Source organism: Mucilaginibacter dorajii (assembly GCF_024808255.1).
GTDB lineage: Bacteria > Bacteroidota > Bacteroidia > Sphingobacteriales > Sphingobacteriaceae > Mucilaginibacter > Mucilaginibacter dorajii.
In genome coordinates this window covers 1-115,343 of record NZ_JANTYS010000014.1, presented here as the reverse complement: position 1 = coordinate 115,343, position 115,343 = coordinate 1, and the positions used below count along the sequence as shown (strand labels likewise).

General features: G+C 43.0%; 99 protein-coding genes (1 of these 99 running past the window's edge). 42 read left to right on the top strand and 57 right to left on the bottom strand.

Annotated features, from left to right (window positions below):
• Nucleotides 1–956, top strand: partial view of a signal peptide peptidase SppA gene (gene sppA, locus FHS10_RS18830; protein ID WP_259093419.1) — the 3' portion only. Its footprint begins 814 nt before the window's first position; 956 of the gene's 1,770 nt are visible here — the last part of the coding sequence; its start codon lies off the left edge, out of view; it ends in the stop codon at nt 954–956.
• Between the two features lie 101 nt (nt 957–1,057).
• Here sppA and FHS10_RS18825 read toward each other — a convergent pair whose 3' ends face one another.
• Nucleotides 1,058–1,549: an Lrp/AsnC family transcriptional regulator gene (locus tag FHS10_RS18825; protein WP_259093417.1), complete on the bottom strand. Its 492-nt coding sequence runs from the start codon at nt 1,547–1,549 to the stop codon at nt 1,058–1,060.
• 124 nt (nt 1,550–1,673) lie between these two features.
• On the opposite strand from FHS10_RS18825, the gene FHS10_RS18820 reads away from it, so the two are divergent.
• On the top strand, nt 1,674–3,125 hold the full coding sequence (locus FHS10_RS18820; protein ID WP_259093416.1) for an MFS transporter: 1,452 nt from the start codon (nt 1,674–1,676) through the stop codon (nt 3,123–3,125).
• Here FHS10_RS18820 and FHS10_RS18815 read toward each other — a convergent pair.
• The 8 genes from FHS10_RS18815 to FHS10_RS18780 all read right to left on the bottom strand — a co-directional run bounded on the left by FHS10_RS18815 (nt 3,076) and on the right by FHS10_RS18780 (nt 10,205).
• The gene (locus FHS10_RS18815) at nt 3,076–3,552 is read right to left on the bottom strand and encodes a SixA phosphatase family protein (protein ID WP_259093414.1); all 477 of its coding nucleotides are present in this window, start codon (nt 3,550–3,552) and stop codon (nt 3,076–3,078) included. The genes FHS10_RS18820 and FHS10_RS18815 overlap by 50 nt on opposite strands.
• A 79-nt stretch (nt 3,553–3,631) precedes the next feature.
• Nucleotides 3,632–4,318, bottom strand: a complete 687-nt coding sequence (locus FHS10_RS18810; RefSeq protein ID WP_259093412.1) for an outer membrane beta-barrel protein — start codon at nt 4,316–4,318, stop codon at nt 3,632–3,634.
• 139 nt (nt 4,319–4,457) lie between these two features.
• Nucleotides 4,458–5,138 (bottom strand): porin family protein, encoded by a 681-nt coding sequence (locus FHS10_RS18805; protein ID WP_259093411.1) that lies wholly within the window; start codon nt 5,136–5,138, stop codon nt 4,458–4,460.
• An 80-nt stretch (nt 5,139–5,218) separates the two neighbouring features.
• On the bottom strand, nt 5,219–6,184 hold the full coding sequence (locus tag FHS10_RS18800) for a glycosyltransferase family 9 protein (protein ID WP_259093409.1): 966 nt from the start codon (nt 6,182–6,184) through the stop codon (nt 5,219–5,221).
• Between the two features lie 13 nt (nt 6,185–6,197).
• Entirely contained in the window at nt 6,198–6,701 is a 504-nt protein-coding gene (gene rfaE2, locus FHS10_RS18795) for a D-glycero-beta-D-manno-heptose 1-phosphate adenylyltransferase (protein ID WP_259093408.1), read from the bottom strand.
• Between the two features lie 8 nt (nt 6,702–6,709).
• A complete protein-coding gene (gene gmhA / locus FHS10_RS18790) occupies nt 6,710–7,270 on the bottom strand; it encodes a D-sedoheptulose 7-phosphate isomerase (RefSeq protein ID WP_259093406.1) in 561 nt (186 codons plus the stop codon).
• Between the two features lie 89 nt (nt 7,271–7,359).
• The gene (gene rfaE1 / locus FHS10_RS18785; RefSeq protein WP_259093404.1) at nt 7,360–8,346 is read right to left on the bottom strand and encodes a D-glycero-beta-D-manno-heptose-7-phosphate kinase; all 987 of its coding nucleotides are present in this window, start codon (nt 8,344–8,346) and stop codon (nt 7,360–7,362) included.
• Nucleotides 8,347–8,519: 173 nt separating this feature from the next.
• Nucleotides 8,520–10,205, bottom strand: a complete 1,686-nt coding sequence (locus FHS10_RS18780; protein ID WP_259093403.1) for a DNA polymerase/3'-5' exonuclease PolX — start codon at nt 10,203–10,205, stop codon at nt 8,520–8,522.
• Between the two features lie 392 nt (nt 10,206–10,597).
• Here FHS10_RS18780 and FHS10_RS18775 point away from each other — a divergent pair, with 392 nt between their 5' ends.
• On the top strand, nt 10,598–11,347 hold the full coding sequence (locus FHS10_RS18775) for an ankyrin repeat domain-containing protein (RefSeq protein ID WP_259093401.1): 750 nt from the start codon (nt 10,598–10,600) through the stop codon (nt 11,345–11,347).
• Between the two features lie 205 nt (nt 11,348–11,552).
• A complete protein-coding gene (locus FHS10_RS18770) occupies nt 11,553–12,479 on the top strand; it encodes a hypothetical protein (protein ID WP_259093400.1) in 927 nt (308 codons plus the stop codon).
• Nucleotides 12,480–12,732: 253 nt separating this feature from the next.
• Here FHS10_RS18770 and dprA read toward each other — a convergent pair whose 3' ends face one another.
• On the bottom strand, nt 12,733–13,830 hold the full coding sequence (gene dprA, locus FHS10_RS18765) for a DNA-processing protein DprA (protein ID WP_259093398.1): 1,098 nt from the start codon (nt 13,828–13,830) through the stop codon (nt 12,733–12,735).
• 320 nt (nt 13,831–14,150) lie between these two features.
• Here dprA and FHS10_RS18760 point away from each other — a divergent pair, with 320 nt between their 5' ends.
• The 5 genes from FHS10_RS18760 to lysS all read left to right on the top strand — a co-directional run bounded on the left by FHS10_RS18760 (nt 14,151) and on the right by lysS (nt 21,706).
• Nucleotides 14,151–14,531: a BlaI/MecI/CopY family transcriptional regulator gene (locus tag FHS10_RS18760; RefSeq protein WP_259093397.1), complete on the top strand. Its 381-nt coding sequence runs from the start codon at nt 14,151–14,153 to the stop codon at nt 14,529–14,531.
• Complete coding sequence (locus FHS10_RS18755) at nt 14,528–16,408, top strand: energy transducer TonB (RefSeq protein ID WP_259093395.1); 1,881 nt, start codon at nt 14,528–14,530, stop codon at nt 16,406–16,408. Before FHS10_RS18760 ends, FHS10_RS18755 begins: the two co-directional genes overlap by 4 nt.
• A 43-nt stretch (nt 16,409–16,451) precedes the next feature.
• The gene (locus FHS10_RS18750) at nt 16,452–17,756 is read left to right on the top strand and encodes a M56 family metallopeptidase (RefSeq protein ID WP_259093393.1); all 1,305 of its coding nucleotides are present in this window, start codon (nt 16,452–16,454) and stop codon (nt 17,754–17,756) included.
• A gap of 18 nt (nt 17,757–17,774) precedes the next feature.
• Nucleotides 17,775–19,772 (top strand): M56 family metallopeptidase, encoded by a 1,998-nt coding sequence (locus FHS10_RS29230; protein ID WP_310504192.1) that lies wholly within the window; start codon nt 17,775–17,777, stop codon nt 19,770–19,772.
• 212 nt (nt 19,773–19,984) lie between these two features.
• Nucleotides 19,985–21,706 (top strand): lysine--tRNA ligase, encoded by a 1,722-nt coding sequence (gene lysS / locus FHS10_RS18740; protein WP_259093390.1) that lies wholly within the window; start codon nt 19,985–19,987, stop codon nt 21,704–21,706.
• Between the two features lie 156 nt (nt 21,707–21,862).
• Here lysS and FHS10_RS18735 read toward each other — a convergent pair whose 3' ends face one another.
• The 9 genes from FHS10_RS18735 to FHS10_RS18695 all read right to left on the bottom strand — a co-directional run bounded on the left by FHS10_RS18735 (nt 21,863) and on the right by FHS10_RS18695 (nt 35,507).
• Nucleotides 21,863–22,456: a DUF4199 domain-containing protein gene (locus FHS10_RS18735; protein WP_259093387.1), complete on the bottom strand. Its 594-nt coding sequence runs from the start codon at nt 22,454–22,456 to the stop codon at nt 21,863–21,865.
• A gap of 27 nt (nt 22,457–22,483) precedes the next feature.
• Entirely contained in the window at nt 22,484–23,152 is a 669-nt protein-coding gene (locus FHS10_RS18730) for a hypothetical protein (RefSeq protein WP_259093385.1), read from the bottom strand.
• A gap of 7 nt (nt 23,153–23,159) precedes the next feature.
• On the bottom strand, nt 23,160–24,410 hold the full coding sequence (locus tag FHS10_RS18725; RefSeq protein WP_259093382.1) for a dihydroorotase: 1,251 nt from the start codon (nt 24,408–24,410) through the stop codon (nt 23,160–23,162).
• Between the two features lie 29 nt (nt 24,411–24,439).
• A complete protein-coding gene (locus tag FHS10_RS18720; RefSeq protein ID WP_259093380.1) occupies nt 24,440–26,488 on the bottom strand; it encodes a BatA domain-containing protein in 2,049 nt (682 codons plus the stop codon).
• A gap of 265 nt (nt 26,489–26,753) precedes the next feature.
• Nucleotides 26,754–27,461 (bottom strand): DNA alkylation repair protein, encoded by a 708-nt coding sequence (locus FHS10_RS18715; protein ID WP_259093378.1) that lies wholly within the window; start codon nt 27,459–27,461, stop codon nt 26,754–26,756.
• Between the two features lie 423 nt (nt 27,462–27,884).
• Nucleotides 27,885–29,300 carry an alpha-L-fucosidase gene (locus FHS10_RS18710; RefSeq protein WP_259093375.1) on the bottom strand — a complete coding sequence of 472 codons (1,416 nt, stop codon included), beginning with the start codon at nt 29,298–29,300 and terminating at the stop codon, nt 27,885–27,887.
• A gap of 137 nt (nt 29,301–29,437) precedes the next feature.
• On the bottom strand, nt 29,438–30,541 hold the full coding sequence (locus FHS10_RS18705) for a twin-arginine translocation signal domain-containing protein (protein WP_259093373.1): 1,104 nt from the start codon (nt 30,539–30,541) through the stop codon (nt 29,438–29,440).
• A gap of 223 nt (nt 30,542–30,764) precedes the next feature.
• On the bottom strand, nt 30,765–32,270 hold the full coding sequence (locus FHS10_RS18700) for a DUF1501 domain-containing protein (protein ID WP_259093370.1): 1,506 nt from the start codon (nt 32,268–32,270) through the stop codon (nt 30,765–30,767).
• Between the two features lie 6 nt (nt 32,271–32,276).
• Nucleotides 32,277–35,507, bottom strand: coding sequence for a DUF1553 domain-containing protein (locus tag FHS10_RS18695; protein ID WP_259093367.1), 3,231 nt, complete (start codon nt 35,505–35,507; stop codon nt 32,277–32,279).
• 145 nt (nt 35,508–35,652) lie between these two features.
• Here FHS10_RS18695 and FHS10_RS18690 point away from each other — a divergent pair, with 145 nt between their 5' ends.
• From FHS10_RS18690 to FHS10_RS18685, 3 genes are all read left to right on the top strand, one after another.
• Nucleotides 35,653–36,528 carry a helix-turn-helix domain-containing protein gene (locus FHS10_RS18690; protein WP_259093365.1) on the top strand — a complete coding sequence of 292 codons (876 nt, stop codon included), beginning with the start codon at nt 35,653–35,655 and terminating at the stop codon, nt 36,526–36,528.
• A gap of 203 nt (nt 36,529–36,731) precedes the next feature.
• Nucleotides 36,732–37,127 carry an endonuclease domain-containing protein gene (locus tag FHS10_RS29305; RefSeq protein ID WP_374759830.1) on the top strand — a complete coding sequence of 132 codons (396 nt, stop codon included), beginning with the start codon at nt 36,732–36,734 and terminating at the stop codon, nt 37,125–37,127.
• A 503-nt stretch (nt 37,128–37,630) separates the two neighbouring features.
• The gene (locus FHS10_RS18685; protein WP_259093363.1) at nt 37,631–39,361 is read left to right on the top strand and encodes an MAC/perforin domain-containing protein; all 1,731 of its coding nucleotides are present in this window, start codon (nt 37,631–37,633) and stop codon (nt 39,359–39,361) included.
• Between the two features lie 646 nt (nt 39,362–40,007).
• Here the strand turns inward: FHS10_RS18685 and rsmG are convergent.
• From rsmG to FHS10_RS18670, 3 genes are read right to left on the bottom strand one after another with little or no spacing between them, the layout of a single operon-like run.
• Nucleotides 40,008–40,640, bottom strand: coding sequence for a 16S rRNA (guanine(527)-N(7))-methyltransferase RsmG (gene rsmG / locus FHS10_RS18680; protein WP_259093362.1), 633 nt, complete (start codon nt 40,638–40,640; stop codon nt 40,008–40,010).
• Nucleotides 40,630–41,235: an RNA polymerase sigma factor gene (locus FHS10_RS18675; RefSeq protein WP_259093360.1), complete on the bottom strand. Its 606-nt coding sequence runs from the start codon at nt 41,233–41,235 to the stop codon at nt 40,630–40,632. The genes rsmG and FHS10_RS18675 overlap by 11 nt, the downstream gene beginning before the upstream one ends.
• On the bottom strand, nt 41,226–42,344 hold the full coding sequence (locus FHS10_RS18670) for a glycosyltransferase (RefSeq protein ID WP_259093358.1): 1,119 nt from the start codon (nt 42,342–42,344) through the stop codon (nt 41,226–41,228). Before FHS10_RS18670 ends, FHS10_RS18675 begins: the two co-directional genes overlap by 10 nt.
• 390 nt (nt 42,345–42,734) lie before the next feature.
• Between FHS10_RS18670 and tgt the strand changes: the two genes are divergently transcribed.
• The 5 genes from tgt (at nt 42,735) to FHS10_RS18645 (ending at nt 48,181) form a co-directional block, all read left to right on the top strand.
• Nucleotides 42,735–43,865, top strand: coding sequence for a tRNA guanosine(34) transglycosylase Tgt (gene tgt, locus FHS10_RS18665; RefSeq protein WP_259093357.1), 1,131 nt, complete (start codon nt 42,735–42,737; stop codon nt 43,863–43,865).
• A gap of 85 nt (nt 43,866–43,950) precedes the next feature.
• Nucleotides 43,951–45,054: an LptF/LptG family permease gene (locus tag FHS10_RS18660; RefSeq protein WP_259093356.1), complete on the top strand. Its 1,104-nt coding sequence runs from the start codon at nt 43,951–43,953 to the stop codon at nt 45,052–45,054.
• A complete protein-coding gene (locus FHS10_RS18655) occupies nt 45,054–45,965 on the top strand; it encodes a DMT family transporter (RefSeq protein ID WP_259093354.1) in 912 nt (303 codons plus the stop codon). The genes FHS10_RS18660 and FHS10_RS18655 overlap by 1 nt, the downstream gene beginning before the upstream one ends.
• Nucleotides 45,966–47,010: 1,045 nt before the next feature.
• On the top strand, nt 47,011–47,289 hold the full coding sequence (locus FHS10_RS18650) for a LapA family protein (RefSeq protein WP_259093353.1): 279 nt from the start codon (nt 47,011–47,013) through the stop codon (nt 47,287–47,289).
• Between the two features lie 4 nt (nt 47,290–47,293).
• A complete protein-coding gene (locus tag FHS10_RS18645; RefSeq protein WP_259093351.1) occupies nt 47,294–48,181 on the top strand; it encodes an NAD(P)-dependent oxidoreductase in 888 nt (295 codons plus the stop codon).
• 98 nt (nt 48,182–48,279) lie between these two features.
• Here FHS10_RS18645 and ispE read toward each other — a convergent pair whose 3' ends face one another.
• Nucleotides 48,280–49,080, bottom strand: coding sequence for a 4-(cytidine 5'-diphospho)-2-C-methyl-D-erythritol kinase (ispE, locus tag FHS10_RS18640; RefSeq protein WP_259093348.1), 801 nt, complete (start codon nt 49,078–49,080; stop codon nt 48,280–48,282).
• Nucleotides 49,081–49,541: 461 nt separating this feature from the next.
• Between ispE and FHS10_RS18635 the strand changes: the two genes are divergently transcribed.
• From FHS10_RS18635 to FHS10_RS18605, 7 genes are all read left to right on the top strand, one after another.
• Nucleotides 49,542–50,363: a thymidylate synthase gene (locus FHS10_RS18635; RefSeq protein ID WP_259093345.1), complete on the top strand. Its 822-nt coding sequence runs from the start codon at nt 49,542–49,544 to the stop codon at nt 50,361–50,363.
• 157 nt (nt 50,364–50,520) lie between these two features.
• Entirely contained in the window at nt 50,521–50,709 is a 189-nt protein-coding gene (locus tag FHS10_RS18630) for a hypothetical protein (protein WP_259093344.1), read from the top strand.
• Nucleotides 50,706–51,080, top strand: coding sequence for a type II toxin-antitoxin system death-on-curing family toxin (locus tag FHS10_RS18625; RefSeq protein ID WP_259093343.1), 375 nt, complete (start codon nt 50,706–50,708; stop codon nt 51,078–51,080). The genes FHS10_RS18630 and FHS10_RS18625 overlap by 4 nt, the downstream gene beginning before the upstream one ends.
• 37 nt (nt 51,081–51,117) lie before the next feature.
• Entirely contained in the window at nt 51,118–51,600 is a 483-nt protein-coding gene (locus tag FHS10_RS18620; RefSeq protein WP_259093341.1) for a dihydrofolate reductase, read from the top strand.
• Nucleotides 51,601–51,715: 115 nt separating this feature from the next.
• Complete coding sequence (gene secDF / locus FHS10_RS18615; RefSeq protein WP_259093339.1) at nt 51,716–54,703, top strand: protein translocase subunit SecDF; 2,988 nt, start codon at nt 51,716–51,718, stop codon at nt 54,701–54,703.
• A 567-nt stretch (nt 54,704–55,270) separates the two neighbouring features.
• On the top strand, nt 55,271–56,584 hold the full coding sequence (locus FHS10_RS18610) for an NAD(P)/FAD-dependent oxidoreductase (protein ID WP_259093338.1): 1,314 nt from the start codon (nt 55,271–55,273) through the stop codon (nt 56,582–56,584).
• A gap of 166 nt (nt 56,585–56,750) precedes the next feature.
• On the top strand, nt 56,751–57,602 hold the full coding sequence (locus FHS10_RS18605) for a hydroxymethylglutaryl-CoA lyase (protein WP_259093337.1): 852 nt from the start codon (nt 56,751–56,753) through the stop codon (nt 57,600–57,602).
• Between the two features lie 533 nt (nt 57,603–58,135).
• Here FHS10_RS18605 and FHS10_RS18600 read toward each other — a convergent pair.
• From FHS10_RS18600 to FHS10_RS18580, 5 genes are all read right to left on the bottom strand, one after another.
• The gene (locus FHS10_RS18600; protein WP_259093336.1) at nt 58,136–59,362 is read right to left on the bottom strand and encodes an ROK family protein; all 1,227 of its coding nucleotides are present in this window, start codon (nt 59,360–59,362) and stop codon (nt 58,136–58,138) included.
• Nucleotides 59,363–59,616: 254 nt separating this feature from the next.
• A complete protein-coding gene (locus FHS10_RS18595) occupies nt 59,617–60,138 on the bottom strand; it encodes a hypothetical protein (RefSeq protein WP_259093334.1) in 522 nt (173 codons plus the stop codon).
• Between the two features lie 15 nt (nt 60,139–60,153).
• Nucleotides 60,154–60,576 carry a VOC family protein gene (locus FHS10_RS18590; RefSeq protein ID WP_259093333.1) on the bottom strand — a complete coding sequence of 141 codons (423 nt, stop codon included), beginning with the start codon at nt 60,574–60,576 and terminating at the stop codon, nt 60,154–60,156.
• A 74-nt stretch (nt 60,577–60,650) separates the two neighbouring features.
• The gene (locus tag FHS10_RS18585) at nt 60,651–61,097 is read right to left on the bottom strand and encodes a DUF695 domain-containing protein (protein WP_259093331.1); all 447 of its coding nucleotides are present in this window, start codon (nt 61,095–61,097) and stop codon (nt 60,651–60,653) included.
• A 94-nt stretch (nt 61,098–61,191) separates the two neighbouring features.
• Nucleotides 61,192–63,609 carry a glycoside hydrolase family 3 N-terminal domain-containing protein gene (locus tag FHS10_RS18580; protein ID WP_259093330.1) on the bottom strand — a complete coding sequence of 806 codons (2,418 nt, stop codon included), beginning with the start codon at nt 63,607–63,609 and terminating at the stop codon, nt 61,192–61,194.
• Nucleotides 63,610–63,813: 204 nt separating this feature from the next.
• Here FHS10_RS18580 and FHS10_RS18575 point away from each other — a divergent pair, with 204 nt between their 5' ends.
• Nucleotides 63,814–64,317, top strand: a complete 504-nt coding sequence (locus tag FHS10_RS18575) for a hypothetical protein (RefSeq protein ID WP_259093328.1) — start codon at nt 63,814–63,816, stop codon at nt 64,315–64,317.
• 129 nt (nt 64,318–64,446) lie between these two features.
• On the opposite strand, the gene FHS10_RS18570 is transcribed toward FHS10_RS18575, so the two are convergent.
• From FHS10_RS18570 to FHS10_RS18535, 8 genes are all read right to left on the bottom strand, one after another.
• Nucleotides 64,447–64,965 (bottom strand): O-acetyl-ADP-ribose deacetylase, encoded by a 519-nt coding sequence (locus tag FHS10_RS18570; RefSeq protein ID WP_259093326.1) that lies wholly within the window; start codon nt 64,963–64,965, stop codon nt 64,447–64,449.
• 6 nt (nt 64,966–64,971) lie between these two features.
• Nucleotides 64,972–65,289 (bottom strand): ferritin family protein, encoded by a 318-nt coding sequence (locus FHS10_RS18565; RefSeq protein WP_259093325.1) that lies wholly within the window; start codon nt 65,287–65,289, stop codon nt 64,972–64,974.
• Between the two features lie 660 nt (nt 65,290–65,949).
• On the bottom strand, nt 65,950–67,287 hold the full coding sequence (locus FHS10_RS18560) for a histidine-type phosphatase (protein WP_259093321.1): 1,338 nt from the start codon (nt 67,285–67,287) through the stop codon (nt 65,950–65,952).
• A gap of 504 nt (nt 67,288–67,791) precedes the next feature.
• Entirely contained in the window at nt 67,792–69,174 is a 1,383-nt protein-coding gene (locus tag FHS10_RS18555; RefSeq protein WP_259093320.1) for a hypothetical protein, read from the bottom strand.
• A gap of 11 nt (nt 69,175–69,185) precedes the next feature.
• The gene (locus FHS10_RS18550; protein ID WP_259093317.1) at nt 69,186–71,963 is read right to left on the bottom strand and encodes a TonB-dependent receptor; all 2,778 of its coding nucleotides are present in this window, start codon (nt 71,961–71,963) and stop codon (nt 69,186–69,188) included.
• Nucleotides 71,964–72,112: 149 nt separating this feature from the next.
• Nucleotides 72,113–72,658, bottom strand: a complete 546-nt coding sequence (locus FHS10_RS18545; protein ID WP_259093316.1) for a histidine phosphatase family protein — start codon at nt 72,656–72,658, stop codon at nt 72,113–72,115.
• Nucleotides 72,659–72,715: 57 nt separating this feature from the next.
• Nucleotides 72,716–74,143, bottom strand: a complete 1,428-nt coding sequence (locus tag FHS10_RS18540; protein WP_259093314.1) for a hypothetical protein — start codon at nt 74,141–74,143, stop codon at nt 72,716–72,718.
• A gap of 13 nt (nt 74,144–74,156) precedes the next feature.
• Complete coding sequence (locus FHS10_RS18535) at nt 74,157–76,985, bottom strand: TonB-dependent receptor (protein WP_259093312.1); 2,829 nt, start codon at nt 76,983–76,985, stop codon at nt 74,157–74,159.
• A gap of 232 nt (nt 76,986–77,217) precedes the next feature.
• On the opposite strand from FHS10_RS18535, the gene FHS10_RS18530 reads away from it, so the two are divergent.
• Nucleotides 77,218–77,655 carry a hypothetical protein gene (locus tag FHS10_RS18530; protein WP_259093311.1) on the top strand — a complete coding sequence of 146 codons (438 nt, stop codon included), beginning with the start codon at nt 77,218–77,220 and terminating at the stop codon, nt 77,653–77,655.
• A gap of 433 nt (nt 77,656–78,088) precedes the next feature.
• Here the strand turns inward: FHS10_RS18530 and FHS10_RS18525 are convergent, their stop codons facing one another.
• Both FHS10_RS18525 and FHS10_RS18520 read right to left on the bottom strand, forming a co-directional pair.
• The gene (locus FHS10_RS18525; RefSeq protein WP_259093310.1) at nt 78,089–78,739 is read right to left on the bottom strand and encodes a phosphatase PAP2 family protein; all 651 of its coding nucleotides are present in this window, start codon (nt 78,737–78,739) and stop codon (nt 78,089–78,091) included.
• Between the two features lie 49 nt (nt 78,740–78,788).
• Nucleotides 78,789–79,823 carry a YncE family protein gene (locus tag FHS10_RS18520; protein WP_259093308.1) on the bottom strand — a complete coding sequence of 345 codons (1,035 nt, stop codon included), beginning with the start codon at nt 79,821–79,823 and terminating at the stop codon, nt 78,789–78,791.
• Between the two features lie 399 nt (nt 79,824–80,222).
• Between FHS10_RS18520 and FHS10_RS18515 the strand changes: the two genes are divergently transcribed.
• Nucleotides 80,223–80,432, top strand: coding sequence for a DUF5808 domain-containing protein (locus FHS10_RS18515; protein WP_259093305.1), 210 nt, complete (start codon nt 80,223–80,225; stop codon nt 80,430–80,432).
• Nucleotides 80,433–80,784: 352 nt separating this feature from the next.
• Here FHS10_RS18515 and FHS10_RS18510 read toward each other — a convergent pair whose 3' ends face one another.
• From FHS10_RS18510 to fdhD, 3 genes are read right to left on the bottom strand one after another with little or no spacing between them, the layout of a single operon-like run.
• Complete coding sequence (locus tag FHS10_RS18510; protein ID WP_259093303.1) at nt 80,785–83,109, bottom strand: FdhF/YdeP family oxidoreductase; 2,325 nt, start codon at nt 83,107–83,109, stop codon at nt 80,785–80,787.
• Nucleotides 83,102–83,461, bottom strand: coding sequence for a DUF7009 family protein (locus tag FHS10_RS18505; protein ID WP_259093300.1), 360 nt, complete (start codon nt 83,459–83,461; stop codon nt 83,102–83,104). The genes FHS10_RS18510 and FHS10_RS18505 overlap by 8 nt, the downstream gene beginning before the upstream one ends.
• A gap of 5 nt (nt 83,462–83,466) precedes the next feature.
• Nucleotides 83,467–84,366 carry a formate dehydrogenase accessory sulfurtransferase FdhD gene (fdhD, locus tag FHS10_RS18500; protein WP_259093297.1) on the bottom strand — a complete coding sequence of 300 codons (900 nt, stop codon included), beginning with the start codon at nt 84,364–84,366 and terminating at the stop codon, nt 83,467–83,469.
• Nucleotides 84,367–84,523: 157 nt separating this feature from the next.
• Between fdhD and FHS10_RS18495 the strand changes: the two genes are divergently transcribed.
• The 3 genes from FHS10_RS18495 to FHS10_RS18485 all read left to right on the top strand — a co-directional run bounded on the left by FHS10_RS18495 (nt 84,524) and on the right by FHS10_RS18485 (nt 85,881).
• Nucleotides 84,524–84,766 carry a MoaD/ThiS family protein gene (locus tag FHS10_RS18495; protein WP_259093295.1) on the top strand — a complete coding sequence of 81 codons (243 nt, stop codon included), beginning with the start codon at nt 84,524–84,526 and terminating at the stop codon, nt 84,764–84,766.
• A 255-nt stretch (nt 84,767–85,021) separates the two neighbouring features.
• Nucleotides 85,022–85,462, top strand: coding sequence for a GNAT family N-acetyltransferase (locus FHS10_RS18490; protein WP_259093293.1), 441 nt, complete (start codon nt 85,022–85,024; stop codon nt 85,460–85,462).
• The gene (locus FHS10_RS18485) at nt 85,459–85,881 is read left to right on the top strand and encodes a molybdenum cofactor biosynthesis protein MoaE (RefSeq protein ID WP_259093292.1); all 423 of its coding nucleotides are present in this window, start codon (nt 85,459–85,461) and stop codon (nt 85,879–85,881) included. Before FHS10_RS18490 ends, FHS10_RS18485 begins: the two co-directional genes overlap by 4 nt.
• A gap of 529 nt (nt 85,882–86,410) precedes the next feature.
• Here FHS10_RS18485 and FHS10_RS18480 read toward each other — a convergent pair.
• From FHS10_RS18480 to moaA, 5 genes are all read right to left on the bottom strand, one after another.
• Nucleotides 86,411–87,460 carry a HesA/MoeB/ThiF family protein gene (locus FHS10_RS18480; protein ID WP_259093290.1) on the bottom strand — a complete coding sequence of 350 codons (1,050 nt, stop codon included), beginning with the start codon at nt 87,458–87,460 and terminating at the stop codon, nt 86,411–86,413.
• On the bottom strand, nt 87,447–88,643 hold the full coding sequence (locus FHS10_RS18475; protein ID WP_259093289.1) for an NTP transferase domain-containing protein: 1,197 nt from the start codon (nt 88,641–88,643) through the stop codon (nt 87,447–87,449). The genes FHS10_RS18480 and FHS10_RS18475 overlap by 14 nt, the downstream gene beginning before the upstream one ends.
• Entirely contained in the window at nt 88,624–89,094 is a 471-nt protein-coding gene (moaC, locus tag FHS10_RS18470; RefSeq protein WP_259093288.1) for a cyclic pyranopterin monophosphate synthase MoaC, read from the bottom strand. Before moaC ends, FHS10_RS18475 begins: the two co-directional genes overlap by 20 nt.
• A 129-nt stretch (nt 89,095–89,223) precedes the next feature.
• Nucleotides 89,224–90,417 (bottom strand): molybdopterin molybdotransferase MoeA, encoded by a 1,194-nt coding sequence (locus tag FHS10_RS18465; RefSeq protein ID WP_259093286.1) that lies wholly within the window; start codon nt 90,415–90,417, stop codon nt 89,224–89,226.
• Nucleotides 90,418–90,632: 215 nt separating this feature from the next.
• The gene (gene moaA, locus FHS10_RS18460) at nt 90,633–91,622 is read right to left on the bottom strand and encodes a GTP 3',8-cyclase MoaA (RefSeq protein WP_259093285.1); all 990 of its coding nucleotides are present in this window, start codon (nt 91,620–91,622) and stop codon (nt 90,633–90,635) included.
• Nucleotides 91,623–91,804: 182 nt separating this feature from the next.
• On the opposite strand from moaA, the gene FHS10_RS18455 reads away from it, so the two are divergent.
• Nucleotides 91,805–92,962, top strand: a complete 1,158-nt coding sequence (locus FHS10_RS18455) for an XdhC family protein (RefSeq protein ID WP_259093283.1) — start codon at nt 91,805–91,807, stop codon at nt 92,960–92,962.
• Nucleotides 92,963–92,974: 12 nt separating this feature from the next.
• Nucleotides 92,975–93,562 (top strand): nucleotidyltransferase family protein, encoded by a 588-nt coding sequence (locus FHS10_RS18450; RefSeq protein WP_259093281.1) that lies wholly within the window; start codon nt 92,975–92,977, stop codon nt 93,560–93,562.
• Nucleotides 93,563–93,632: 70 nt separating this feature from the next.
• Here the strand turns inward: FHS10_RS18450 and FHS10_RS18445 are convergent, their stop codons facing one another.
• The 4 genes from FHS10_RS18445 to FHS10_RS18430 all read right to left on the bottom strand — a co-directional run bounded on the left by FHS10_RS18445 (nt 93,633) and on the right by FHS10_RS18430 (nt 97,286).
• A complete protein-coding gene (locus FHS10_RS18445; RefSeq protein ID WP_259093278.1) occupies nt 93,633–94,076 on the bottom strand; it encodes a KTSC domain-containing protein in 444 nt (147 codons plus the stop codon).
• A 270-nt stretch (nt 94,077–94,346) separates the two neighbouring features.
• Nucleotides 94,347–95,525, bottom strand: coding sequence for an aldose epimerase family protein (locus FHS10_RS18440; RefSeq protein WP_259093275.1), 1,179 nt, complete (start codon nt 95,523–95,525; stop codon nt 94,347–94,349).
• A 34-nt stretch (nt 95,526–95,559) separates the two neighbouring features.
• Complete coding sequence (locus FHS10_RS18435) at nt 95,560–96,615, bottom strand: UDP-glucose--hexose-1-phosphate uridylyltransferase (protein WP_259093272.1); 1,056 nt, start codon at nt 96,613–96,615, stop codon at nt 95,560–95,562.
• Between the two features lie 188 nt (nt 96,616–96,803).
• Nucleotides 96,804–97,286, bottom strand: a complete 483-nt coding sequence (locus FHS10_RS18430) for a hypothetical protein (protein ID WP_259093270.1) — start codon at nt 97,284–97,286, stop codon at nt 96,804–96,806.
• A 156-nt stretch (nt 97,287–97,442) separates the two neighbouring features.
• Here FHS10_RS18430 and FHS10_RS18425 point away from each other — a divergent pair, with 156 nt between their 5' ends.
• A complete protein-coding gene (locus tag FHS10_RS18425; RefSeq protein ID WP_259093269.1) occupies nt 97,443–98,162 on the top strand; it encodes an RluA family pseudouridine synthase in 720 nt (239 codons plus the stop codon).
• Between the two features lie 35 nt (nt 98,163–98,197).
• On the opposite strand, the gene FHS10_RS18420 is transcribed toward FHS10_RS18425, so the two are convergent.
• Nucleotides 98,198–98,389: a hypothetical protein gene (locus FHS10_RS18420; RefSeq protein WP_259093267.1), complete on the bottom strand. Its 192-nt coding sequence runs from the start codon at nt 98,387–98,389 to the stop codon at nt 98,198–98,200.
• 507 nt (nt 98,390–98,896) lie between these two features.
• On the opposite strand from FHS10_RS18420, the gene FHS10_RS18415 reads away from it, so the two are divergent.
• Both FHS10_RS18415 and FHS10_RS18410 read left to right on the top strand, forming a co-directional pair.
• Nucleotides 98,897–100,102 carry a hypothetical protein gene (locus tag FHS10_RS18415; protein ID WP_259093266.1) on the top strand — a complete coding sequence of 402 codons (1,206 nt, stop codon included), beginning with the start codon at nt 98,897–98,899 and terminating at the stop codon, nt 100,100–100,102.
• 304 nt (nt 100,103–100,406) lie between these two features.
• Nucleotides 100,407–101,417, top strand: a complete 1,011-nt coding sequence (locus FHS10_RS18410) for a glutamine synthetase beta-grasp domain-containing protein (protein ID WP_259093265.1) — start codon at nt 100,407–100,409, stop codon at nt 101,415–101,417.
• Nucleotides 101,418–101,474: 57 nt separating this feature from the next.
• On the opposite strand, the gene FHS10_RS18405 is transcribed toward FHS10_RS18410, so the two are convergent.
• Nucleotides 101,475–101,894, bottom strand: a complete 420-nt coding sequence (locus FHS10_RS18405; protein ID WP_259093262.1) for a gamma-glutamylcyclotransferase family protein — start codon at nt 101,892–101,894, stop codon at nt 101,475–101,477.
• A 123-nt stretch (nt 101,895–102,017) separates the two neighbouring features.
• Here FHS10_RS18405 and FHS10_RS18400 point away from each other — a divergent pair, with 123 nt between their 5' ends.
• Genes FHS10_RS18400 through FHS10_RS18390 form a run of 3 tightly spaced genes read left to right on the top strand, consistent with a single transcriptional unit; the run spans nt 102,018 to nt 105,394 of the window.
• Nucleotides 102,018–103,376 carry a glutamine synthetase family protein gene (locus FHS10_RS18400; RefSeq protein ID WP_259093260.1) on the top strand — a complete coding sequence of 453 codons (1,359 nt, stop codon included), beginning with the start codon at nt 102,018–102,020 and terminating at the stop codon, nt 103,374–103,376.
• Nucleotides 103,377–103,432: 56 nt separating this feature from the next.
• A complete protein-coding gene (locus tag FHS10_RS18395; RefSeq protein WP_259093259.1) occupies nt 103,433–104,470 on the top strand; it encodes a hypothetical protein in 1,038 nt (345 codons plus the stop codon).
• A 54-nt stretch (nt 104,471–104,524) separates the two neighbouring features.
• Entirely contained in the window at nt 104,525–105,394 is an 870-nt protein-coding gene (locus tag FHS10_RS18390; protein ID WP_259093257.1) for a TIGR01459 family HAD-type hydrolase, read from the top strand.
• A 9-nt stretch (nt 105,395–105,403) separates the two neighbouring features.
• Here FHS10_RS18390 and FHS10_RS18385 read toward each other — a convergent pair whose 3' ends face one another.
• Nucleotides 105,404–105,793, bottom strand: coding sequence for a MerC domain-containing protein (locus FHS10_RS18385; RefSeq protein WP_259093256.1), 390 nt, complete (start codon nt 105,791–105,793; stop codon nt 105,404–105,406).
• 138 nt (nt 105,794–105,931) lie between these two features.
• On the opposite strand from FHS10_RS18385, the gene FHS10_RS18380 reads away from it, so the two are divergent.
• A complete protein-coding gene (locus FHS10_RS18380; protein WP_259093255.1) occupies nt 105,932–106,567 on the top strand; it encodes a phosphatase PAP2-related protein in 636 nt (211 codons plus the stop codon).
• A gap of 103 nt (nt 106,568–106,670) precedes the next feature.
• Here FHS10_RS18380 and FHS10_RS18375 read toward each other — a convergent pair whose 3' ends face one another.
• Nucleotides 106,671–108,167, bottom strand: coding sequence for a gluconokinase (locus FHS10_RS18375; RefSeq protein ID WP_259093253.1), 1,497 nt, complete (start codon nt 108,165–108,167; stop codon nt 106,671–106,673).
• A gap of 98 nt (nt 108,168–108,265) precedes the next feature.
• On the opposite strand from FHS10_RS18375, the gene FHS10_RS18370 reads away from it, so the two are divergent.
• Both FHS10_RS18370 and FHS10_RS18365 read left to right on the top strand, forming a co-directional pair.
• A complete protein-coding gene (locus tag FHS10_RS18370) occupies nt 108,266–109,060 on the top strand; it encodes a HipA family kinase (RefSeq protein ID WP_259093250.1) in 795 nt (264 codons plus the stop codon).
• Nucleotides 109,041–109,421 (top strand): DUF3037 domain-containing protein, encoded by a 381-nt coding sequence (locus FHS10_RS18365; protein WP_259093248.1) that lies wholly within the window; start codon nt 109,041–109,043, stop codon nt 109,419–109,421. The genes FHS10_RS18370 and FHS10_RS18365 overlap by 20 nt, the downstream gene beginning before the upstream one ends.
• 146 nt (nt 109,422–109,567) lie before the next feature.
• Here the strand turns inward: FHS10_RS18365 and FHS10_RS18360 are convergent, their stop codons facing one another.
• Genes FHS10_RS18360 through FHS10_RS18350 form a run of 3 tightly spaced genes read right to left on the bottom strand, consistent with a single transcriptional unit; the run spans nt 109,568 to nt 114,440 of the window.
• Nucleotides 109,568–110,851 carry a tetratricopeptide repeat protein gene (locus FHS10_RS18360; protein ID WP_259093245.1) on the bottom strand — a complete coding sequence of 428 codons (1,284 nt, stop codon included), beginning with the start codon at nt 110,849–110,851 and terminating at the stop codon, nt 109,568–109,570.
• Between the two features lie 53 nt (nt 110,852–110,904).
• Entirely contained in the window at nt 110,905–113,637 is a 2,733-nt protein-coding gene (locus FHS10_RS18355; RefSeq protein WP_259093242.1) for an alpha-L-rhamnosidase, read from the bottom strand.
• A 23-nt stretch (nt 113,638–113,660) separates the two neighbouring features.
• Nucleotides 113,661–114,440, bottom strand: a complete 780-nt coding sequence (locus FHS10_RS18350; protein WP_259093240.1) for a polysaccharide deacetylase family protein — start codon at nt 114,438–114,440, stop codon at nt 113,661–113,663.
• Nucleotides 114,441–114,608: 168 nt separating this feature from the next.
• Here FHS10_RS18350 and FHS10_RS18345 point away from each other — a divergent pair, with 168 nt between their 5' ends.
• Nucleotides 114,609–115,142 carry a DinB family protein gene (locus tag FHS10_RS18345; protein WP_259093239.1) on the top strand — a complete coding sequence of 178 codons (534 nt, stop codon included), beginning with the start codon at nt 114,609–114,611 and terminating at the stop codon, nt 115,140–115,142.
• Nucleotides 115,143–115,343: the final 201 nt, after the last annotated feature.

Sequence of the window (115,343 nt, the reverse complement as noted above, 5' to 3'; positions counted from 1 at the left end):
CGCGTACAGGCGTCAGCAAAACCGCCAATGTAGTTAGCGTTGATTTAGACGAATACACTAAAAGTAAAGCCGATAACGCCGATGATGATGCATCATCAAAAAAACAAATCGCTATTGTATACGCCAATGGCGAGATCTCTGGCGGCGAGGGGGACGATAATAGTATAGGATCTGAAAGAATTTCAAAAGCCATTCGCAAAGTGCGCCTGGATAACAAGGTAAAGGCTGTGGTATTGCGTGTAAACTCGCCAGGCGGCAGCTCTTTGGCATCAGATGTGATCTGGCGCGAGGTTGCCTTAACCAAAAAAGTAAAACCCATTATTGTGTCTATGGGCGATTACGCGGCATCAGGCGGATATTATATCAGCTGCGCGGCAGATTCTATCTTTGCAGAACCAAATACCATCACCGGCTCGATAGGTATTTTTGCCATATTGCCTAACATGCAAAAACTGTTTAATGACAAATTAGGCGTAACCTTTGATGGTGTAAAAACCGGGAAATTTGCTGATTTAGGCGATATTAGTCGCCCACTGAGCCCTGAAGAACGAGCCATTTTACAAAACAATGTAAACCATGGTTATGACGAGTTTACCAAAGCGGTAGCGGCAGGCCGAGGTAAAACACAGGAATATATTAACAGCATTGGCCAGGGGCGTGTATGGACTGGCAGCCAGGCCATTAAAATAGGATTGGTTGACCGTTTAGGTAATATCAATGATGCTATAGCCAGCGCTGCAAAAAAAGCTAAACTAACAAACTATAATGTAGTGGCTTATCCCGAGCAGAAAAGCTTCTTAAAACAGTTAGATGGCGATGTTACCAACCAGATGAAAGTAAAAATGATGCGATCTGAACTGGGTGATAACTATCGCGTTTACGAACAGCTAAAAGGCCTCACCCAAATGGTGCGTACCCCACAGGCACGGCTACCATATGATATTGTGATCAAGTAAGTTTAGTTTATATTTTGAAAGAAGAGCTGCCCTATAGGTGGCTTTTTTTATTTTGTTGTCATTTTAGCTCGCGGTAGTTATAGGATAACAAATTTTTTCGTCTACACCAACACATGCGTTTGCTTAATCACATCCATCACAAAAATGCTTTTGGTTTGACCAATATTTGGGACTTCGCTTAGTTGGTTCACAAAAAATTTGTGGAAGCTTTCCATCGACGTGGAGACTATTTTAAGCATAAAATCAAAATCGCCGGATATGTTGTAGCATTCTATTACTTCCTTAAATTCAACAACGGCACCTAAAAATTGCCCCGCGGCTTTTTTGTTATGCTCTTTAAGTGATACATGGCAAATCACCATGATGCCTTTGTTTACTTTGCGGTTATCTAACAAAGCGCCGTATTGAAGTATTACGCCCTGCTGCTCCATCCGTTTAATCCGCTCATGCGTGGGCGTCGAACTCAGGTGCACCTTTGAGGCAATTTCCCTTACCGTTAGCTTGGCGTTGGTTTGCAGTAATGCCAATATCTCGTAGTCCTTTTTATCCAATCCCGAAAATTGTACTCCCTGTTGTTCTGTCAGCAGTTCCATAAATCAATCTACATTACGTTTTGTTCTTTTAAAACTACAAAATACACAATACTGTTCCAAAATTAAAACGTATAATAAATCGCATTTTCTTATTTTATAATTTTGACAGGACAAAATAAAAACTATGTCAAAAAAGAACATCATTTTAATTATAGCGTCGATGGGGATTTTCGTGGAGGCTTTGGATATCGCTATCATTAACCTGGCTATTCCTTCTATACAAAAAACATTCCTGCTTAGCGGCGATAAGGTACAATGGCTGCAAACCTTTTACGTGCTGTTTTATGGTGGTTTCTTGATTATCGGCGGCAAATTATCTGATGTTTTTGGCCGCAAAAAGATCTTTCTTGCCGGTTGTTCGTTATTCCTTGTTACCTCATTGGGCGCAGGTCTTGCCGGCTCATTTGAACTCCTGTTACTTTTTAGGGCGATACAGGGTTTGGCAGCTGCCTTTGTAATGCCATCGGCCTTTGCCATTGTTAATTACTATTTTACAGAAACACATGAACGCGGCAAAGCCATTGGCATTTTCAGCTCTTTTGCTGCAATTGGTTCAGGGAGCGGCCTTTCGTTGGGTGGCCTTATTTCCAGTTACTGGGGATGGCAATGGGTATTTTTTATTAATGTACCCGTATTAGCCGCTGTTATTATATTGGCAGCCATATTGTTAGAAAAAGAAAAAACTGTTAAGGCTCAAAAACCAGATATTCTTTCGGGCTTACTATTGGTAACAGGATTGGTGATACTATCTTTTATAGTTCATTTACTACCCAACTTTGAGCAAAATAGCAAATTGCTATTGCCTTTAGTAGCTGCACTTGCTGGTTGTATTTATATGGTACGTTACAGGATAACAAAGGGGAAAAATCCTCTGATCGATCCTTCGCTATTCCGTATCCCTTCCCTATCCGCAGGAAATGGTGCGTTTATAGCATTGGGTGCTTTTTTTACAAGCTATTTGTTTTTAATTTCGATAGTACTGCAACAGGATATGCATTTTAGCGCGGCAAAGGCCGGGCTTATCCTGGTACCTTATAGCCTGCTTTCGGCTGTAGTTGCCCGGTTTATATTGCCGTCTATTTTGTTAAAGCTAAAAGTTGTTGGCACCGCGTTGCTGGGTATGTTTTGCATGTTGGCCGGCGGACTGGTATTTTTTTTAGCAGTACAGCATGATACCCTTACCTTACTGCTTTGCGCTGCGGCCCTCATTTCTGGCCTGGGGATGACTATTTGTTTCACCAGTTTCTCTGTATTAGCCATACAACAGGTACCTGCCGCCCATGTGGGAATAGGTTCAAGTATGACTACTACCGCTTATTTTTTTGGTGGCGGAATGGGAATTTCCCTAATAAGTGTATTTATGCCGCACAATCATTTGCAGCATGAGGTGGGCAGGGTACCGGCTATTATTTTATGCTTATACGCAGCCTTAGGAGTTATATGGCTATTATGGTACAACAGAAAGCAATCAGCAAACAACAGCACACAAGATATAAGCTATCCCAATGCCGATAGCTTAACCGCGACTACCCCTTTGGCGAATCAAAAAATGCCAGGTGACCGTCTTCTTCAGTAATAGATTGCCAATCATCGTTATCAAAGTTGATAAAGGCAACAGCACAAGTTGGCAAATCCCTCACCTGTCCGGTTAAATAGTATAAAGCCTGGCTAATGCCGGGGTTGTGCCCCACTATGGCAATAAAATCGTGCCCGTTGGGTAAATCATTGATAACCCTTACCCAGGTTTGCTCGCTGGCTTCGTAAATCCGCTTATCGGTACCGGGGGTGGCCAATTGAAGCTGGTTTGCAAAAATATCGGCGGTAGTTTGCGTGCGTAACGCGGGGCTTGTTATAATAACCTGCGGAATAATAGATTGCCCCTTTATGACCTGTGCCATTGTTTTTGCATCTTGCTTACCCGATTCTTTTAAGGGTCTGTCAAAATCGGCATAACCACTTTCGTGGGTTGCTTTGGCGTGGCGAATAAGGAGCAGTTTTTTCATTTTGGATGTTAGCGGTAGCAGTATTTATACCACCTGTTTTAAAATATAAGCAGGGCAGGTTGTTTTTGTTTTATCAAACTTAAAAAACAAAACCTACCGAAACCCCTAAAGTACGGGTTTTAAAATTCCGGCCGTCGGCATTGGGCAGTATGTTTGATAAGCCTAAATCATAATTAAGGTTTAGCAGTAAGCCGCCTTTTAGTTTGATACCGGCAAGGGCATTGGCACCTAAATCATAAGGTTTAATGTCATCATTATCACCAAACTTTACTTTCTCATCTGATGAAAAGTAAGTATGCGTACCATTACTATTATTATCGGCAGATTGTTTGTGCTTACCGTATACACCCAACCCTACATACGGACCGGCGCCGATATAAAAATCGCCAACCACAAAGGGCACATGGTAAAGTACATTTACCGGCACCTGTACATAATACAAATGATATTTACTATCTACCGTACTTACCGATCCATTAGGAAGCTGGCCTGTAACACCGTTAAAAGTGCCACCTTTTCCTGTTAAACTCACAGCCGGCTGCAACGAGAAATGCCCCATTTTTACATCTATAAAAACACCTACATTAAACGAAGTTATTGACCCGGAATGAGCAATAAGATTGGTACCCGCCACAGTTTGACTTTCTGTTCCCGAACCGCTGATGGTTGCAAAATTAACGCCTCCCTTTATACCAATACTTGGTAATTGCGCAAAAACGGCTATAGAGGAAGCTATCAAAAACAACGAGAGTATTAATTTTTTCATACGCTTAGGCTATTGGTTTACCAAATGTATAAAATATAGTAAATAAAATGAGGCTGCTGCAAGCGGTTATTGCTGCGTATAAAATCACATCCTCCTGAAGAACAACTTAACCGAACGCCGGCAGCTCCCCCCTTATTTGTTAAAACACTATTCCCACAGAAAAACCCAAAACATGATTGTGCCTTTTGACTCCGCTCCCGTTTACTGCTATATCAGAGATCCCAAGATCATAATTGGCGCTTAACAGAATCCCATTAGTCAATTTAAAACCAGCTAAAAAGGTAGCGCCATAATCACGGGATTTAAGGTCATCGCCTTCGGTGTTTCCGAACTTTAAATTCCTGTCGATATTGGTAGTCTGACTTTCGAAGCCCGGGTCACCTTCCTGCGCATAAGTTGACGACCCTGTTATTTTGCCCGACACCGCGAACGCCGCGTACGGACCGGCCCCTAAAAATATCTCGCCGGCAACAACCGGGATGTGGTACAAAACAGGTACCGGAACCTGTACATAAAAGGGATTAAGTTTGGCGCTGTAACCGCCAACAATATCGGTGGCTGATATGAATTGACTTTCTTTACCACCTTTGCCGGCAAAATAAGCTCCGGGCTGTACAGACCAGTTACCCAACCGAAGATCGGCAAAAGCACCAATTGCAAACGAGGTTATGGAGCCCATTGATGATCTTAGTGTAGTGTAACTATACTTATTGTTTAAGCTTGCCAGATTTACACTTCCTTTGATGCCTAAAGAAATTGATTGCGCGAAAGAAACTGAAGCTGTGGCTGATAAAAGCAGGAGCAGGAATACTTTTTTCATAGATAAGGTTTGATTATTGTTAAAGGTTAATCACAAGTCTTTACGCAATAAACAGCACCAGTATAACAAACCTGATAATATTATTTATTTACAAAATCGATAATACCATCAAGCGGCATATCATTCATGCATTTAAAATGCCCAAGCGGACATTTTTCAAGTCCGAATTTTGAACAGGGCCTGCAATTCAGGTCGATACCTGCAACCAGCACATCCTTAACCATATAGGGTTGTACACCTAACAATTCGGGCACGGTACCTCCCCATACAGATACAATTGGCCGGTTAAAAGCTTCGGCGATATGGGTAAGGCCGGTATCAAAACCGATGATGCTTTCGGCCTTAGATACCAGGAAAACAGATTCATCGAGCGAAGTTATTCCACAAGCATTATAAACAACATCACCTAATGCAGTGGCTATCACATCGCCATTGGCCTTAACATCATTACCGCCCAGCAATACTATAGGTATTTTTAGCTCACGGCATAAGCTGATGATCTTCTCATTAGGCATCCGCTTGGTAAAATGTGTTGCCCCTATAATAAAAGCTGTATATCTTTTTTGATGTGATGGAGGCAGTAATTTGCTTAACTGGTGCTCTGCCTTAACATAATAATCAATCGGCTGGCCATCGTTCACCACACCCAAAGGCTTAGCTGCAACAAGGTAACGATCAACCAGGTGCGTTGGCGCTATCAGCTTTAGCTTAAATTTTAAGCTAAGCCATTTTTTAATGGGCTGTTTTTTATAAGTACTGGAGGGAATACCGGTACGCAATTTAATAATGGCGGTGCGTAGGTTATTGTGCAGATCAACAATGCAATCGTATCGCTCCGCTTTAATTTCATCAATGGTTTCTGTTAGCGTAGCTTTTAATAGCAGCAACTTATCTACATAGGGGTTATTATCGTAAATATATTTAAAGGCCGGCTTTGTTAAAAAATGAACTTCAGCATTAGGTACCTGCTTTTTTATACACCTTACAACAGGCGTGGTATATATAATATCGCCCATCGAGCTAAAGCGGATCACCAGTATCTTCATGTTGCTGCCCCTATCAGGTAGTTTGGCTCCTGATTTTGTTTATGATGGAGGTTGACGAATACCCCTCAACAAAATTAATAGTTTTTACCTCGCCACCGTTTGCTATAACTTCTTTAGCACCAACTATATTTTCGACAGCATAATCCGCACCCTTTACCAGGTAATCGGGTAATACTGTACTGATAAGATTAAGCGGTGTATCCTCTTCAAAAACAACAACAGCATCCACAAAAAACAAGGCTGCCAATAAAGCGGCCCGGCTGCTTTGATCATTAACCGGCCGGCCTTCGCCTTTAATCCTTTTTACAGAACTATCAGCATTAAGGCCGATAATTAGTTTATCGCCCAACTCGGCAGCTTTGGCAAGGTAGGTGATGTGCCCAATGTGTAAAAGATCAAACACCCCGTTGGTGAAAACCACTTTTTTGCCTTCGGCCTGCCACTGTTGCACCTGTTGTTTAAGTGCATGCACATCGCTAATCTTACCGGTGAGTGTTTTTTCGAGATCTATTCTCATTTCTTATTTTAATTGTCAAACATGTCATCAACCGCCTGGCACATAATATGCCCTATCAATATATGCATTTCCTGGATACGGGCGGTAGCGTTTGATGGTATAATAATATTTAAATCGCAAATACCGTTCATTTTGCCGCCATCCCTGCCCGAAAGACCTAAAGTTTTGCACCCAAACTGAGTAGCCGTTTCAAAAGCGTTTAAAATACTTTGGCTATTGCCGCTTGTGGAGATGCCTATAAACAAATCACCTGGCCTGGCAAAGGCTTCCACCTGGCGTGCAAACACCCTATCAAAATGGTAATCATTAGCAATAGCCGTAAGTGCCGATGTATCAACCGTTAAGGCAATCCCCGGGAAAGCTTTACGCTCTTTTACATACCTGCCGGTTAGCTCGGCTGCAAGGTGTTGCGCATCGGCAGCGCTGCCACCGTTGCCGGCAAACAAAACCTTGTTGCCATTTTTCAGCGTATCAACCATCATTTTACAGGCCTTTTCAATATCACCGGTGAGCGTATCAATAACTAATTGTATTGTATGTTGATGATCCTTTAATTCTTTTAAAACCATTCTTTAGTTTTGAGTATTGTTTCTTGAGTTCCGCGTTTTTTTTAATTCGGTCTTTGCTCCTTTGTCTAAAAATCCTTGCTCCAAAAGCGTTAGCTTTTCTCCATATCAGCTATGATCTCATCAATAGTGGCCGATGCACTGCCAACCTGCCTTATTACAATAGCGGCGGCATGATTGGCCAGCTCGCAGGCTTCTTCAATGCTTAAACCGGCGGCCATAAAATATACCATTGCAGCCAGCACCGTATCGCCGGCACCGGTAACGTCAAATACTTCGGTAGCTTTTACCGGCAATAATTTGTAAGCCAGTTCGTCAATAATCAGCATGCCTTCTTCCGATAGCGTGATCACCAGGTATTCGGTATTGGTTTGCTCAAATATTACCTTCGCGGCCTGTTGTAAGCTTTCAATTGAATTGGCCTTTTCAACTTTGGCAGCCTCCATTAATTCCTTACGGTTTGGCTTAATAATAAAGGCCCCTTTATATTTTTCGTAGTTTAATCCTTTGGGGTCAATAACTACCTTTTTGCCGTATTTATTGGCTTGTTTAATAACCCTTTGTGTTAACGACGGCGAAAACAAGCCTTTGTTATAGTCAGATAAGATCACCATATCTGCCTGCTCAATATAGTCGCCTAACTTGCCCAATAATTCGTCCTCTATATCAACCGAAACCGCGTCTGTAACTTCCCTATCAACCCTAACCAGCTGGTGGCTACCTGCCAAAACACGCGTTTTAACAGTGGTTGGGCGGCTACTGTCTTTAATAATCGTATTAACAGATACCCCCTCGTTACTCAATATATCAATAACCTGGGCTGCGGCAACATCATCGCCAATAATCCCCGCTACGGTAACAACGGCGCCTAAAGCCACCAGGTTTTGCACCACGTTACCTGCACCGCCAAGGGTATAGGTCTCTTTTTTTACATTCACAATAGGCACCGGTGCCTCTGGCGAAAGCCGGTTAGCGCCACCTATAATATAATGGTCAAGCATCAGATCGCCAATAACCAAAATAGCCGGTTTGGTAACTGCTGCCTGTATAGTACGGATCTTATGTCTTAGTTCGTTCATTGGTTCACTGGTTCATTAGTTCATTGGTATGCATGGAGTTGAACCTTTTTTTTCTTGTTAATTATTCGGCGTGCCTATAAATCGTTTGTCCTTGCTCTTTAATCCAAAGGTCCTTGCTCTTTTGTCTAAAAGTCTTTGCTCCTTCGTCCAAAAGTCCTTGCTCCCAAAATCCTTTATCTACCAACGGCACCCCGTTTCTTTTCAAATACTTTGGTAATTTCTGGTAAGGATAACGCGTTTAAGCACATTTCCTTATATACACCACCTTTGCGGGCGGCTAAAATACCATAATGCATATCTAAATGGCCTTCTACCCTGTGGGCATCTGGATTTATGGATAACATAACGCCTTTTTCCAATGCATATTGATGCCAACGCCAATCTAAATCAAGTCGTAACGGGTTTGCGTTTATCTCAATCACCACATTATTTGCGGCACAGGCGTCAATTATCTTTTTATAATCAATTGGGTAACCTTTGCGGCTTAGCAATAGCCGGCCGGTGGGGTGGCCTAATATAGTAGTATATGGGTTTTCAATAGCGGTTATCAATCTTGATGTCGCTTTGGTCTCATCCATTTTAAGGATCGAGTGTACCGATGCTACAATAAAATCAAATTTGGCCAGGATCTCATCCGGGTAATCCAACCCACCATCATACAATATGTCCGATTCTATTCCTTTAAATATATGGAAGCCATCCAGTTTTTTATTCAAACCATCAATTTCTTCCTGTTGCTGCAGTACACGTTCAATGGTTAAACCTTTGGCATAAAAAGCACTCTTGCTATGGTCGCACATGCCCAGGTATTCCAGTTTCAGCGTGTCCTTACAATACAGCGCCATTTCTTCCAGTGTATTTACGCCATCGCTCCAGGTGCTGTGGTTATGCAGACTACCTTTCAGATCGTGCCAGTTGATAAGAGTTGGCAACTCATTTTTCTCGGCCTTTTCAATAAATGTGGTTCCTTCACGCAGTTCGGGCTGCATCCAGCCCAGGCCGGCTTTGGTATAAATCATTTCCTCGGTATCCGGCTGTTCTATATCTTCGGTGATCCTGGCAAGTACGGCCTGCACATGATCGTCGGTACCAGTGTTTATGAATAATTCCTTATAGTAATTATCCTTGCTTACACATATAATATTAACCAGTAAACCATTACTCAACTCACCAGAAATATGATTTTCATTCTGGGCCACATTTTGTAAAATATTCGATGCCAGCAAAGTATTATAAGCCGTCTCCTGGTCAATACTGCCAATCACAATTACAATTTCGGTAATGATATCGTTTAGTCTCCTGAACTCGCCCGCAAAATGTTTCAATGCACCTGGGAACACGGCTTTTATCTCATCCATCAACTCGTTGGCTTCCTTCTCAACCTGGGCAAACAGGAATTTACCATTACTGGCCATCCTGAATTCAATAGCCTTACGGATCTCTTCCTGTGTTTTTAACCCGAAACCTTTGGCCTCAATCAACCGGTTTTCGTTACAGGCATAGTAAAGCTCCCCGGTGTTTTCAATACCCAGTTCCTTCCAAATGATGGCTACTTTTTTTGGACCTATTCCCTTAATGCCCATCATTTCCACAACCCCCTCGGGAGTTTTAGCCAATAACTCTTCTATCTCGGCCATGGTGCCGGTTTCAAAAAGTTCAATGATCTTGCCGGCAATGCTTTTGCCAATGCCATCAACTTTCTCTAACTCCTCCAGCGTTTTGCCGGCAATAGGGAAAGGCAGTTTATCAACCTTAAAAGCGGCATTAGCTATTGATTTAATTTTAAAAGGGTTAACCTCATGCAATTCCATGAGTTGCGATAGTAAGCGAAGCTTGCGGGCTATGGGTTTATTTTCCATAATGAAATTGAGCGGTAAAAATACAAAAAGGCTTTGTAATGACAGCCCGGGCTGGGTGTTTGTTTTGGGTTGTTAAATATTTGTTATAATATCTAAGCCTTTTAAATAGGATAAAATTTAAATTGGGGGCTTAGTTTTTAGAGCTTCTTATTTAGAATTTGAATTTTAGAGTTTAGAATTTATCCTTTAAGATTTAATATTAATGCCGTTACCTGCGGCCCAGGCTATCTGCTCATACTGCGCAGGCCTTAATCACGGGCCGGTATCCGCTTCTATCCTTAACGGGGAATTGTCCGAATCAGAATCTGCAAAATTTTAGAATTATCAGGATGCAAATGTGAATATGACCGGTTTATCTTTAACTTTATATAAAGCGACACTATTATATTATAATGCCCGATTACAACCAAATTCTTTACGCCATAGAAGTCCACTCCGTTGAGGGCATCAGCCAGTATTTTAGTGAAGGCGGTAATCCGAATGAAATTCATCATGGTGTGCCATTGTTCACTACCATAGTAGAGATGTATTACCGCAGCCCTAAATTTAAAGATTGTGTAAGAGCTTTTATAAATGCCGGGCTGGAGTTTGCTGACCAGGCTTTATTAGCAGTACTGGCTCATGACGCTGAAAGCTTAGCAACGGCTGTCACCACGGATCCAGCCATCATTTCAAAAACCTATACCTTATATAATAATACATATACTCCCCTAACTGGCGGCACGCTCATGCATTTTTGCGCCGAATACAACAGCCTTGCCTGTGCCCAAATACTTTTACAACACGGTGCCGATGTAAATGCCAAAGCAGCATACGACGAATTTGGCTTTGGCGGCCACACTCCTATATTCCATACTGTTAATCAAAACGGAAACGCGTCTGTAGATATGCTCCACTTCCTGCTGCAAAATGGCGCTGATCTCGGGCTTACTGTAAAAGGACTTACCTGGGGAAAAGGTTACGAATGGGAAACGTTTATTCCGGCTGTTAACCCCATCAGCTATGCCATGATGGGTTCATTACCCCAATTCCATCGCAAGGAAAAAACCGTAACAGAAGTAGTAAGTCTGCTGATAAAACATGCCTACGGCATCAGCTATGTGCCCCAAAACGTACCCAACGCCTATTTAAAGCGGGGTTAATTTAACCTATCGTAAAAACACCATGCGTTATAGGTAATTATACGCCCTTCAATATCAGTGATAACACGTCTGCTATCACGTAGAAGCGCTGCCTTATTCTTTGAGCGGTTTATGAAATTTTGTGATGAAGATATCGGCATACAACCATTGCTATATCACTCATAAAATAATTACTCAATTCATTAACCAACAAAATTATCCTATTATGAAAAAGATCAACTATCTATTCCTGTTATTAACAGCCGGTACGCTGTTTGTAACCTCTTGCGGTAAAGACGGTGCCGTTGGCCCCGCAGGTGCTACCGGTACTACAGGCGCTACAGGTGCCGCTGGCGCAGTAGGCGCAACCGGTGCCGACGGTACAAAAATTTACTCGGGCACCGCCGCACCAGATGCAACCTTAGGTGCAACCGGCGATTTCTTTATCAACCTTACCACCAGTGGCTTTTATGGCCCTAAAACAGCGGCCGGCTGGGGATCACCATTTAGCCTTAAAGGTGCAACCGGCGCTACAGGAGCTACCGGTGCCAGTGGAACAAACGGCTCAACCATCCTGAGCGGCAACACCGCACCGGCTGCAAGTGTTGGTGTAAATGGCGATTACTATTTAAATACAGTAAATTACTCGTTTTACGGCCCTAAAACAGGGGGTACCTGGCCTGCCCCGGTAAACCTGAAAGGCCCCAAAGGCGATCCGGGTACAGCAAACGTGATCTATTCTGATTGGTTTACGCCATCTACCTATACTATTACTACTGTTTTCAGTACAAAAACCTTTACTTATAATATGCCCGAACCCAAAATCACACAAGATATTCTTGACAAAGGTGTTGTAGTTGTTTTTGCTAAATTAAACGGCTACAATCCGGTAATATGGCCTACCGACCAGGTATCACAATTGCCTGTAGTAATTAATTACCTATCCGGCACCACGCCCGAAATTGACACATGGTCGGGCTTGTACTCGCTTGGTAATGTACAGATCAGCTTAAAAAATAACAATAACGTGTACGGCAGCATTTCAAATGCACATAGTTACAGGTACGTAATTATACCTGGCAGTGTAAAGATCAGCTCGCTTAACCTAAAAAATTATAATGAGCTGAAAGCCCAACTACATATCCAAAACTAATTTAGTAAGTAGTAAGTAGTAAGTAGTAAGTAGTAAGAAAACTTATTTAAACTTGCGAAGTTTTAAAAACTTCGCAAGTTTTTGCCGCACTAATTGCCTACATATTATATTAAAGAACACAACCCAAAATACCGATGGCAAAACCACCGGTATTTCCATTTTTATACCCTATTATATAGTACTTTTTGTCAGTATTAATCAACCTTCTTGATACTTGATACTTGATACTTACTACTTGCTACTAAACTAAATCCTACCCCACCCTATACGTTTTCCCAGGCAACGACCGGATATAGCCCTGCATTTCCATATTAAGCAGGTTCATGGCCAGGATGCTCATGGGCATGTTGGCTTTTATGGTGAGGTCATCAATAGCCAAAGGGACTTTATGCTGCTGTAAAATATCAAAGATCAGGCGCTCATCATTAGTCAGATCCAGCGGTAACGAAAACTGCTCAACAGGCCGGGTACTATCCGGTTTATCCCAGCCCAGGCTAAAAGCCAGATCGGCAACGCAGGTGAGCAGGCTTGCCTTGTTATTACGGATCAGGAAGTTACAGCCTTCAGAATACATATCATCCAACCGCCCCGGGAACGCAAAAACATCCCGGTTATAAGAGTTAGCTATTTCGGCGGTGATCAACGCACCGCCTTTAATGCCGGCTTCAATCACTACGGTAGCATCTGTCATACCGGCAACTATGCGGTTACGTTGCGGAAAATTTTCCCTGTCGGGGATAGTCCCCGAGGGGTATTCGGTGAGTAACCCGCCATTTTCCAGCATCCTTTCGGCTGTTGCGCGGTTTTGGCTGGGGTACATCCTATCCAGTCCGTGGCCCAATACCCCTACTGTGGGTAGGTTCAACTTCAGGCATTCTTTATGGGCAGCTACATCAATACCTAAGGCCAACCCGCTTACTATTAAAACATTGTATTGCTGCAGCTCCTCAATTAGCTGGTGACATAGTTGTTTGCCGTAATCGGTAGCGTTGCGGGTACCTACTATACTGATCACCTTGGGCAGGTTCAGTTCCATGTTACCTTTTGAGTAAAGCAATACGGGCGAATCGCCACAGTTTTTTAAGCGTTTGGGGTAGCGGGCATCGGTATAATATATAATGTCGATATCGTGCTTCTCTGCAAACAGGATCTCCCTTTCGGCCAATCTCAAAGCCTCTTCAAAATCCCATTGCGTGGCCCTTTTCTCGCCAATACCGGGTATGGTGGCCATTTTAGCCGGCGAAGTTTTAAAAACCTCCTCGCTCCCACCTAAATAAGCCATCAATGATTTGGCCGCCACCGGCCCAAGGTTTTTTATAAATGATAAAGCGACGTTATGAAGCAAAGACATATAACAGATGTGCAGATTTTAAATGTGCAGATATGCAAATTTAGCTGCATCTCCGTTGCCACGAATATAGATAAAATCCTAATATTTTTAGCAAACGAAAGAATTTGTCTGAACCTTGATTCGCCGGATTATAGGATTGCCAGGATTTTTCTGTCTGTCAAAATCTAAATAATCAGATAAATCTGTTTAATCCCGGTTCAGAAAATAATCTGCATATCTGAAATTTGTATATCTGCACATTTATTTTCAGAAAACTATAAAAATAGTTTGCAAACTATAAAAATAGTTATACCTTTATTGAACTATAAAAATAGTTTACTATGAACGTTAAAGAACTCACCAAAGCCGAAGAACAGATCATGCAGATTCTGTGGACTTTAAAGGAAGCCATTGTAAAAGACATCATTGAACAAATGCCCGATCCTAAACCTGCTTACAACACCGTATCAACCGTGGTGCGAGTATTGGAAGGCAAGGGTTATATAGATCATAAGGCCTATGGTAATTCGCACGTGTACTTCCCCCTCATCAGCGATGACCAGTACAAAAAATTCACGTTTGATAAAATGATGAATAACTATTTCAGCAATTCATACAAAAGCCTGGTATCGTTTATTGTTGACGAAAAAAAGATCAGCGTGAAAGAACTGGACGAGCTTACTTCTTTAATTGATAACCTTAAAAACAAAAAACAATCATGAACTGGCTGCATTACCTGCTCGAAGCAAACATTTACCTTGCCGTATTTTATGCCGGGTATTGCCTGTTTTTAAATAAGGAAACGCATTATACACTTAACCGGGTTTACTTGTTATTAAGCTGTATCATTTCCTTTATATTACCTGTTATACAAATAGGCGCGCTAAAACCTGCCGACGCAGCTGCACAACAAGCCTATGTAACTGTAGCGCCTGCCGCGTCAAATGTAACTACTTCGCCGATAGTAAATTATAAGCCGGAAGCAAATCATATTACGTTACAGGATGTTGTTTGGTACGTTTACCTAACAGGTATAGCGGTGCTTTCATTACTGCTGATCATCAAAATAGTACGCCTTATAAAAATGACCACCGATGCCAAAACACTGGCTGGCGATAGCTATAAACTCGTGGGACTAAATAATTCAAACGCTGCCTTTTCGTTTTTCAACTACCTTTTCATTGGTACAAAAACCGCCGGCAGCGAACTCATTATCAGGCATGAGCTGGTGCACATTCGTCAAAAACACTCAGCAGACATTCTTTTTATCGAGTTGCTGCGCATCATCAACTGGTTTAATCCTATCATTTATTTACTGCAGCTAAGCGTTAAAACCGTGCACGAATATATTGCTGATGAGCAAACCGCGGCCCAGGGAACGGATGCCCTCACCTACTCGTCCTTTTTGGTTGATAATGCTTACGGCCTTAATGGCCCATCTATAACGCATTCATTTTTCAACTATAACCTATTAAAAAAGAGAATCATTATGTTAAACCAAAAACGTTCGGGCAATTTAGCAAGGCTAAAATACCTGGTGGCTGTACCTATTTGCGGGGGATTGCTTTGCGCATCAACCCTGGCCTTCAGTAAAAATTATGCCCTGGTTGATCTTGCCCCCAAACATAATCAACCAACTATGGCAGCTTTGACCGATAGCGGGCAAAAAGCTAAGTCACAAAACAGTCCGCAGCTTTTGCCGCCACCGCCGCCCCCGATTGTTGTTAAAGATACCTATACTAACCTGTTCAATTATCTGAATAAAACTATCGTTTATCCCGCCAACGCGTTAAAAACAGGGAAAGCGGGATTGGTTGGCGTTAGTTTTGAAGTGAAGGCCGATCAGCAGATCACCAATATCAGAATAGTTAAAAACGCATCAACCGAATTTAGCAATGAGGTGTTACGGGCCTTAAAATCATATACAGGCACAGTAAATGAAGCCACGGGCAGCCATAAAATGATTGTTTATTTTTGTACCGATTATTATCAATTTGTGAAAACACCTGATGCCAAAGAATTGAAAGCACCTGGGTATGATTTTAATATGCTAATATTTGGCGCAAGTAAATATCCGGCAATGGCACCTTATAATGCCGATAAAAAAGCAACGAATTTACCTGCCCCTGTCCAAATTAATGATGCTACCAAGCTTCCGCCACCGCCTGCTCCACCGGTTAGCTTGCAGGCCGATACATCTATCCGCACCACCACCGATGCTTTTTATAAATATGTGGCCAAAACCGTACGATATCCCGCTGCTGAACGTAATAAACATATAGGCGGAAGAGTAATCCTTGCATTTAATATTATTGACGGTAAAATCACTGATCCTAAAGTTGTTAGAACGCTTACCCCGGCAATGGACGGAGAAGTTTTAAGATCAGTTAAAGCCTTCGACGGCACACTTGATCTGAAACCCGGTTATTATTCGATGCCACTCTCCTTTAGCTTAGTTGATAGTAAAGATAACCAGGTTGCTCACTTGCCAGAGACCACAGCCGCTGATAATCAAGCACCAATGACGGCTAATCATGTTGCATCAAAGCCATCCATTTCTTTAAATGAAATTGTTGTAGTGGGTTACGTAAAAGACTGATCCTAAAGGTATTTCCCAATAATAAACCTATAAACAGAAGCGAATGAACTGGCTGCATTATCTATTAGAGGCAAACATTTACCTGACCGTATTTTACGTCTGCTACTGCCTGTTTTTAAATAAGGAAACCTATTATACACTCAACCGGGCCTACCTGTTGCTGAGTTGTATTATATCTTTCATACTGCCAGTTATACAGGTAAGCGCTTTAAAACACAGGTTGCCTGCTGTCTCAGCAATAACAGGTCATGGATTAACTACACACAGCGGTGTGGTTAATGCGGCAACTGTGAACCAAACAGTTACCGTTTATAGTTTTACCTGGGGCGATGCATTGTGGGCTGTTTATATTACCGGTATTATAGTGTGGAGCGTGCTGCTGATCATTAAGCTACTCAAGCTCGGTCGACTCGCAACCTCAGCTAAAACACTAATAAATAACCAATATAAACTAATCAATATCGAAAATGCAGATACTGCATTTTCCTTCTTCAACTATCTTTTTATCGGCACAAAAACCACCGGTAGCGAAACTATTATCAATCACGAGTTAGTGCATATCCGTCAAAAACACTCGTTCGATATCATATTTATGGAGCTGGTGAAAATTGCAAATTGGTTTAATCCTGTCATTTACCTGGTACAGTTAAGCCTTAAAACTATACACGAGTATCTTGCTGATGAGCAAACCGCACAAGGCACCGATACCCTCACCTATTCATCTTTTTTGGTTGATAACGCATATGGTCTTGGTGGCTCATCTGTTACTCATTCATTTTTCAACTATAACCTGTTAAAAAAGAGGATCATTATGTTAAACAAAAAACGTTCGGGTAGTTTAGCAAGGTTAAAATACCTGGTAACTATACCAATTTGTGCGTTAATACTTTGCGCATCAACACTGGCTTTCAGTAAAAACTACGCGCTTATCGATGTAGCGCCAAAATGGAACAAAACAGCTAATAATGAAGTTGCGTTTCAGCATTTTTCAAACTATTTGAATGATCATCTTGGCTATCCTCAAAAGGCTTTAAAAGAGAATATCCCCGGTAATATCAATTGCTTAATAGAAGTTAAAGATCAGCATATTACCAATATTAAGGTCACCAATAGTACCGGCCAGGTATTTAGCCAACAACTGGTAAATTGCTTAAAACAGTACAATAAAGATATACCTGTTAAAGCCGGCTCATACGCCTTATATATACAATTTGTTGTACAAGGGCCAAATACATTTTATGCCAATGAGCAAAACTTTCAGAAAGAAGCTTATCCATGCATTACCAGCCTTGTACAGCTTGGATACTCAAATACCCTCAAAGCGGGAAAACAAAACCTTGTTCTATAACAATTAAACAATGACCAAATGAACTGGCTGCATTACCTTATCGAAGCGAACATCTACCTCGCCGTATTTTACGCCTGCTACTGCCTGTTTTTAAATAAGGAAACCTATTATACGCTCAACCGGGTCTACCTGTTGTTGAGTTGTATCCTATCGTTTATCCTGCCTGTTGTACAGATAGGCACTTTAAAACCGGCAGAGAAGCTGCCCGAAATTACAGCGATAAGCTATAACGCGGTGCAAAATGTACGGGTAGTAAGTACGCCTGCTCCCCAGCCGGCCACGGTTCATCAAATTACCTGTGATGATGTTTTATGGGCTGTTTATATTGTTGGAATCGCAGTGCTGGCTTTATTACTGTTTATCAAGCTGTTCAGGCTCATTAACCTTACCACATCGGGCAAAACGCTGATTGATAATAAGTATAAGCTGATTGATGTGGAAGATACCGATACCGCCTTCTCGTTTTTCAACTACCTTTTTATCGGCACAAAAACTATCGGTAATGATATTATTATACAGCACGAGTTGGTGCACATCCGCCAAAAACACTCGTTTGATATTGTTTTTATCGAGCTTATCAAAATCATCAACTGGTTTAACCCCATCATTTACCTGTTACAAATAAGCCTGAAAACGGTACATGAATATATTGCTGATGAGCAAACCGCGGCCCAGCGTAACGATCCCCTGGCCTATTCTACCTTTTTGGTTGATAACGCTTACGGGCTAACCGGATCATCTGTTACGCATTCATTTTTCAATTACAACCTGTTAAAAAAGAGGATCATTATGTTAAATCAAAAACGTTCGGGTAGGTTAGCAAGGCTAAAATACCTGGTGGCCATTCCCATTTTCGGAGGGATGCTTTGCGCATCCACGCTGGCTTTTAGTAAAAATTACGCGCTTATTGACCTGGCACCAAAGCATAAAACTGCTTTGGAAACTACTGTTAAAGCGCCCAAAAATGCTGCCGATACCTTATCACACACGCAAATTAAATCAAAAGCAATAACCGGCAAAGGCTACAAGTACGAGGAAACCGGCTATCTTATTAACAACAAAACCGATTTTAGGGTGATCATCACCGATAAAAACGGTGCGCAAAAAGAGTATTACAAAAGTAAAGCAAGCACTACCGAGCTGGCCATGTTACAGGAAAAATACGGCTACACATTCCCCAAAATGCTGATATTCCCTAAAATGCCGCCACCGCCGCCAATGCCACCTGCCGGTATAGCGCCACATAAAAATTTGCACAGGTTACCGCCACCACCACCTGCGCCCCCGGTAGTTTCAACCGATTTTAAGACACCACCGCCGGCAGCACCAGTGCGTTCAAAAGGCGCTAAAAAAATTCCGCCACCACCACCACCTGCCCCACCGGTAGTTTCGGCCGACTTTAAAACGCCGCCACCACCGCCACCTGCAGATCCAAAGGCATCAAAAGACATCAATAAAATGCCACCTCCGCCTCCACCAGCGCCACCTACAGGTGCCGTAGGATTACCTTTGCCGCCCCTCCCCCCTGTTCAATTAAAAAATGGCAAAAAAGGCACTAAATTGGTTCCGGCAGTTGCGCCAGGTCCTGATGTTAAACCTGTTAGCCCCGAGCCTGCTGTAACCCCGGCCGAACCCACTGCCTCCCCCGACGTTAAACCTGCGGCGGCAACTTTGTCGCCGGCAGCAAAAATACAGGCAACAATAGCCACACAACCACGTAACACATTTATGGTATATGGAGCCAAAGGTAAATTTGAAGATAAATCAAGCGTAATTGAATCAACAAAAATCTCCTACATGGCAAAAAACGATAATGAGCCACAGCCGCTATTTATTGTAAATAATCAAATTGTTGATAAACACTTAAATAAAGGCCAGCGTTTAGATATCACTGCCGATAAAATTTTACTTTACGACGGTTTTAACCCCGATAAAGTAGCCAAATTGGGCAATAAAGCCAAAAATGTTGTAGTAGAAGTAATTGGCGATAATAAGATCACTATTCAAAACAACTAAACCTCAATTATTTATTGAGATGATATTGCCGCCGGCCAAAAACCGTCCCGGCAATTTCTTGCGTAATGCCTCCTCCTCTTTTTAACAGTTATCCTCAAGCTCCCTTAAAATTCGCCGGGTATAGCTGTATAAGCAAAATATTGCATCGTTACAGTCCTATAAACCATTTAAAACGCTATTTTTGCACCTTTAATAAAAATACCGTTCAAAACATGAGTATTGCACTATCCGAGCAGGAAATTATCCGTCGCGAATCTTTACAACAATTAAGGGAACTGGGCATTAACCCATACCCTGCCGAAGCTTTTGATGTTAACGCCTGGGCACAGGATATCACCGATAATTTTGCAATAAAACCCGAGGCCTACCAAAATGTAGTAATTGCAGGCCGTATCATGACGCGCCGCATTATGGGCAGTGCTTCTTTTGCCGAGTTACAGGATTCAACCGGTCGCATCCAGGTGTACCTGAAACGCGATGATATTTGCCCTGATGAGGATAAAACTTTATACAATACCGTATTTAAAAAACTGCTGGATATTGGCGATTACATCGGCATAAAAGGCTATGTATTTTTAACCCAAACGGGCGAGATCTCGGTTCACGTACGTGAATTGATCGTGCTGTCCAAATCACTTAAACCGCTCCCTGTTGTTAAACGCGAGGAAGATGGAACTATCCACGACGGTTTTACCGACCCTGAACTGCGTTACCGCCAACGTTATGTTGATTTAACGGTTAACCCTGCATACAAACAAATTTTCATCAACCGTTCAAAAGTGATTAGCAGCATGCGTGATTACTTTAACAACCAGGGTTGGATGGAGGTTGAAACTCCCATATTACAACCCGTACACGGCGGCGCCGCGGCCCGTCCGTTTGCTACGCACCACAACACGCTGGATATGCCGCTGTTTTTACGTATCGCTAACGAGCTTTACCTGAAACGCCTTATTGTAGCCGGCTTTGATGGAGTGTATGAGTTTGGTAAAATGTTCCGCAACGAGGGCATGGACCGTACCCACAACCCGGAATTTACCGCTATGGAAATCTATGTAGCTTATAAAGACTATATATGGATGATGGCCATGGTTGAGGAGTGTTTGGAAACCGTTGCTAAAGCCGTTCATGGTATCCCTGTGGTACAGGTTGGCAGTAACGAGATCAACTTTGCAGGCCCGTACGAAAAACTATCTATGTATGATTCTATCCTGAAATATACAGGCATCGATGTATCTGCCATGGACGAAGCCGGCTTGCGTGAAACCTGCGCCGACCTTAAGATAGAAGTTAACCCTACCATGGGCAAAGGCAAGCTGATAGACGAGATCTTTAGCGCCAAGGTAGAGCATAACCTGATCCAGCCGACATACATTACCGATTACCCTATCGAGATGACGCCGCTGGCTAAAAAGCACCGTACTAAAGACGGCCTGGTGGAGCGCTTTGAGCTGTTTGTAAACGGCAAAGAGATAGCGAACGCTTATTCGGAATTAAACGACCCTATTGATCAGCGCGAGCGTTTAGAGGAGCAATTGATTTTGGCCGGTCGTGGTGATGACGAGGCGATGGCGATGGACGATGACTTTTTGCGCGCCCTTGAGTACGGTATGCCGCCAACATCGGGGCTGGGTATCGGTATCGACCGTTTGGTGATGCTGATGACCAACCAAAGCACCATACAGGAAGTATTATTTTTCCCGCAGATGCGCCCAGAGAAAAAGGCTAAAGTAGTTACTATCGAAGACTTTACAAACATCGGTGTACCTGCCGAGTGGGTACCGGTACTAAATAAAATGGGCTTTAACACTGTTGAAGAACTTAAAGCCGGCAACCCCAACAAGGTGTTTAATGACCTTGGCGGTATGCGCAAAAAACTAAAGCTTGATATTACCATGCCTGCCAAAGAAGTGGTAATGGCCTGGTTTGAATAGCACTGAAAGCAGAAGGCTTAAAGCAAAAAGCTTTTTTTGATATTATTTTAGAGACGTATGTAGATGCGTCTCTTTTTTTGTGCTGATTTTTTTTCCGACAACAAAACAGGCCTTTTCTTTTCAGAAAAGGCCTGTTTTGTTTATATAATATATCATCTAAACCGCTGGATCATTATCTAAATTAGGATTAAAAGTATGGATTTCTTTTTTAAAGAAAGCAGCAAATATAACTGCCACCACAAACATGAAGATAATAGAAATACCTATGCTTTGTATCTCTTTTCCGATTGTAACGTTCTTTTGAGCATCAAATTGCTTTTGTATCTCCTCCATCTTTTTATCAATCACATCCTGACTGGTGTTACTTTTTTCTAAAAAGGTAGTAACCGCATTTACCATAGCAGTTTCAGTTTTTTGAACCGTATTGGGTTCGATTACTTTTGTAAATAACTGATCATAAACAATGAATTTCACTACAAAAGCAGCCAAAAACATGATAAAAATACCGGTAGCCGCATGCTTAAAATTCCACGAACCACCTATTTTTTTCCTAAGATTAAAACATAATACAATAACCAATGCAATTGGCAATAAAACAGAAAATATAAAGGGTGTAGCCGATATAGCAATTACAGATGATGTAGATATGATAACATAAAATGATAGTATATTCAATATAACTAATGCAATACCTAAAATCAGTCCAAAAGTAACTGCAGATGTTCTTAATTGTTTAATGTCAATTGTCATCGTTTTAAGTTTTAGTGTTTGTTAAAATTATTGAAAATTAATCAGGATCTCTAACACGGCCATATCAAACTCTTTTTCCAAAGCGTTCTCGGCAATTACTGCTTTAGCGTCAGGTGATGGGTCAACGTTTTGGAAAAAGCACATCATCGGGTAAAACAGTTCGGCCAGTTCCGAATCTTCGGGCAGGCTTTTGGCTACACTACTGATCTCCTCAACCGGGCTTTCCATCAATATCTGGTTGGCTATTACCGGTTCGTAAATACGGTATTCGTCCTGGAACTCGTCTTCATCAACCAATAAAAATTCTTTCAGGTAGTCTTCCAATTCAGGCTCAATGTCTTCATCTTCGCACTCATTTAGGTATAGCAGCAGGTTTAACAGTTCGGTACCACGGTCAAGCGTTTGCTCTTCAATATCTTCCCATTCCGGGGTATCCAGGTAGTCTTCTTCCAGTTTCTTTACATCGGCACTAAAAAAGTTGATCATCAGTAAATCGAAGAACACCTCGCGTAAAGCTTCTACGTCGGGGTTGTTATCAAATACCGCGTCAAGGGCATCTACTTTATCTAAAAAGTCTTCATCTAAAGCAAACACGTCACCAAAATCGCCGGTTAGCGATGAGGCATCAAAGCTGCTGTATTTTGAAAATGCCTCTAAGGCCGCCTGGAAGGCAATTTCTATTTTCGGATCGATCATTGTTTTTCTATTTAAGTATTTGTTGATTGTTGTACGTTAACAGTACCTTGCCCTTTAGGCTTTGGCCTATAAAAGGAGAATTTACCGATTTTGACAAATTGTTTTTGCTGTTGTATTCCCATTCCGCATCTACATCAAAAACAACCACATTGGCCTGTTCACCTTCTGCAATAACAGGAACCTCCACCCCAAGAATTTCGCGGGGGGCAATGGCCAGTTTTTCGATGATCAGTTCAACGGGTAAACCTGTTTTAAGGGCAAGCGGCAAAGCGGTTTGAAAACCTACCATACCATAAGCGGCTACTTCAAACTCCACATCTTTAAACTCAATCTCGTGCGGCGTATGCTGCGATACAATGGCATCTATGGTACCATCTTTTAAACCTTTGATTAAAGCCTTCACATCGTCTTTAGTGCGCAAAGGTGGCTTTACCTTATATTGGCTGTCAAAACCCAGCAAGGCTTCGTCTGTAAGGATCAAATGATGGGCCGCCACATCGCAGGTAACTTCCAACCCCTTGCGTTTAGCCTCGCGGATCAGCTCGACCGAGCGGGAGGTAGATATGGTACTGAAATGTATTTTTGATACCGTGTATTCGGCCAGGTAAAGGTCGCGGGCAATCATCAGTTCCTCGGCCAATGAAGGGATGCCCTTCATGCCTAACAGGGTACTAACTTCACCTTCGTTCACTTTAGCTTTACCGGCTATGGCAGTATCTTCGGGGTACGAAAAAACCATGGCATCAAAACCCTGGGTGTATAACAAGGCACGCTCCATCAGGCCGGCATCCTGTACCGGGCGGTTGCCGTCGGTAAAGGCTTTGGCACCACTCAGGTGCATATCATACATTTCGGCAAGGTCTTTCCCTTCGCGTTTGTGCGATATGGTTCCTAAAGGATAAACATCTACCAGGTTACCCTTGGCACGGTTTATAAGATATTCAACTTCGGCTTTTGAATGTACCGGGTTGGCGGTGTTTGGCATCATGGCCACACCGGTAAAACCTCCGGCAGCGGCGGCACGTGTGCCCGATAGCATATCTTCTTTAGTTTCCAGCCCTAATTCGCCAATGTTGCAATTAAGGTCAAAAAAACCCGGCGATACATATTTGCCTTCGGCTTCGATCAGCTCTGCATCGGCTTCAATATCATCGGCAATGCGGGTTATAACTCCGTTTTCAATTAAAATATCGGCAACTTGTTGATGAAAAGGTGATCCGGGATCAAGGATAGTGGCAGATTTGATAAGCAAATTCATTAGCACTGCTTTAAAAGGATTTTTGTTGATTAAACCGCCTGTTTTACCACCTGCGCACCGGGCTTAAAGTACCTGATGAGCAAAATTTCGGCAGCCAGCGAAATCAATGCCAAAATTATACAAAGTTTCCATAATTGCGTGCCTAAATTTGTTTCGGCTACAATACCTTTTAACGATGCGTTACTACCTGGTATTAAGGAGGCTTGTTTAGGTAAAATTTCTTTTAAAGCAGCCGGCGTTAAATAACTCAGGTCCGATTCATTCCTGTTATCGTTAAATGCCAGCGTCGCCAGGGTGCTATCCTGCTTTTTTAAAGTGTAAATACCCGGCTCATGCAATTGATCAGACACATAAAGCAAGGTACTCCCATCCTGCTGCCTTACATCCGGAATAGTACTTTGCCCGCCCTTGGTTAATTTAAGCAGTTGCTTCTCGGTAAGCTGCACGGGTGGCACTTCTAAGGTTTCGTCTGCACCCAGTGTATAAAATAAAGGCAGGTCGTGCCCGCTCAGCAGCGCTATCCTGAATAGTATCGGCACAAAAAGCGCGTGGCGTGGCAGGTTGCTAAAATCTTCGTTAAGGGGCACGGCAGCTACGTAAACCTTTCCCCTGCCGCTATTGTAACCAGCCCAAAAAGTTTGGCCGCCGGTAAGCGTCATTAAATTATCCTGACTGCCATGCGCTGCGCTCAGCTGGTAATATTTTTTTACGACCGGCAGATCGGGATTGGGCGGGAAGCTTTCAAACACGTTTTTAAATACCGGACTTTGGTGGTTAAGTGCCGACACCTTAGCTTCATCGGGCACCAGCTTTTCAGGATAAGCCGCATTCATCGCCTGTAAAAAAACGCGGTAATTGTTCAAATCGGCATCAATAGCCGGGAACACTACCAATGTGCCACCTTTATTTACATAGTTTTTTAGTTGCTGTGCCAGCCCGGTTGATACCGTTTTAATATCGCTGATCACGATGATGGGATAGGTACCCAGGGCCGTGTAATTAACATTACCATCTGGAGTGTTATGTGCGTTAAAAAATGGATCTGAAGCAAAAACAGCCCTCAGGTATGGGTTTGGCGTACCGCCATCAATCAGCAAAACGGGCATTTGTTGTGCTACATTAAAGCTGAAGTAGAATTGATTATCAAAAGTAACTGGGTTATCCTGCAAAACAACCTCGCCTTGCTGCCAGCCCGCCTGCAAACCCATAAAAGCCAGCGTGTCGTTTTGTACGGCCCTTGCGGCTATGGTATAGCTACCCAAAGCTTTTTGAGCACCATTAATAATAACCTTCAGCGGAACTTTTTCGGCCTTTTCATCGGCATAGTTATGCAGGCGCACCACCAGTTTCTCGCTTTCGCCAGGCCGGTGAATGGCGCTGAGCAACCAAACCGAATCAACAGCTACATTGGGCAGGTTACCGGCTTTTAATTGTATCAGATTTATGGCGATGGCACTATCGGTTTTCAATGCCTTAGTGGCCATATTTTTTTGCAGATCGGATATAATATACACCGATTTTGCAGCGCCGGGCTGGGTAACCAATAAACTTTGCTGCCTGCTGATGATCTGCTGCAGGCCGCGACTTTGCGCGCTGATCTTTACCTGGTCTACCGCGTCATTAAACTCATCCCTGCTTAGCATTCGTTGGTGTTTGCCCTCAAAATCCTGAGTAAGCAGTTGAAAACGATCATTAATATTATAGGCCGATGCTATTTCTTTGGCTTTTTGTTTGGCATCATCCAGTAATGAACCCTCGCGGTTAAGGGTTTGCATGCTGTAGGAGTTATCTACAAAAATACTCACCGCGTTTTGCCGGCCAGTATTTGCCGCGTTTTGAGCGGGGATAAACGGACGTGCAAACGCGAATACCAAAAAGGCCAGTGCCAATAATCGTGACGCAAGGATCAGTCGTTCTTTTAAATTCCTGCGGGATGATTGCTGTTCCTGAATTTCTTTTAAAAACTGAACGTTGCTGAAATTTACCCGCTGAAACTTACGAAAATTAAATAAATGGATAATTACCGGGATGGCTAACGTAAGCAATGCAAATAAAAATGCCGGGTAGATGAAGTGCATATATGCGAATGTACGAATTGATGTTTAAATGTGCAGATTTCAAATTCCAGATGTACAGATTGGGGTTGAGGTTATAGCCAGAACATATATTAGAAAACTGTCATTCTGAACGCAGTGAAGAATCTAATCTACGCCATGCATCTTCGCTTTGCAAAGCTCAATAATAGATGCTTCGTACCTCAGCATGACAGGGTGGAGAGGAAGATCGATAGATAATGCCGCGCTTAAAAAGCATCCAAATAGAGTGGTAACTAAATCCTATAAATCAACACTTCACCGTTTTCTTCTTTTTACCCACTTGCCCCTTTGCCTGCATTTTGGCAATATATTCAAGTGCGTCGGGTACTTTGCAGGCAGTGCCATTCATATCTACCATCACCACACCGTTCTTTTTGGCGATGGCAATAGCATCATCTGTTAGCGCGGTTACGTAATTGGCTGCCGAAATAATGAAACCGTTCATGGTATACTTTACCCGGTTAGCCGCCGAATGAATATTTTCTGATGCACGTTCAAGGAGTTGTTTTAATGCCGGAATATCCAGCTCCACATCCGGTTTTAGCGCTACGGTATTACTCAAAGTAGACCAGCCTGCGGCGGTAATATGTTCCTCTGGCGAGTCTATCCACTCCAAAGCCAGCTCAAAGCCATATTTGCTCCCGGCTGCGACCCATGGAACCGTGTATTCACTGATATTGTTGGACACAGCCTGTTTAACCCAGGTTTGCAAATCTTCTTTAGTCATTTTCGCATCGTCGGTAATCAAGCCGGCAAGGTACATGGCATCGGCGTTGCCGGTGGCAAACAGATCTTTGGCTAAGGGGTAGTCTGTTTTGGTTTGTTTTTGGATGGTTTTAAGGTGTTCTACCTTTACACCAAAAAATGGTTCTTTAATGCCGTGTTTCAACAAGATCTTTTTGATGCTTTCGCTGCCATACCCCTGCAGCTGGGCCATAACTTCCTGTACACCCATGATTTTTATTTAGGCTGATTTACTTAATAAAATTAGGAAAAAGGAATGGGATTTTTGTGGATTGGGAAATGGTTAACAAAAGGAATTGTCTTCCGGTACTTATAATCCAATAACAGGTAGCCGCTATGCGGCATTATCGATATGGGGGTATTTTATCTACAAACGGGTAGCCGCTATGCGGCATACTTACGTTTTATTAAAGGGTTATGCTTATAAAAAAATGTCATCCCGGGTCGTTAGCTAACGGCTTGGGATGACATTTTGGATTTGCGGTTAAGACCCGAAGTCGTCCCGAATTTGTTTCAGGATCCCACAGGACAGGTAAACTTCATACTGACTACCTTGCATGTGGGGTGCCGAAATAAATTCGGCATGACAGATTGTTTTTTCATCTGCACATCTTAAATCTGCACATCTACACATCTACAACGTTTCATTATACACCCCAAACTCCGCGATGGATGGTGCACTATCAGATGTTTCTATTGACATGCGCACTTTGTTACCGTTAACGGCTTTAAAGCGGTTAACTTTTACCCGGCTCAGGTTTTCGCCTTCAAATAAAGGTTTCCAGCTGGTGCCGTCGTTGTACTCTAATTTGTATTTTTTGATATTGGCTTTACGCTCAAATATCACAATGGTATTAAACTGCTGACCAGGTTTCAGATCAACCTCGTACCATGGCGATTTTACCCTGTCATTTGATTGCCATGACGATTCAAAATCATCATCATTTGCAAAATCCATGATAGACGAATCATCGCTCCAGCTTGAATTTGCAGGCGCGCGTTTGGCCAGGTTATGTGATATAATGGGATTACCTGTTTCGCCAAGTTTATCAACCGGACCAGCATTTTTCCACAGCTTACCAATTTGTTTTAAGCCTTCAATGGCGTTATCGTCAAACAAACCGTCGGTATTTGGGGCCACATTCAGGATAAAGTTACAACTGGCATTGTTGAGCGGCACCAAAACATCGTTAACCAATTTGTTTACATCCCTGATAGGCGTGGTTGGGAAATCTGTTTTCCAAAACCAGTTGGCTTGAATAGGCAAACAAGCCAATGCAGGCATTTTGTTGGTTTCTTTTTGCACACGCTGACCGGCACCCATCTCGTAGGTTTTAATATCGGTATAATACAAACCTTCGGCAGGGTATTTAGCGCCGTTCAAATCCATCAACAAACAATTGGGCTGTAATTTTTTAACCAGTTTGTAGATCTCCTCAAAAGGTACATCATCATAAGAAATCCTTGACCATGGTGCATCCCATCCATCAATAATTAAAGCTTCAATCTGGCCGTAGTTGGTTAACAGTTCGGTAAGCTGCTGTTTAACCATTTCAATATGTTTAGGCTTGATCTGGTTCGGGCGCAGCCTGTGGTGGGTATCTAAAATAGAGTAATACAACATTACCTTTAAACCCTGGTCGCGGAAGGCTTTGGTATATTCCTTTACAACATCGCGTTTAAGAGGGCTGTGCATCACATTGTAATCGGTGCTTTTGGTATCCCAAATGCAAAAACCACTATGATGTTTGGTAGTTAAACAACCATAGGTCATATTGGCCGATTTGGCTGCCTTTGCCCATTGCACACAGTCCAGTTTTTTAGGATTAAAGTCGGATGCCGGTGTTTCAGGATCGGGCCAGTCGGCATTCTCGTAGGTTGGGATGTTAAAGTGGATGAACATGCCAAAACGCAGATCGACGAATTGTTGCTGTAATTCGGCAAGCGGACGCGCTTTTACCGGGCTTTGTGCTTTTACATTTACAGCGCCTAAAATAAGCACGCTTAGTAATACTGAAAATAGTTTCTTCGTGATAGAATTTGAGTGCATTTGAATTGGTTTGTAAATAGTCAACTAAGTATTAAATCTGTTAAACGGAGATTTACTAAGTTGATGATAAAACGTTTAATCAAAGTCTATTAAAATTGGCATTTTACTCATCTAAATTGTCAAAAAAAGATGGATTATCATACCCTTGTTAATTTAACAGGTGCGGTATGGTAAGCGTTCCACTGGCATACATACACGTTTTTATCCTCATCCACACATACATCATGGCCATGCTGAAAAATACGGCTTGAAGCTTGTAAGGTAGGCTGTAAAACACCGTTCTTATACACCGGCGCCGCACCACCCGGATTGGAGATCACCTTATCGTCCTTATCCAGTATGGTTACAAAGCCCGAGTAATCAAACCTGTTGCCAGTGGCATCTTTGCTCCAGCATACGCCGGCATAAATATTTTGATCGTTAATTACCGCACGACAAACATACATACCCGGCATGTCAATGCGTTTGATGAACTTGCCATCCATGGTAAAAACCTTAAAGCAGTTTTCCTCGCGCGAGGTGCAGATAAGCGTAGGGTTATTTTTGTCGCGGGTATCAATGGTAATGCCATGGGCATTCACCAGGTTATGATCTTTATTAGCGTTATTATGGCCCCCGAAATGACGGATATACTGCCCCTTGCTATCATAATGAATAATATAGTCAGATCCGTAACCATCGGCCACATAGATATCTCCGTTGGGTGCCACAGCGGTTTCGGTTGGTTTAAACGGTTCGTTATCTTTATAAACACCAATGGTACGCGGATGACCGATGGCAAAGATGAGCTTACCATCCACGGTGGTTTTCAAAACCTGGCCGGATTGGCCGTAACCAGCGCCCGTTCTGTCTTGCGCCCAGCCGCAATCGGTAAGCAGCAGGAAATCTTCGCCTCCTTCTTTGCTAATGGTTAAACCGTGGCCGCCCGGCAAAGCGGTTCCCCAGTAATCAAGCAGTTTGCCCGATTTATCAAAAATGAGGATGTTGTTTGCCGTGTGATCGCCCAGCATAATGAGCCTGCCTTTACTGTCCTGCACCATTTCATGGCAGTTAGCCAGCGGGTTACTGTTTACGCTTATTTTGGCCCATCCCTTATCAGCTTTGTAAGTAAAGCCCCCCTGCCCTATGGTTTGGTCATCTGGCTGCAAATCTTTGTGCAAAATAGCAAAGCTTTTCACCGGCGCGGCAGCCACCAAAGCCGAAGCAACGGCGGTGTTTTTTATAAAATTTCTTCTCTCCATGGTGTGATAGTATCAAGTAGTTAGTATCAAGTATCAAGACCGCTACAGAACGCGAGACTCTTTTACATGATGTCCAATTGGTTAAAACAAATTCTAATATCTGATTTATTTTTGTATTTGTATGTACAAATGAAAATATACTTCTCAATCTCATTTAATCAATAAAAGTTTATCAAGTTAGTGATTTCAAAAAATCTTGATACCTGATACTAACTACTTGCTACTAACTTAAAATATCCCTCACCACCTTCCCTTCCACATCGGTCAATCTAAAACGGCGGCCCTGGAATTGGTAGGTTAGCAGTTCGTGATTGATACCCATCAGGTGTAACAATGTGGCCTGGAAATCGTGAACGTGTACAGGGTCTTTAACAATGTTGTAGCTAAAATCATCAGTTTCGCCGTAGCTGATGCCGTGTTTTACGCCGGCACCGGCCATCCACATGGTAAAGCAGCGCGGGTGATGGTCGCGGCCATAATCATTGGCGCTGAGCTTACCTTGCGAGTAAACCGTGCGACCGAACTCGCCGCCCCAGATCACCAGGGTATCGTCCAACATGCCGCGCTGTTTCAGGTCTTTGATGAGCGCGGCGGTGGCCTGGTCGGTAGCCTTGCATTGCCCGGCTATGCCCGATGGCAGGTTGCTATGCTGATCCCAGCCCTGGTGGTACAATTGCACAAACTTTACGTTTTTCTCTAATAGTTTTCGCGCCAGCAAACAATTAGCAGCGTAGGTTCCCGGGTCGCGGCTATCTGGGCCGTACATATCAAAAATTTCTTTGGGTTCGTTGGCGGTGCTCATCACCTCGGGTACGGAGGTTTGCATGCGGGCGGCCATTTCATATTGGGCTATACGGGCATCTACCTCAGGGTCGGCATAGGCCGTGTTTTGCAGATTGTTTAATTTGGATAGGTATTCCAGCATTTCCTTTCTATCGGCACCGTCATAACCTTCGGGATTATTCAGGAACAGCACCGGGTCTTTCCCCGATCCAAACTGTACACCCTGGTATTTGGATGGCAGGAAACCGTTACCCCAAAGCCGGGCGTACAAAGGCTGATCTTTAGGCGCGTTTTTAGATACCAGCACAATGAAAGTAGGCAGGTTTTGATTATCAGACCCTAAACCATAACTGATCCATGAACCTACTGACGGTCGGCCCGGCAACTGGTTACCAGTTTGCAAAAACGTAATGGCCGGGTCATGATTAATAGCTTCTGAATACAACGACTTTACAATACACAATTCATCAACCACCTGGGCGGTATGGGGCATCAGTTCGCTCATCCAGGTTTGGCTTTGGCCGTGCTGATTAAACTTGCAAAACGCCGGGGCCAGCGGCAAAACGCTTTGGTTGGCACTCATGCCGGTTAAGCGTTGCCCCTGCCGTACAGAATCGGGCAGGTTTTGGCCAAGCATGGTGGCCAGTTTGGGTTTGTAATCAAAGGTTTCAAACTGCGATGGGCCGCCTGCCTGAAAAAGGTAAACTACTCTTTTAGCTTTGGGCGCTATCTGTGGCAGAGCATTTAAAATATCAGTCTCTAAATTCCCCGTCGCTTTGCGGGTACCGCCAAACGCATTGTTGCCGAATAACGACCCCACGGCCAAAGCGCCCAAACCAAGCGATGTTTTGGTAAGGAAGTTGCGCCTGTCCATCTTTTTGTGCAGCTCGTTAAACTCAGGCGTATGCAGCCTGAAATCATCATCATGATGGTGAAAATCTGACATCTTGTTTTATCTTTTGGTTAATGACGCGTCGGAATTTAAAATAGTGCTGGCTACAACCGTATTGGCTGCTATCATGGCGCCGCTTAGTTTTTTATCTACATGGTATTGCCCGGCAGTAAGCCAGCCCTTCTGCTTTTCAGGGTGTTCTTTAAATTTTTTGAGTTCAACCTGTTGCAGGGTCATCAAAAGCGTAACCTCATCGGGCATCGGCGTACGACCGGTGAGCTTTCGGTAAGCCGTTGTTATAGCTGCGCGATTATCGGCGTTGCGGGTCATCTGTTCGCCCAAAACTTTGGCCGCCTCAACAAATGTGGGGTCATTCAGGGTTACCAATGCCTGCAAGGGCGTATTGGTTTTTTGCCTGCGGATAACACAATAACTGCGCGATGGTGCATCAAAAGTAGCCAATGTGGGGTTTGGTACAGATCGTTTGACTATCACATACAAGCTGCGCCGGTAAACCGCCTTGCCGGTATCGGGCGTATAGGTTGTGTTGTTAATTTCCCATAAACCGGGTGGCTGGTATGGCTTGATACTTTTACCCCCTATTTCGGTATTTAATAAGCCACAGGCAAACAAAGCGTTATCACGGATCATCTCGGCAGGCATGCGATAGGCAGGGCCGTGCGAAAGGAACCGGTTCTCGGGGTCTTTTTCGGCAGCTTCCTTTGTAGGCCGAGAGTCCTGCCTGTACGAGGCCGACATCACGATCAATTTATTTAAAGCCTTCATATCCCAGCCCGACTCCACAAAGGTGGTAGCCAGCCAATCCAGCAACTCGGGGTGGCTTGGCATTTCGCCCTGGTTGCCAAAATCCTCGCTGGTTTTCACCAGGCCGGTACCAAAAAAGTTTTGCCATAAGCGGTTTACCGCCACCCTTGCCGTCAAAGGGTTATCGGGATTGGTGGCCCATTGCGCTAAGCCAAACCTGTTTTTAGGCAAATCGGCAGGGAAAGCTAAAATCGCTTCTGGCGTGTTCGGAAAAACCTGCTCGCCGGGCATATCGTAATTCCCCCGGTTGAGAATGAATGATTTTTTTGGCGATGACATTTCCTGCATCACCATCAACTCCGCAATATTTTCTGTCGAATCGGACAACGTAGTTCTTAAGACCGTAAGCTTTTGCGCTTCGGCAAGTACAGTTAGATCAACCGCGGCCAGGTAATAGGTTTTTAGTTTATCCATTTCATCGGCGGTAAGCGTCTCCTTATTTTTGCCTGCAATTTTATCCCAGTTATCTTTTTGTGCCAGCATTTTTACCTCAAAAGCAGTAAGCGTACGGTTATATACGGCTATGTCATCTGCTTTACCTGCTTTAAAACCGCGACCGCGCTCCCAGGCACCTACCTGCAAACCTGGCTGAGTGCCGCCACCTACAAATAAAATATCTTTGGTCAACTGATCCATGGTGGTTTCCATTTTCAGTTCGGCACCATCCATGTATAACTTAAAGCCATCCGCTTTTGACGATCCATCATAAGTGGCCGTTAGCTGGATCCATTTATCGCGGGGCACATCATCAACGGTAACCCTGGTTATGGCATTTGACGGACCGGTATGGGCCATGTTCAGCTCCAGCTTATTGTTTTTAAGGTATAAATGATACCCCCTGAAGTTGTACAACCGCTCGGAATTGCCTTTATGAAAAATAACACCTTCGCTCAGTTGCTTAGGAATGTTAACCCAAATACCAATACTAAAAGGCTGCGATTTACGAAACACCCCAACCTGGTTTAAATCAAGCCAGGTATCGCCGCTTAAAGCCAGTGCTTTGCCATCGCCCCTGGGCTCAAATACTGCCGCGTCGCCGGGCGCGCCTCCTTCACGCTTCATTACGCCAACATCTTTAGGGTTCACGGTACTTGCAAGGGTTCCCTTATCAAAATTGTAATAAGCCTGCAAGCCGTTCAGCGGTATGTTTTGACCGGTAAGCTTTTTATATTCACCATCGGCAAGCCATTTATCAAAACCGGTGGTGGCTTTGCTTTGAGTTTGGGCAATAGTGTTTTGCTGCTGCGCAATGTTATCATTAATAAAGGTCAGGATCTTTTCCTTTTGCGCCGTCGGCAGCATTAAGGTTGGCGTTGGCAGGGCATCATCCCAGGAAATTTGCCCCGCCTCCTTTACATTATTAAAAAAGCTGAACAGCTGGTAATAATTCTTTTGCGATATCGGGTCGAATTTATGATCGTGGCATTTGGCACAGCCCACTGTCATCCCCAGCACGGCGCTGCCAAAGGTATTGGTACGATCTATCACATATTCGGTTTGATATTCTTCCTCTATAACGCCGCCCTCCATATTTTGTTGATGGTTGCGATTAAAGGCCGTGGCAATGATCATATCCCTGGTTGGGTGCGGCATCAGATCGCCGGCCAGCTGCCATTTTATGAATTTATCATAACTGAAATTGCTGTTATATGCCTTGATCACCCAATCGCGGTAAGGCGACATATCCCTTAGCCTATCTACCGTATACCCGTGCGAATCGGCATAACGGGCGGCATCCAACCAATCAACCGCCATTTTTTCGCCGTAGTGCGGTGATGCCAGCAGACGGTCTACCTGTTTTTCGTAAGCATTGGGCGTGTTATCTTTTAAATAATCGTCTATCTCCTTTAAAGTTGGCGGCAAGCCGGTTAAATCAAGCGACAATCGACGTAACAACAATTCTTTATCGGCCTCTTTTGAAGCCAGCAGGCTTTGTTTTTTGAGTTTGGCTAATACAAAATTGTCGATAGGATTATTTACCGTTCCTTCAACCACGGGTACCGCCGGCTTTACAGGTTTTACAAAAGCCCAGTGCGGTTTGTAAACAGCCCCGGTTTTTATCCACTTAATAATTACCGCTTTTTCATAGGCCGATAGTGTGTGGTGCGATTCGGGCGCGGGCATCAGGTAGGTGGAATCGGTTGATAATATGCGCTTCACCACCTCGCTATGTTGCAGGTCGCCTGGTTTAATAGCCACCACGCCCATATCATCGGGAATCTCGGCGTAGGCATTGGCAGCTATATCCAATCGCAAACCTGCCTTTTGCTTGTTTTTATCCGGACCATGGCAGGCAAAGCATTTATTGCTCAGTATAGGTTTTACGTCGATATTATAATCCACCGATGGCAGCGCGTCATAAGCTTTCTGTACATCGGCAGGTAAATCAACGGCAGATGAAGCTACAAACAAACCACCACCGGTTACCATGGCGGCACCAAGCGTTACAAAAAATGACCTCAGCATATTAAATAGTATACGGTTTTATAATCAACATAAAGCTACGTGCTGTTACTCATCAAAAACTGCACAAACACAACTTCAATTAGCACAAAACCGACTTATATAATTTTATTATATTTGATCTGTTCGCCTGCCACAATCTATAAACATGAACAGAAGCCTTATAAGATCTACCTTTAGCCTGCTCAATACCGACTATGTGCAATTGAACAAAAACTGGGTTTACAAAAATGTAACCAGTACCTTTTACCGCCTTTATTATATAGATGCCGGCGAAGGCAGGCTGCAAACTGCCGATGGTACAGTGAAACTTGAAGCCGGTTTTTTATACCTCATCCCCAGTTTTACTACCTGTACCTACAGTTGCGATGATTATTTGGGCCAATATTACATTTCGTTTGCCGAAGAATCGGCCGATGGGGTTTCGCTCTTTGCATCAAACCGCAAGCTGTTTAAAATACCGGCTACAGATGCAGCTATCAATGCCATCAAACGCCTGCTTTCCATCAACCCAAACAGAACGCTAAGGACATCAACCAACCCCAAAGTATATGAAAAACGACCGATACTTAAAAGTTTTAGCCAACTGAACGAACTCATGCACGCATCGGCCTATATGGAAACCAGCGGCATTTTACAGCAACTGTTGTCGATGTTCCTGGCACCCGGTTTATTTTTAATGGAGGATAAAAGCATCATCCACTCCAAAATATCTGATGCCATCAATTACATTCAAACCAACCTGCAGCATGAAATTACGGTTGCCCACCTGGCCAAACGGGCCAATCACAATGCCGATTATTTTTCGCGCCTGTTTTATGAAAACACCGGCGAGCGGCCCCTGCCCTACATCCATGTAAAACGGATAGAGCGGGCGCAGTTGTTGCTAAGCACCACCAATATGCCTTTTTATGATATCGCCGCCGAAACAGGCTTTGAAAACCTGTCGTATTTTTCGCGGATTTTCAAAAAAATAACCGGGCAAACGCCGGGTGGGTATAAGAAGAATAGTTTGATTATGTGAGATCTTTTCTCCAGTGTGTAAATGAAACATGGTGTAAACTAACCAAGGGACGACTCACCCCGACGAGGCTACGCCCGTCTGCCCCTCTCTCCGACTGCGTCGCATAGAGGGGCGAAGATTTTTTTTGTTTTCTCAACCCTCTTTGCGGCTTGCCGGAGAGAGGGTCGGCCAGCGAAGCGTTGCCGGGGTGAGTCGTCTGCGACATGCTCTTCACCTTTGCAGATATTTTATTAATTTCATCCATGTCATCTATAATCGACCTCTGCAGATTATTACGAAAACAGGAAACACCTGCGGAGAAATTGTTATGGCAATATCTTAGGAACAGAAAACTGAACAACAAAAAGTTCCTAAGGCAATTCGCTATTTGCGTTCAATCAAGCATAAAAGGCAACATATATTACATCCCCGATTTTTATTGCGCTGAGCATAAATTGGTTGTTGAAGCAGATGGTCCGATTCATCTATTGAAAAAAGATTATGATCAAAACAGAGATGAGGTATTGACGGCTATGGGCCTTCGCATTCTGCGGTTTAAGAACGAAGATATTATAAACAATACAGAATTGGTTTCGAGTAACATAGCGGAATACTTGTAGCCGTTCCGACATCACGCAGACGACTCACCCCGACGAGGCTGCGCCCGTCTTCCCCTCTCTCCGGCTAAAGCCGCATAGAGGGGGCAAATGTTTTTTTATTTTCTCAACCATCTTTGCGGCTTGCCGCAGATAGCGTCGGCCAGCGAAGCGTTGCCGGGGTGAGTCGTCTGCCACTGTACAGAACGGATTTGCACTTAGGATTTACAGATAACATTGATTTGAATACCATTATTATTGGTTATTCTTTACTTAAAAAAGCCCTTAAAAAAGGGCTTTTTTACCCAGTTTTATATTCGTTTTTGAAAAACGCTTTAGGTAGCATTGTATGTTGTAATCATTAAATAACCGATTTTATTTACGGGGTATTATATTGCTAATTTTCTATTTACCATGAAGGATAACCATCGTATTTCGGTTCATTACAAACACTAAAATTTCATTCATTCAATAATATGCCCTTAAAGTATAATGGCATCCATAAACCTAATAAACTATCACAATTTATGACAGCATCAAACCTGCTAACGCTCAAAGAGCAGATTGGACAATCAAAACCCCTGGATTTCGTACTGCAATCATTCAACGTTTTTAATCCCATCATTGCCCAAAATCCCGATTTATTACTGAGTCAGCTCAACAATTATTTGAAAACACCATTAACCGATAATGATGTAAACACCCAAACCGTTAAGCAAACCTTCTCATCCACCTACAAAGAATTTCAATCTTCACAATCTTCTAATACAGAATTCGCGGCCTCCGTAGGTATCGAGGGCAGTTATGGATTTTACAGCGGTTCGGTAAAAGCAAGTTACAGTTCTGAAACCTACCAGGCTTCAACAGCTTTTAGCAGCAGTTTTAATGCCGTTATTAATTGCGGCACGGTAACTTTTAAAAGGCAAAGCGATAACGACGCCATAAGAGCATGCCTCACAGCCGAATTTTGCGATAACCTTGACAGCATTACCACACTTAAAGCTGCCGCAGCTTTTGTAAATACTTATGGTACACACCTTGTGCTTGGCTTAAACCTGGGTGGTTTCATTCAGTTAAAATCAGAATCGCAAACAAGCAATTATAAAAGTAAGCAAGAAATGTCGCTCGCGGTAACAGCAGCCTATAAAGGTGCCGGCAGTATTAGCGCCGCGGCAAGCGCGACTCAAAAATTATCGCAGGAAAGTTTTTCCTCAAGCCTTGAGCAAACTGTTGATACCTCCGGAGGGCAGAGCAACCTAGCGGCGCAGATAGACCCAAAAGATCCGAAAACGGTTACCGACTGGGCTAATAGCTGTACCAGCGATACTTCTTATGGTATAACGAGTTCTATCGAAATATGGCAACTCGCGGCAAATGATACGGCTAAAAACACATTGAAACAATACATCAACCTGGTGATATTAACGCAAAGTATCAATAATCCAACTGTAATAGCAGCCGAAGCAGCCTTGCAGCCATACGTTATGGTTAACGTTAACGCCGTAGCAAACGATGTTCACTTAAGGATTATTGGAGGAGGAGCAATGGTAGAAAAAAACAATAGCACTTTCCTGGTAAACTCTTATCCCCAAATAGATAGTCATGGCCATATTAATGGATGGATCGCGGGATCACATGATATTTCAATACCGGCATCTGCCAATGAATATTTAACCGCCTTTGCTATTGCCATATATGACCCAAGTTATTCAGTAGGCAACAATGACAGCCTGTTGCAGGTTCAACTAAAAACAGCATCGGGCAGTAATCCGGGCCTAGGTGGCGATGTAGCCGCAAGTAGTATAGATGCCGCTTATTTACTTTCAGGTGGGGGTATTCAATCTTTTACCACCGGGGGTACTGTTAAATACCTTACAGGCAGCTATCCTTCAAATGATAATACATGGACTGCCACCAACCATGATTATGAACATCCGGCATCCGAGGTTTTGCTGACCGCGTATGCAATTGGCATCAAAAGCAACCACGCCTCACTTACCATTACACCGTTTTCGGTCAGCACACCCGAATCCCAATTTGAGTATGGCAGCCAAACCGCAATATTGGGCGATGGCATATCTATTGCCGGTGGTGGTGTATCAGTAAAAAATCCTACCGGGGGTGGCAATCTGGTGCAACAAAACTTTCCACCATCATCCAACAGTTGGACACATTATCAAAAAGACCTTGATGGCCATGTGTCATATGCCAATTGCGCAGCTTATGCAATTGGATTAACAGCATCGTTTGATTTTTGACAAATAAAAAAGCCGATAATGGAGCACTCGCGAACGAAAGGTTCGGGAGCGCTTTTTATTTATATAGGATTTTATCATATCGCTGCAAACCGGCTGCAGTAAAGGTGGAAATGATGTAAAAAACTACCCTCCCCACCTGTCATGGGTAGTTGTAAAATTTCGCGAAATTCTGAAGGTGGAAATGACAATATAAAGCTATGTCATTGCGAGGTACGAAGCAATCGCGAACTGTGCAGATTCGCCCTGTAGAGCATGAGATTGCTTCGTGCCTACCCATGACGTTTTGTAAAACACGTTTGACATCCTGAACGTTTGAAGGATCTTCTTCGCTATAAAAGTCTGCAATTAGCAGGGCGAAGAAGATCCTTCGTTCCTCAGAATGACAAATCTTTTACGTCATTTTCCCTTCACAGTCCGCGGATTTTACCACTCGCAATTACATGGTGGACTCGTCATGGATAGGCACGAAGCATCTATTAGCGAACTTTACAGGGCGAATAAGAATGGCGTAGAATAGATCCTTCACTGCGTTCAGGATGACAGACGTTTTAAAAGACGTCATGCCCGCTACCGCGGGTTTAGCAAAGCGTAACTCGTGGTAGCATTCGAATTTTGATTTTTTACTTTTGAACTTTTGAATTTCAACTTAAACCACCGCCTTCACGTAAACCACCTGCTTGGTTTCAAAAAACTCTTCGGTGAAATGATCTTTAAGGTGGTACTGCAGCACTTTAAGGCCCGATTCTTTGATTTCCTGGTCAAGATCGCCGCCTTTGAGGTATAGGATGCCGTTTGGCAGTTTATTACCCGATTGTTTTTTGAATTTGCCACGCACCCAGGGGTAAAAATCCCTCAGCTGAGTTACCGCGCGCGATACCACAAAATCAAACTTTTCGTCAATTTGCTCGGCGCGGGCATGGCTTGCATTTACATTGGTTAAGCCCAAAGCTTTGGCTACTTCCTGTACTACTTTGATCTTTTTACCAATAGAATCAACCAAATGAAACTGTGTTTGCGGGAACATAATAGCCAACGGAATGCCGGGAAAACCGCCACCTGTACCTACGTCCAATACGCTTTCGCCAGGTAAAAAATCCATAATTTTGGCTATACCAAGGGAGTGCAACACGTGGCGTTCATACAACAGATCAATATCCTTACGGGATATTACATTGATCTGGCTGTTCCATAAATTATACAATTCTGGCAGCTGCTCGATCTGGGCACGCTGCAAATCGGTCAATTGGGGGAAATATTTGAAAACAATATCAGATGTCATCCCTGTTAAATCGGTTTATGATGTTGCCAAGCAGGTACCTGGCCCTAAATAATTGTGCTTTTACCGTTCCAAGGGGCAAATCTAATTGCTGGGCTATTTCTTCATATGATAGTTCATCAAAGTAACGCAGCGTAATGAGGTTTCTGTAGCGGGGGGGCAAACTTTCTATCAGGGCTTTAAGCTCCTGCGTTTGCTGTTTTTTGATCGATGTTTCCTCGGGGTTCAATACATCGGCTTTAATTTGAAGCGGCTTTTCGTCGCCATCTTCATCGGTCATACCGTGGATTGATTGGGTATTAAGCTTTTTTTTGCGAATAAAATCGATACAATTATTGGTAGCCACCCTAAAAAGCCAGGTGCTAAAAGCGTAATCGGGCTGATACTTTTCCAGTTTTTCAAATGCTTTGGCAAAGGTTTCTACGGTAAGGTCCATCGCATCTTCCTTATTGTTTACCATTTTAAGCACCATAAAATAAATGGAGTCTTTGTAACGGTGCATCAAATCGGCATACGCCTTTTGATCGCCTTTACGGGCCCTCACCACCAGGTGAAAATCATTCTTGGCGTTTTCGGTAAAATTCGCGTTTATTTCCATTGGGTAGTTTTTATAAAAGCCCCAATCAAGCCAAATACAGTTAAATACATATAATATATGAAGTCAAAGAAAGGCAAATACCAAATAAGGTCCTTACCATCCAATTTTTTAAAATTTTTATTATAAATAATAACCTGGGCTATTAACCTAAAGAGCCACAAACCTAATGCCAGTAACGGCTCATACCTCAATACCAGGCAAAGCGCAAGCAATATATAAAATAAAAAGCCGCTCACTGCATCAAAGCTAAGCATTACGCGGTCCCGTTTTCTATACAATTTACCTACACTCATGTGTCTTTTCTTTTGCCTAAAGTACGACGCCCAGCTGGTTTTAGCAGCGGTGTAGGTGAATGCTTCGGGATGAATTTCAACAGCAGTGTTATTGGCGGTGGCATGCTGGTTTACAAACAAATCGTCGTCGCCCGATAGGATATGCATATGCGATGCAAAGCCCTTTGCACTAAAAAACAATGTTTTTGTATAGGCCAGGTTACGACCAATACCCATATAAGGTTCGCCTTTCAAAGCACATGAAAGGTAGTTCATGGCTGTTTTAAGGGTTTCAAAACGTGTAAAACGGCTAATAAATTTATTGGTTTTATAATATGGCGAATACCCTAAAACAATTTGGGCGCTATTGCCAAAGTTAGCGGCCATACGGGCTATCCAGTTTACCGAAGCCGGTTTACAATCAGCATCAGTGAACAACAAATATTCGTTTTTTGAGGCCTTGATGCCCAGTGTAAGCGCGAATTTTTTCCCGGTTTTAAAGCGGTCATGCTCGGTAATGGTAACCACTTTGAGGCGCGAGTACTGGCGTTGCAGGTCTTCAAGTACCTCATCAGATCGATCATAAGAGCAGTCGTTGATCACCACTACCTCAAAATCGGGGTAGTTTTGTTCTAATATAAAAGGAAGGTTTTCCTGCAGATTTTGGGCTTCATTACGCGCGCTGATGATAACCGAAACAGGAATAAGTACCTGCGGAAGCTCCTCAACAGGCTTGTAGCCGGATAAGCGGCTATGGTTACTAACCAGGTAATACAGCTGAACAATAAAACAAAGCTGAAAAAGGACAAAAAGTACGATTTGTATATAAGTTTCCAATGACCAATAATAATCAGGCAAAGTTGTTAAAAATAGACGGATTAGATAAGCTATTAGTGCTGTTTATTTGAATATTACCTCATATTAAGCAAGATTTTTTTCCACACTTTTTAATTGCAAGGTAAATGTGTTGATAACCGCCCCCTCTCATTCTCCCCCGGTAGAGGAGACTTTTTGTTTGATAAATATATGTAAGATAAAGTTATTCGAAAATCTAAGCTTAAAAACATATCGTTAACCCGCGATTATTTTGAAAAGCCAAGCTTCTGCCAAAAAACCTATAGTTAGAAGTCATTTGAGCGCTAACTTTTTTTAAAGTCTTCCCTACCTGGGGAGATTTAGAGGGGGCTGCCATTGCCTGCTTTTTTTTCTTAATTTTACAACCTCAAAATGAAATTTAAATTAGCAGCACAAGACCCGCTTTCAAAAGCGCGCGCCGGCGAAATCACTACAGATCACGGCACTATACAAACCCCTATTTTTATGCCTGTAGGCACCGCGGGCACCGTAAAAGCAGTGCATCAGCGCGAGCTTAAAAGCGATATTGAAGCACAAATTATATTAGGAAATACCTACCATTTATACCTTCGCCCAGGCTTAAACATACTGGAAAGCGCCGGTGGATTACATAAATTTAACGGCTGGGAGGGCCCTATTTTAACAGATAGCGGCGGTTACCAGGTGTATTCATTAACCGAAGTACGCAAAATAAAGGAGGAAGGTGTTACGTTCAGGTCGCATATCGACGGCTCCAAACACCTGTTTACACCCGAAAATGTGATGGATATTCAGCGTACAATTGGCGCCGATATCATCATGGCTTTTGACGAATGTACCCCCTATCCCTGCGATTATGGGTATGCCCGCCGATCAATAGAAATGACCCATCGCTGGCTAAAACGCTGCTGCGACAGGTTTGACAGTACCGGGCCAAAGTACGGCTACAGCCAAACACTTTTCCCTATTGTACAGGGTTCTGTGTATAAAGATCTGCGCGTAAAATCGGCCGAAGTTATCGCTTCTTTTGAGCGTGAAGGCAACGCGATTGGTGGTCTTTCGGTAGGTGAACCGGCCGAAGAAATGTACGCCATGACCGAAATTGTTTGCAATATTTTGCCCGAACAAAAGCCCCGTTACCTGATGGGCGTAGGCACACCTATTAATATACTGGAAAATATCGCCCTCGGAATTGACATGTTTGACTGTGTTATGCCAACCCGGAATGCGCGCAACGGCATGCTTTTTACCAAAAACGGCATCATCAATATCAAGAATAAAAAGTGGGAAAACGACTTTAGCGCCATTGAAGAAGACAGCGATTTGTATGCCGACAAGGAATACAGCAAGGCCTATTTGCGCCATTTAATCCACTCGGGCGAGATGCTGGGCGCGCAGATTGCCACCCTGCACAACCTCCATTTTTATCTTTGGCTGGTAAAACAAGCACGCGAAAAGATCATTGCAGGCGAGTTTTATGCCTGGAAAAACATGATGGTAAAACGCCTTGGCGAGCGATTATAATAGCCCATAATCCAATAAAAAAAGGTAATATGCGTTGTGCTTACATGATACTAAACCGCTGCTTAAATAACCAATTAATTTGCCAATGAGGACTTTTATACACCGGTACCTAATGGTTATCGACAGGTTTATTATGAAAAAATACCTGGGCACTTTTGTGTTTACGATGCTCATTTTTGCCGCCATATCTGTGGTGTTTGACATCTCTGAAAAGCTGGATAACTTTACCAACAGGCATGCCAGTTTGCACGATATTGTGTTTAGATACTACGCCGGTTTTGTGCCTTTTTACCTCAATTTACTATCACCACTCATTAACTTTTTGGCCGTAATTTTCTTTACCGCCAAGATGGCAAACCAAACAGAGATCGTTCCAATCCTGAGTGGCAAGGCCAGTTTTAACCGCTTTTTACGGCCCTATTTTTTGGCCGCCACGCTCATTTTTATCGTGTCGTTTTTTGCAAATGTATACCTCATCCCATATACAAATCACCTCAAAAACGACTTTGAAAACGAAAACGGTATAGCCGATAACGACCCCACCAAGAGTGAAGTACACATGCAAATAGATAAACACACCTACGTTTACCTTGCAAATTACGACCCTGTAACTCACAATGGATACACCTTTATAATGGAAAAATTTAATGGTGATACCCTGCGCGAGAAGCTAATTGCAAACACCGTTACCTATGATTCTGTGAAAAGAATATGGTCGTTAAAAAACTATACCGTTAAATATGTAAATGGCTTAAAGGAGCAATTTATAAACAATACTGGCCAAAAAGATACCGTTTTAGACATGCATCCAAGCGACTTTATTGTGTACGATAACGTGTATGCGGCCATGTCATTATCGGAGTTAAACAAGAATATCGACAAGGAAAAACTGCGCCGGCCAGAGGTTTTAAACAACCTGTATTACGAAAAATTCCACCGTTTTGTATACCCTTTATCGGCGTATGTACTGACCATTTTAGGGGTTGCGTTATCATCCCGCAAGGTGCGCGGAGGTGTAGGTTTACCCCTCGGGATAGGTATCTTATTGTGCTTTGCTTACATCATTATAGAGAAGTTTTCCATTGTATTTTCAATAAAAGGTGGTGTACCGCCCATTTTCACGGTGCTGATTAGTAATACGATGTTTGGTATATTAGGCTATTATTTACTCCGAAAAGCGCCAAAATAGTGTCAGAAAATTATCCAAAAGTCTCAAAAACGCTCAATAAAAACCTGGTAATTCTTCATTTTACGGTTTTTATCTGGGGATTTACCGGCATTTTAGGGCAATTAATTACCATTTCGGCGGTACAATTGGTGTGGTACAGGGTGCTTATCGCCTTTGTTTCGCTCTTTTTGTACTTCAAATTCAGCAAAACTGACTTCAAAGTTGACCGTAAAACCATGGTAAAAATGGTGTTTACAGGCGGAATTGTGGGCGCTCACTGGGTGCTTTTTTTTGCTTCTATTAAGCTTTCTACCGTTCCGGTAACGCTGGTTTGCCTCTCCAGCATCACTTTATTTACCGCCATTTTTGAACCGCTGATCAAAAAAACCAGCATCTCTAAACTCGAAATTTTAGCCGGTTTATTGATTATCACCGGCATTGTTTTAATTTTCAAATTCGAAACACAATACACTAAGGGCATCATAGCAGGTCTTGCAAGCGCGGTTTGCGCCAGTCTTTTCGCCATCATCAACTCTACGTTCGTACAAAAAAAAGAGGCCCCCGTGATCGCTTTTTACGAGCTTACCGGTGCCTTTTTCTGGATCTCGATATACCTTTTATTGACCAACGGCTACAACCAAAAGCTACTGTTAAAACCTACCGACATTGGTTACCTGGTGCTGCTTGGCACAGTTTGCACATCGCTGGCCTACGTTGCCGGGGTATCTGTAATGCGCGAACTTTCGGCATTCAGGGTGGCCTTGATCACCAATCTTGAGCCGGTGTATGGCATCATTATGTCATTTATTTTCTTTGGCGACATGAACAAAATGTCGCTTGGTTTCTGGGCGGGGTCGGTGCTTATCCTGTCAACCATCTTCCTATACCCGGTTGCCCAAACACAAATTTCCCGGCGCAAAAACAGGGCTTAATCCTGGTTGTTTTTTCTTCCCTTACGTATCCTTTTAATCATCCGTAATTCCGTTTGGGGTTACCAGGTGATTATCCAACCGGCTCAAATCATCTATCCAATATTTTCATATCCTCATCAAAAAACGTTGCAGTAGGGGATAAATCCGCACAGTGACCAAGGCCATTTTAAAGCCCTGTAAGCCACTTAAATTTTCGCCTGTATTCCGGGGCATTTAAAGTCATTTAAATTTATAATAGCCAAAATTCACTTTTTAGTTAGTGTATCGGAATAAACTATTTTGAAAACCCATAATCCAAGCTATAAGATGGCTTTTGTTATTTATTTTCGAATTAAAAAAGTCAAAAATTAGATTCATATAAATTACATATTACATTATTAATCAAATAATTATATAACTTATAAAAAGTAAATATTTAACAAAACAGACCTAAGTTAAAAAGTAAAAAACTAAAAAATTTAGCAAATTCAAAATACAATATCAAATAAAGCATTTAAAAGTCAACTTATCAGATATTTACAAGTTGTTATATCACTCAAAACTAAACACAACAGACCCACACAAAACCAAGCCTTAAAGTGTATTGAACTTAAAAATGAGAATTTAAATAAAATGGCGAGTGTTGCCCACGATGTATACAGAATTGAAAATCGGGCAAAAAAATCCTGCTCTCATCAGAGAAATTAAAATGAAATTTGAGAGACTAAAATCCGTGCTGACACAAAATACCAGGTCGATATCGGGCAGTAAAATTCCAAACTAATGGTGACGGCAATTTGAAGATGACAGATTTCCCCGTTCATTTTCACCATCATTTTTAAGGCTCATTTTTGGGAGCCGGGACTAAGAAGTCGCACGTCGAAAATCCGCCCCTATTCGTTTTTAAATCGCATTAGAAAATCACGAAAAAGGGTCCGCAAAAAATCAAAAATCCCTCCACCTAAAAATTCCGAAATCCCACATCCCGATTCCGAAATATCCTGGGATCATTTTTAATAAACATTTAAAAACCGCATCTTGTATCAACTGTTAAAACCAATACAACATGAGCATCAAAACTATTACCATCATTATCATCACGGTGTTGCTTACGGCAGCCCTCGCCCAAAACACCGACGATGTCACGTTCGCGTTTTTATTCATGAATTTCAGGATCTCTAAACTGACCATCATGATTACCATGACGGTGATTGGTTTTGTTTTAGGCTACCTGGTTGGCCGGCCCAAAAAAGCTAAGTTTGACATTGAGGGCTACCACGACAATATACACACCAAAGAAGATAAAAATACACTAAGTGACGAAGACAGGGACTACATCAGCTAATACTATGGAAAAGAAAATCGGATTTATCGGCCTTGGCAACATGGGCATTCACATGGCCAAAAACCTCATCAGCGCAGGTTATCATTTACAGGTTTACAACCGCACCCTCAGCAAAGCCGACGAGCTTGGCGAGGCCAACATTACCAGGTGCCAAACCCCGGCCGAAGCCGCCACGGGTGTATCAATTGTGATCACCATGCTGTCCGAAGATTCGGTGCTGCGAGAATCGGTTACAGGCGACGACGGAATTTTAAAAACCCTACAGCCAAATGCTGTGCATATATCCATGAGCACCATCTCGCCCGAAACAGCTGTGGAATTAGCTAAAGCACACCAGACAGCAGGCAATCATTACCTGGCCTCCCCTGTATTTGGAAGACCCGAGGCTGCGGCAGCTAAAAAATTATTCATCTGCGTTTCGGGGCCGCAGGCGGTGAAAGATCTGGCCAAACCTGTACTGGATTGCCTGGGCCAGGGCATTCACGATTTTGGTGAAGAAATTGGCGGTGCCAACGTGGTAAAAATCGCGGGCAATTTCATGATCATGGCCTCGATGGAAATGATGGCCGAGGCCTATACCCTTGCCGAGAAGAACGGACTTGACCGCGCGCAGGTAGCCAACTTTTTTGGCTCCACTTTATTTAACGCCCCCATTTATCAAAACTATGGCAGGCTCATTGCCAACAAGCAATATGAGCCGGTAGGTTTCAAGGCTAAGTTAGGCTATAAGGACGCGCGTCTGGCATTTAGACTATCGCAGGCGAGTGAGACACCCATGCCCATCGTAAACACCGTACACAGCCGCTTATTGACCGCCGTTGCCAAAGGACTTGGTGACAAGGATTGGGTTGAAGGTTTTGGACGCGGCGTGAGCGAGGACGCGGGCGTTTAGTGATTTCGGAATTGGGAGGTTCGATTTCGGATTTATTGAATTGCGAAAATCTAAAAGCACAAAATAAAAATCCGAAATCGAAATTCCGAAATCCAAAATCAAACAAAGTACACTTCGTTCTCTTCTTTCAAAAATTCAACATCCGGCTCGTGATCAAAAATACCAAACACGGATGCTCCGCTGCCACTCATGCTGGCATAGATGGCCCCGGCCTGGTAAAGTGCCGCTTTCACGCCACGAATCTCTACGTGGTTTTTGAAGATGGATGTTTCAAAATCATTTTTGATATGCTTGCGCCATTCTGTGATGGGCTCGTTAATCAGGTCGAACAAAGAGTCTTTTACCGGCGTTGGCTTTACCCCTCCATAAGCCTCCCCTGTTGATACGTGCACCGGTGGCATCACCAGCACAATTTTGTAGGCCGACAGATCGAGCCTGATGTTTTCAAACTCGTCGCCTTTTTCAAAAGCATACACCGGTTTGTTCTCAATAAAGAAAGCGCAGTCGGCACCAAGCAGACGAGCATACCCGGTCATTTGCTGAGCCGACAAACCAAGCTTAAATTCTTCATTCATCAGCCTGATGAAAAATGCGGCATCGGCAGATCCTCCACCCAGTCCGGCTCCTATCGGAATATTTTTATGGAGGTGAATTTTTACCGGCGGCAAATCAAAATCTTTTTTAAGCAAGTGATAGCCTTTCACACAAAGGTTATCCTCTACCCTGCCAGGAATATCGATACCAGAAGAAGTGAAGCTTAGCTCATCACTTTTTACAACCTCCAAAGCGTCTTTCAAATTGATGGGGTAAAAAATAGTTTCGAGGTTGTGATACCCGTCCGGGCGGCGCTCTGTAATGTTAAGACCGATATTTATTTTTGCGTTTGGAAAAAGGATCATTTGTTTGATGAATGGTTGATTGAGTTAGATTAAGTTGATTGGGTTGACTAAGTTGATTAAGAAAGCGTTTGTGAGCTGGGTTCTACAATGAGGTGTACCACCTGTATCGTTACGGTATACTTTATTGGTTATGCATAGTACAGAATTTCCTAAACTCAATCCCCCCAATCAACTTACTCAACTTTCGTCCGTCCCAAAGTTACATGTTCCCCGCGATTAGGAATGATTAACAAAACTGTATTTTTGCACATCCTTAGGATTGTTAGTAAGGATTATTTTTATTTGCAGTTGGTTCATTGGTTTACTGGTTAATTAGCTCGTTGGTAACATAGCGCATAATTTGCTCAGTTTATTTAAAAAGCTATTTTAAACGCAATATATCAAGCTATAACACGCAAGCCGAGAATATTACGACAGACAAGACCAATGAACTAATGAACCAGTGAACTAATGAACTAAAAATGAAACAGTATCTTGATTTGATGAAGCATGTATTGGAAACCGGCGCGCAAAAGCACGACAGGACCGGAACCGGTACAGTGAGTGTGTTTGGCTACCAGATGCGTTTCAACCTCAAAGAGGGCTTCCCGATGGTGACCACCAAAAAGCTGCACCTTAAATCCATCATCCATGAGTTGATCTGGTTTTTGAGTGGCGATAGCAATATCCGCTACCTGAAAGAAAACGGCGTGCGCATTTGGGACGAGTGGGCCGATGCCGATGGCAACCTCGGGCCGGTATACGGCGTGCAGTGGCGCTCATGGCCAACGTCCGATGGCGGCCACATTGACCAGATTGCCCAGGTGATTAACCAAATCAAAAACAACCCCGATTCGCGTCGCATGATTGTATCGGCATGGAACGTTGCCGAGGTTAATCAAATGGCTTTGCCACCATGCCATAGTTTGTTCCAGTTTTATGTGGAGCCTGCCAATACTGCAAAAGACGAAACCAAAGGCAAGCTATCATGCCAGTTGTACCAGCGTAGTGCCGATATATTTCTGGGCGTACCTTTCAACATTGCCTCATACGCGTTGCTTACCATGATGGTGGCCCAGGTTTGCGATTTAGATTATGGCGACTTCATCCACACCCTTGGCGACGCCCACTTGTACAACAATCACCTGGAGCAGGTAAACCTGCAACTAAGCCGCGAACCAAGACCGTTACCAACCATGAAGATCAATCCGGAAGTAAAAGACATCTTCGGTTTTAAGTTTGAAGATTTTACTTTGGAGAACTATGATCCGCATCCGCATATCAAGGGGATTGTAGCAGTATAGTCATTTGCTGCGCGTCATTGGTCATTGGTCATTGGTCATTGGTCATTGGTCATTGGTCATTGGTCATTGGTCATTGGTCATTGGTCATTGGTGGAATTGTTTTGATCGCGCATTGTTTGCCAGAATTTCATTTGATTTAAAATTTGTAAATTTGTTCATGACTTCGGTTCAAATAAAAGATGAGATACAGAAGGTACTTGACCAGGTGCCCGAAACCGCGTTGTCGGATATTTTGGATTTCGTAAAAAAACTTCAAATAAATTCGCCCGACCAGATCAAACTTGAACATGATCTTGAAAAAACAATTTCGGAAGACGCGGGATTATTACACCGACTTGCTCAATGATTGATATCAACACTACATTACGAATTCATAACAGACTGATAGATGAATTTGGAGGCAGCAAAGGGATCAGAGATCAGGCAGGCCTCGAAGCGGCCTTAGGTAGACCGTATGCAACCTTTGACGGCATTGACCTTTACCCGCTACCTATTGATAAAGCTGCCGCCATTTTTGAAAGCCTGATTATTAACCATCCTTTCATCGACGGCAACAAACGAACAGCCTATGTTTTGCTCAGGTTAACGCTTTTGCAGTTTGATATTGACATCATCGCATCTGAAGACGAAAAGTACGACATGACAATTGCCGCAAGCAAAGGCGAACTAAATTTCGACGGGATAAAAGCCTGGTTATCTCAAAAAACAAAAAGATAGCCCAGCGCTAAATCTTCGCCAAAATCCAAATAATCAAATGATCACATCCATCATAGTGGCTATCGCCAAAAACAACGCCATCGGTAAAGAGAATAAATTACTCTGGTACCTGCCTAACGATCTTAAACATTTTAAAGATGTAACCACCGGGCATTCGGTGATTATGGGGCGTAAAACATTTGAGTCGGTTGGTAAGCCGCTACCCAAACGCCGTAACATTGTAGTTACCCGCCAAGCCATCAGCATTGAAGGCTGCGAGGTGGTTACCTCGATTGAAGAGGCGTTGGCGCTTTGTGCCGATGAGGAGGAAGTGTTTATTGTTGGCGGGGCCGAAATCTACAGGCAGTCCATTCCGCTAACAGATCGCATCTATTTAACAAAGGTTGACCAGGATTTTGACGGCGACACTTTTTTCCCTGAGCTAAACGCTGCCGAATGGAAAGAAACCGAACGTGAAAATTTTGAGCCGGATGACAAAAACAAGTTGAAGTATTCGTTTATCACATTAGAACGACGCTAACATTTTTTGTCATCAATTTGTTTTAATTTAAAATTTTGTGCTTGCGAAATTTTATTAGATTTGCCGTCTTATTAAAAAAAGCTTATAAACTAATTAATTACATATTACAAATTCGATGCAAGGTAAAGGGGTTATTAAATTTTTCGCCATTCTGCTGGCAGTTGTATGCTTATACCAGCTGTCATTTACATGGGTGGCCCAAAAAGTTGAGAGTGATGCCAAGGCAATCGCGAAGGGAAGTACTGAAAAATACACTGCTTACCTGGACTCAATGTCTACACAACCGGTATATCCGTTATTCAAACACACTTACGGCTACGTAAAACAAAGGGAACTTGCATTAGGTTTGGATTTGAAGGGTGGTATGAACGTTACTATGCAAATTCAACTGGATGAGCTGGTGCGTAAAATTGCCAACAATAATCCCGATGCTACGTTTAACCAGGCTTTGGCAAATGCCGACAAATTACAGGCTGATGCAAAAACCAGCCAGAAAGATTACATCGCGTTATTTGTTAGTGAGTACGAAAAATTAAGTCCGGATGGAAAACTGGCTGCTATCTTTTCAACAAAAGACAACCAGGACCACTTAAAGTTTAACGCTTCAAACAGCGAAGTGGAAGCTTACCTGAAGGATTTGGCTAACACAGCGGTAAAACAATCATTCACGGTTTTAAACACACGTATCAACCAGTTTGGTGTAACCCAGCCTAACATCCAGTTAGAAGCAAGTTCAAACCGTATCCTGATTGAATTGCCGGGTGTTAAAGAACCAGATCGCGTTCGTAAATTATTATCCGGTTCGGCTAAGCTTGAGTTTTATCAAACATTTGATAACAGCGAGGCTTACCAAACCATTATGGCCGTTGATAACCTTTTAGCTGCTAAAAATAAAACAGTAAAAACCGACACGTCAAAAACACAAGCTGCTACAACCGTGGCTGCGAAAACAGATACTGCCGCAAAAGCCGGGTCATTGTTAAGCAAAGTTCAAAAAAATGCCGAGAAGGATACATCTGCTGCTGCGTTAAATGCCAAATCGCAATTGGCATCGTTACACCCATTATTGTCTGTAATGTCGTTAAACGTATTTCCTAACGCAAATGGTCAGCAATCATTAGGTCAGGGACCGGTTGTTGGTTATGCTTTATTGAAAGATACGGCTAAGGTTGATAAATATCTGCACAGCGCACTGGCTAAATCCGTTGTGCCCCGTAATATGAAATTCCTTTGGGACGTAAAACCTTTAAAGGATGCTAAACAAAAAGCGTTTGCGTTATATGCTATTAAATTAAGCGGTGCCGAGAATGGCCCGGTATTATTTGGCGAAGTAATTAACGATGCCCGTGCAGATGTTGATCAGAAGGGCAGCCCTGAGGTTGTGATGATCATGAATTCTGACGGTGCTCAAAAATGGCGTACCGTAACAGCCGAGGCTGCTGCTGCAACCAACAAAAGAGCTATCGCCATTGTGTTAGATGACAATGTTTACTCTGCACCAAACGTTCAAAACGAAATTTCTGGTGGTGTATCATCAATATCCGGCAGCTTTACCCAGGAAGATACAAAAGATTTGGCCAACGTATTAAAAGCTGGTCGTTTACCGGCTCCTGCACACATTGTGTCTGAAGAAATTGTAGGCCCGTCATTGGGCCAGGAAGCCATCAGTGCAGGTATCACTTCAAGCATCCTGGGTTTGGTAGTAGTATTGATCTTTATGATCGCTTATTACAACCGTGCAGGTACTGTAGCGGTAGTAGCTGTGATTATCAACATCTTCTTCCTGATGGGCGTGTTAACCAGCTTAGGCGCTGTATTAACTGTACCAGGTATCGCGGGTATCGTGCTAACACTGGGTATCGCGGTAGATGCTAACGTTTTGGTTTACGAACGTGTGCGTGAAGAGCTTGCGTTAGGAAAATCATTAAAAATTGCCGTAGCCGATGGTTTCAAACACGCGTTACCTTCAATCCTGGATTCGCAGATCAGTACATTCTTAACCGGTTTAATCCTGTTCATCTTCGGTTCGGGCCCTATCCAGGGTTTTGCTACCACATTGATGATAGGTATCGTAACTTCATTGTTCTGTTCATTACTAATCTCGAGGGTTATATTTGAGTGGATGCTTGATAAAAACATGGATATCAAATTCAGCAATCCATGGAGCTCACATACCTTTAAAAACGCAAACTTCGCATTTGTTAAAAACCGTTTCAAGTTTTACATTTTCTCAACTATCTTCATCGTTGCAGGTTTAATTTCAATTGCAACCCGCGGATTTACTTACGGTGTGGATTTTGAAGGCGGACGTAACTTCATTGTTAAATTCCCTAATAAAACGGTAACCACCGGCCAAATCCATGATGCTATTGATGCGACATTAGGTCGTGGTACCGAGGTTAAAACTTTGGGTACTGATAAGATCAGCATTACCACCAACTACCTGATCAAAGAAAACAATACCGCGGCCGATACCAAAGTAAGAAGCACACTGGTACAGGCTTTAGGTACAAAAGCCGAAACTAAAATATCTGACAGCGACATTTTAGGTGGAGCCAAAGTGAGTGCTACCATTGCCGATGAGTTAAAAACATCAGCTGTGTATACGGTATTGTTCGCCATCTTCGTGATCTCGGCTTACATCCTTATCCGTTTCCGCAAATGGCAGTTTAGCTTAGGTGCTATGATTGCAACCGCGCATGATGCGTTACTGGTACTTTCATTCTTCTCCTTATTCAATGGTTTCCTTCCATTTTCATTGGATATCGACCAGGCGTTTATCGCGGCTATTTTGACCGTTATCGGTTACTCTATCAACGATACCGTGGTAGTATTTGACAGGATTCGTGAATTCCTTGAGCATAAAAATAAAGACGAGAAAACAGAAGACGTTATCAATAAGGCTATCAACAGTACTTTAAGCCGTACTATTATCACCGCCTTAACGGTAATCTTCGTATTGATCGTGTTGTTCTTATTTGGTGGCGACGTAATTAAAGGTTTCTCCTTTGCATTATTGATCGGTGTTATTTTTGGTACATATTCGTCTATCTGTGTGGCAACACCGGTGATAGTAGACTTTGGAAAAAAAGACCTCAAATAAAATAACCTAAAATTATTAAAAAGGCTCCAAAGTAAATTTGGGGCCTTTTTTGTTTGAGCCCCACCCAAACCCTTCCCAGAAGCTACTGTGTGTACACATCTTTTGAAATCGTATCATTAAACAAAAACGTTGTCATTTCGAACCCTTGAAGGGCGGGATTTTGCGGGGTAAGGGGGAGAAATCTTATACGACAGGCACCGGTTTCTCGTCGCTTGCATAAGATTTCTCTCTCGCCCCTGTCTCATACCCCTCCTTCGCTCTATCGAAATGACATTTTTCTTTTTTTAGAAAGATGTGTACACACAGTAGCCCCAGAAGAGAGGGCTTAAAAGAAACCAGGTTCTAAAAAATAGACAGATGGGGTTGCTTTCGTATTTGAAAATAGTGTAAAATTGCAGTAGAAACTTTTCAAATACTGTTGATCATTCCATTAGCAATCATAAAGGATCATTACTGTTAGATGCGGCATAAATATTGATCGAGCATCAAGTCCTTCCCAAAATCCCCGATGGAAAGGCAAAGTCTCCCCTACAGGGGGGAGATTTAGAGGGGGCTAATCTTCGTTATATGAACACATCAGATAGCTCAAAATTCCCATTAGTAGTTATAGTAGGCGGCGGTTTTGGCGGCCTGCAGGTAGCCAAAAAACTGGCAGATAAACCGGTAGATGTTTTAATGCTGGATAAGCATAATTACCACACCTTCCAGCCCTTGTTGTACCAGGTGGCCATGGGTGGGCTGGAATCAGAGTCGATAGCATTTTCATTGCGTAAAAACTTTGATAGCCAAAAAAACTTCCGCTTTAGAATAGCCGAGGTATTAAAAGTTAATGCCGATAAAAACACCATTGAAACCACCATTGGCGAAATAGCCTACGATTACCTGGTGATAGCCACCGGATCTACCACCAATTTCTTTGGCAATAAGGAGATTGAAAAGTTTGCGATGCCGATGAAATCGATACCCGAGGCGCTTAACCTGCGTTATTCGGTATTACAAAACATTGAGGAAGCACTTTTAAAGCCATCGAGAGAAGAACGTGAACCTTACCTCACCTTTGTATTGGTTGGTGCCGGTCCTACCGGTGTTGAACTCTCTGGTTCATTAGCCGAATTACGCAACCACGTATTGAACAAGGATTACCCCGAGCTTAAAAAAGAAGACATGAAGGTTTACCTGGTTGACTTTTTACCAAAGGTGTTGGGACCGTTTTCAGATCAGGCTTCCGCAGCGGCTAAAGAGTTCCTAACCAAAATGGGGGTTGAAGTATTGTTGGGCGTTAAAGTTGAAAGCTACGACGGCGACGAAATTAAATTTGAAGGCGGCAAAACCATCCGCACCAAAACGGTGATCTGGAGTGCAGGCGTAATGGGTGTAGTGCCCGAAGGTATTGAAAAAGAAAACATTGAACGTGGTAACCGCATTAAAGTGGATAGCGTTTGCCGTGTAATTGGCACACCCAATGTTTTTGCCATAGGCGACGTAGCTGCCATGATCACTGACGAAACTCCCAAAGGGCACCCAGGTGTTGCGCAGGTGGCTATACAAATGGGGGCGCACGTGGGCAAAACCATTATTCAGTTAATCAATAACGAACCAACAGCGCCGTTCAAGTACTTTGATAAAGGTTCGTTAGCAACCATTGGCCGTAATAAAGCCGTTGCCGATTTGGGTAAAATCAGGTTCCAGGGATTCTTTGCCTGGCTGGTATGGATGTTTGTGCACCTGATATCACTTTTAGGCGGCCGTAATAAGGTTATTGTGTTCATCAACTGGGTGTCAAGCTATATCAACTACAATGGCGGCACAAGGCTTATTATCCGCAAATTTGAACGAGAAGGACTTACCGAGCAAGAGCATTTGCCGGTGACGGTGGATTAGTAGTGAGTAGTGAGTAGTGAGTAGTGAGTAGTGAGTAGTGAGTAGTGAGTAGTGAGTAGTGAGTGAACACATGTGTCATCTATATGGTTTTGAGTTATAAATAAATAATTCAGAACTTTGATTTTGAGATTTGAGGCCTAAACTCAAAACTCATCACTCAAAACTCATGACTATAAAAATAACCGAATGCCCGCGCGATGCTATGCAGGGGATAGTTCATTTTATCCCAACCGATGTTAAAGCGGCTTATATTAACCTGCTTTTGCAGGTTGGTTTTGATACTATCGATTTTGGGAGCTTTGTATCTGCTAAGGCCATCCCACAATTGCAGGATACTGCCGAAGTTTTGAATAACCTTGATCTGAGTAGCACGCAATCTAAACTGTTGGCCATAGTAGCCAACTATCGTGGTGCCGAAGATGCGGTTAAACACGAGGAGATCACCTACCTGGGTTATCCGTTTTCGATATCAGAAACTTTTCAGCTACGCAACACCAACACCACCCTCCCACAGGCTTTTGATAATGTAAAACGGATGCAGGAGCTATCTGTTAAGCATCATAAAAAACTGTTGGTTTATCTTTCGATGGGTTTTGGTAACCCTTACGGAGATGACTGGAGCACGGGTATTATTCATGAGTGGACAGCGAAGTTAGTTAACGAAGGTATTCATAACATCGCTTTGGCTGACACCATTGGCATTGCCGGAGCAGCGCAGATCGGTGATATTTATCCTGAACTTTGCCGGCAGTTTCCGCAGGCTGAATTTGGCATCCATCTGCACAGCACACCAGATACCTGGCAACCTAAAATAGATGCTGCTTATAAAAGTGGCTGCAAACGATTTGATGTAGCAATCAGGGGCTATGGAGGCTGCCCCATGGCCGCAGACGATCTTACAGGCAATATCGCAACAGAAAGCCTATTAGGTTATCTCCAATCACAAAACGAGCCCATAGGGCTTAATATGGACAAATTCAAGGAAGCTATGGAGTATTCGGGGAGGGTATTTATTTAGAATTATTTGAAAATTCGAGGATTTGAAAATTTGAAAATGAACCTCGCCATCCGAAAACTAAAGTTTTATTATGAGCCTGTTTAAAAATAAAAAGATCGTCATTGCGAGTTGTAAAATTTCGCGAAATTCTGAAGGTGGAATGACAACATAAAGCTATGTCATTGCGAGGAACGAAGCAATCCCCAATTACAGGGCGGATTTGCACAGCGACTCTGTAAATCGGGGATTGCTTCGTACCTACCCATGACAAGTTATAAAAACGGAAGTCATCCTGAACTTGTTTCAGGACCCCACAGGACAGGTTTTCCGCATGAAGTACACTTAGCGAGTGGGGTGCTGAAACAAGTTCAGCATGACATTGGGTTTTAATTCGCTTTGTCATCCCCACCTTCACAGTCCGCCGGATTTTATAACTCGCAATGACGGGTGTATAGGTGCTCAACGAAGTGTATAAAAATATTTTTGAAATAAATTTAAACAGGCTATATAACAGCATCTTCAAATTCTCAAATTTTCAAATCCTCAAATTAAAATTAGGCTATCGTCTTAGTCGCTTTACTTACTTTGGCTTTTACCGATTTATCGAAGTTTTCCATTACCAATACCGCGGCGCCGATTAACTCGGCATCAAAGCCAAGTTCTGATACCAACAGCTCGGTCCCTTTAGATAAACGGGGTATACAATATTTGTGTAGCGCCTGCTGAATAGGTGCCATTAGTATTTTAGCAACCTTTGCTCCGCGACCGCTTAATACTATAGTAGCCGGGTTCATGATATGGATAAGGATGGCCAGGGCCTTCCCTATTTTGTAGCCTGCATCTGATAACAGTTCTATCGCAAACTGATCGCCGTTATTGGCGGCATCTAACAGGGCATCGCCCATCAGTTTGGAATGATCGTTTGTATTATGTTTTAAACTGGTTATACGCCCCTGTTTAATGCCTTCTATAGCTTTTTGAGCAACCACCAGCATCGATGCTTCAGCCTCAAGGCAACCACGTTTACCGCATTCACAAAGAGAGCCATCTTCAGATAAGGGGATGTGGCTTAACTCGCCCGCGAAACCGGTATGGCCGCGAAACAGTTTACCATTTACGATCATCCCCAGGCCTATACCCCAGCCCAGGTTAATCACCATTACTTCGGTTTGGGCTTTGGCTATGCCAAACTTCTGCTCGGCAAGGGCTATTAAGCTCGAATCGTTATCGATATAGGTTGTAATGCCCGTATGTTCGGTAAGGTAAGCTGTAAGGCTTCCGTTTGCATCAAGATAGGTATAGTTAATACCTTCGGTTACGTTGATAAAACCGGGCATACCGATACCGATACCGGCTATCTTGCCCTTTGCTATGCCAGAGTCTTTAATGTAGCTATTGATCTGGTTGGTAAGGATGGTTAAAGCGTTGGCGTTATTAAGCAGTTTCAGCTCAAAAGTAAGCATGTCTGCAACGGGGCTATTCTGTAGATCAAACAACTGGATACGGGCTGTAAGCTGATCAAGTGCCACAGCAAGGATGTACATGGCATTGGCTTTAACCGAGTACATAAGCGGCCTGCGGCCACCACTTGAAGGAGCGTAGCCATGCTCAACCACAAAGCCCTCATGCATTAGTTCATTTACGGCTTTGGCTATTGATGGAATACTTTTGTCAAACAAATCGCTCAGTCCGGCGCATGACATGGCTTTATTAAAGTAAAGCCGTTTAATGATCATGTTTTTTAGCTGACTGCCCTTGATACCTTTATTTTCGGGTTCCATTCAATAATTAATAGTTAATGATTTTAAAAGACCTAATATAAGTCTTTAAAGTTTATAAAAATATAAATAAAGTATTAAAGTACAACTGTAAATATTACGGTTTTTAACTGGCTGATTAATTGGCAAAAATAAACAAACTTAACAGAATGGTAATATAGGTTATAATATTTTGTAGATGGGGGTTATAGAATTTTAGAAGAAGAATTTAGATTATTCAGTCCATTTGCTTTTTCATCATATCACTGGAGAGGAAGCTATTTGCCAAAATACTTTTTATACTCGCCTTCTACATCCGTTACATCGACATTGTGCAGCTTTTTATGGGGATCGAAAAAATACAAATTGGATATAAATGCAACGGTATCCAGTTTAATTTTGTGTATTACGCCGCTTGCCTGCCTGAATTGCAGGTATTTATAACCCGGTGGAACATCTACAATTTTGAGATGCTGTTTTTTAAGATAGGTTTGCGCTTCAGACATATAAAACATCTGGTCATCGGCACCGGTATAAAACTCGTCATCCTTTGATGCTTTGTGGCGTTTTTGTATTTCGGCAGCATCCAAAATTGTAATCACTGCCGCTAAAGAGTCAACAGTGAAGGTATCTCCGGTAATTAGGTTAGCTTTTTGCGCAAACTGAAGCTTAGCAGTGATGCTTTTTTCGGAAGCTGAAATACGTTTATGTGTTTTTCTTTGCGGCGTTTTTTTTTCAGCAGATGAGCATGCCGCAAGCGTTGCCAGCAATATAATCAATATGCTATTTTGGTGTTTCATGATTAAGGTTAATGATCATTTTTTTTCCATAAACATCCATCGCTGCCCTTCGAGATCGGCGGCACGATAGCGACTACCTGGGTAACCTTCTTCAAGTTCAGATAGTATAGTTGCGCCGGTTGCCTTAGCATGCACAAAATGCGCTTTTACATCATCTACATAAACTAAAACGCCGTTAATAATATAAGGAACTTGGTATGCTTTAGCAGCTATAGCACAATTCTCAATATGGTGTTTAGGGCTTTGGTAATCAGGAGTTGGTTCGGCAAGCATTACCAAGCTATCCCTCATGGCAATTTCACCGTGGGCAAGTCGCCCCTGCCCGGTGGTCATGCGGGTTATTTCGGTAAAACCGAATACTTCACAAAGCCACTCCATAGCGGCCACGCCATCCTCATAGGATAGCATGGGTATAATTTGTTGGGTTGATGTAATCATGGTATTTCCATTATTGCCTGATCAATGATATACTTATGGCAGAGCTAAGGTGTATCGCAATCCATAATTATGCTCTATTCTTCTTCACTAAAATCCTCCAGCACCCCCGTGTACTCGTCCCAATCCGGGTCATCATTGGAAACAATAGTAATAGGTAGCGGATCAAACTTTGCCAAAGCAATATTTAACCTTTCGCCAGCGATATCAACATCTGTGGTATACCATGCCCACCATCTTTCATTATCGCCAGTAATAACAAAAGCCAGTATTGTTTGGTTATCTTCTTCCATTACGGAAACCAATGCGTCCTCTACCTCCTTCATCAGGGCAAGCGTGGCACTGTCTGGCAGTAATGCTTCGGTATCGGGCTCATATTCCCAAATAATATCCATCCGGTACTGATAAAGTCCGGTCTCCGCAAAATTTTGCAGGTGCGGCCTATATCTGATTAATACGGGCAAATCGTCAGTATAAAACTCACCGGCAGCCCATGAATCGTTTAAATGCATATCCTCTATCATACCTCAATATTACAAAAAAGACTTGCGAAAAAATCATCCGCAAGTCTCCAAATTTTAAATTCTGCTTTAAGCTTTCTGCCTTCGGCTTTCAGCTTTATTGTACTTCAAATTCCTTTTTCAACTTAATATCTTCAGATGAGTTACCTATCATCACCATAAATTTACCGGGCTCAACAGTCCAGTTCATATTTTTATCCAATAAGGCCAAATCATCGGGGTGCAGGATAAATTGTATGGTCTTTTTTTCGCCAGGTTTAAGGTTTACACGCTCAAAGCCGCGCAGGTCATACTCGTAGGTGGTAACACTGCTTATTTCGTCTTTAAGATAAAGCTGCACCACGTCATCGCCGGCACGTGCGCCTGTATTAGTAACATCAACGCTTACCTGCACATCGCCCTGGGCGTTCTCCTTCTCTGGTAATACTATTAGGTTACTATATTCAAATGTGGTGTAGCTTAACCCAAAACCATATGGATATAATGCACCGTTCACGCTGGTTTTGCCCCAGCTGTTTTGTCCACCCTGCCCGGCTTGCGCGTTGGGCTTAAACGGAAAATTAAATTCAATTTGTCCGGTAGTTTTAGGGAACGTGATAGGCAATTTGCCGCCAGGGTTATTGTCGCCAAACAAGGTTTCGGCAATTATACGGCCGCTTTGTACGCTGGGGAACCAGGCCTCTAAAATAGCAGGCACGTATTTGTTTTCCCAGTTGATGGTAAGCGGCTGCCCGTTTATCATCACCATAACCACCGGCTTACCCGTAGCTTGCAAGGCCTGTATCAGCTTTAATTGGCGGCCAGGAAGATTTAAACCTGTACGCGACAGACTTTCGCCTACCCTATCCACATCCTCGCCCACAACGGCTATAATCACATCTACATTTTTGGCCTGGGTTACGGCATTATTAATTTCTATCTGTTCTTTATCCGTTAAAGGTGTTTCAATGATCTCACTTTCGGGCCAGGTGGCATCTACTATATCGCATCCTTTTGCGTTAACAACAACACCTTTATCGCCAACATAATCCTGAATTCCTTTTAAAACAGTAGTTATCGGATTATGCGACGGGCCGTACCTGCTAATCGCATAATTAGTTTCGGTAGCCAGCGGGCCGGCAACTAAAATCCTTGGCGTTTTTTTCAAATCAAGCGGCAACAAATTCCCCTCATTTTTTAGCAATACCATCGATTCGCGGTTCATTTTAAGCGACATTGCCTCATCATCGGCGGTATGCACCAATTTATCGGCCGCTTTCGGATCTTTAACATAAGGGCTGTCAAACAAGCCCAGGCGCATTTTTACCCGCAGTACGTCTCCCACCCTCGAATCGATCACCTTCATCGAGATCTTGTTTTCTTTGATCAGCTCACGCAGCGGCAAGATGAAAGTTTGCGGCATGGTAAAGTTGGTGCGCACGTTAAGTCCCGCTTCAACCGCCTGCCTTACGGCCTCTTTGTAATCGGCAGCTACGTGGTGTTTGGAGTATAAAAACTCTACCGCTTCGCTATCGCTTACTACATAGCCGTTAAAGCCAAACTGCTGGCGCAACAGCTGTGTTAAAAAGTAATAGCTACCGGTAATGGGGACGCCATCCCAATCGTTATAACTACTCATTACGCCCATGGGATGTGCTTCCTGGATTACCCTGCGGAAAGGATACAAGTACACCTGGTACATTTCCCGCGGTGCCACATGCGGATCGGTACGGGCACTGCCATCCCGGCCGCCTTTTGGAACGCTGTATACCGCGAAGTGTTTAAGCGTCGAGGCAATGTTTTCTTCCTGCATGCCTAAAACCATTTGCTTACCCATTTCGGCAATGTGGAAAGGGTCTTCGCCATAACATTCAACTACACGACCCCAACGCTGGTCGCGGGCGGGATCAAGAATGGGCGCGTAAACGTTGGTATACCCCAAAGCCCGTGCTTCGCGACCAACCGTTTGGCCGGCCTGGCGCACCAGTTGCTTATCAAAGGTACTGCCAATACCTATAGGCGCCGGTAACGGCGTAGCACGGTCATGATTTAGGCCGTGAATCCCCTCGTTTGTAAAATCAACGGGGATACCCATCCGGGTTTCTTCTACAAACCATTTTTGAATGGTGTTAATTGCCGAGGCATGTTTGCTGAACGGAAAGGAATACTGCGTAGGCGCATCATCCGTATGCGACGTGAGGTTATTTAATTCCTCATCAATGTTGGCTATGCCATCCTTCCAGATCTCGTTTTTCCAATTGGGGATAGGCATTTCGTCTTTTAAAACCCGTTTGTAGCCATAAAGGGTGGCCATCTGGCAGGTTTTTTCTTCAATGGTCATTTGGCTTAACAGATCGGCAACTCGTTTTTCAATGGTTTGTGAGGGATCTTCAAACAAATCCATTTTGCCGTTCTTGTTAAAATCTATCCAGCCTTTATGGTAAATATTTTTTTGTTGTGCCGATGACTGCAAGGCCAGCATAGTCAACAGCGCCGATGCCGCGCATACGCGTGGCAGGTAATATTTTTTTCTCATGTAGATGAATTGCGGTTAGTATTTCAAATATAAGAGAATAAAATAATGCATTGTATAAATAACACTAAGGTGTTACAATGTAGGGAGGATGTAGAGGCCCCCAGCCCCCTGAAGGGGGAGCTTTTGATTAGCATGATTTGTTTGGTGCTATTATTTCAAGGTGATAATTGATGAAGATGTATATTTGACTTAAATACCTGCTCAATGAAACTACTTTTACTATTATTCTTTTTAAACCAGCATCCTGCCGATACTACAGCAAAATCAGGTCGTTTTATAGCGATGGAATACAAAGGGATGTCGAACTGTATTTATGAGATAACCATTAACGATAGCCTCATCATGGGTGCCAAAGTAAACGGCTATATCACCGTGCAGCCCAATTTTGGTATTGGCACAAGTATTCCTCGCGATGTAATGCACAATCCGGAAGCTTATGTAAGCAAAAAGAAAGCAGAAAAGTATTTGGATAAGAACATGGGGAATGATCAATTTATTGATACCGACAAACAAAATTTCATCATCAGGCGAAAGGACGTTAAAACCGTTTTTATCAATACCCAACCAAAATGGGGAATGGGCTATTACCCTCAAAGCGGCAGGATCATGATCGAATCGCCGGAAACGCCTTACAATAAAACTGCAACCCACGACCTGATCCTCATTGGCGATCAAAATGCCGAAGAAGTGCTTCAAATGTTTAAATAGCGGAGCGAGTAATTATCATTAATCATTCAGCCGAACTCGTTTCGGTCATCCCATTAGCAAGGTCTTCAGCATGATGACTACCTGTCCTGTGGGGATGACCGAAACAAGTTCGGCATGACATTGGTACACCTACAGCATCCCCTTATAAATCCCACAATTTTCATCATCAAAGCATACAAAGATCACCTGCTTAACAGTCCCATTCTCCGCTAAAAAATCCTGAACTGTTTTGATGGCAATGGCGGCGGCTTTCGTTTTAGGGAAATGATAAATACCCGTGCTGATATTGGGGAACGCGATAGTTTCCAGGTGATTTTCGGCAGCTAATTTCAGGCTGTTTAAATAGGCAGAAGCCAGCAAACCATCCTCTCCTTTACTGCCGTTATTATAAACCGGCCCAACGGTATGGATTACGTATTTAGCAGGCAGATTACCACCGGTAGTAATCACTGCTTCGCCGGTTTTGCAGCCGCCCTGCCGGTTGCGGATCTGGATACATTCCTCCAGTATGGCTTTACCGCCGGCGCGGTGTATGGCACCATCAACACCGCCACCACCTAATAACGAGGTGTTAGCAGCGTTAACAATAGCATCAGCGTTGACTTTGGTAATGTCGCCCTGTATTAATTTTATTCTTTCGTTAACCATCACTTATTAGTCTTCGGCTGCTTCCTCGCCTTTGCTACCAAGTTCTACAATATCCCCTTTTTGAAACAGGATAGCTTTTAATGTAGTACGCCAGATTGGCTTTTTACGCAATAGAAATTCCAAATCCATCCCAAAATGTTTAAATTCCTCTTGCTGGGCATTTTGCATTATGGCTTTGGCTGCTTTATCAGTCTCTACCGAAATACGTTGCTCATACCAGTTAATGGCTTCGGCTTCTTCGGTAAGAGATACAATCATGCGCGCAAAAGTGCGGGTTTCTGCCGATAATTCGTTTACAGGTTCGTGGTATTGATCAAATGACATAATGTTCTGTTTTTATAATAGAAACATCAGGCTTTGGTTTTGTTTTGGATTTTTTTGGATTAAAGATTTTGAGATAAAGGAACAAGGATTTATTTGGGGTGATTTGTAAGGAACAGCATAACAGGAATGATATGATTTATTGAATCGTTCATTTAGTTATAAAATCCGGCGGACCTTGAAGGTGGAAACGTCGAAACAAACTATCCCCTCACCCTGTCATGGGTAGTTTTAAAATCGGGGGACTATGAACGTGAAATGACAATATTAAGCCATGTCATTGCGAGGCACGAAGCAATCGCGAACTATACAGATCCTCCCTGTAGCGTATGAGATTGCTTCGTTCCTACCCATGACAAGTTATAAAAGAGGAAGTCATCCTGAACTTGTTTCAGGAACCCACAGGACAGGCTTTGCGTATGATGTATACTTAGCGCGTGGGGTGCTGAAACAAGTTCAGCATGACTGCGGGGTTAAAGGTGATTGTCATTTCAACCTTCACAGCCCCCGGATTTTATAACGCGTAATGACATGGTGGACTTGTCATGGGTAGAAACGAAGCATCTATTCGCAAACTTTCAGGGCGAACAGGCATAGCGTAAAATAGATCCTTCAAACGTTCAGAATGACAGGGTGGAGAGGAGTTTAGAAAACTGCAGCTTTTTACTTCACATTCTTCAAAAACTCAGCCGCATCATCGCCTAATTTATAGTTCAGCTTTACCAGTTTGGCTATATAAAACCGGCGCATGTCGGCCCATTTATAGTATGGCGAAACGTTTTTCAAACCGGTAATGCGTGCCTCTTTTTCATTCAGTAAAATTTTAACCAGGTAATTTGCAGACCCTTTCTTTTTATAAAAGATCCATTGAATGTTGGAACTTAGCGGGATCACTTTTGAGGCCTGCCAGGCTCTATCAAACTGGTTAATATCGGATGATACCTTATCGGCATCCTCAATGCCTAAAAGTGCGGCAAATGGTGAAATAGTTTCGGCATGGGCAAAGCGTAAATTGGCGTTGTATGTGCGGGTTTTGATAAAATCGTCCGTGGTAGTAATAAAATTGGCAAGCAATGGTGCAGCTATAATCACCTGTAAACCGTCTGCTTTTGCCCCGGGACCTTTTACCAGGAAGTCTTCGACATTATCTGTTCTTCCTAAAGCTTTCAGTTCGTCGCAGGTGAACAATGAGGTAAAATCAAGTTCCTTAGGTTCGATACCAAGCTGTTTCGCCTCGCCTTGAACAGAATAAACAATAGTAGCAAATCCCCAAATATCATTGATGATCTTATCGGCCTCCATATTATCAAGCGTTTTTAAATATTCTGCTTTAAAAAGGCGCGATACGATGGTTTTGTTGATCTCATTTATATGTTCGGCTTTGGCAATAATGGCTTTGTATTTATCCCAGTCGCCCTTTTTTTCATAGGCGGTATACGCCGGCGATTCGTCGTAAAAACGCAGGTTTACATCATCATTAGCTTCAACAATTTGCACCGAATCTTTGAGCTTAGTTTTTAAGCCCGATAAAAAAGCATCCGCGCTTTGCTTGGTGCGGATCTCTTTGGTGATGGTTACATTCAATTTGGGTTTACCTGCAAATACTTGGGCGTAATTGCTATACATTCGGCTACCAATACTCTGCAATTCTTCGCGGCCTTCGGCTGATATTGATTTAGTATTGCCTTTCTCTACCTTTTGCAAATTAAGTATCATTTGCTTTAGCAGTTCACCTTTTTCGGTAAGCATGCCGGCGCTATCTGCTTTTAGCAAAACGCTGTAAATAAAAGCGGCTTTTACATCCTTGGTTAAATGCCTTGCCCCGTGCCTGCCAACGTGGTTTATAAAAACCGGCTCATACCCTTTAGGCACAGGTGTATACTTTACAACTGGTGCTTTATACAAAGTTTTGGTACCTAAAAAGGCGGTACCACAATCCTGTGCCGATGCATTGGTAGCAAAAGCGACTAAAAAAAGGAGGTATAAGATGGCTTTTTTCATGATGCTAAGAAACTGTTTAAAATGATTTCACAAAATACTATGGCACAAAAAATAAAACGTCATTGCGAGTATCGATCAAGGATAAACCTGAAAAAAATAGTGATGACATCGTTAACGCGCTTGTGTAGAGACGCAACATTTTGCGTCTCCCGCGTGCAAATGCAACACGCAAATTTAAAATCTCACAAATCCACTCTGTATAGCGGGAGACGCAAAATATTGCGTCTCTACAAAAAAAACATATTTGATAATCAACAACTTGCGTGGACGTCATTATAAGGCACGAAGCAATCCCCAATTTACAGAGTCGCTGTGCAAATCCGCCCTGTAATTTGGGGATTGCTTCGTCGTTCCTCCTCATAATGACGATTTATTTAGTTTTAAACACCTTAATAAGATAACTTCTTCAAGTCGCCCATTCAGAGGGGCTTACTTTAAAAACACAAGGATCAGTTTTCAGACTGATCCTTGCAAGTTTTAGTTTAGTTATTAGTGTAATGTTTATTAGTGCTGGTTACCTGTACCATCGCTTTGGTAAGCACCGATATCTTTACCCGGCAGGGTTATCGTTGTACCATAATCACCGGTTGCCGTAACCGAAGCTATCGGGCTAAAATTAACGTTACCTGCATTTACGCCTTTTGAGCCAGCTTTCAGTCTGAAGTTTGATGTACCCACCAAAACAGCAGCCGGTGTTTGCACCGATACTGTCATTGGACCAGGGTTTGCAGTATAATCAAAAGCGGTAAGATCGTAACCGTAAAAAGTTGGATCGTTTTCTTTTGGCGTAGTTGAATGTATATCGGCAGATTGGAAAGTACTTACCCCATCAGCGGCCTGGAATAAGTCAACAATCTTCTGAGTAGATCCATAAAAATACTGGTTATTGTATTTAATATTGGTTAAATCAGCATCGCTGGTTAAACGCAAACCGAAACGACAGTTGGCTATTAAATTATTGTAAACCATACCCCTTGCGGCTTTTTCAAAGTTGATTGAACCGCCCCTGCCTGATTTTGTTTGCCTAAAACCGCAATTTACCATTGTATTATTATACATGGCAACGTTGGTTTGTGTGCCAGAACTACCGGCATCAGATGCCTTTAAAGCGTTCGTTGCCGCGCCTATAAAAAAGTTGTAAGCTAAATCGCCAACGGTGCCACTCTTCATGTTAAAAAACTCGCCTCCCAATTGGCCGCAAAGCTCAAAAGTATTACGCATAATACTTATTTTACCGCCACTTACCCTTATCGCATCATCTTTGGCACCAAATACCCATGAATCTTCGAGGATAAATTTTTTGGTGATGTTTCCGAAGTAAATAATATACCGGGGATCGCCGCTGGCGTAAACACCAGTCTCATTTCCGCTTGCAGGGCCGCCGGCCAATTCAAGATGTGTCCATTTAATAATCAGGTCGCCGCCTGGAGCAGGATTTTTTGATGAAGGATCGGGCCAGCAAACTATGCCACCCCACCAGCCTTTAAAAACATCGGTGTAATTTTGCGCCAAGGCTTCGGTATGATAGGTATCGGCATTTTGCACTGTAATATAGTTTGGTTTTTCTTTGGTACCCAGGCTTATAAAAGTACCGTGCATAATAATTTCGGGCGCGGTTTGATAGGTTTTGCCATCGCCGATAGCGATCAGTTTAACCCCCTCCTGCATTTGCAGGGTATCGCCTTCATTAACTGTAATATCAGTTTTAAAATAATAGGTTTTACCAGCCAGCATAGTACCCCTAACAGCTCCTTTTAAAGTATCGGATGTAATGCCATTACTAACCAACCTAACCGGTGCCGAAATAATTGCAAGTTCGGCTTTATGGCACGCGCTTAGTGTAATTAAACACAGGCATACCCAATATATTTTATTTATATTTTTCATTTTTAATTTCATTATAGTTTATAGCGTAAACCCAATATATAATACTGCCTGTACAAATCTTTGCGAACAGAAGTATTTTCGCCTGCCTTTTGCAACTCAACATTGACGGCATCCGTTGGGTAAGGCCTCCTTATTTCAAGTTCATAAGGTGTATTTAAAAGGTTGGTTGCTTTTATATACAGATACAAGTTACCGTACAAACGCTTATCGGCCGATAAATCGAGCGTGGTAAAGCCTTTTTGCCAAATGTCATTATCTAAATATGGCGATACCGTATTTAACCTGGCTCCGGTGTAAACAAATGATAGTTGCGTGTTTAAGCCATTTTTAACACTACGGTACAGCAATGATAGGTTACCGATATTTTTTGATTGCCCCTGTAATGAACGTGTTTGCTGTACGGTACGATGGGTTACAAAACCTTGATCGTTACGGTAATCTTCTTCTTTATCGGTAGTTATTTTTGAATTGGTGTAAGTGTAGTTGGCCCGGATACCAAAGCTTCTGAAATATTTGGTAAAATCAAGTTCGAAACCGTAGTTAGTGGCATTGCCAAAGTTTTCGGGCCTAAGCACATAGCTGGTAGCATTTTTTTCAATCGCGTATTCAATCGGATTATGGATTGATTTATAAAATACCCCTACCAATAACTGATCAAGGGCTTTAGGAAAAAGCTCATACCGTAAATCAAAATTTTCGGCAGTGATACGTTTCAAATTAGGGTTACCCTGCTCGTCATAAAGCGCGTCGGGATCACCGGCTGTATGTGGTACCAACTCATAAAAATTAGGTCGGCTTATGGCCGAATAGTATGATAAGCGAATATCCTGCTTATCGTTAAACTGATATTTAAAGTTTACACTTGGCAACAAATCGTAATATTTAATGCTGCCGGTTTTACCTTCAACAGATGCATCGGCCTGGGTAAGCCAGCTTTGGCTGGTATGCTCATATCTTAAGCCGGCAATAGTCAATAATTTGCCTGCGGTAAATTTAACCTGCGCGTAACCTGCGCCTACTTTTTCGGTAAAATCATAGTTAAGCGCGTTTGTAGGCGTACCCTGGGTGTTAAACAAATCAAAAGTATTATTATCAACATTCCCGGTAAATGTTTGGGCGGTATTGCTTGCACCCGGCCTTAAATCATACTCGTCAAAACTACTGTGCCTTGTTTTATCGCGGTACATACCGCCGGCGCTTAGCTCAAAGTTGGTATTAAACAGGGTTGGCTTATAAATAAAATTAAGAAAACCGGTTTTATCCTCATCAGAGTTTTTGCTAAAGGTGCGGCTTTGGGCTTTTAAACCGTCAAAAGTGTACGGTGCCTGTACAATGCTACCATCGCTTTGCACGTTGCGGCCGGTATTTAAATTCAGTTCAGCCCTGTCGGGTTCGTTGGCGGTTGCTTTGGAGTATACCGCCGTCCAATTAATGCTAAAGGCATCGGTCAACCTATGATCGCCATGCAAATTACCGTTTTTAATGGTTTGAATGGTACGGTCGCTACGATAAGTTTGACTTACCCTGCCAGTACCAATGCCAGCCCTGCCAAGCTCTAAACTTGTATCTGAGCTAAACCTGTAGTTGTTTTGAGCCAGGTTGATATAATCTAAATCGAGCGTAATTTTGTTGGCATTATTAAACTTATAATCAAATTTGGTTAAAATACCGGTACGTTGTTGTTGAATGTTATAGGTTCGTTTTTCAATATCGGTTACCAGGGGCTGGTTATTCGATGGGTTTACTTCGGTACTAAAAAATGTACTGTTGGTAAGCCTGTAAGTATTTTGATAGCTCAAGGCCAATAAGGCTCCAAACTTTTTATCGGCTGTACGCCCGCCAATGCTTAAACCCGCTATAGTTGCCAGGGGAACCTTGTTTTCGCTATAATGGAACGGATTGGTGGCAAAATCGGCGCCGGTAGCATTACGCCCATCGGCACGCGGTGACGTTTGCAAACTCGCGCTGCGATCAAAACCGGTAAAGCCTTTATTAAAAAAATTAGCGGCTAAACCAGTCGCTAAGTTGCCGCGCACAGTAAATTCATCGGGAGCATCTTTTAAAACCAGGTTAATGGCACCGCCTATTGCATCGCCTTCCATGTTAGCAGTAAGCGATTTTGATACTTCTAAACGATCAACAATATCGGCCGGAAAAATATCCAAAGGCACGTACCTGTTTTTATTATCGGGACTCGGAATTTTCACACCATTAACCAACGTATATTGGTAACGTGCATCCATGCCGCGTATAATGGCGTATTGAGCCTCGCCATTTGCGCTACGATCAACAGATACGCCAGATACCCTTTGCGTTACGTTGGCAATAGTAATATCCGGTGAGGCCTCAATGGTACGTGCCGATACCGCGTTTAATATTTGCGGCGAACGGCGCTCCGCGCTTTGAGCGGCCTTGTCAGATGTCCGGTCTCCGTGGCCGGTTACGGTTACTTCGTTAAGATTGTTGTCTTTGGTTTTTAGCGCCAGGTTTACAGTTGTAGTAACACCATCCTGTACCTCAATATTTTTGTCTTCTTTATCAAAGGCAACATAGCGGGCATCAATTTCGTAGCTGCCTGCGGGTACGTTTTTAAATACAAAACTACCATCAAGCCCAACGCCTGTTGATATTTTGTAACCTGAGGTTTTACTGTGGATACTTACCGTGGCGCCAACAAGCGGTTCACCGGTTTTCTTATCGGTAACGGTTCCTTTAATTGTACCGCTGGCAAATGCAAAGCTGCATATGGTAAGCTGAAGTAGAATTAACAGGGGTATAAGTTTCTTCATTTGCTATGGGGTTAAAAAAGTCCACGCAAAGAAACCCCACCAATTTAATGGTGAGGTAAATCAAATGTTAATATGTTGTTAACAATCTATCTAAAATTCATTTACTATTGATGTTTGTGTAACAAAGTTGTTTCGTAAACAAAATATTTTTAAAAATTACAGTCGGCCGAAGGTTTTATTCCCTCGTTGTCCCGGGTTAAAATTGCTGTGCCGTTGTTAAATGTAACTATCCAAATGCTGTCATAATCAGTGTCAGGCCATTTTAAACCAGCTTCTGTTACGCCCAAAGCCCTTACAATTGGGGCTATACCGCCATGCTCCCACGATACCAATACAACGCCGCTGCGGCTTTTAAGATCGGCAGCCATACCTAACGAATCTTTTTCGGTACGGCTACTGTTTACTGTAAGGTTATATTTTGAAACAAGCGGCACAAGGGTTTCAAACATCCTGGCATGTTTGGTGGCTTCGCCCAAGCCAAGCCCGGGTGCAAATACAAAAGCAGGAACACCAAATTTTGAGGTGATAACCGCAGGAAGTTTTAACGAGCGGTTTAGGCCCTGGCAGGTTAAGTTATCACCCTTTAATGGCTTTTCGCCGTGCCTGATGAACACAATTTTTAAACCGGCGGTTTGTGCCTTTACTGCTGATATGCTTATTAATATTAACGCTACAGCGCTTATAATTTTTCTCATTTTACGTTTTAGTAAAAATGATAACCGGGCTTAATACCGGTTATCATTCAAATATTTTTAGTGTTTGTTACCGCTACCGTTTAACTGATAAGCGCCAAGGTCGGTACCCGGAGCAGTGGCTTCAGATAAACCGTAGATCTTATCAATCGGTACGGTAATCAACGGCTGTATAGAAGTATTACCCTTACCAACCAATGGTGAGTTAGCCAGCAAACGGAAGTTAAAACTCCCTATTGCACTATATTGATACAACGGATGCCCGGTGGTAGGTAACGGGAAGTTAAGGAACATCGGATTGTTTTTTTGCACCACATCACTACCATCGTAAATAGAACCTAAAGTATAGGTTGATGGTAAATATTTAGCAGATGTAGTGATAGACGGAATGTCTGTTACCTGCGGCTGGGTAATATAACCGGTTGGATAAAACTGGTTAGCCACACTTAAAGAATCGGCCCATTGATAGTTGTTACCGTAAGTAAGGTGGGCAACATCGGCTATCGGACTGCCTACCACGCGGTAACCAAATCTGCAGTTGATGGCTACGTTATTAAAATACGCGCCGGCGGCACCTTCCTCAAAGTTGATACAACCACCACGGCCGCTTTGTACCTGGCGATAACCGCCGCTTACAAATGTATTGTTGTACATTACAATATTGGTTTGCGGCGCGCCGGTAGCCTGGCCTTTGTTTGATGCTTTTTGACCATTTGTTGCTGTACCCATAAACATATTATAAGCCATAGTACCAACGGTACCGCCTTTAGCATTTAAACAATCGCCGCCGCTTACCCCGTTCTTTTCAAACGTGTTCCTGAAAATAGCGATCTTGCCGGCCGAGATACGGATAGGATCATCCACACCGCCGTATAACCATGAATCTTCCATAATAAAGTTGCCTTTGTAGTTGGCAAATAAAATGCTGTACTGGTTACCGGTACCTGAACCTGCTATGGTTGAAGTAGCTTTGCCTTCGGTTAAGCCGCCAAATTCAACGTGCGTCCAACGTAACACAAGCAGGTTACAGGTAGGGCCACCAATAATGCCTTTCCATTTACCGGCATAAGCAGGGTCGGCAGCGGCTGTAAGGCCTCCAGGGGCATCGTTTTTAGTTACGCCGGCAACGGTGATCCAGTTGGGTGCATCTTTTGATCCATTACTAACCAATGTGCCTAAAGCAATTAAGCTGCTACCCAAGCCCATATTTAAGGTTACACCCGGCTGCATTAACAAAGTGTCTGTGGCATTAATCACCAGATCGCAACCCGCTTCTACGGTATAAGTTTTACCACTTAGCATGGTACCTTTTACAGATATTACTGTTGAACCTGATGTACTGCACGAAAGTGGCGCTTTATCACTAACCGGACTTGCGGCTGGTGGCGTATAAGTATAAATATCGGTATGTTCGCCTTTCCATTTCTGGCAGCCTGATATAGATGCTGCAAGCAGGAAACTGATAACTGGAATTATATATTTTTTCATCGTTGTATTTTTATTAGAATTTATACCTGAAACCACCCAGGAATAAGGTTTTGTAATAATCGCTTTGTACCAGGGTTTGCGCTGCAATATCCTGTTTGCCAATAAACTCCTGTTGCTTGGCATCTAAACTTCCATGAGGGAATTTTAGGTAGATCTTGCTGGCAGCATTGGTGATATTATTGATCTTACCGTAAAAAGACAACCTTTTAACAATGGTTTTCTCGAACGAAAAATCAAGCTGATTGTAGGCATGCTGATAAAAATCGAGGTTATAATAAGGCGACACCTGTGCTAAACGCTCGCCAGTGTAAACAAATGCCAGCTGCATATCCAAACCTAATTTTGCGCTCTTAAACAATACCGACGCGTTGCCCACGTGATCTGCCTGACCTTGTAACGGGCGGGTTTCATTCACATTGGTTTGTTGCAAACCAAGGGTGGCATCGTTTGAATAAAGCAACTTATTGGTGGTTATTCTTGAGTGAGTATAGGTATAGTTAACAGAGAAACCTATTATACCAAAAAACTTGGTTGCCAAAGCCTCAAAACCATAGTTGGTTGCATTACCCGGATCGTTTTGAGGTTTAATAACCTGCGAGCTTGGGCCGCCATCACGCACTACAAAGTATTCAATAGGATTATATATTTTTTTGTAAAAAGTTCCTACTAATAGCTGATCGGCACCTCCCGGGTAAAACTCATACCTTAAATCGTAGTTATCGGCGGTAATATGTTTCAGATAAGGATTACCAACCTGGTCATAATACTCGCCGCTAATCTTGTAAGGTACCATCTCGCCAAAACCCGGACGACTAATAGCTGCGAAATAAGAGGCGCGAATGGTTTGATTATTAGTCAGCTCGTATTTCAGGTGAACGCTTGGCAATACATCGGTATACTTGATAGTACCACTTCTTTCTGTAACCGTTTCTGGCGATTGGGTTGCATAGCTCATGTCGGTATTTTCAACCCGCACACCACCTAATACCTGTAATTTAGGGAACAGGTCAAATTTTACCTGGAAATATTCGGAGTTATCATTTTCGGTAACATGGTAGTTATTTTGCAAATCGGTATTGTTTGAACCTATACCATCTGTTACCGGATTAAAGGCAAAAGGAATATCATTAAAATTGTTATTAAATAACGTTGATTTACCACCACTTAAAGAATAGGTAATATAATCCGCGTCCCTTATTTTATGACGATATAAACCACCTGTAGAAAACTCAACATCTTTACCGGCAATTTTAGGGGTGTAGATCAGGTTTGCATAACCCGAAATATCCCTGTCACGGTTGTTTTCCCAGTGGTGGGTTAAGGCGGTGTTATTATCAACTTCGGCAGTTACGGCACCGCTATTATTTAAAGTTTTGTTGGCATCGTATGAAAACTCTGTTCTATCCGGCATGTGCCTGGTTGATACCGAATAAACTCCATCCCAGTTAAAACGCCACTCATTACCCAATATGTGGTCGCCATGCAGGGTTGAGTTATAAATATTTTGCTGGGTTAAGGTACTTCTGTTTGATAAGGTGATCTGCTTGCTTAAGCCGGTTGAGTTTAAACCCAACCCAAGTGTATCTGCTGTATAGCGCGATTCAAACTCACTTTGGTGAATGTATAAGTTATACAATGACAGCTTGTTTTTATCATTGATCACGTAATCAATTTTATTGTGGATGCCTACACGTTGTGTTTGTGTTGAGTAGGTACGGTCATAAGCGTCAGAAAACTGCGGCGAGTTTGGCAAAGGAATAGCCGATGGCTGCGCGTTTGGCGTAAGCTGTTTAGAATCAGATCCGCGATAGATGTTCTGGTAACTTGCAGATACAATAACACCTAATTTATTGTTCAGGAAACGATCTCCAATGGTAAGTCCGGCTGTCGAGCTGAAAGGTGTAGACATGTTTTTATCGCTGGTAAGCGCTTTGTTGTTGAAATCGGCATAAGTAGCCTGGTAGCTGTTGCCATTAATAGCAGCCGGCGATTTGCTGTTTGGCGACCCTGTAAAATCAACAAAGGGTCTGCTTTTTGAAAACAACGTTGAAAAACCACCTGATACGTTTGCACTTAATACAAAGTGATTGGGCGCACTTTTCATCACCAGGTTCATGACGCCGCCTATAGCGTCACCTTCCATACTTGGTGTAAGGGCCTTGATAACTTCCAAACGCTCCAGCATTTCTGATGGGAAAATATCCATCGGCACAAAACGATATTGCGGATCGGGACTCGGAATTTTAATGCCGTTTACCAGCGTAGAGTTATAACGCTGATCCATACCGCGGATAATAGCGTAACGGCCTTCGCCACTTGCAGACCGTTGAATGGTTACACCGCTTACACGCTGTAATGCGTTGGCCACGGTAACATCGGGCAGTAACTGGATGGTATTTGCCGATAAAATGTTCAGCACCATAGGCGCGTTCTTTTCAATACCGCGAACAGACCGATCAGATTCTTTGTTACCCTCACCCTTTACCTGCACCTCAACCATTTGCTGGCTGGCGTCGCTAAGGTCAACATTAATGATTTTTATTTCATCGGCACCTGTAATGGTGCCTGTGTAAATTTGTGAGGGGCTATAGCCTATATAATTTACGTGAATTTGATAAGCGCCGGTCCTTACGTTTTTAAAGCTGTATGAGCCATTTAAGTTTACAGCAACGGCTCTGTTTACGCCATTTTGTGTTAGCGTAACGGTAGCGCCGGTAAGGGCTTCGCCGGTTTTATGATCCATAACCTTGCCCTTTATGGTTTGGGCAACCGATGGTAAAGCAAATAATAAGCTTAATGAAAAAAGTAACAAAAGCCTGTGAAGATGGTAGGAGTATTTCATGTACAACGGTTTAATTTTGCGCAAAGAAACCTCCCCAATGTTGGAGAAAAACTGAATTATGTTACCAATACAAATACAATAACCTAAACTTAATATTGATTTAACATTAGTACAGGCAAATGCTGATTTTCAGATCAAAATGCTACGAACCAATTCGTTTTGATGTACGCGCCTCCCCTTTTGTAAACATTGCGTTACGATAACATCAATTACCTGATATGCGTTAACCAGTATGAAATTTTCTCTTTTACGGAAACCTATCAATGATGCATACCGTAAAAAATACATTATTGAATGCCCTTGGCTTATGCGTTATAAATACCTGTTTATATTTTTACTAACGATCCATTCTTTCTGCGGCTCTGTACCCGTTCAGCCTCAGTCGGCTAATTATAGTGGCAAACTCAAGGGTAAAGCCATGCAGCTAAAACTGGCCAACGGCTTTATAGGTGGCAGCGAGATCCATATAGGTAATGTTACCTATTATGCCAATAGCGGCCGGCCCGAAGCCAATAACACCATGCTTTTTCAATCCAAATACCTGGCAAACGGCGATTATTTTGTGCTGAACAATATGCAGCAGTCTTACAATCCCATGCCGGCAACTATTTCCGGAAAATACTTTAAGAGCAGGCGCGGCGTGGCGGTTAAGTTTTTGCTGGATAAGTAGTTGTCTGAATCAGAATTTTCAGAATTAGAGAATTAACAGAATGATGCGCTGCTTAGTGCCTTCATCTGGTACATATCATCAGGGCAAACGCATCTAAATAATTAAGGGGGATAAGCTGTTATTTAATAATAGATAACGGAATAAGCTTATGACGTCAGGAAGATACAAGCATCAAACAATACCTTGTTTTTATTGCATGGTCCTGGTTTAATGATGCAGATATCGAATGGACTTGTATTGGCCAACAACAGGCACAAATATTTGGATGCGCTTAAATTGCGCGATACATCAGTTTAATGTTAACCTTGTTAAAATATAAAATATTGATTATTAGATAATTACAATTCATCATATCTGAAATATGTTAAGTTATGTTAACCCAATTAGATGCGTTTGCCCTGTACATATCATACCTAACTTTGGGGCTTTATAATTAAGCCACGTCTTTGGTTCTTTTTCCCCGCTCATAAAAATAGCTAAGTACATACAGGCAAAGCAAACCCAGTATAAAACCGCCCAGCACATCAGTAAACCAATGCGCGCCAAGGTAGATCCTTGAAAATGGTATGCTAAAAATGAGGAGAAGGCAAAAAGTGCCAACAACTATCCTGACTGTTTTGTTAATCTGTTTTAGCTGGTTCATCAGCAATAAAATAAAGCCAAAAAGTAGCACATAAAACAATACATGGCCGCTGGGAAAGCTTTTTTGGGCGGTTTTAGTTATTACCCGCACAATATCAGCCGATGGCCGGGGCCGATCTACAAAGAATTTTACAATAGTGCTTACCAGGCCGCCTAACAGGCAAAGCAACACAAACAACGCCTCCCGCTTATATTTAAACACCAGTAAAAGAAGCGCGGTAACCGCAACAGTGATAAGCGCGCCGGGCGTATAGCCAAACCAACTGATAAACTCCATACAGGAATCAAGCAGCGGATTTTGATGTTCCTGTACTTCCTTTGAAAATTTAACATCAATGAGGTTGTTGGGTAACAAAACAACCAGCAATGTAAGAATAGCAAACCCCGCTATTAGAATAGCGAGGGTATAAGTTATGAGTTTTTTTCTTTGGGTTGTAAGCATGTTACTTATAGCGGAAACCAGGTGTATAGCCTCCAATAATGCAGACCGCCTATTTCCCCACAACAATAATATGAAAAGTACCCGGGATTTGCTTAGGCCTCGGGTGTGGATTATCGGCTGTTGGTTCTGCCGGTATTGATTTTGCAGTTGGCAGGTAAAGTTTATGGGTGGTTTCATCCAAACCAATAGTGCGGGCACCAGGCTCTGTCACTATATTTTCAACAAACACAAATTTATCGGCACTTAATTCACGGATCACTGATATAGTCCCCTCGCCGTTCGAGCTGTAAGCCTGTTTAAGAGTTGGATCGAACGCTACACCATCACAATCGCCTATCGGGAATTTCCCTACTATTGTTCCGGTTATTGCGTTTAAAACGATCATGGTTTTATTACCGCCGCAGCCAATAAACAAACGGTTGGTTTTACGATCAATAGCCAGACCCGATGGTTCATCGCCATCAACCAGTTTCCACCTGTTTATCACTTTATAGGTTTTAGCATCAATTACAACCTCTTCGTTGGTATCTTCAATATTTACAAAAACTTTGCCTTTGCCGTCAGATACTCCTGTTTCTGGCTTGCCACCCAAGGGAATTGTTGCCACGACAGCATCGGTAGCTACATCAATTACCGTAGCATCTTTACTCCTGCCGTTAAAAGCATATACCTTTTTTGAATGATCATCATAAAAAATGGCATCCGGGTTAGTACCTACCGGGATAGCTTTTATCAGCTGGTTGGTTTTTAAATCAAAAACGCCTACTGTATTTGCCCTGCCATTGCTGGTGTAGGCTTTATTTAAATCTTTAACAAGCGCTATACCGTGTACACCTTTTGTATCGGTAAAAACACCAACCGAATCGCCGGTGGTGGTTGCCAATATGTTTACCTGGCTACCGTGCGATGTGTATACCAGTTTTGCGGCACCATCAACCGTAATATAATCCCAACCACCCGAACTCTTAACTGGATACGATGCCAGTACTTTAAAGCCGGTTTTCTGTTGTGCCAATACAGCAGCAGGCATAACCAATGCCGCGCCAAACATCAATAAGCAAATGGAGGTGTTTACCAATTTCATGATTGTAATTTTTGATATAGTTAATCAAATAAACTGGATAAATTCTGGATAAAACAGCTTATTTATTTTCAAAAGCGATTGAGAGATTATCGATCAGGGAAATCGCTTTTAAAGATTTGCGCAGCAAAGGGGTAGCTCCTATGGAGCAAAAAAGCATAAATTAATTGTTCTACAAATAGGTAGCCGCTATGCGGCATCGAATATTTAATAAAACCAAAAAATGCCGCATAGCGGCTACCTGTTTGTAGAAACATAAAGAACCAGATAAGATGCCGCATAGCGGCTACCCTATTATGCCCATTGAAAGATGTTACCTTATGCGGAAATATTAAACGCGATTTCCCTGGACTATCAATTACAGGGTAAACCAATCCATCATTCAAAACCCTACATTTGTATATGAGTAATTTCGACCGAAACGATGACAAATACTGGAAATGGGGTATGATCTATATTAATGCCGATGACCCTGCAATCTGGCTACCCAAACGTACCGGACTGGGCTGGACACTTAATTTCGCGCACAAAATGTCATTTGTTTACCTTGTGCTGCTTTTGGTATTACCAACGCTTGTAGCCCTGTTTTTCACCCGGGCGTTGAAGCCTTGATGAATAAACCTTGAAACCTCTTTGAATTCCTTTCGGGAATATCTTCAAAGACGCTATTAAGCACATATTCAGCCGTCATTGGGTCTACCGTGTACCCACATCTTTCTATTAAAGAAAAATGTCATTTCGAACGAACCTGGGGGATTGTGTGCCGGAGGTGAGGAGAAATCTTCTAAAAGCGGACATTCAGCCATGGCAAGCGCAGAAGATTTCTCTTTCGCACCCCGCTTTTCCCTGCGCTTGCTCGTTCGTATGACAATTCTCTTTATTGTGGACGAAAGTGCACCAGATGTGGGTACACGGTAGGTTATTAAGCGTACCTGTCAATCCGGGACAAATAACAATGTCAGTTTTAAAACTTTGCAGGCTGATGTTTTTTTATGCTGATAAAAACCAGTTTTGAAGTTGGCGTGTTACTTTTTTCAGCTACGCTATCAATCGGGATCAATACATTGGCTTCGGGATAGTAAGTGGCGGTATTTCCTTGGGGGATATTGTAAGGCACCACCACAAAAAGCCTGGCTACCCGCTCCCGGCCGCCAAAATTATTGTACAGGTCAACCAGTTCGCCATCCTTAAAACTGGCTTTGGCTACATCATTAGGATTCATGAATATAACCCGACGCTCGTTGTGGATGCCGCGATAGCGGTCATCCAACCCGTAAATGGTGGTATTAAACTGGTCATGACTGCGGATGGTGGTCATGCGATATTCATCCTGGCGCATTTCATGCTTTGGCAATCCGGCAATATTGAAGCCTACCCTACTGCCAAATTCCGCACTATCAAACTTTCCTTCACGCGGACCGTTAGGCAAATAAAAACCTCCAGGAATGCGCACCTTTTGATTATAATGTTCAAAGCCAGGAATCACTTTGGCAATAGCATCGCGCACAGCATCATAGCTTTTTTCAAATTTACTCCAATCAATTACAGATCTGTCGCCTAAAGTAGCTTTAGCCATGCGGCATACAATTTGGTTCTCGTTCATCAGGTCCTTAGAAATCGGTTCTAACATCCCCTTCGACATTTGCACCACGCCCATCGAGTTTTCGCAACTCACAAACTGAGCCTCGCCAAGTACCATATCCTTATCACTGCGGGAAAGCGTTGGCAGTATCAAAGCTTCATCGCCGTGCACCAAATGACTACGGTTAAGTTTGGTTGATACATGGATGCTCATTTCCAGCTTGCGCATCCCATCGGCGGTGTAAGTAGTATCCGGCGTAGCCGAAAGAAAGTTACCGCCCATGCCAAAGAATACTTTCAGCTTACCCTCATGCATGGCCTGGATTGACTCCACCACGTCATAACCATGTTTGCGCGGCGGTTCAAAGCCAAAAACTTCTTTCAGCTTGTCCAGCTGTTTGGGTTTGGGCTTATCAAATATCATCATGGTGCGGTTGCCCTGTACATTACTGTGCCCGCGCACGGGGCATAAACCGGCACCGGGCTTCCCTATAGCGCCTTTTAACAAGGCCAAATTAACAATCTCTTTTACAGTAGCCACACCATTCACGTGCTGCGTAACACCCATTGCCCAGCAAATAATAATACGGCTTTTATCCTTCAGCATATCGGCCGCCTGCTCAATCTGGCTTAATGGGATGCCACATTCATCGGCAAGATGATCCAACTCAAACTGGTTTAAATGATCCAGGAAAGCTACATAACCTTCCGTATTGTTTTTGATAAACTCGTGGTCAAATACTTTGCCCGGGTTTTCCTGTTCGGCTTTATACAATAGCTTTTCAATAGCTTTTAATAAGGCCATGTCGCCGTTGATCTTCACCTGCAGGTATAGGTCGGCCAAATGGGTGGTTATGCCCAATACGCCCTTAACAGTTTGCGGGTTTTTAAAACCCATGAGTCCTGCTTCATGAAGTGGGTTTACCGCGATGATCTTTGAGCCCTTTTGTTTGGCTTTTTCCAACGCGGTAAGCATCCTGGGGTGGTTAGTACCCGGATTTTGCCCGATGATCATGATCACATCGGTTTCATAAAAATCATTCAGCGTAACCGTCCCCTTCCCTATTCCTATCGCTTCGGCCAGGCCAAAACTGGTAGATTCATGGCACAGGTTTGAACAATCGGGCATATTGTTGGTACCAAATTCGCGGATAAACAGCTGATAAGTAAACGAGGCTTCATTGCTGGTGCGCCCCGAAGTGTAAAACGCGGCCTCATCAGGCGATGCCAGGCTATTAAGCTTATCCCCTATCTTTTTAAAAGCATCGTCCCAGCTAATGGGCTGGTAGTGTGTTGCGCCTTTAGGCAAATATACGGGCTGGGCTATACGGCCTTTTTTGCCTATCTCGTAATCGTTAAGCTTAGCCAGATCGGCAACAGAATTTTCGGCAAAAAATTTGGCAGTTAGCTTTTTAGTAGTGGCTTCCTCGGCCAGGGCTTTAGCACCATTCTCACAATATTCAGCAACGGGTGAGCGGTCGTCATCCGGATCGGGCCAGGCACAGCCAGAGCAATCAAAGCCGTCCTTCTTGTTCATCTTAAACAAGCCTTCCATCCCCCGCACAAAGCCCGACTCCTGCAAAATATCAACCATAGCCACGGTTACCGCGGGTATCCCCGCAGCCCAGGTTTTAGGTTTGGTTACTTTCAGGTCGAGCAGTTCTTCGGGATTTTCCGCGGCCGGCTGTTGTTTAATGTTCTTACTCATTTTTTTTAGCTAATAACGGATTGGGATAATTATCGCTTTGATCTTCATCCACATTATCTAAACAGGTAAAATCTTTTTCGACCAGTAAATGCAGGTTGCCATGCTTCCCTTCAAAACCAACCTTATCAGTATCGGCAAATTCTTTAATCACAAACTTAGGGACAAAAAGTATAATGGTATTCTCCCTGAAAATAGAGGAAATATGATCGTCATCAACCAATTGAACAGCATAATAAAGCTGTTGGCTGCCAAAATCCACCTCCTCCTGTAAATGTCCCTCTTCGGCCAGTTGGGCCACATCGCTTTTGGTAAGCCTGTATCGTAATGAATTTCCTTTAATACGTATTTTCATGGGTGTTATGTATTTTCAACAGCAATGGAACTATCGGTAGCTACAGCATCGTTGCCGGGTATAAGTACGCGGTGTGCCGCGGTGTAAATATTAAAACGCTCATCACGCAAAAAACCTATCAGCGTAACGTTAAATTCATCTGCCAGTTGCACTGCCAGGCTTGAGGGCGCGCCAACAGCGGCTATAATATTAATGCCTGCCATAGCCGCTTTTTGTACCAGCTCAAAACTTGCCCTCCCGCTTAACAGCAAAACGGTTTGATTAAGCGGCAGCCAATCATATGCCAATGCCGCCCCTATCAACTTATCCAAGGCGTTATGCCGGCCTACGTCTTCCCGCAGCAATAAAAGTTCGCCCTGCATGGTAAATAAAGCAGAGGCATGTAAACCTCCCGTATCTGTAAAAACGCGCTGGTGACGCTTTAAAATGGCCGGTAGTTGATGTAGGATACCAGGTATTACCACATCCTGATCTGCAGGCAGCCCCACAAAACTACTCACCGTACGAATAGCATTGATAGAGCCCTTGCCGCAAACCCCGCAGCTTGATGTAGTATAAAAATTACGTTCGGTATTTTGCAGGTGCGGCACGGCAGTGGGGATTAAACTTACCTGTATAGTATTCTCCTTATCTTCGGCACAGGCAATAAACTGGTGATGTGTTGATGCTACGTCGGTCGCGTTTTTGATGATGCCTTCGGTAAACAGAAAGCCTTTAGCCAGTTCGGCATCATGGCCCGGCGTACGCATCGTAACCGATACATTGTGTACAATCCGTTGCCCTTCAGCGCCATATTCCAGCCTGATCTCCAACGGCTCTTCAATAGCAAGCGCATCGGTAGTTACCGAGCCGTTACCGGCAGTTACTTTTATAATGGACAGGTACTGTGTGGATTTGGCGGCCATATGTAAATATACAATTTAGTGGTATAAAATGTTTAGCCCGGCCCCCTCTAAATCTCCCCCGGGAAGGGGAGACTTTTTAAAGCCCTCCCTTCCGGGGAGGGTTGGGTGGGGCTTATTTAATTTGTTTTTATATCCCTTTTTGACCTAATTTTGGTTTATGAAGATCAATGTACTTGCATTTGGAGTAACTAAGGAAATATTCGGGAGTTCGACTGTGAGTTTGGAATTGACAAACGATGCAACCATTTACAATTTGAAATATGTATTGGAGCAGCAATACCCAAGGCTAAAACAACTGGCATCATACATGGTTGCCGTAAATAATGAATATGCTTTACCCGGCGACACCATTCATGAACGTGATGAAATAGCGATTATACCGCCGGTAAGTGGAGGATGATTTAGGGACTGTGGGACTTTCAGACTATGGGACTATAAGACTTTTCACCATAGCGATGGGTTTGAAACCCATCGCTATCCGGAGATAAAAACCACGTCATCCTCAACTTGTTTCAGGACCCCATATGCAAAGTATACCGCATGAAGTTTACCTGTCCCGTGGGGCGCCGAAACAAGTTCGGCATGACAATTTAAATACCAAAATAACACAGTAAATCCTTACTCCATAATCCAAAAATCCTTAATCTCCCCAAAAATGAAAATCAGAAGTGCCGCCGTATCCGATCATCCTGCCATATCAAAACTGCTTGCTCAATTAGGGTATCCGGGTTCCGAATCGTTCCTGGAAGAAAATTTGAACCGCATGCTTGGGCAGCCGAACTCCCAGGTTTTGGTGGCCGAACTTGACGGAGCAGTTGCTGGTTTTATTGCCTTTGATTTTTTAACCCAAATGGTAGTAAAGGGCGATTTTGTGCGCATTAGTTGTTTTGCTGTTGATGAATTGGCCCGGGGTAAAGGCGTAGGGAAAATATTAGAAGATGAGCTTACTAAACTGGCCAAAGAAGGTAACTGCGACCGGATAGAAGTGCATTGCCATTCGCGCAGGGTTGATGCTCACCGGTTTTATTTCAGGCAGGGATATCATGAATCGCCAAAGTATTTAATGAAATCATTAATTGATCTGCAAACATTATGAGTAACACGCAAATAGTACTATCCAAAGAAACATTGAATATTCAATCCTGTATTGATTGGGTGATGTCGCCCGAGTCTGGCGGGATAGATGTGTTTATAGGAACCGTGCGCAATGCCACCAAGGGTAAATCCGTTTTAAAGCTCGATTTTGAAGCCTATGAGCCCATGGCCATCAGCGAAATGGAAAAAATAGCCAAACAAGCTTTTGAAAAATGGCCCGTACAAAAAGTATTGATCCATCACCGTACAGGTTTGTTACAGATTGGGGAAGTCCCCGTTGTTATTGCTGTATCCGCCGCCCATCGTGATGCCGCGTTTGACGCTTGTCGCTTTATAATTGACACGCTAAAACAAACGGTACCCATCTGGAAAAAGGAAGCCTTTGAAGATGGCGAAGTTTGGGTAGCAGCGCATCCGTGAGGGATTTCGGATTTAGAAATTTCTATTTCCGATTTTATTCATGGATTGGAGAAAAATTAACTCATTCATTGTCATCTTGAGTTGTAAAATTTCGCGAAATTCTGAAGGTGGAATGACAATATAAAGCTATGTCATTGCGAGTTTTAAAATCCGGCCGCCTCTGAAGGGGGAAATGACAATCACCTTTAACCCCGCCGTCATGCTGAACTTGTTTCAGCACCCCACTCGCTAAGTATACATCATGCGGGTTACCTGTCCTGTGGGGTCCTGAAACAAGTTCAGGATGACTTCCCTTTTTATAACTTGTCATGGGTAGCAACGAAGCAATCGCGAACTGTGCAGATTCGCTCTGTAGAGCATGAGATTGCTTCGTTCCTCGCAATGACATAGTGGGTGGACTTGTCATCGGTAGGAACGAAAGATCTTCGCCCTGCAAATCGTAGACTTTTCAAACGAAGAAGATCCTTCACTGCGTTCAGGATAACAAACTTTTTTTACAATTGGTAGTACCTGAAAATATGCATTACTCCTAAATATATCCCTTCAACCCTCCCTCTAACGATAACAGGTCTGCTTCGGGTATCATTTTAAGAATAAGCTTTACGGCTTCGGCGCTGCGGTTGCCGGTGGCGCAGTAGAGCACTTTGGTTGTTGAGCTTGTAAAAAATGGCAGGTAGCTTTCCAATTCATCCAGCGGAATGTGCGTGCCGCCAATATCGTAGGCGTCGCGTTCCTGTTCGGTACGCACATCAACCAATTCTATATCATCATTTTGCAGCCGACTTTTTAGTTCTCCGGCAGTTATGGTTGAGATGATTACCGTTTCGGTCAATCGCCTGATGTTTGTTTTGGTTACGCTGCCTATTTTAATGATGCGGCTTTGCATGCTTTGCGCGTCAAATATCAGCACTTTTCCGGCCAGCAGTTCGCCGGTTTGGGTAATGTATTTGATAACCTCGTTGGCCTGCATACAGCCTATGATACCAGCCAACGTTGGTATTACACCCCCCTCGGTACAGTTAGGGATCTGGGTGGCGTCAACCTTTGGGAAAAGGTCCCGGTAATTTGGTGATCGCTGGTCGTCTTTACATTTTACGTTCCATACCGCAACCTGGCCTTCAAACTGGTAAATTGCGCCATAAACCAATGGTTTACCATTTAAAACACAGGCATCGTTGAGCAAATAACGGGTTTCAAAATTATCGGTACCATCAATAACAATATCATACTGTTTCACAATATCCAGCACATTGGTTGATGTGATCTTCTCAACATGCGGCAACAGCTTTACGCCGGGGTTTTGTGCCTGTAAACGCATGCAGGCCAGGATCGCTTTCTCCTGCCCTATATCAGCGGGTGTATATAAAATTTGCCTGTGCAGGTTACTTTCAGATACTACATCGAAGTCGGCGATGCCGATAGTACCTACTCCGGTTGATGTCAAATATTGAGCGGCAGGGCAACCTAAGCCTCCGGCCCCCACAATGAGTACTTTGGCTTGTTGCAGCAGCTTTTGAGCGGTTTCGCTAAAGCCGGGCAATGCCATTTGGCAGCTGTATCTTAAATTATGATCCTTCATTAGTTGCGGCTAATTTTTGTTGGATAATCTTTCTTACAGTTTCTAATTCTTCGGGTGTATTTACGTTAGTGAGCGCCTCGGGTTGCGGAGCATTCAATAAAGTGATATCGGTATTGATCAGTACTTTCCTTGGACAGGAATATCCCTGCGCCAAAAACGATAGTAAAATGGGATAACTCTTCGGCTCCCAGATGGCTATCAACGGCTCCGGAAAATCGGTAACGGGACTATGATAAGCCGTAGCAACCGACGAGCTATTGCGCCAGGCCACCAGGTTACGCAAAGTACCCTCATCCATCAAAGGCAAATCGCAGGCTATCACCAGCCAGGCACTATCCGGCTGTTCGCGAAAGGCAGATAGTATAGCACCATACGGACCGAGCCCTGTAAACGTATCCACTAAAGCAGGATATGGCGAATGATTTTGAGGTAATTGATCTGCGGCGTAAGAAATATAGACTTCGTTACAGAACGGCTTCAGCATATCGGCCATATGGTAACGCTGTGGTTCGCCATACAAGTTGATTTCCCCCTTATCAAAACCCATGCGCTGGCTTTTACCTCCAGCCAATACCAGGCCGTTTAAAACGGGTTTGGCTTGTTTTAAACGGGTATCAAAAAAGGCAACGATCTTTTCCTTATCCGCCAATTTATAAACCGGAATTTGCTGCCAGTCTGGAATAGTTTCCCTGATAAAATCAAACAGATCGTCGCTGTTATCGGCTAATAAAAACAGTTCAACATTGGTAAGCTGGTCAAGCCGTTTCAATAACGAAGCCCGCTTATTGATATCGATAATAACTATCTGTGCTTTTGCCTGCTGATGGTTGCCGTTTACCAGTACCATATCTGCATTGGCAAATTGCTGCTTGAGCTGATAAGGCATCAACGGATTTTGAAAATTGAATTGCTGATAGTTTAACTGATTTGTATAATCCACTACGGCGCCTGCAGCTAAGCGACCTGGCAGCAAGGTTAAATCATCATTGTGCGATGTATCTACATAGGCACATCGGTAGGTACTACCCAATGCAGTAATTACGTCATCGGCTAATAGTTTGATCACCACGCATGGCCCGCCAACAATAGCCCATTCATTGCGGCCGTAATTACCAATAGCCGGCTTTAGCAGCTTAGCGTGTTTTCTATGTTTCTTTTCGGGATTACCCTCGTTTAAAGTCACGTTTACCTCCTGTTTTTGCTATCAGTTTGGTTTCTTTAATTACAATATCATGGCTCATGGCCTTGCACATATCATACACGGTAAGCGCTGCAATGGACGCCCCAACTAAAGCTTCCATCTCGATCCCTGTTTTGGCTGTTATGCTGGCTGTACATTCAATTACAATTTCCTGCTGTTCATTAACATCTATGGTAACACTGCAGTTATCCATCCCCAGCGGGTGACAAAGCGGAATCAGTTCCCCCGTCTTTTTTGCAGCCATGATACCGGCGATAATAGCCGTTTGAAAAACCGGGCCTTTTTTACTCATCAGGTCGCCATTAACCAAATGTTGCAGCACCTCATCGGGCAGTACCACAATACTGCGCGCGGTGGCTGTGCGGTGTGTAACCTGCTTTGCGGTTACATCAACCATCGCCGGGTTGCCTTGTTTATCTATATGGGTTAACATTTAACACGATTTTAAGGATTAAACAGGATTTATAAGATTTTAACACGATTATATGAATGCTAAAGATTTACAGGTTTACTAAATAAGTTAAGATAAATCATGTTAATCTATCAAATCTTACAAATCGTGTTAAAATTTCCATACCCTGAACACCTCTCCCTTTTTAAATTCATTCCTTTCAAGCGGTAATTCTAAAAAAGCTTCAGTATCTGCTAAGTTAGCAAAATCGCCCGATCCATTTCCTTCAACCGGCGAGGCCATAAGTTGGCCATGCTGGTTACTTTTTAGTTTTACTTGCAAATAGTATTGCAATGCGGGTAAAAACTCAAAATCCTTATCTAAAACCGCATATACGGGCAATTGTTGGGGCAAGCCAAGTGTTGCGTTAAGCCAGGTTAAAAAATAACGGTGCAGGCACACAAAAGTAGCAACCGGGTTGCCCGGGAAGGCAAAAACCAACGCGCCATCTTTATCCCTGCCAAACCAAAATGGTTTACCCGGGCGTTGCGCTACTTTATGAAAAATATTTTCAACCTGCAAATCCTCCAATGCCTGCGGGATGTAATCAAACTTACCCATGCTGATACCACCGCTTAACAACAACACATCATAGTTTTGCAGGCAGTGCTGAATCTGTATTTTGGTTACTTCCGGATCATCGGGAATATGCAGTACATCGGCCTGTAAACCATGTTGCTTTAAAACAGCTTTTACAGTGTAACTATTTGATTTACGGATCTGGTATGGCGATGGTATTTGATCAACATCCACCAGTTCGTCGCCCGAGGAAATGATCACCACACGTGGTGTTTTTTTTACAAGTAAATGCGTTTTGCCTACCGATGCTGCCAGGCTGATGATAGCAGGCGTAACCATTTGACCCGATGCTGCAAGTACATCGCCCTGCTTTTTATCTATTCCCCGCGGATGAATGTTTTGCCCCTTTTTAATATCCTGTACATAAACGCAGGCCTGCCCCGCCCTTATCTCCACATCTTCGTAGCGGATTACCGTATCAGCAGAAGCAGGTAAAACAGCGCCTGTCATAATCTCAATGCATTCGTTGGGCTCGTCAATTGTCGCCGGCTCATCGCCGGCAGCCTGGGTTGCTTTAATTTTAAAAGTGTTGATACCATTCTGCAAAGCATCGTAACTAACCGCAATACCATCCATGGTTACCCGGTTAAAGGGCGGCAGGTCACGGTCGGCCAGTATTGGTTCGGCCAATACTTTGCCTAAAGCCTGTTCAAAGGGTACGGTTTCGTTCCCGTAATCCTTTAACTGTGCCAATATGAGTTTTTCTGCCTGTTCAACAGTAGTCATTTTATAAGCTTAAAGCCGGGTGCGAAAAGCAGAAAGCTTTTACCTAAACGGCGTTGGTTTATCTTTTTCGTAAAGACGCATATTTGCGTCTCCAGCTATACAGAGCGAATTTGCAAATCGAATTTGCGTATTTGATTTGCATACGGCAGACGCATGTGATGCGTCTCTACAAAATGAAAAAGCTTTCGGCCTTAAGCCTTCCGCTTTTAGCACTTCTATCCTCCAATCGTAGCCATTGATTCATGAATTCCAGGATGCACCACCCGCAACTTCTCAGCTTCCCATCCATCTTTAGCGCGGTTGCCAAAGGCGGTAAGCAGGGCAAGCTGCAAATCATTATCAGTAGCTCCCCCTCGCATCAGGTCTTTTATATTCAGCCCGCCATCATCATAAAGGCAGGTTTTCAATTCGCCTTGTGGGGTTATCCTTATCCTGTTACAGGTACCACAAAAGGTACGTGAATAGGCTGCTATAACGCCAACCGTACCCAGATGCCCGGGCACCTGGTAATTATAGGCGGTTGAATAAGCCGGATCAACTAGTTTCTGAATATCGGGATATTTGCTTTTGATTTCATCCAAAATGCGCACATGATCCCATTGCAAACCTGTATATAAATGTCCATCGCCATTAAAAGGCATTTCTTCAATAAAGCGCACGCTCACAGGCATATCTTTGGTCATTTCCACCAAGGGGATAATATCCTGGGTGTTTTGCCCATCCATTACCACGGCATTTATCTTAACCTCTGTATCATGTTTCAACAAGGCATCTAAAGTGGCCATTACATTGGCAAATTCGTCCCTGCGGGTAATGGTAAAAAAACGATTGGCATCCAGGGTATCCAGGCTCAGGTTTACAGACCGTACACCTATCTTTTTCAATTCAGGAACAAAGGGAGCCGTCAATACGCCGTTGGTGGTTAAGCTTAATTCCTTCAGGCCATCTAATTTTGAAATGGCGGTGAGCAATTGCATCAGGTCCTTGCGTACAAAGGGCTCGCCGCCGGTAATGCGGATCTTTTCTATCCCCATTTTAACCATTAACGAGCAGCTGTGCAGCATTTCTTCATAGCTCATTAATTCCTTACGGGATAGCCAGTTTAGGCCGTGCTCGGGCATGCAGTAAAAACAGCGCAGGTTACACCTGTCGGTCACCGCAAGGCGAAGGTAGTTTATCGGTCGACCGTGATTATCTATTAGCAAGTGATCAAATTTACCTGGTACATTTTTGTTAACAACTTTAACGTTTTTTAAGTTTGATGATCGTTAGTGTAAAAGTAAATATTACAATTTTTACCCGTGTGGTTTAAATGTATTTTTATTGTTTAAATAATCTGATATTAGATTATCACACTGCATTTACCAAACAGCCTGCTACATAACCCGTGAAAGAACTTAAAGATATTGTAACCGCTTTTGATATCGCCGAAAAAAACGGCCTGCAAACCGCTTTGGCCACAGTAGTGCACGTGGAGGGCTCTTCCTATCGGCGTGCCGGTGCCCGCATGCTCATTACCGAAAACGGACAACTTACCGGTGCCATAAGCGGCGGCTGTTTAGAGGGCGATGCCCTGCGCAAAGCCCGCCTGGTAATGGCGCAAAGTAAACCAATGCTGGTTACTTATGACACTACCGATGACGATGATGCCAAATTTGGTGTTGGCCTTGGCTGCAACGGCATTATACACATATTGATAGAGCCTGTTTTTACGGCAAAAAAAGATAATCCTATCCAGCTTTTTAAAAAGTTTTTGAGCCGGCGCGAACCTGTGGTACTCATTACCCTGTTTACCATGAATGATAAGCAGGCTGCGCAGCCTGGTACCTGCCTGCTGTTGAATAAGGACAAACAAATCACCGGCAAATTTCCGGATGAAGCAATCACAACGGACTTATTAAGCGATGCCATGGATGTGCTGCAGCATGGTAACTCGGTAACCAAAACTTATTTATATGGCGATAAGTTTACCTGTTTTATTGAACTGATGCAGCCGGCAGTTTCGCTGGTGATATTTGGGGCGGGGAATGACGCCATTCCGCTGGTGCAGATCGCATCAGTACTGGGCTGGCAAATTTACATAGTGGACGGACGTTCAAATTATGCCATTCCCGAAAGGTTTCCGCAGGCCCAAAAGATCATTACATCAAAAGCCGAAAACGTACTTGAACATATAGTTATTGATGAGCGCACCGTAATTATATTAATGACACACAACTATAATTACGATAGTTGCGTATTAAAGCAATTGCTGCCGCTAAAACCCTCCTACATCGGGGTTTTAGGCCCCCAAAAACGCTTACAAAAAATACTGGATGAGTTTGCCCAAAATGGTGAAAAAACAAGCCCTGAGTTATTAGAAAACGTTTTTGGGCCGGCGGGTTTGGATATAGGATCAGAAAATGCCGATGAAATTGCCCTATCGATCATTGCCGAAATGCAGGCTGTGCTCAAAACAAGAACAGGCACTTCATTACGCTATAAAACCATTATTCACAACCGCATGCCCCAGCAAATTATACAGCAACCTATGCTTAAACAATAATGAACAAAAGGAATGACGGGGATAATTATACTTGCTGCGGGCTCATCAAGCCGCTTCGGATCGCCTAAACAAAACCTGGTTTACCAGGGTAAAACTTTATTGCAAAGGGCTATTCAAACCGCCATCACGTCAACCTGCTGCGATTGTGTATTGGTAGTACTGGGTGCCAATGAAGGCGAGATCAGGCCCAGTATTTCCGATCAGCAGGTACATATCACCTATAACCCGCAGTGGCACGAAGGCATGTCAACCTCTATCAGACAGGGACTGGCAGAAATTCAACGCCTTGAACCGTTGGTAACATCAGTGATTTTTATGCTGTGCGACCAGCCTTTTGTCGATCCGCTACTACTATATCAATTAACAGAGCGAAAGGCCGAAAATGACCACGCCATTGTGGCCTGCGAATATAAAGGCGCCTTAGGTGTGCCTGCCCTGTTCGATGAATCGTACTTTGACCGGCTTTCAGAACTGGAAGGCCAGGATGGCGCAAAAAAACTCATCAGCCTTTACCCTGATGATGTAGTATCGGTACCATTTGCCTTAGGCGCAATTGATATAGATACCATTGAAGATTTTGAAAGGCTTAATAATAGGTAGTAAGGAGTTTTGAGTGATGAGTTTTGAGTTGAAAAACCACCCACAACTCATCACTCAAAACTTATATAACTTAGGCGTTAGCAACTAATCTGCTCGCGCTCCTGTAAACATACTCGTTATAAATATGCCTGCGGGCAAATCTTCCCGGCGAATCTGCATTGATCAGTTTTACATAAACCGCTTTAGGCACATCAAAATATTCATAAGTGTTGCCGTCTAAAAAGGTAACGGTAAGCACCTGCGATTTGTATTCAAAATCGGCTATGTTTGATAATGTTGTAGTTGCATTATAGGCGTCTAATGTTTGGTTACGTGTTTCGGGAGCAATGCTCACCAAAAAATGATAAGCCTCAATAATGGTTTTGCTTTTTTCTTCGGCCTCTATCCTGCTCTCATCCTGAAATTTATCCGGATGCCAGGTTTTCATCATATTCCTGTAATTGGTTTTTAATTCCTGTAGTTCGGCAGCTTCGGTTACATCTAAAAGCTTTCTGTAGTCGACAATTTTTTTCATTGTATTAAATTTTATTTATTGTCGTTGAAGCCGAAAGCACTAAAAATCAAGCCCTTTGTTTTCAAGAAAATAATGGCGCAAAGGTACGCTTTTTAAGCAACAATTTATAGGGTGCAATGCGAAATGATTTTACTAACAAATGTGGGGTAGATTTATTTAGCAATGCACGGTGTAGCAGATTGACCATTATACCCTTCAATTCACTGAAAACAAAAAAGGCTCTACCCCAATGGCAGAACCTTTTTTTATTAATTACCTATAGTTACCGGCTTATTTTACTACCGAAAACTTGTACAACGATTGTGTTTTGTAAGTCTCGCCCGGTTTCAATTCTGTCGACGGGAAAGATGGCTGATTAGGTGAATCAGGGTAGTGCTGGGTTTCCATAGCAAACGAGGTGCGAAACTCATCTTTAATACCACGCTTCATGGCATTTTTGGCCTGCATAAAGTTCCCGCTATAAAACTGTAAGCCAGGCTCTTCGGTAAATACTTCCATTTTAATACCGCTTTTATCGCCTATAACAGTTGCTATTGGGGTACTCAAGTCGTGCTTGTTTAAAACAAAGTTATGATCATAACCTTTGCCATCCTTTAACTGTACGTTATCATCATTAATTCTTTTGCCAATAGTTTCAGGCTTGGTGAAATCAAATGGGGTGCCTTTTACCGGCTCAATTTTACCTAACGGGATTAATCCCGCATCAACCGGAATATAATTATCGGCATTAACCTGTACCAAATGGTTCAGGATGGTACCGCTGCCTTCGCCATTCAAGTTAAAAAATGCATGATTGGTTAAGTTAACCACGGTATTTTTATCAGTATGCGCTTCGTACACACATTTAAATTCGTTGTTATCAGTTAAACTGTAAGTAACCTTAACGGTTAGGTTACCAGGAAAACCTTCTTCCATATCTTTTGAAAGATAGGTAAGTTCAAGGGTTGATGAGTCGATAAGTTTACCGTCCCAAACTACACTTTGATAACCATTTTTACCCCCGTGTAAAGTATTTGGCGGATTGTTGATAGATGATTGATAATCTTTACCATCTAACTTAAAATGACCTTTGGCAATACGGTTACCATATCTGCCTATAGTAGCGCCATAATATGGCTCAGTGGAGTTAATGAAGCCGTCAACGCTTTCATAACCCAAAACAACATCCGTAAGCTTACCTGTTTTATCGGGCACCAGCAGGCTCACTATACGGCCGCCATAGTTGGTAAATGTAGCGATAACGCCGTTTTTATTTTTTAGCGTGTACAGGTGGGTTTGTTTGCCATCAATTGTTTTTTCAAACGCTGCGGCCGGCCCTTTGGTGCTATCCGTTTTTGTGCTGTCTGCCATATTGGTTGTTTTGTTTTGGGTTGATGTTTGATTACAGGCCGCCAAAGATAGGCAGGCCGGTAATATCATCAATGATAGATTTTTAAATAAGTGGTTCATAAAATAGGTGTTTTATATTGGTTTAAATATTTGCTTAAGCTTTAACCTTATAATGTACCTCGCTCAGGTTTCTCAACCTGTCTGCCGCAAATTCGGCTGTGATATCCCGTTGCGGGTTAGCCAGCATTTCGTACCCAACCATAAATTTTTTCACCGTAGCAGACCGCAGCAAAGGCGGGTAAAAATGCATATGCCAGTGCCAGTAAGGCTGATCGCCCATGTTTACCGGCGATTGGTGCATGCCTGCCGAATATGGGAACGATGTTTCGAACATATTATCGTAACGTACCGTTAGTCTTTTAATGGCATCGGCCAGGGCTGTTTTTTCCTCATCAGTAAAATAAATAATGCTGGTGATATGCCTCTTGCTTACTATCATAGTTTCGTAAGGCCAAACAGCCCAAAACGGCACTAAAACAACAAAATGTTCATTTTCAAATATAATGCGTTCCTGGCGTTTAAGCTCAAGCGCAACGTAATCTGCAAGCAGGCTCGTGCCTTTTTGTTCGAAATATATTTTTTGCTGCTGAGTTTCTTTGGCAACCTCGACCGGGATACTGTTTTGCGCCCAGATTTGTCCATGCGGATGTGGATTGCTGCAGCCCATAATATCGCCTTTGTTTTCAAAGATCTGGATATGTTTAATCCAGGGATAAGAAGCAAGATCTTCAAACTCCGTTTGCCATACGTCAACAACTTTCCTGATCTCGGCCGTTTGCATCTGAGGCAAAGTCAAATCATGACGGGGTGAAAAACTGATAACCCGGCAAATGCCTTTTTGACTGTTGGCCACCAACAGCTCATCATCATTTAGTCCACCGTCGGGCGTGTTTAATAACAAAGACGAATAATCGTTTGTAAAAACAAAACTTGCTTTGTAATCCGGGTTTTCGCTGCCATCGGCCCTTTTATTGGTTGGGCACAGGTAACACTGTGGGTCGTAAGCGGGGCGTTCATCAGCCTGGGTAGCTTCAACCTTACCCTGCCAGGGGCGTTTTGTACGATGCGGCGATACCAGGATCCAATCGCCGGTTAATATATTTAAACGGCTATGCGGATGCTCTTTAAGATCAAAATTAGTAGTTTCCATTGTGTTATATCCAGGTTTTTATTGGCTTATGGGCAATTGGCTATGCCTTTGATATTTCAAAAGTAGAAAAATAAATGTAAACCCTACATTTAAAATAAAAAAGTTAAAAAATCTATTTTGTTAACCCCCAAATACAAAAAAGGCGGCAAGCTTTACGCTTACCGCCTTTACATAGTTTTTTATCTGGTTTATTTAGCTGCAACAACCTTCTTCTTAACCGCGGTAGCGGCTTTGGCCGTTTTAGTTGCAACAGTTTTTTTAGCATCAGCTGCCACATTTTTTGCTTTTGTAGTAATCGCTTTAGCTTTTGTATCGGCTTTGGCTTTAACGTCTGCTGCTGCTTTTTTTGCTGTGTCCGTTTCTTCTTTGGCTTTGGCTGTAATAGTTTTAGCTTTTTCGGCTGCCTTGGCTTTCACCTCAGTAGCAGCGGCTTTTGCTTTATCAGCAGTTACCTTAGCTTTGCTAGTTACGGCGGCTTTAGCGGTTGCAGCCTTTTTTGTGGCGGTTGCTTTTTTGACGGTAATCTTATCTTTAAGGTCTTCGTATTTATCTTCGGCTGCTTCTTTTACGTCTTCGGCTGTATCTTTGGTGCTATCCCAAAGTCCTTCTATCGTTTCTTTAACCTTCTCAAAAAATCCTTTTTCTTCAGGTTTGGTTGCGTTAGTACTCATGATGTTTTTATTTATAGGTAAATGTTTTATTTTATAAGATAACCATAGTAATTAATCTTTGTTTTACAATGATTAAACAAATGCAGGTTTAATAGCTTGGCACATTGATAACTGTTTTAAATTATAAACCGTATTTTTGCCGGCTATAAGTAAAATATGAAGTTTCCGAAATTTGCCGACCTGATACTGTTTGAGAATGATGATGTGATTGTAGTGAACAAGCCGCCCTTTTTAAGTTCGCTTGATGAGCGCGAAGGCGGCGAAGTGAACTTATTACGCCTGGCAAAAGGTTATTGGGAAGACGCACAAATCTGCCATCGCCTGGATAAGGAAACCTCGGGCGCACTAATCATTGCCAAAAACCCTGAAGCTTACCGGCTGGTATCTATGCAGTTTGAAAAGCGCAAAGTAAAAAAGGTGTACCACGCCGTGATAGATGGCACCCACACTTTTGATGGTTTATTAGTTGACTTACCTATATTAAATGTAGGCAAAGGCAACGTAACCATTAGCCGCCAGGAAGGCAAACGAGCCGAAACCTGGTTTCAGTCGTTAAAATATTTTAAGCATTACACATTAGTAGAGTGCCGCCCGGTAACCGGCCGCATGCACCAGATAAGGATACACCTGGCAACTCAACGCGCATCGATAGCCGGAGACGATATGTACAAAGGTGAGCCCGTTTTTTTATCAAAAATAAAGAGGAAATACCATTTAGGTAAAGATCAGGAAGAGCTACCGATCATGAAAAGATTTGCGTTGCACGCTTATGAGGTTACCTTCCGCATCAACCCCGAAACCGAGATTACTATACATGCACCTTATCCAAAGGATTTTGAAACGCTTTTAAAGCTTCTGGAGAAATTTGATAGCTAATGCCATCAAATTTCTCCAGAAGCTTGGGGTAGGTACTATTTATCTGTGATAGTATCTTTTCTTAATGTAAGCCTTGACCTATCTGTAATGGTGTCTTTCTTAAGAGACTGAAGAGCAGAACCACCATTAAGAGTAGCCTTAGAAGCTGGTTTTACCGAGCTTTCTTTGGTACAAGAAGAGTAACCGATGGCAACAATAGCCAGGCATAAAAGAGTAATCTTTTTCATAATAAAATTTAAGTTTACAAAACTAATGTTTTTTTGAAATTATTCCTATATGGAATAATTTCGTTTATTGAACTTTAACGAAACTTTACCCTTTTAGTTACGTAGCGTTTTAATTATTTATCATTTTTCAAATACTTATTTTATTACCTTATATAGTTACAAATATTTGAACAGTAATTAATTAATTTTTACTCCTATTTGGTTTATTCGTCAACAAACGTAATTTTATGATAAATTGCCTGCACGTTGAAAAGACTGCGATTTACCCCTATCTTATTTTTTATTTGCTTATTTAAAGCAACTTACGCCCAGGCCCATGTAACAACGGATAGCCTTACTAATTACGTTTTGCTTCAGGATCAGGAGAAACGGGAAACAAAGGTGATTAAGTACATCAAAACTTTTTTTCAGAGCGCCCCTCTCACCCAGCTCGAATCGAAAAAAACAGCAATTGCCGATACCTTCTCAAAATATAATTTAGAACATAAAGAATCTATTATATACTTTATGGAAAGTATATATCAGCGAAGGCTTTCAAAACTACAGGAATCACAAAACGCCCTGGTAAAAGCTATTGATGAAGCCCACAAAGACAATGACCATCTTTTGCTTTTTGATTATTTTACTCACCTGGCCTTTGTGCAAACAGATGAGGGCAATTCTATCGGAGCAGTATCAAGTTATGGCTGGGCAAAAAAAGAAGTGGAAAAACTTAATAACCCTTATTTAGAGGCGTTACTAAATGTTAACATATCTGATATTTATTATAAAAGCGGCTTATATAGCCAGTCGCTATCTTATCTTGACCAGGCACAGCGGCTTATTGACGAAAACAAGATCGTTAAGCTAAATATATTAAGCTTAATTACCTATAATAAGGCCGAGAATTATTTCAGAACAAAAAACTATGACTCATTAAAACTATGTCATGAAAAGTTACTTGGCCCCAAAAATCAAAGTTATAAGTTACATACCTACCAAAAACGTACAGGTTATTATTTAAGCCTGCTAAAACACAACTATAAAGGTGCGATACTTGAGATTAACGCCTTGTTTAATGATAAACTATACGTTAAAAACGAGCTTGAGGAACAATTACTTGCCCGCGCGTACCTTAGCGACGGGCAAATTGATTCGGCAAAATTTTGGGTAGATAAACAACTTGAACAGCAATCAAAAGTAAACCACCCCGAAATAAAATATCAGCTATACGAGATGCTTGCCCAAATTGCGGAGCGTAAAAACGATGACAAGCTTGCTGCCGGCAATTACAAGATTGCGCTTGACGAGTTAAAACAAAATATAGCCAACCTTTCGCAGGTGGGTGATAAATCATCGCAAATAAAAATAAACGAGGTACAAAACCTTTACTACGTAAACCTGCTAAAATACCAGCGTGAGCGTTTATGGATGCTATTTGCCATAGCACTTGCTGTAATAACCGTTATTATTGTAGCCATTTTTTATCGAAGTAGCAGACAAAAACGACACTATGAACAGCTATTATTTGCCGCAAAAAAACAGGAGTTGGCCACTATTAACTCGCATGAAGTACGCAATCACCTTTCAAACATCCTGGGTTTGCTTGACCTTTCCAAGGATATTGAAACCAAGGAAGAATTACTTAAGATACAACGATTCCTACAGCACTCCGCCGAAGAATTAGACAAAAACCTTAAAAACGTATCTGAAAAACTAAGCGAAAAAGATTAAAGCTCATTAAACTATGTTTTCTCTTACTTTATAGCTGATTCCGTTGCCAGAATTTGCTTCTTTTGCATTTTTAGCAAAAAAAACCATCCAATACGCCCTAAAAATAACAATTTGCTAAATACGTGCTTTATAGGGTTAATTATTGTACATTTACAATTAAAAGAAGGTGTTTGTAGAAAAAATTTATAAAAAAAACGCAAAATCATGGTGATTTTTGTAAAAAAAATTTAAATTCGCCTTATTAATTGGCGAGATTAATACAAAAACTATCATTTGAACCCCAACTTTAGTAATTAATTAAAAAATGGCAACTAAACTCGAGTACATTTGGCTTGATGGCTACAAACCAACACAAAGCCTACGTAGCAAAACAAAAATTGTAAAAGAATTCAGCGGTAAAGTAGAAGATCTGGAAAACTGGAGCTTTGACGGATCGTCAACTGAGCAAGCACCAGGTGGTTCATCTGATTGTATATTAAAACCAGTTTTTACCTGCCCTGATCCACAAAGAAAAAGCGCTTACCTGGTAATGTGCGAAGTTTTAGATTCAAAAGGTCAACCTCACGAATCAAACGGTCGTGCTTTAATCCAGGACGATGATAATGATTTTTGGTTTGGTTTTGAGCAGGAGTACTTTTTATGGGACCCTAAAACCAACAAACCGCTTGGTTTCCCGGCTGGCGGCTACCCTGCCCCACAAGGCCCATACTATTGCTCTGTAGGCGCAAACAACGCTTACGGTCGCGAAATTGTTGAAGAACACTTAGACGTATGTTTAGAAGCAGGCTTAAACGTTGAAGGTATCAACGCCGAAGTGGCAGCAGGTCAGTGGGAATTCCAGATCTTTGCTAAAGGAGCTAAAGAAGCTGGTGACCAAATCTGGGTTGCCCGTTATTTATTAGAAAGAATTGGCGAAAGCTATGGCGTATCTATCAACTGGCATTGCAAACCGCTTGGTCAATTAGACTGGAACGGTTCTGGTATGCACGCTAACTTCTCAAATACATTATTGCGTACTGCAAACAGCGAGGAGAAATTTAAAGCAGTTTGTGAGGCATTCCGTCCGGCTGTAGCTGAGTGTATCGCTGTATACGGCGCTGATAATGATCAGCGTTTAACCGGCAAACACGAAACCGCTTCAATCCATGACTTTAGCTACGGTGTATCTGATCGTGGTGCCTCTATCCGTATCCCTCTTTATGCTGTTGATCATAACTGGAGTGGTTACCTGGAAGATCGTCGCCCTAACTCAGCTGCAGATCCATACAAAGTTGCCGCGGTTATTATCAAAACTGTTAAAACTGCTAAAGTTTAATCCCCCGCATATAACTACTAATGTCCCCTGGTTTGAAAAAATCAGGGGATTTTTTTGTTAAATTTTGCCGTTCAGGTTGATATGATCCAGGTACTTTCCACCGGATACCTCAGGAAAATGATGAACATCCCAGTTATATAAATACACCCAACAAGCAACTATCCCATTGTTTGTTTCTATATAAACAACACGCCTTGTGTACTCATACGGTTGTGGCTCATCAGATCCTAAGCCCTCGTATTCATCAATAATTTCCAATACATTTTCAACGTTATCCATTAAATAGATACTCCCGTGAATATATTGTTGGGCATTTGCATCAATGATAGCACCCGGGTATTGGCCGATATCATAAAGCCGTCCTTTGATTTTCCCCTCTCCTACCAGCTTACAATGTTTTTGCAGATAAACAGCATACTGATTGCCGTTAATGAGCAAAGTTCCATAAACAAATAGATAAGAGCTTGTTATTTCCATATTTAAAATCGCCTCAAACAAAGGTAAGGGCAAATTCGTATCAATATTGGTAAACTCAATAGGCATTTTTTTATGTTTACATCATAATGGCTATTTTGCTAAACCCAGCCTTATAATTACACCATGAACTACGAACAGATCAAAGCTTATATAGAAGAAAATAATATCCAAAAAATAAAGTTCGCCTTTGCCGATATTGATGGCGTGCTGCGAGGAAAGGTTATCCACATTAAAAAATTCCTGGAAGGATTAAAAAGTGGTTACGGTTTTTGCGATGTTGTTTTTGGATGGGACAGCAGCGACAATTGCTATGATAATGTTAAACTTACCGGCTGGCACACCGGTTATCCCGATAAACTTTGTCGCATTGATTTGAACACCTTGCGCCATATTCCATGGCAGGATAACATCCCCTTCTTTTTGGCCGATTACAGTGATCCTAATGGGACATCCCTGCCCGCCTGCCCACGGAGCCTGTTAAAAAAGATAGTTAAAGAGTGCGAAGACCTGGGTTACCATGCCGAGTTTGCCCAGGAGTTTGAATGGTTCAACTTCAGGGAAACCCCGCAAACTATCAACGACAAAGATTTTACCAATATCAATACCCTTACACCGGGTATGTTTGGCTACTCGATACTGCGTACTTCTCAAAACAGCGATTTTTATTATGATCTGTTTAACCTGTTAACCCAATTCAATATCCCCATAGAGGGTCTGCATACAGAAACCGGTCCGGGAGTTTATGAAGCTGCCATCGCTCACGATGAGGTATTGGTCGCCGCCGATAAAGCGGTGCTATTTAAAACCGCTGTTAAAGAGATAGCTTATAAACATGGTATTATGGCCTCTTTTATGGCCAAGTGGAATGAGGAGCTTCCCGGTTGCAGCGGCCATATCCACCAAAGCCTTTGGAGCAAGGATAAAACAGACAACCTGTTTTACAATGGCGATGACGTTAATAAAATGAGCGATCTGCACAAACACTACCTGGCTGGCCAACTGTATTGTATGCCGCATTTGCTACCCATGTACGCGCCTACCATTAACAGTTATAAACGCCTTGTTGAAGGTGCCTGGGCGCCAACAACCATAACCTGGGGCATGGATAACCGCACAACAGCCTTACGTGTTATTAATACCACGCCTGGCTATACCCGCTTAGAAACCCGAATTCCCGGCTCTGATACCAACCCTTACCTGGCCATGGCAGCAGCTTTAGCCAGCGGTTTATATGGCATAAAAAATAAATTACCATTAAATATTGCCCCAACAGTAGGCAATGGCTACCAGGACAAGCGAAACGGCGTATTAGCCAAAAACCTGTTTGATGCTGCTACAGAAATGCAAAATTCGCCTATAGCAAAAGAGCTTTTTGGCGAAGGCTTTGTTGAGCACTTTACCCAAACCCGCCTTTGGGAACACCGCCAATACGCCAAACATGTTACAGACTGGGAATTGAAAAGGTATTTTGAGATTATATAGTTTTCCTTAATATTGCGCACATTTGCACCCGCAAATTTTATAAACCAAATTAAAAAATGGATTATTCCATCATTGTTAAAAAAGCATGGGAAGGTTATGACGCGTCAAAAACCATCCGGCTTATTGAGGATATCAGCGCAATGGTATCTACTAATCACGTGTACCGCATCACTTTTGATGACGACGATATCATTATAGCTAAACTTTCGTACTTCGGTAAATTTGAGCATTTCAAAGAAGATCATCGCATCATCCAAACGTTGGCCAATAACCTGCTTTACCCTTTTGAAAACCTGCTGGCCCGTTCTTTACTTAAAAATAACCGGGTTTATATCTACCATTATAAACATGGTAAAACCGATGCCTGGGTGGTTTTTTATAACCCAACACGCATTTTAAACCGTTTACCACGAAGATTGGATGATAACCAGATCAAAAAGCTTGGTCAGCAAGTGGGTAAATTCCATAAGGCTTGCTCAAGGGTAAAAAACGTGCTCCCCAAATCATCAAAAACACTGCGTACGGATATATCGTCCTTAATGCATCAACTGGAAACCAACGAAAAGCAGTTTGGCACCGCCATGCAGGCCGATTTTTTGAAATACCACTGTGATACTTTCATGAAAAACCGGTCGAAATATAACATGAGTTCGTTTGAGATCATTCCAGTGTTTATCGACTGGAACATCGGCAATTTTTCGGTTACGCCAGCTCTTGAATTGTATTCCCGCTGGGATTATGATTGGTTTAGGATGAGCTACCGCGTGCTTGATTTTTACTTTTTTAGCCGCGTAGTATCTGATGTTGGCGACCGTACCGTTTTTAGCTATGTGATCAACACCATGATGGAGGACAGGTTTATCCTCTTCGTGAAAGAATACCACAAAATAAACCCACTTACCGCCGATGAGATCCGGTTTATGAAGGAGGCGTACCGCTTTTTTATCCTCAACTATGTAATTAAGGATGGGAAACACTTCTTTAGCGAACAATATGCCGAAAAATTACAGGCGGAAGCCTTTAATGTATACCTGCCATCTGTTGACCGCGATTTTGATGCCGAAAAAATCATCGAAGCGCTTAAATTAAAATAAACAATGGCTTAATATTTTCAGCATATTGCGGCTTAATTAGCACAAACCATCAGCATGAACAAAATAGACAACTTTAAATCCATTATTGACAGGTATAAAGTTGTTTTTTTTGATGCCTTTGGAGTTTTAAAGAACTATAAAGGGCTATTACCGGGGATAGAAAACACTTTTGCCTACCTTGATCAGCAAAAGAAGGACTACTACATTGTTACTAACGATGCATCACGCAGTCCGGCTCAACTGGCCGAATCTTACAATATCAAAGGACTACAGGCTATTACCGCCGATCACATCATATCATCGGGAATGCTTACCAAAGAATACCTTGATTTAAAGGTAAACGATGGCATAGTGGCCTATTTAGGCACACAGGATTCGGCCCATTATATTGATAGCTCTGGCTTGCATACCCTACCTGTCAGCCAGATAGACGCCAGCAATATTGATAAAGTTAACGCCCTCATATTTCTGGATGATGAGGGTTTTGACTGGTTTCAAGACCTTAACAAAGCCGTAAATATCCTGCGTAAACGTACCATCCCCGCCATAGTTGCCAATACCGACCATGCCTATCCATTAAGTAAAAATGATGTATCTATAGCTGTGGGCGGCTTAGCCAGTATGATAGAAAAAATAGTGGGCAAGGAGTTTATCCGCTTTGGCAAACCCGATTCGCAGATGTTTATGTTTGCGTACGATCTGCTGCGCGAGCAAGGCCCCATCAGCAAAAAAGATATTGTAATGGTGGGTGATACCCTGCAAACCGACATCCTGGGAGGCAACAAATTTGGCCTGGATACTGTGCTTGTATTATCAGGAAACACCCAGGCCATTGACGCCGAAAACAGGATCCACGCTACGGGTATTATGCCTACTTACATTTGCGATTCGGCAGTTATAGCACATGACGAACTTGGATTTTAGCCTGCACTATTAACTTTCATGACTGCACGCGCCAACAAACCGTTGGTTTACAACATGCGCTAAGGCAATCAATAGTCCGCCAGCTGGTACAACATACCGCTCGGTATTGGTGTGTAACAGGGAGTGGCCAAGCATGATTATTCCAAAGCCGATAACCAGTAAAATTAAAGGCAACAGATTCCGGTGGACTTTAAAATAAGATCCTCCTATCGAATAAACGCCTATCATAAGCGCGAACAGGATCATCCCCCACTCTACCCAGGGCCTTGCCAAAAAGCTCATCCCAAGCAACGGTAAACTGGTAATAAATACCGGCACTACCGCGCAATGTATAGCACACAAGGTTGACGCGGTAACGCCAATCCTATCTAACCGCGACGATGTTTTATGAAGATGCATGCCGCAAATATAATTTAAATGCAACAAAATTGCATTTAAATTATCGCTATTTTTGAAAAATAACTTTAACAATGGCGTAACATATTATTAATACAAGCGTCAATAATTAACTTTGCAAATTATTACCCTGATTTATTTGTGACTCAAATTACCCTATATAGAATAAAACTGAACTGGCAGGCGGCGTTTAAAACCAGCCTGAAACGCGTTCAGCTCATTATAGCTACTATGCTTATTGTGGCCATCATCAATATTATGCCATCGTTTTTCAGAACGATAGAACAGCGGCATGGTGTTGTTTTGCACGATTGGGTATTGGCACATTTACCGGCCTACGATGTTTCTGTGCCTATTTTCGCCATTATATGGGGTGTGGGCATCCTGATGCTCATCCGGGCACTGTACAAGCCCGAACTGGCCATGGGCTACGTATGGACGCTTATATTTGTGTGCATTGCCCGTTTTATTACGCTAACATTTATAAAACTCGATCCGCCAGTGGGGCTCACCCCGCTGGTCGACCCGCTCACCGGTTTTTTCTACGGGCATGCCGCCATCACCAAAGATCTCTTCTTTTCGGGCCATACCGCTAACCTGGTCATCGCTTATTTTAACCTGGAACGCAAAAATGATAAACGCATCGTACTGGCATTAACGCTGTTGGTGATGTTTATGCTGCTTATCCAACACATTCATTATACCATGGATGTATTGGCCGCACCGGTGATTGTTTACGGTTGTTACAGGTTTACACGGGTGCTTGGATTGAGGTAACGTTTTTTTTGTAGAGGCGCATATTTGCGTCTCACGCTGTACAGAGCGAATTTGCAAATCGGATTTGCACACGGGAGACGCAAATATGCGTCTCTACAAAACGTTAAATACCTAAATCGTTCAACCGGTGCATTGATCCTTTCAGATCCTGGTACAGTTTTTTAAATATTACAAACATCCTGTTATACAATTGGTGATTGCCGGGATTGGGTTGTATAATGGTTTGGTGGCCGATTGATGTTAGCGCAGCATAATCAGCGGGATACAGAATCTTTGCGGCAAGGTAAATAGCCCCTACTGCCGATGCATCTTCGTTTTGCAAAACGGCCAGTTTTTTACCGGTGATATCGGCCAAAACCTGCGTCCACACTACCGAACTCACAAAACCTCCGCTAATGTTTACCTGGGTAATGGTAACCGAGGCATCCTCTACCGTTTTTAGCACGTTGTACAAAGCAAAACAAACGCCTTCCAGCGCAGCCCGCAAAAAATGTGCTTGCGTATGTGCAGGTTTAATATTGATATAGGCACCGCTGGTTTTGGTATCCCAGATTGGTGCCCGTTCGCCATACAGGTAGGGCAAAAAGATGAGTCCATCGCTGCCGGCCGGTACACTTTCAATCGTGTTAAACAGCTGGTCGTAATCGGCACCCGAAAGTTGTTCTTTTTGCAGAAAGTTTTTGAGCAGCCAGTTAATGGCAATACCTCCATTATTTACCGCGCCGCCACAAACATAGGTTTGTTCATTAAGCAGGTAATTAAAGGTCATACCTTCAAAATTGTAAACCGGTTTAGCACTGGTAATTCTTACCGCGCCGCTGGTGCCAATGGTAAGGGCCGCGATGCCCGGTCCGGTGGTGTGGCTGCCCAGGTTGGCACAGCAGCCATCGCTTGCGCCGGCAAAAAATTTAGTATCTGCTGAAATGTTTAGCAAAGTTGCTAAATCGATATTTAAACTTTCCCGGTAATAGGTGGTATTTACAGGTCGTGATAATTTCCCGGTTGAAATACCGGCCAACGCGCAAGCTTCAACGCTCCAATCCAGCTTTAAAATATCAAACAAACCGGTTGCCGAAGCGATAGAATAATCAACCTCAAAAACATGAAACAGCTTAAACCAGATAAACTCTTTGATGCCGATAAACTGATGTGTTTGGCTAAAAAGTACAGGGTTATTTTCCCGAAACCAGATGAGTTTGCATAATGGTGACATGGCATGTATAGCCGTTCCGGTAATGCGATAGATCTCTTCTGCCTGGGCAGATTCCCTTAAATTCAGGGCAACGTCTTCGCTTCTGGAATCGGCCCAGGTGATCATGGGGGCCAGTGGTGCCCCCGCTTCATCAACAGGAATAATGCTATGCATGGCACTGCTAAAGCTAACCGCCGCCGGGGCATAGCCAATTTTTAACACAATTTCCTGAAAACATTTCACAAAGGCATCCCAAATCGCCAACGGATCCTGTTCGCTGTAACCCGGTTGGGGACTGCTGATAGGATAATGCTGCTGCGTTACCCCAAGCGATTCGCCAGTTAAAGCAACTGCCACAGCTTTGGTGCTGCCCGTGCCAATGTCTATTCCTAAAATATATGCCTGCATATGATTATCGGCACAAAATAGGATTTATCTTTGGCACAAGGCAAATAAAGATCACATTACCGATTTTTGAAAAATTTGCCCTAATTTTCACCCGGACTATGAATTACACTCCACCGCAACTCCGCACTATTAACGTGATCCGCTACGTAACGCCCTTACGTGAGGGTGGCTCGTTACCGGCTATTGCCGAAGGTGACGATGAGTTTTTATATGTGCTTAAATTTAGGGGGGCCGGCCAGGGCGTTAAAGCACTTATTGCTGAACTGATTGGCGGCGAAATTGCCCGTCTGCTGGGCTTAAAGATCCCCGAACTGGTATTTGCCAACCTTGATGCTGCCTTCGGCCGCTCGGAGGCCGATGAAGAGATCCAGGACCTGCTTAAATTCAGCGTTGGCTTAAACCTGGCCCTACACTATTTATCCGGAGCTATCACTTATGACCCGGTGGTTAACACGCTTGATGCCAAACTGGCTTCGCAAATTGTATGGCTGGATTGTTTGTTGACCAATGTTGACCGCACCCCGCGCAATACCAATATGTTAATGTGGCACAAAGAGCTTTGGTTGATTGACCATGGCGCGGCCCTTTATTTCCATCATTCATGGCATAATTGGGAAGAATCGGCCAAACGGCCCTTTGTGCAGGTTAAAGACCATGTGCTGTTGCCGCAGGCTTCCTTATTAGATGAAGTAGATGCTGAATTTAAAGTCGTTTTAACACCCGAACGGATCAGCAATATTGTTAACGTTATCCCGGATGATTGGTTAACCGACGACTCCGGAAACGGGACCCCGGCCGAGCGCAGGAATGTTTATACCCAATTTTTAGTAACCCGTGTAGCATCATCAGCTATATTTATAAAAGAAGCCCAACATGCCCGATCTGTTATTTGAGTACGCCGTGATCCGCGTTGTACCCAGGGTAGAGCGTGAAGAATTTATCAATGTGGGCGTAATTGTTTATTGCCCCAAACAAAAGTTTTTAAAGGCCATGTTACACCTGGATGATGCCAGGATCAGCACGCTGGCCCCAACTTTAGATCTGGATTGCCTTAAAGACAACATAGCCTCTTTAGAGCGCATAACCAACGGCGATCCAAACGGCGGCCCAATTGCGCGGCTTGATCAGCCATCACGCTTCCGTTGGCTTACAGCTACCCGCAGCACAGTAGTGCAAGCCTCTAAAGTACATCCGGGCTTATGTGTTGATGCTGAAGCAACGCTGGTGAAATTGTTCGGACAATTGGTGGCTTGAGGAGGTACCTACCCATGACAAGTTGTAGATCCCAGACTTACGAAGTTTTCAAAACTTCGTAAGTCTCTCGTCGTTTTGTCATTTCCACCTTTAGCTGCCGCGAGTTACGCTATGCTAAACTCGCAGCAGCTGCGTGGCATAAAAAATCACTCGATAACAAGCCCGTTTTCGATAAAATCTTTAAAGACCGATAGCGATTCATCGTGAATATACCCACAGCTATCCAGTAATACAATGTAGTACAACTTTCCTTTTAAACGCGAATAGGTTTGGCCAATATTGTAGTAATTTATTTTACCTGCTTCGCCGTGATTTAAATTTCCTGTCGCGCTTTCCAATAGCATGCCAGGGTTTTCGGGTTCATCCCGGGCAATTGCCATCATGTACATATGCCCGCCGCCTATATTTTGGTATACGTCGGGGTCTGTAATTTCATAGGTGATACAATCTTTATACTTATCGGTTAGGTGAACAGGTTTGGTTTTATATTCCGGCTTTACAAAAACCGACATGAAATCGCTTAAAGACTGCCCTGACTTTGGTATTTTGGCCATGACCAATATACTGTAATCAATAGGCTTATTGCTTATTTTACTGATGATAGTAGTTGGTTTGAAACTGATGGCGGTAACCTGGTTTTCATAGCTATTAGTGGAAACGCCCCATGTGCTGTCTGTAGCCATACGGGTACCAATAAGCCGGTTGGCGATAATATATTTACCGCCTTGTTTACCTGCCAGCGACCAGATATCCTTTGCCAGCAAACTTGTATCTTTAGGCGGCTGTTTTAAGCTTGCATTTAATGATTGCAAGGTAGCCTTACTTACATCATTGGCATGACCAAACAACTTAATAGATTGCGAAACAGCAAATTTAGCCGTACTTGGCATACCAGCAGTTAACGTGGCAAAAGCATAATCAAACCAAAAATGCCCGCTTATATTTTGCGGTTTAATGTTTAAAGCCAATTGATATGTTTCGATAGATTTTTCGGGCTGTGCCGACAATGCATAATGGTTGCCCAAAAACCAAAAAGTGCGGTAATCAGTTGGGGCCAGCTGCGTTGCACTGGTGTAATTATCAAGCGCCTTTTTGTAACAAGGCTCCAGTTCAATATTGTACAGGTAATGGGCAATATCACCCAAAAGCAGGTAAGTTTCTACGTTTTTGTCTTGCTGTTTATCAAGCCCGTCATACAATGCCGAAAGTGATGTTATTACATCATCTTTTCTTGTGCCCGCCTTCCATTCATGCACCCAATGGTCATACAAACCTAAATGATCCTGTAAAAATTTAACGTTTGCTTTGAGATTGGCAGGGGTGTTAACCTTAGTAAAATCGATGGCGTTGATATTGCCATATGTTTTAACGCTGAACAGCAGGGCGATCAATACAATTATCCCCTTATGATTTAGGTGTTTGGTCATCATTATTATTGTTGGATAAAGATAACCAAACACCTTAATTAAAAAATATTTTCAGTTTATTTAGCCTTCACCGGCTCCTTTACCTGCACCCAGGGATAACTAAACATATACTCTCCCGATCCCAATTGAACAGTTACCCCATCTGCATCCGTTACCGGCGAACCCGTCAATGGCTTGCCATCTTGTTTAACATCTTCGACACGGGCTTGCGGCAGGTTGAGCGTGGCGGTTGTATTAACCGGCACTACCACATGAACCTGCATTTGATCGTCCTTTACATCCCAGGCCGATAGGATTTGGCCATACATGGTTTCGAGCGTGGCTTTGGCATAGGTAAATTTTGAGGTAGGCTGTGGGTTAAGTATAATTTGTTTGTAGCCCGGCTTACCTATTTGAATACCAGCTACATTCTGGTACATCCAATCGCCAACGGCGCCGTAAGAATAGTGGTTAAATGAATTCATGCCTTTATCCTGAAAAGTGCTATCGGTTTTAATACCATCCCAGCGTTCCCAAATGGTGGTGGCACCCATTTTTACGGGATATAGCCACGATGGATATGTTTTTTGTAACAGCAGATCATAAGCCACCTTAGCATGTCCGTTTTGCGATAATACCTGGCATAGGTAAGGCGTACCTAAAAAGCCGGTTGACAAGTGATTGTTACGGCTGCGCACATCATCGACCAAATAAGCAGCTGCCTTGCTTTTCAAGCTATCAGGTACCAGGCCAAACTTAAGCGCCAGCACATAGCCGGTTTGTGAGTCGGCAAAAATGCGGCCCGTTTCGGTCATGTAGTTGTGGATGAAGGCTTTTTTTACCGACTCAAAAATATCGCCGTATTTCTTTTCATCGGCTGTATTACCCAAAACACCTGCCGACTGGCTCAACAATTTAGCCGAGTAGGCGTAAAATGCTGTTGCAATTAAATCGGGACTTGTATAGCCATTGGGTTCAGAGAAATCATAAATGCCAGGGCGATAGAACAACCAGTCGCCAAAAACGCTGCCTCCCTTCCAGATCCGATTTTCGCCCGCGCTTTTAATGATCTTATCTACATAAGCTTTCATGCTTGGATATTGCGTTTGCAGGATACGTTTATCGGCATAAACCTGGTACATTGTCCACGGTACAATAACAGATACATCGCCCCAACCGGCAGATGTGGCATGGTTGGTTTGCAAAACATCGGGCACCACAAACGGGATACCTCCGTCAGCAAACTGATCGGCAGCAACATCTTTCATCCATTTGGCAAAAAATGGCGCTACGTTCATGTTAAATGCCGCCGTACGACTAAACACCTGCGCATCGCCCGTCCAGCCTAAACGCTCGTCGCGTTGCGGGCAATCGGTAGGGATATCCAGGAAATTCCCCTTTTGTCCCCACTGAATATTGTGCTGCAGCTTGTTGATCATGGTATCTGAGCAGGTAAACTGCCCGGTTGCGGCCATATCTGAGTGCACCACTACGGCTGTAAAATTCTCGGGCTTAATTTCGCCGGGGAAACCTTCAACAGCGATATAACGGAAACCAAAAAAAGTAAAATGAGGTTCATGAATTTCAGTACCACCACCTTTCAAGGTATAATTGAGCGTAGCCGTGGCCCCGCGCAGGTTTTCGGTATAAAACTCACCGAACTTATCAAGCACCTCGGCATGCCTTATCCTGATGTGGGTGCCGGCAGGGCCTGTTACTTTAAGGCGTACCCAACCGGTCATATCCTGCCCAAAGTCAACTATCTGGGTGCCCTTGGGGCTTTTAAAAATACCGATAGGCTTTAGCTCCATAATACGGCGTACCGGTACACTTTGCACCCCTACCAATATTTTCTTATCAGCGTTGATAACATCAACAGGCGTCCAGGCGGCATCGTTAAAGCCTTTGGCTGCCCAGCCGGGTATTTCCTTGCGGGCATCGTAATTTTCACCATCATAAATTCCGTTGAGGGTTACGGGGCTGTTTTGGGTGCTTTTCCATGAACCATCAGAGTTGATCACCGCCGTTGAGCCATCGGTATAAGTAATTTGCAACTGGCATAATAAAGCCAGGTTTTTGCACCAAAAGCCCCAGTTGCTTTTATAAGCCAATTCGCCTTTAAACCAACCCTCGCCAAGCATGGCACCTATTACGTTATCGCCCTGCTGTAGCATGGCGGTAACATCATATACCTGGTACTGCAGGCGTTTTTTGTATTCGGTCCATCCGGGAGTAAGCTGCTGGTCGCCTACTTTGTTGCCGTTAATGTATAATTCATATAAACCGCGGGCGGTAGCATATACCCTGGCCGATAGGATCTTTTTTGAAGCGTTGAATTGTTTACGCAGCATTAATGCCGGCTGTAAGCGCGCGCTATCCTGCTTGGGCTGTATCCAGCTGGCTGTCCAGTCGGTAGTGTTAAAAAAGCCGGTTTCAAAATAGGCAGGTTTGCTCCAGGCCGAGGCGTGGTTATGGTTATCCCATATTTTTACCCGCCAATAATAACGCGTGGCCGATTTTAAAGCCGCGCCATTATAGGTAACCAATACCGAGGAATCGGAACTAATTCTCCCGGTATTCCATACTGTTTTGCCCGATGAAAAAGAAGCGTCTGTAGCTACAACTATGGTGTAGGCCTGTTGCAGGGTATTCTTTTCGGTGCTTACAATTTTCCAGCTTAACCGGGGATGGGCAATATCCGTACCGATGGGGTTAACCAGGTAGTCGGCGGTTAAGCTTTCAACAATGGGGGTTTGCGCCAGGCACACAACCGGCAATAAAAATAACAGGCAGGTTAAAATATGTTTCATGATTATAATTGGAGAAACCAATGTTATTGATTGTGATTTGCAGCGGCAACCCCATCCATCCCCTGCCGAAACGTGGTCACTTCTATCTCATTTTGATGCTGCTTTAAATAAGCCAGTAATTGCCTGTGCGCCGCCGCGGGTGTAGTAATATAATCGCCGCCTACACCGTGAAACATCAACACGCCGGCAATGCCGCTTTGCTGTACCTTTTTAACAAAAGCTATCAGCTCGTCGCCGGTAACGCCCGCAGGAACGCCCCAGGCCGGTACCTGTAAAGGATCAATCTTTTTAACATCTGTAATGATGGCATCGTTGCCACCGCCTATGCGTGCATATTTAACTAACCCCGCCTTTCTTAACGAATCGACATAATTGACACCACCAACCGAAACCTCGGTACAAGGGTAAGCGTAAGTGCGGGGCACGGTTTTACCATCCACTGCAAACAAAAGATTATTCATTTCGCCAATTTCGCGGATCATCATATATACCGTATAAGCGCCCGAGTTATTTGCCTGGTTTGCTTTAACTGTAGTAAGTAAACATGGATGGTACAGCGAATGGTTAGCCAGTTCGTGCCCTTTTAACGCGACCTTCCGCCACTGCGGAATGGTAGCTTTCCCGATGTTCCCCATCAGGAAAAAAGTTGCCTTAAACCCCATAGAATCCAGTTGCGGTATGGCAACATTTAACTGCGACGCTATCGCGTCGTCATAAGTAAGCATGATCACTACCTTTTTGCGCGACTGGGCACTTACAACAAAGCCGCTGATCAATAGCAACCCCAATAATATTTTCCTCATAAAACCGATTAATAATTGACTAAATATAAGTTAACCAATTAGTTTTTAATAAAATGCCTCCATAAATCATTTAATCAAAAAATTAATTCTTCTTTTATAAAATCCTGCTGACATAGGGCTGTCACTCGGCAGTTGTTACTTTGAATCATAATCAAAAAACAAAACGCTATGGAAATCATCCCAATGTTATTAAAGGAAATGGAGCAGGAAGCCCAAATCACCCGTAAAATGCTTGAAATTGTACCGGCCGATAAATTTAAATGGCAGCCACATCCCAAAAGCATGAACATTGAAACACTTGCGGTTCATATTGCCGATGTGCCCAACTGGGTAGCACTTGGCGTACATACCGATGGTTTAAATTTTGCCGAAAGTCCTTACGATCCGGGTAAAGCCGAAACTACCCAGGATTTGTTGGATATATTTGAAAAATCGTTAGCCCAGGGAAAAGCCGCTTTGGAAAGCACAACCGAAGAGGAGTTATTAAAACCCTGGATATTAAGCAATGGCGACCAGATACTACAGCGCTACAACAAAATTGGGGTTATCAGGGTGGCATTATGCCAGTTGGTGCATCACCGTGCGCAATTAGGTGTGTTTTTGCGCTTGCTCAACATCCCCATCCCTGGAAGCTACGGCCCAAGCGCCGATGTTTTAAGTGGTGAATATCAGGATAAAGCGAATTTAGTATCAAGTAATTAGTATCAAGTATCAAGACAGAAAAGAAAAAGAAGGGCCCTTCCATCTTGATACAATTAAAAATCTTGATACTTGATACTGACTACTTGATACTGCTCCACAAAAAAATCGAGGCCGTATCATAATTCAAATGATGCGGCCTCTATGTTTGCAACGTATTGGCTCCATGTTTATCTGTTTTCGTTGAATTTCTCAGCAAGGAGT

Coding starts and splice junctions, on each gene's coding strand:
- FHS10_RS18825 (WP_259093417.1), bottom strand. CDS start 1,549: ATGGAACTGCTGACAGAACAACAGGGAGTACAATTTTCGGGATTGGAT.
- FHS10_RS18820 (WP_259093416.1), top strand. CDS start 1,674: ATGTCAAAAAAGAACATCATTTTAATTATAGCGTCGATGGGGATTTTC.
- FHS10_RS18815 (WP_259093414.1), bottom strand. CDS start 3,552: ATGAAAAAACTGCTCCTTATTCGCCACGCCAAAGCAACCCACGAAAGT.
- FHS10_RS18810 (WP_259093412.1), bottom strand. CDS start 4,318: ATGAAAAAATTAATACTCTCGTTGTTTTTGATAGCTTCCTCTATAGCC.
- FHS10_RS18805 (WP_259093411.1), bottom strand. CDS start 5,138: ATGAAAAAAGTATTCCTGCTCCTGCTTTTATCAGCCACAGCTTCAGTT.
- FHS10_RS18800 (WP_259093409.1), bottom strand. CDS start 6,184: ATGAAGATACTGGTGATCCGCTTTAGCTCGATGGGCGATATTATATAT.
- rfaE2 (WP_259093408.1), bottom strand. CDS start 6,701: ATGAGAATAGATCTCGAAAAAACACTCACCGGTAAGATTAGCGATGTG.
- gmhA (WP_259093406.1), bottom strand. CDS start 7,270: ATGGTTTTAAAAGAATTAAAGGATCATCAACATACAATACAATTAGTT.
- rfaE1 (WP_259093404.1), bottom strand. CDS start 8,346: ATGAACGAACTAAGACATAAGATCCGTACTATACAGGCAGCAGTTACC.
- FHS10_RS18780 (WP_259093403.1), bottom strand. CDS start 10,205: ATGGAAAATAAACCCATAGCCCGCAAGCTTCGCTTACTATCGCAACTC.
- FHS10_RS18775 (WP_259093401.1), top strand. CDS start 10,598: ATGCCCGATTACAACCAAATTCTTTACGCCATAGAAGTCCACTCCGTT.
- FHS10_RS18770 (WP_259093400.1), top strand. CDS start 11,553: ATGAAAAAGATCAACTATCTATTCCTGTTATTAACAGCCGGTACGCTG.
- dprA (WP_259093398.1), bottom strand. CDS start 13,830: ATGTCTTTGCTTCATAACGTCGCTTTATCATTTATAAAAAACCTTGGG.
- FHS10_RS18760 (WP_259093397.1), top strand. CDS start 14,151: ATGAACGTTAAAGAACTCACCAAAGCCGAAGAACAGATCATGCAGATT.
- FHS10_RS18755 (WP_259093395.1), top strand. CDS start 14,528: ATGAACTGGCTGCATTACCTGCTCGAAGCAAACATTTACCTTGCCGTA.
- FHS10_RS18750 (WP_259093393.1), top strand. CDS start 16,452: ATGAACTGGCTGCATTATCTATTAGAGGCAAACATTTACCTGACCGTA.
- FHS10_RS29230 (WP_310504192.1), top strand. CDS start 17,775: ATGAACTGGCTGCATTACCTTATCGAAGCGAACATCTACCTCGCCGTA.
- lysS (WP_259093390.1), top strand. CDS start 19,985: ATGAGTATTGCACTATCCGAGCAGGAAATTATCCGTCGCGAATCTTTA.
- FHS10_RS18735 (WP_259093387.1), bottom strand. CDS start 22,456: ATGACAATTGACATTAAACAATTAAGAACATCTGCAGTTACTTTTGGA.
- FHS10_RS18730 (WP_259093385.1), bottom strand. CDS start 23,152: ATGATCGATCCGAAAATAGAAATTGCCTTCCAGGCGGCCTTAGAGGCA.
- FHS10_RS18725 (WP_259093382.1), bottom strand. CDS start 24,410: ATGAATTTGCTTATCAAATCTGCCACTATCCTTGATCCCGGATCACCT.
- FHS10_RS18720 (WP_259093380.1), bottom strand. CDS start 26,488: ATGCACTTCATCTACCCGGCATTTTTATTTGCATTGCTTACGTTAGCC.
- FHS10_RS18715 (WP_259093378.1), bottom strand. CDS start 27,461: ATGGGTGTACAGGAAGTTATGGCCCAGCTGCAGGGGTATGGCAGCGAA.
- FHS10_RS18710 (WP_259093375.1), bottom strand. CDS start 29,300: ATGCACTCAAATTCTATCACGAAGAAACTATTTTCAGTATTACTAAGC.
- FHS10_RS18705 (WP_259093373.1), bottom strand. CDS start 30,541: ATGGAGAGAAGAAATTTTATAAAAAACACCGCCGTTGCTTCGGCTTTG.
- FHS10_RS18700 (WP_259093370.1), bottom strand. CDS start 32,270: ATGTCAGATTTTCACCATCATGATGATGATTTCAGGCTGCATACGCCT.
- FHS10_RS18695 (WP_259093367.1), bottom strand. CDS start 35,507: ATGCTGAGGTCATTTTTTGTAACGCTTGGTGCCGCCATGGTAACCGGT.
- FHS10_RS18690 (WP_259093365.1), top strand. CDS start 35,653: ATGAACAGAAGCCTTATAAGATCTACCTTTAGCCTGCTCAATACCGAC.
- FHS10_RS29305 (WP_374759830.1), top strand. CDS start 36,732: ATGCTCTTCACCTTTGCAGATATTTTATTAATTTCATCCATGTCATCT.
- FHS10_RS18685 (WP_259093363.1), top strand. CDS start 37,631: ATGACAGCATCAAACCTGCTAACGCTCAAAGAGCAGATTGGACAATCA.
- rsmG (WP_259093362.1), bottom strand. CDS start 40,640: ATGACATCTGATATTGTTTTCAAATATTTCCCCCAATTGACCGATTTG.
- FHS10_RS18675 (WP_259093360.1), bottom strand. CDS start 41,235: ATGGAAATAAACGCGAATTTTACCGAAAACGCCAAGAATGATTTTCAC.
- tgt (WP_259093357.1), top strand. CDS start 42,735: ATGAAATTTAAATTAGCAGCACAAGACCCGCTTTCAAAAGCGCGCGCC.
- FHS10_RS18660 (WP_259093356.1), top strand. CDS start 43,951: ATGAGGACTTTTATACACCGGTACCTAATGGTTATCGACAGGTTTATT.
- FHS10_RS18650 (WP_259093353.1), top strand. CDS start 47,011: ATGAGCATCAAAACTATTACCATCATTATCATCACGGTGTTGCTTACG.
- FHS10_RS18645 (WP_259093351.1), top strand. CDS start 47,294: ATGGAAAAGAAAATCGGATTTATCGGCCTTGGCAACATGGGCATTCAC.
- ispE (WP_259093348.1), bottom strand. CDS start 49,080: ATGATCCTTTTTCCAAACGCAAAAATAAATATCGGTCTTAACATTACA.
- FHS10_RS18635 (WP_259093345.1), top strand. CDS start 49,542: ATGAAACAGTATCTTGATTTGATGAAGCATGTATTGGAAACCGGCGCG.
- FHS10_RS18630 (WP_259093344.1), top strand. CDS start 50,521: ATGACTTCGGTTCAAATAAAAGATGAGATACAGAAGGTACTTGACCAG.
- FHS10_RS18625 (WP_259093343.1), top strand. CDS start 50,706: ATGATTGATATCAACACTACATTACGAATTCATAACAGACTGATAGAT.
- FHS10_RS18620 (WP_259093341.1), top strand. CDS start 51,118: ATGATCACATCCATCATAGTGGCTATCGCCAAAAACAACGCCATCGGT.
- secDF (WP_259093339.1), top strand. CDS start 51,716: ATGCAAGGTAAAGGGGTTATTAAATTTTTCGCCATTCTGCTGGCAGTT.
- FHS10_RS18610 (WP_259093338.1), top strand. CDS start 55,271: ATGAACACATCAGATAGCTCAAAATTCCCATTAGTAGTTATAGTAGGC.
- FHS10_RS18605 (WP_259093337.1), top strand. CDS start 56,751: ATGACTATAAAAATAACCGAATGCCCGCGCGATGCTATGCAGGGGATA.
- FHS10_RS18600 (WP_259093336.1), bottom strand. CDS start 59,362: ATGGAACCCGAAAATAAAGGTATCAAGGGCAGTCAGCTAAAAAACATG.
- FHS10_RS18595 (WP_259093334.1), bottom strand. CDS start 60,138: ATGAAACACCAAAATAGCATATTGATTATATTGCTGGCAACGCTTGCG.
- FHS10_RS18590 (WP_259093333.1), bottom strand. CDS start 60,576: ATGATTACATCAACCCAACAAATTATACCCATGCTATCCTATGAGGAT.
- FHS10_RS18585 (WP_259093331.1), bottom strand. CDS start 61,097: ATGATAGAGGATATGCATTTAAACGATTCATGGGCTGCCGGTGAGTTT.
- FHS10_RS18580 (WP_259093330.1), bottom strand. CDS start 63,609: ATGAGAAAAAAATATTACCTGCCACGCGTATGCGCGGCATCGGCGCTG.
- FHS10_RS18575 (WP_259093328.1), top strand. CDS start 63,814: ATGAAACTACTTTTACTATTATTCTTTTTAAACCAGCATCCTGCCGAT.
- FHS10_RS18570 (WP_259093326.1), bottom strand. CDS start 64,965: ATGGTTAACGAAAGAATAAAATTAATACAGGGCGACATTACCAAAGTC.
- FHS10_RS18565 (WP_259093325.1), bottom strand. CDS start 65,289: ATGTCATTTGATCAATACCACGAACCTGTAAACGAATTATCGGCAGAA.
- FHS10_RS18560 (WP_259093321.1), bottom strand. CDS start 67,287: ATGAAAAAAGCCATCTTATACCTCCTTTTTTTAGTCGCTTTTGCTACC.
- FHS10_RS18555 (WP_259093320.1), bottom strand. CDS start 69,174: ATGAAAAATATAAATAAAATATATTGGGTATGCCTGTGTTTAATTACA.
- FHS10_RS18550 (WP_259093317.1), bottom strand. CDS start 71,963: ATGAAGAAACTTATACCCCTGTTAATTCTACTTCAGCTTACCATATGC.
- FHS10_RS18545 (WP_259093316.1), bottom strand. CDS start 72,658: ATGAGAAAAATTATAAGCGCTGTAGCGTTAATATTAATAAGCATATCA.
- FHS10_RS18540 (WP_259093314.1), bottom strand. CDS start 74,143: ATGAAAAAATATATAATTCCAGTTATCAGTTTCCTGCTTGCAGCATCT.
- FHS10_RS18535 (WP_259093312.1), bottom strand. CDS start 76,985: ATGAAATACTCCTACCATCTTCACAGGCTTTTGTTACTTTTTTCATTA.
- FHS10_RS18530 (WP_259093311.1), top strand. CDS start 77,218: ATGAAATTTTCTCTTTTACGGAAACCTATCAATGATGCATACCGTAAA.
- FHS10_RS18525 (WP_259093310.1), bottom strand. CDS start 78,739: ATGCTTACAACCCAAAGAAAAAAACTCATAACTTATACCCTCGCTATT.
- FHS10_RS18520 (WP_259093308.1), bottom strand. CDS start 79,823: ATGAAATTGGTAAACACCTCCATTTGCTTATTGATGTTTGGCGCGGCA.
- FHS10_RS18515 (WP_259093305.1), top strand. CDS start 80,223: ATGAGTAATTTCGACCGAAACGATGACAAATACTGGAAATGGGGTATG.
- FHS10_RS18510 (WP_259093303.1), bottom strand. CDS start 83,109: ATGAGTAAGAACATTAAACAACAGCCGGCCGCGGAAAATCCCGAAGAA.
- FHS10_RS18505 (WP_259093300.1), bottom strand. CDS start 83,461: ATGAAAATACGTATTAAAGGAAATTCATTACGATACAGGCTTACCAAA.
- fdhD (WP_259093297.1), bottom strand. CDS start 84,366: ATGGCCGCCAAATCCACACAGTACCTGTCCATTATAAAAGTAACTGCC.
- FHS10_RS18495 (WP_259093295.1), top strand. CDS start 84,524: ATGAAGATCAATGTACTTGCATTTGGAGTAACTAAGGAAATATTCGGG.
- FHS10_RS18490 (WP_259093293.1), top strand. CDS start 85,022: ATGAAAATCAGAAGTGCCGCCGTATCCGATCATCCTGCCATATCAAAA.
- FHS10_RS18485 (WP_259093292.1), top strand. CDS start 85,459: ATGAGTAACACGCAAATAGTACTATCCAAAGAAACATTGAATATTCAA.
- FHS10_RS18480 (WP_259093290.1), bottom strand. CDS start 87,460: ATGAAGGATCATAATTTAAGATACAGCTGCCAAATGGCATTGCCCGGC.
- moaC (WP_259093288.1), bottom strand. CDS start 89,094: ATGTTAACCCATATAGATAAACAAGGCAACCCGGCGATGGTTGATGTA.
- FHS10_RS18465 (WP_259093286.1), bottom strand. CDS start 90,417: ATGACTACTGTTGAACAGGCAGAAAAACTCATATTGGCACAGTTAAAG.
- FHS10_RS18450 (WP_259093281.1), top strand. CDS start 92,975: ATGACGGGGATAATTATACTTGCTGCGGGCTCATCAAGCCGCTTCGGA.
- FHS10_RS18445 (WP_259093278.1), bottom strand. CDS start 94,076: ATGAAAAAAATTGTCGACTACAGAAAGCTTTTAGATGTAACCGAAGCT.
- FHS10_RS18440 (WP_259093275.1), bottom strand. CDS start 95,525: ATGAACCACTTATTTAAAAATCTATCATTGATGATATTACCGGCCTGC.
- FHS10_RS18435 (WP_259093272.1), bottom strand. CDS start 96,615: ATGGAAACTACTAATTTTGATCTTAAAGAGCATCCGCATAGCCGTTTA.
- FHS10_RS18430 (WP_259093270.1), bottom strand. CDS start 97,286: ATGAGTACTAACGCAACCAAACCTGAAGAAAAAGGATTTTTTGAGAAG.
- FHS10_RS18425 (WP_259093269.1), top strand. CDS start 97,443: ATGAAGTTTCCGAAATTTGCCGACCTGATACTGTTTGAGAATGATGAT.
- FHS10_RS18420 (WP_259093267.1), bottom strand. CDS start 98,389: ATGAAAAAGATTACTCTTTTATGCCTGGCTATTGTTGCCATCGGTTAC.
- FHS10_RS18415 (WP_259093266.1), top strand. CDS start 98,897: ATGGAAAGTATATATCAGCGAAGGCTTTCAAAACTACAGGAATCACAA.
- FHS10_RS18410 (WP_259093265.1), top strand. CDS start 100,407: ATGGCAACTAAACTCGAGTACATTTGGCTTGATGGCTACAAACCAACA.
- FHS10_RS18405 (WP_259093262.1), bottom strand. CDS start 101,894: ATGGAAATAACAAGCTCTTATCTATTTGTTTATGGAACTTTGCTCATT.
- FHS10_RS18400 (WP_259093260.1), top strand. CDS start 102,018: ATGAACTACGAACAGATCAAAGCTTATATAGAAGAAAATAATATCCAA.
- FHS10_RS18395 (WP_259093259.1), top strand. CDS start 103,433: ATGGATTATTCCATCATTGTTAAAAAAGCATGGGAAGGTTATGACGCG.
- FHS10_RS18390 (WP_259093257.1), top strand. CDS start 104,525: ATGAACAAAATAGACAACTTTAAATCCATTATTGACAGGTATAAAGTT.
- FHS10_RS18385 (WP_259093256.1), bottom strand. CDS start 105,793: ATGCATCTTCATAAAACATCGTCGCGGTTAGATAGGATTGGCGTTACC.
- FHS10_RS18375 (WP_259093253.1), bottom strand. CDS start 108,167: ATGCAGGCATATATTTTAGGAATAGACATTGGCACGGGCAGCACCAAA.
- FHS10_RS18370 (WP_259093250.1), top strand. CDS start 108,266: ATGAATTACACTCCACCGCAACTCCGCACTATTAACGTGATCCGCTAC.
- FHS10_RS18365 (WP_259093248.1), top strand. CDS start 109,041: ATGCCCGATCTGTTATTTGAGTACGCCGTGATCCGCGTTGTACCCAGG.
- FHS10_RS18360 (WP_259093245.1), bottom strand. CDS start 110,851: ATGATGACCAAACACCTAAATCATAAGGGGATAATTGTATTGATCGCC.
- FHS10_RS18355 (WP_259093242.1), bottom strand. CDS start 113,637: ATGAAACATATTTTAACCTGCCTGTTATTTTTATTGCCGGTTGTGTGC.
- FHS10_RS18350 (WP_259093240.1), bottom strand. CDS start 114,440: ATGAGGAAAATATTATTGGGGTTGCTATTGATCAGCGGCTTTGTTGTA.
- FHS10_RS18345 (WP_259093239.1), top strand. CDS start 114,609: ATGGAAATCATCCCAATGTTATTAAAGGAAATGGAGCAGGAAGCCCAA.